Source organism: Pectobacterium carotovorum, assembly GCA_016415585.1.
Taxonomy (GTDB): Bacteria; Pseudomonadota; Gammaproteobacteria; order Enterobacterales; family Enterobacteriaceae; genus Pectobacterium; species Pectobacterium carotovorum_K.
This window is the reverse complement of record CP066552.1, coordinates 288358-403700: the sequence shown is the minus strand read 5'-3', so window position 1 is coordinate 403700 and position 115343 is coordinate 288358. Positions and strand designations below refer to the sequence as shown.

97 protein-coding genes, 1 tRNA gene, 3 rRNA genes, 3 pseudogenes and 1 riboswitch (2 of these 105 only partly in view) are annotated in these 115343 nt (G+C 51.9%); of the genes and pseudogenes, 55 read left to right on the top strand and 49 right to left on the bottom strand.

Going from position 1 to position 115343, the window contains the following annotated elements; translation table 11 throughout:
• Window positions 1-1435, bottom strand: partial view of an aerobic respiration two-component sensor histidine kinase ArcB gene (gene arcB / locus JFY74_01830; GenBank protein ID QQG28833.1) — the 5' portion only. The gene continues 929 nt to the left of window position 1, outside the view; only the first 1435 of its 2364 coding nucleotides appear in the window; it begins with the start codon at window positions 1433-1435; the stop codon falls past the left edge of the window.
• A gap of 119 nt (window positions 1436-1554) precedes the next feature.
• Window positions 1555-2484 carry a TIGR01212 family radical SAM protein gene (locus JFY74_01825; GenBank protein ID QQG28832.1) on the bottom strand — a complete coding sequence of 310 codons (930 nt, stop codon included), beginning with the start codon at window positions 2482-2484 and terminating at the stop codon, window positions 1555-1557.
• 651 nt (window positions 2485-3135) lie between these two features.
• On the opposite strand from JFY74_01825, the gene gltB reads away from it, so the two are divergent.
• Both gltB and JFY74_01815 read left to right on the top strand, forming a co-directional pair.
• On the top strand, window positions 3136-7596 hold the full coding sequence (gltB, locus tag JFY74_01820; protein ID QQG28831.1) for a glutamate synthase large subunit: 4461 nt from the start codon (window positions 3136-3138) through the stop codon (window positions 7594-7596).
• Between the two features lie 9 nt (window positions 7597-7605).
• A complete protein-coding gene (locus JFY74_01815) occupies window positions 7606-9024 on the top strand; it encodes a glutamate synthase small subunit (protein QQG28830.1) in 1419 nt (472 codons plus the stop codon).
• Between the two features lie 47 nt (window positions 9025-9071).
• On the opposite strand, the gene JFY74_01810 is transcribed toward JFY74_01815, so the two are convergent.
• Complete coding sequence (locus JFY74_01810; GenBank protein ID QQG28829.1) at window positions 9072-9500, bottom strand: GFA family protein; 429 nt, start codon at window positions 9498-9500, stop codon at window positions 9072-9074.
• Window positions 9501-9866: 366 nt separating this feature from the next.
• Here JFY74_01810 and JFY74_01805 point away from each other — a divergent pair, with 366 nt between their 5' ends.
• Window positions 9867-10640 (top strand): (S)-acetoin forming diacetyl reductase, encoded by a 774-nt coding sequence (locus JFY74_01805; protein QQG28828.1) that lies wholly within the window; start codon window positions 9867-9869, stop codon window positions 10638-10640.
• Between the two features lie 78 nt (window positions 10641-10718).
• Here JFY74_01805 and sspB read toward each other — a convergent pair whose 3' ends face one another.
• From sspB to JFY74_01785, 4 genes are all read right to left on the bottom strand, one after another.
• The gene (gene sspB, locus JFY74_01800) at window positions 10719-11222 is read right to left on the bottom strand and encodes a ClpXP protease specificity-enhancing factor (GenBank protein ID QQG28827.1); all 504 of its coding nucleotides are present in this window, start codon (window positions 11220-11222) and stop codon (window positions 10719-10721) included.
• 5 nt (window positions 11223-11227) lie between these two features.
• On the bottom strand, window positions 11228-11869 hold the full coding sequence (gene sspA, locus JFY74_01795; GenBank protein ID QQG28826.1) for a stringent starvation protein A: 642 nt from the start codon (window positions 11867-11869) through the stop codon (window positions 11228-11230).
• 418 nt (window positions 11870-12287) lie between these two features.
• On the bottom strand, window positions 12288-13532 hold the full coding sequence (locus tag JFY74_01790) for a starvation-sensing protein RspA (GenBank protein ID QQG28825.1): 1245 nt from the start codon (window positions 13530-13532) through the stop codon (window positions 12288-12290).
• Window positions 13533-13871: 339 nt separating this feature from the next.
• Window positions 13872-14576 carry a FadR family transcriptional regulator gene (locus JFY74_01785; GenBank protein ID QQG28824.1) on the bottom strand — a complete coding sequence of 235 codons (705 nt, stop codon included), beginning with the start codon at window positions 14574-14576 and terminating at the stop codon, window positions 13872-13874.
• Window positions 14577-14756: 180 nt separating this feature from the next.
• On the opposite strand from JFY74_01785, the gene JFY74_01780 reads away from it, so the two are divergent.
• The 3 genes from JFY74_01780 to JFY74_01770 all read left to right on the top strand — a co-directional run bounded on the left by JFY74_01780 (window position 14757) and on the right by JFY74_01770 (window position 18229).
• Entirely contained in the window at window positions 14757-15530 is a 774-nt protein-coding gene (locus tag JFY74_01780) for an SDR family oxidoreductase (protein ID QQG28823.1), read from the top strand.
• A gap of 110 nt (window positions 15531-15640) precedes the next feature.
• Complete coding sequence (locus JFY74_01775; protein ID QQG28822.1) at window positions 15641-16687, top strand: alcohol dehydrogenase catalytic domain-containing protein; 1047 nt, start codon at window positions 15641-15643, stop codon at window positions 16685-16687.
• A gap of 213 nt (window positions 16688-16900) precedes the next feature.
• Window positions 16901-18229 carry an MHS family MFS transporter gene (locus JFY74_01770; GenBank protein ID QQG28821.1) on the top strand — a complete coding sequence of 443 codons (1329 nt, stop codon included), beginning with the start codon at window positions 16901-16903 and terminating at the stop codon, window positions 18227-18229.
• Between the two features lie 98 nt (window positions 18230-18327).
• Here the strand turns inward: JFY74_01770 and rpsI are convergent, their stop codons facing one another.
• The 3 genes from rpsI to JFY74_01755 form a co-directional block, all read right to left on the bottom strand.
• Entirely contained in the window at window positions 18328-18720 is a 393-nt protein-coding gene (gene rpsI / locus JFY74_01765; protein QQG28820.1) for a 30S ribosomal protein S9, read from the bottom strand.
• A 15-nt stretch (window positions 18721-18735) separates the two neighbouring features.
• Entirely contained in the window at window positions 18736-19164 is a 429-nt protein-coding gene (gene rplM / locus JFY74_01760; protein QQG28819.1) for a 50S ribosomal protein L13, read from the bottom strand.
• A gap of 236 nt (window positions 19165-19400) precedes the next feature.
• Window positions 19401-20552, bottom strand: a complete 1152-nt coding sequence (locus JFY74_01755) for an AFG1 family ATPase (protein ID QQG30423.1) — start codon at window positions 20550-20552, stop codon at window positions 19401-19403.
• 221 nt (window positions 20553-20773) lie between these two features.
• Here JFY74_01755 and JFY74_01750 point away from each other — a divergent pair, with 221 nt between their 5' ends.
• The 3 genes from JFY74_01750 (at window position 20774) to degS (ending at window position 24120) form a co-directional block, all read left to right on the top strand.
• Entirely contained in the window at window positions 20774-21178 is a 405-nt protein-coding gene (locus tag JFY74_01750) for a DUF1043 family protein (GenBank protein ID QQG28818.1), read from the top strand.
• Between the two features lie 260 nt (window positions 21179-21438).
• Window positions 21439-22809 (top strand): serine endoprotease DegQ, encoded by a 1371-nt coding sequence (gene degQ / locus JFY74_01745; GenBank protein ID QQG28817.1) that lies wholly within the window; start codon window positions 21439-21441, stop codon window positions 22807-22809.
• A 213-nt stretch (window positions 22810-23022) separates the two neighbouring features.
• Window positions 23023-24120, top strand: coding sequence for an outer membrane-stress sensor serine endopeptidase DegS (gene degS / locus JFY74_01740; protein QQG28816.1), 1098 nt, complete (start codon window positions 23023-23025; stop codon window positions 24118-24120).
• A 96-nt stretch (window positions 24121-24216) separates the two neighbouring features.
• Here the strand turns inward: degS and murA are convergent, their stop codons facing one another.
• The 7 genes from murA to mlaF all read right to left on the bottom strand — a co-directional run bounded on the left by murA (window position 24217) and on the right by mlaF (window position 29062).
• A complete protein-coding gene (gene murA, locus JFY74_01735) occupies window positions 24217-25479 on the bottom strand; it encodes a UDP-N-acetylglucosamine 1-carboxyvinyltransferase (GenBank protein ID QQG28815.1) in 1263 nt (420 codons plus the stop codon).
• Between the two features lie 85 nt (window positions 25480-25564).
• A complete protein-coding gene (ibaG, locus tag JFY74_01730; GenBank protein QQG28814.1) occupies window positions 25565-25819 on the bottom strand; it encodes a BolA family iron metabolism protein IbaG in 255 nt (84 codons plus the stop codon).
• A 123-nt stretch (window positions 25820-25942) separates the two neighbouring features.
• Window positions 25943-26233, bottom strand: coding sequence for a lipid asymmetry maintenance protein MlaB (gene mlaB, locus JFY74_01725; GenBank protein QQG28813.1), 291 nt, complete (start codon window positions 26231-26233; stop codon window positions 25943-25945).
• A gap of 13 nt (window positions 26234-26246) precedes the next feature.
• On the bottom strand, window positions 26247-26876 hold the full coding sequence (gene mlaC / locus JFY74_01720; GenBank protein QQG28812.1) for a phospholipid-binding protein MlaC: 630 nt from the start codon (window positions 26874-26876) through the stop codon (window positions 26247-26249).
• Window positions 26877-26888: 12 nt separating this feature from the next.
• Window positions 26889-27455, bottom strand: a complete 567-nt coding sequence (gene mlaD, locus JFY74_01715; GenBank protein QQG28811.1) for an outer membrane lipid asymmetry maintenance protein MlaD — start codon at window positions 27453-27455, stop codon at window positions 26889-26891.
• Between the two features lie 4 nt (window positions 27456-27459).
• A complete protein-coding gene (mlaE, locus tag JFY74_01710) occupies window positions 27460-28242 on the bottom strand; it encodes a lipid asymmetry maintenance ABC transporter permease subunit MlaE (GenBank protein ID QQG28810.1) in 783 nt (260 codons plus the stop codon).
• A gap of 7 nt (window positions 28243-28249) precedes the next feature.
• Window positions 28250-29062 (bottom strand): phospholipid ABC transporter ATP-binding protein MlaF, encoded by an 813-nt coding sequence (gene mlaF, locus JFY74_01705; protein ID QQG28809.1) that lies wholly within the window; start codon window positions 29060-29062, stop codon window positions 28250-28252.
• 487 nt (window positions 29063-29549) lie between these two features.
• Here mlaF and JFY74_01700 point away from each other — a divergent pair, with 487 nt between their 5' ends.
• From JFY74_01700 to JFY74_01640, 13 genes are all read left to right on the top strand, one after another.
• Entirely contained in the window at window positions 29550-30515 is a 966-nt protein-coding gene (locus tag JFY74_01700) for a calcium/sodium antiporter (protein QQG28808.1), read from the top strand.
• Between the two features lie 58 nt (window positions 30516-30573).
• Window positions 30574-31665 carry an arabinose-5-phosphate isomerase KdsD gene (gene kdsD, locus JFY74_01695; GenBank protein ID QQG28807.1) on the top strand — a complete coding sequence of 364 codons (1092 nt, stop codon included), beginning with the start codon at window positions 30574-30576 and terminating at the stop codon, window positions 31663-31665.
• Between the two features lie 19 nt (window positions 31666-31684).
• Entirely contained in the window at window positions 31685-32251 is a 567-nt protein-coding gene (gene kdsC, locus JFY74_01690; GenBank protein ID QQG28806.1) for a 3-deoxy-manno-octulosonate-8-phosphatase KdsC, read from the top strand.
• Window positions 32248-32814, top strand: coding sequence for an LPS export ABC transporter periplasmic protein LptC (gene lptC / locus JFY74_01685; GenBank protein QQG28805.1), 567 nt, complete (start codon window positions 32248-32250; stop codon window positions 32812-32814). Before kdsC ends, lptC begins: the two co-directional genes overlap by 4 nt.
• On the top strand, window positions 32795-33367 hold the full coding sequence (gene lptA / locus JFY74_01680; protein QQG28804.1) for a lipopolysaccharide ABC transporter substrate-binding protein LptA: 573 nt from the start codon (window positions 32795-32797) through the stop codon (window positions 33365-33367). Before lptC ends, lptA begins: the two co-directional genes overlap by 20 nt.
• A gap of 3 nt (window positions 33368-33370) precedes the next feature.
• Window positions 33371-34096: an LPS export ABC transporter ATP-binding protein gene (gene lptB / locus JFY74_01675; protein QQG28803.1), complete on the top strand. Its 726-nt coding sequence runs from the start codon at window positions 33371-33373 to the stop codon at window positions 34094-34096.
• 49 nt (window positions 34097-34145) lie between these two features.
• A complete protein-coding gene (rpoN, locus tag JFY74_01670) occupies window positions 34146-35579 on the top strand; it encodes an RNA polymerase factor sigma-54 (protein QQG28802.1) in 1434 nt (477 codons plus the stop codon).
• A gap of 23 nt (window positions 35580-35602) precedes the next feature.
• Window positions 35603-35890 carry a ribosome hibernation promoting factor gene (gene hpf, locus JFY74_01665; protein QQG28801.1) on the top strand — a complete coding sequence of 96 codons (288 nt, stop codon included), beginning with the start codon at window positions 35603-35605 and terminating at the stop codon, window positions 35888-35890.
• A gap of 96 nt (window positions 35891-35986) precedes the next feature.
• Window positions 35987-36460 carry a PTS IIA-like nitrogen regulatory protein PtsN gene (gene ptsN / locus JFY74_01660; GenBank protein QQG30422.1) on the top strand — a complete coding sequence of 158 codons (474 nt, stop codon included), beginning with the start codon at window positions 35987-35989 and terminating at the stop codon, window positions 36458-36460.
• A 160-nt stretch (window positions 36461-36620) separates the two neighbouring features.
• Window positions 36621-37478: an RNase adapter RapZ gene (rapZ, locus tag JFY74_01655; protein ID QQG28800.1), complete on the top strand. Its 858-nt coding sequence runs from the start codon at window positions 36621-36623 to the stop codon at window positions 37476-37478.
• Window positions 37479-37509: 31 nt separating this feature from the next.
• Window positions 37510-37782 (top strand): PTS phosphocarrier protein NPr, encoded by a 273-nt coding sequence (gene npr / locus JFY74_01650; protein QQG28799.1) that lies wholly within the window; start codon window positions 37510-37512, stop codon window positions 37780-37782.
• 171 nt (window positions 37783-37953) lie between these two features.
• On the top strand, window positions 37954-38325 hold the full coding sequence (rnk, locus tag JFY74_01645) for a nucleoside diphosphate kinase regulator (protein ID QQG28798.1): 372 nt from the start codon (window positions 37954-37956) through the stop codon (window positions 38323-38325).
• 68 nt (window positions 38326-38393) lie between these two features.
• Window positions 38394-39568, top strand: a protein-coding gene (locus JFY74_01640) for an IS3 family transposase (GenBank protein ID QQG28797.1) whose coding sequence is annotated in 2 segments (ribosomal slippage) — window positions 38394-38652 and window positions 38652-39568 — 1176 coding nt in all. Because the reading frame shifts where the segments join, the coding sequence is not laid out codon by codon here.
• Window positions 39569-39687: 119 nt separating this feature from the next.
• Here the strand turns inward: JFY74_01640 and pmbA are convergent.
• Window positions 39688-41028, bottom strand: coding sequence for a metalloprotease PmbA (gene pmbA / locus JFY74_01635; GenBank protein ID QQG28796.1), 1341 nt, complete (start codon window positions 41026-41028; stop codon window positions 39688-39690).
• 295 nt (window positions 41029-41323) lie between these two features.
• Between pmbA and JFY74_01630 the strand changes: the two genes are divergently transcribed.
• Window positions 41324-41875, top strand: coding sequence for a ribosome-associated protein (locus tag JFY74_01630; GenBank protein QQG28795.1), 552 nt, complete (start codon window positions 41324-41326; stop codon window positions 41873-41875).
• 97 nt (window positions 41876-41972) lie between these two features.
• Here JFY74_01630 and JFY74_01625 read toward each other — a convergent pair whose 3' ends face one another.
• The 4 genes from JFY74_01625 to JFY74_01610 form a co-directional block, all read right to left on the bottom strand.
• Window positions 41973-43427, bottom strand: coding sequence for an NAD-dependent succinate-semialdehyde dehydrogenase (locus tag JFY74_01625; protein ID QQG28794.1), 1455 nt, complete (start codon window positions 43425-43427; stop codon window positions 41973-41975).
• Window positions 43428-43566: 139 nt separating this feature from the next.
• Entirely contained in the window at window positions 43567-45555 is a 1989-nt protein-coding gene (aaeB, locus tag JFY74_01620; protein ID QQG30421.1) for a p-hydroxybenzoic acid efflux pump subunit AaeB, read from the bottom strand.
• An 11-nt stretch (window positions 45556-45566) separates the two neighbouring features.
• Window positions 45567-46532, bottom strand: coding sequence for a p-hydroxybenzoic acid efflux pump subunit AaeA (gene aaeA, locus JFY74_01615; protein ID QQG28793.1), 966 nt, complete (start codon window positions 46530-46532; stop codon window positions 45567-45569).
• Between the two features lie 7 nt (window positions 46533-46539).
• Window positions 46540-46743, bottom strand: coding sequence for an AaeX family protein (locus tag JFY74_01610; protein QQG28792.1), 204 nt, complete (start codon window positions 46741-46743; stop codon window positions 46540-46542).
• Between the two features lie 334 nt (window positions 46744-47077).
• Between JFY74_01610 and aaeR the strand changes: the two genes are divergently transcribed.
• The 3 genes from aaeR to JFY74_01595 all read left to right on the top strand — a co-directional run bounded on the left by aaeR (window position 47078) and on the right by JFY74_01595 (window position 49225).
• Window positions 47078-48019 carry an HTH-type transcriptional activator AaeR gene (gene aaeR, locus JFY74_01605; protein QQG28791.1) on the top strand — a complete coding sequence of 314 codons (942 nt, stop codon included), beginning with the start codon at window positions 47078-47080 and terminating at the stop codon, window positions 48017-48019.
• A gap of 161 nt (window positions 48020-48180) precedes the next feature.
• Window positions 48181-48897, top strand: a complete 717-nt coding sequence (locus tag JFY74_01600; GenBank protein QQG28790.1) for a hypothetical protein — start codon at window positions 48181-48183, stop codon at window positions 48895-48897.
• Window positions 48890-49225: a YjeO family protein gene (locus JFY74_01595; protein QQG28789.1), complete on the top strand. Its 336-nt coding sequence runs from the start codon at window positions 48890-48892 to the stop codon at window positions 49223-49225. Before JFY74_01600 ends, JFY74_01595 begins: the two co-directional genes overlap by 8 nt.
• A 48-nt stretch (window positions 49226-49273) precedes the next feature.
• Here JFY74_01595 and JFY74_01590 read toward each other — a convergent pair whose 3' ends face one another.
• The 9 genes from JFY74_01590 to csrD all read right to left on the bottom strand — a co-directional run bounded on the left by JFY74_01590 (window position 49274) and on the right by csrD (window position 62398).
• Window positions 49274-49753 (bottom strand): Hcp family type VI secretion system effector, encoded by a 480-nt coding sequence (locus JFY74_01590; protein ID QQG28788.1) that lies wholly within the window; start codon window positions 49751-49753, stop codon window positions 49274-49276.
• Between the two features lie 279 nt (window positions 49754-50032).
• Window positions 50033-51478 (bottom strand): metalloprotease TldD, encoded by a 1446-nt coding sequence (gene tldD / locus JFY74_01585; GenBank protein ID QQG28787.1) that lies wholly within the window; start codon window positions 51476-51478, stop codon window positions 50033-50035.
• Window positions 51479-51534: 56 nt separating this feature from the next.
• On the bottom strand, window positions 51535-55365 hold the full coding sequence (yhdP, locus tag JFY74_01580; protein ID QQG28786.1) for an AsmA2 domain-containing protein YhdP: 3831 nt from the start codon (window positions 55363-55365) through the stop codon (window positions 51535-51537).
• Between the two features lie 41 nt (window positions 55366-55406).
• On the bottom strand, window positions 55407-56876 hold the full coding sequence (gene rng, locus JFY74_01575; protein ID QQG28785.1) for a ribonuclease G: 1470 nt from the start codon (window positions 56874-56876) through the stop codon (window positions 55407-55409).
• Window positions 56866-57459, bottom strand: a complete 594-nt coding sequence (maf, locus tag JFY74_01570; GenBank protein ID QQG28784.1) for a septum formation inhibitor Maf — start codon at window positions 57457-57459, stop codon at window positions 56866-56868. Before maf ends, rng begins: the two co-directional genes overlap by 11 nt.
• An 8-nt stretch (window positions 57460-57467) precedes the next feature.
• The gene (gene mreD, locus JFY74_01565) at window positions 57468-57956 is read right to left on the bottom strand and encodes a rod shape-determining protein MreD (protein QQG28783.1); all 489 of its coding nucleotides are present in this window, start codon (window positions 57954-57956) and stop codon (window positions 57468-57470) included.
• On the bottom strand, window positions 57953-58936 hold the full coding sequence (gene mreC / locus JFY74_01560; protein QQG28782.1) for a rod shape-determining protein MreC: 984 nt from the start codon (window positions 58934-58936) through the stop codon (window positions 57953-57955). Before mreC ends, mreD begins: the two co-directional genes overlap by 4 nt.
• A gap of 164 nt (window positions 58937-59100) precedes the next feature.
• Window positions 59101-60144 (bottom strand): rod shape-determining protein MreB, encoded by a 1044-nt coding sequence (mreB, locus tag JFY74_01555; GenBank protein QQG28781.1) that lies wholly within the window; start codon window positions 60142-60144, stop codon window positions 59101-59103.
• A 316-nt stretch (window positions 60145-60460) separates the two neighbouring features.
• A complete protein-coding gene (gene csrD / locus JFY74_01550) occupies window positions 60461-62398 on the bottom strand; it encodes an RNase E specificity factor CsrD (protein QQG28780.1) in 1938 nt (645 codons plus the stop codon).
• Window positions 62399-62586: 188 nt separating this feature from the next.
• Here csrD and JFY74_01545 point away from each other — a divergent pair.
• The 13 genes and pseudogenes from JFY74_01545 to JFY74_01485 all read left to right on the top strand — a co-directional run bounded on the left by JFY74_01545 (window position 62587) and on the right by JFY74_01485 (window position 74354).
• Window positions 62587-63556: pseudogene (locus tag JFY74_01545) on the top strand (oxidoreductase).
• Between the two features lie 173 nt (window positions 63557-63729).
• Window positions 63730-63870 (top strand): hypothetical protein, encoded by a 141-nt coding sequence (locus JFY74_01540; protein ID QQG28779.1) that lies wholly within the window; start codon window positions 63730-63732, stop codon window positions 63868-63870.
• A gap of 64 nt (window positions 63871-63934) precedes the next feature.
• Window positions 63935-64936: a protein-methionine-sulfoxide reductase catalytic subunit MsrP gene (gene msrP, locus JFY74_01535; GenBank protein ID QQG28778.1), complete on the top strand. Its 1002-nt coding sequence runs from the start codon at window positions 63935-63937 to the stop codon at window positions 64934-64936.
• Window positions 64937-65014: 78 nt separating this feature from the next.
• Window positions 65015-65614 (top strand): protein-methionine-sulfoxide reductase heme-binding subunit MsrQ, encoded by a 600-nt coding sequence (msrQ, locus tag JFY74_01530; GenBank protein QQG28777.1) that lies wholly within the window; start codon window positions 65015-65017, stop codon window positions 65612-65614.
• A gap of 254 nt (window positions 65615-65868) precedes the next feature.
• Complete coding sequence (gene aroQ / locus JFY74_01525; protein QQG28776.1) at window positions 65869-66321, top strand: type II 3-dehydroquinate dehydratase; 453 nt, start codon at window positions 65869-65871, stop codon at window positions 66319-66321.
• A gap of 24 nt (window positions 66322-66345) precedes the next feature.
• Window positions 66346-66813 (top strand): acetyl-CoA carboxylase biotin carboxyl carrier protein, encoded by a 468-nt coding sequence (gene accB, locus JFY74_01520; protein ID QQG28775.1) that lies wholly within the window; start codon window positions 66346-66348, stop codon window positions 66811-66813.
• 11 nt (window positions 66814-66824) lie between these two features.
• The gene (gene accC / locus JFY74_01515; GenBank protein QQG28774.1) at window positions 66825-68168 is read left to right on the top strand and encodes an acetyl-CoA carboxylase biotin carboxylase subunit; all 1344 of its coding nucleotides are present in this window, start codon (window positions 66825-66827) and stop codon (window positions 68166-68168) included.
• A 361-nt stretch (window positions 68169-68529) separates the two neighbouring features.
• Window positions 68530-68772 carry a YhdT family protein gene (locus JFY74_01510; GenBank protein QQG28773.1) on the top strand — a complete coding sequence of 81 codons (243 nt, stop codon included), beginning with the start codon at window positions 68530-68532 and terminating at the stop codon, window positions 68770-68772.
• A complete protein-coding gene (gene panF / locus JFY74_01505) occupies window positions 68762-70213 on the top strand; it encodes a sodium/pantothenate symporter (GenBank protein ID QQG28772.1) in 1452 nt (483 codons plus the stop codon). Before JFY74_01510 ends, panF begins: the two co-directional genes overlap by 11 nt.
• A 17-nt stretch (window positions 70214-70230) precedes the next feature.
• Window positions 70231-71118, top strand: coding sequence for a 50S ribosomal protein L11 methyltransferase (prmA, locus tag JFY74_01500; protein QQG28771.1), 888 nt, complete (start codon window positions 70231-70233; stop codon window positions 71116-71118).
• Window positions 71119-71467: 349 nt separating this feature from the next.
• Window positions 71468-72433, top strand: a complete 966-nt coding sequence (dusB, locus tag JFY74_01495; protein QQG28770.1) for a tRNA dihydrouridine synthase DusB — start codon at window positions 71468-71470, stop codon at window positions 72431-72433.
• 23 nt (window positions 72434-72456) lie between these two features.
• Window positions 72457-72753 carry a DNA-binding transcriptional regulator Fis gene (gene fis, locus JFY74_01490; protein ID QQG28769.1) on the top strand — a complete coding sequence of 99 codons (297 nt, stop codon included), beginning with the start codon at window positions 72457-72459 and terminating at the stop codon, window positions 72751-72753.
• A gap of 392 nt (window positions 72754-73145) precedes the next feature.
• Window positions 73146-74354 (top strand): IS256 family transposase, encoded by a 1209-nt coding sequence (locus JFY74_01485; GenBank protein QQG28768.1) that lies wholly within the window; start codon window positions 73146-73148, stop codon window positions 74352-74354.
• A 43-nt stretch (window positions 74355-74397) separates the two neighbouring features.
• Here JFY74_01485 and JFY74_01480 read toward each other — a convergent pair.
• The 4 genes and pseudogenes from JFY74_01480 to JFY74_01465 all read right to left on the bottom strand — a co-directional run bounded on the left by JFY74_01480 (window position 74398) and on the right by JFY74_01465 (window position 77131).
• Window positions 74398-74794: pseudogene (locus JFY74_01480) on the bottom strand (hypothetical protein).
• A 143-nt stretch (window positions 74795-74937) separates the two neighbouring features.
• Complete coding sequence (locus JFY74_01475; protein ID QQG28767.1) at window positions 74938-75321, bottom strand: Insecticidal toxin complex protein tccz; 384 nt, start codon at window positions 75319-75321, stop codon at window positions 74938-74940.
• A 191-nt stretch (window positions 75322-75512) separates the two neighbouring features.
• Window positions 75513-75917, bottom strand: coding sequence for an ASCH domain-containing protein (locus tag JFY74_01470; GenBank protein ID QQG28766.1), 405 nt, complete (start codon window positions 75915-75917; stop codon window positions 75513-75515).
• 68 nt (window positions 75918-75985) lie between these two features.
• Window positions 75986-77131 (bottom strand): annotated as a pseudogene (locus JFY74_01465) (endonuclease).
• A gap of 286 nt (window positions 77132-77417) precedes the next feature.
• On the opposite strand from JFY74_01465, the gene JFY74_01460 reads away from it, so the two are divergent.
• The 6 genes from JFY74_01460 (at window position 77418) to JFY74_01435 (ending at window position 83577) form a co-directional block, all read left to right on the top strand.
• Window positions 77418-78185 carry an amino acid ABC transporter substrate-binding protein gene (locus tag JFY74_01460; GenBank protein ID QQG28765.1) on the top strand — a complete coding sequence of 256 codons (768 nt, stop codon included), beginning with the start codon at window positions 77418-77420 and terminating at the stop codon, window positions 78183-78185.
• Window positions 78186-78399: 214 nt separating this feature from the next.
• Window positions 78400-79065: an amino acid ABC transporter permease gene (locus tag JFY74_01455; GenBank protein QQG28764.1), complete on the top strand. Its 666-nt coding sequence runs from the start codon at window positions 78400-78402 to the stop codon at window positions 79063-79065.
• A gap of 368 nt (window positions 79066-79433) precedes the next feature.
• Window positions 79434-80459: an amino acid ABC transporter substrate-binding protein gene (locus tag JFY74_01450; protein QQG28763.1), complete on the top strand. Its 1026-nt coding sequence runs from the start codon at window positions 79434-79436 to the stop codon at window positions 80457-80459.
• Between the two features lie 65 nt (window positions 80460-80524).
• Window positions 80525-81703, top strand: coding sequence for an amino acid ABC transporter permease (locus tag JFY74_01445; GenBank protein ID QQG28762.1), 1179 nt, complete (start codon window positions 80525-80527; stop codon window positions 81701-81703).
• A 9-nt stretch (window positions 81704-81712) separates the two neighbouring features.
• Complete coding sequence (locus JFY74_01440) at window positions 81713-82807, top strand: amino acid ABC transporter permease (protein QQG28761.1); 1095 nt, start codon at window positions 81713-81715, stop codon at window positions 82805-82807.
• Between the two features lie 8 nt (window positions 82808-82815).
• Window positions 82816-83577, top strand: a complete 762-nt coding sequence (locus JFY74_01435) for an amino acid ABC transporter ATP-binding protein (GenBank protein QQG28760.1) — start codon at window positions 82816-82818, stop codon at window positions 83575-83577.
• Between the two features lie 345 nt (window positions 83578-83922).
• On the opposite strand, the gene rrf is transcribed toward JFY74_01435, so the two are convergent.
• The 4 genes from rrf to JFY74_01415 all read right to left on the bottom strand — a co-directional run bounded on the left by rrf (window position 83923) and on the right by JFY74_01415 (window position 89060).
• Window positions 83923-84038, bottom strand: a 5S ribosomal RNA gene (gene rrf / locus JFY74_01430).
• Window positions 84039-84163: 125 nt separating this feature from the next.
• A 23S ribosomal RNA gene (locus tag JFY74_01425) occupies window positions 84164-87070 on the bottom strand.
• Between the two features lie 232 nt (window positions 87071-87302).
• Window positions 87303-87378, bottom strand: a tRNA-Glu gene (locus JFY74_01420).
• Window positions 87379-87518: 140 nt separating this feature from the next.
• Window positions 87519-89060 (bottom strand): 16S ribosomal RNA (locus JFY74_01415).
• Together the 16S, 23S and 5S rRNA genes with 1 tRNA gene alongside form the textbook arrangement of a ribosomal RNA operon.
• A gap of 606 nt (window positions 89061-89666) precedes the next feature.
• Between JFY74_01415 and purH the strand changes: the two genes are divergently transcribed.
• Window positions 89667-91256: a bifunctional phosphoribosylaminoimidazolecarboxamide formyltransferase/IMP cyclohydrolase gene (purH, locus tag JFY74_01410; protein QQG28759.1), complete on the top strand. Its 1590-nt coding sequence runs from the start codon at window positions 89667-89669 to the stop codon at window positions 91254-91256.
• 17 nt (window positions 91257-91273) lie between these two features.
• Window positions 91274-92560 (top strand): phosphoribosylamine--glycine ligase, encoded by a 1287-nt coding sequence (purD, locus tag JFY74_01405; GenBank protein QQG28758.1) that lies wholly within the window; start codon window positions 91274-91276, stop codon window positions 92558-92560.
• Between the two features lie 283 nt (window positions 92561-92843).
• On the opposite strand, the gene JFY74_01400 is transcribed toward purD, so the two are convergent.
• The 6 genes from JFY74_01400 to nudC form a co-directional block, all read right to left on the bottom strand.
• Window positions 92844-93530, bottom strand: a complete 687-nt coding sequence (locus JFY74_01400; GenBank protein QQG28757.1) for a DUF1481 domain-containing protein — start codon at window positions 93528-93530, stop codon at window positions 92844-92846.
• A gap of 4 nt (window positions 93531-93534) precedes the next feature.
• The gene (gene hupA / locus JFY74_01395; protein QQG28756.1) at window positions 93535-93807 is read right to left on the bottom strand and encodes a DNA-binding protein HU-alpha; all 273 of its coding nucleotides are present in this window, start codon (window positions 93805-93807) and stop codon (window positions 93535-93537) included.
• 204 nt (window positions 93808-94011) lie between these two features.
• Entirely contained in the window at window positions 94012-94602 is a 591-nt protein-coding gene (locus JFY74_01390) for a YjaG family protein (GenBank protein QQG28755.1), read from the bottom strand.
• Window positions 94603-94679: 77 nt separating this feature from the next.
• Window positions 94680-95369: a deoxyribonuclease V gene (nfi, locus tag JFY74_01385; GenBank protein ID QQG28754.1), complete on the bottom strand. Its 690-nt coding sequence runs from the start codon at window positions 95367-95369 to the stop codon at window positions 94680-94682.
• Between the two features lie 15 nt (window positions 95370-95384).
• Window positions 95385-96449 (bottom strand): uroporphyrinogen decarboxylase, encoded by a 1065-nt coding sequence (hemE, locus tag JFY74_01380; GenBank protein ID QQG28753.1) that lies wholly within the window; start codon window positions 96447-96449, stop codon window positions 95385-95387.
• Window positions 96450-96548: 99 nt separating this feature from the next.
• On the bottom strand, window positions 96549-97331 hold the full coding sequence (nudC, locus tag JFY74_01375) for an NAD(+) diphosphatase (GenBank protein ID QQG28752.1): 783 nt from the start codon (window positions 97329-97331) through the stop codon (window positions 96549-96551).
• A 108-nt stretch (window positions 97332-97439) separates the two neighbouring features.
• Here nudC and JFY74_01370 point away from each other — a divergent pair, with 108 nt between their 5' ends.
• The 7 genes from JFY74_01370 (at window position 97440) to thiH (ending at window position 103767) form a co-directional block, all read left to right on the top strand.
• Window positions 97440-97901, top strand: coding sequence for an Rsd/AlgQ family anti-sigma factor (locus JFY74_01370; GenBank protein ID QQG28751.1), 462 nt, complete (start codon window positions 97440-97442; stop codon window positions 97899-97901).
• 122 nt (window positions 97902-98023) lie between these two features.
• Window positions 98024-98178: riboswitch (TPP riboswitch) on the top strand.
• A gap of 113 nt (window positions 98179-98291) precedes the next feature.
• Entirely contained in the window at window positions 98292-100247 is a 1956-nt protein-coding gene (gene thiC / locus JFY74_01365) for a phosphomethylpyrimidine synthase ThiC (protein ID QQG28750.1), read from the top strand.
• A complete protein-coding gene (thiE, locus tag JFY74_01360; GenBank protein QQG28749.1) occupies window positions 100244-100885 on the top strand; it encodes a thiamine phosphate synthase in 642 nt (213 codons plus the stop codon). The genes thiC and thiE overlap by 4 nt, the downstream gene beginning before the upstream one ends.
• 1 nt (window position 100886) lies before the next feature.
• The gene (locus JFY74_01355) at window positions 100887-101681 is read left to right on the top strand and encodes a HesA/MoeB/ThiF family protein (GenBank protein ID QQG28748.1); all 795 of its coding nucleotides are present in this window, start codon (window positions 100887-100889) and stop codon (window positions 101679-101681) included.
• The gene (gene thiS, locus JFY74_01350; GenBank protein QQG28747.1) at window positions 101662-101862 is read left to right on the top strand and encodes a sulfur carrier protein ThiS; all 201 of its coding nucleotides are present in this window, start codon (window positions 101662-101664) and stop codon (window positions 101860-101862) included. The genes JFY74_01355 and thiS overlap by 20 nt, the downstream gene beginning before the upstream one ends.
• Before the next feature lies 1 nt (window position 101863).
• Window positions 101864-102649 carry a thiazole synthase gene (locus tag JFY74_01345; protein QQG28746.1) on the top strand — a complete coding sequence of 262 codons (786 nt, stop codon included), beginning with the start codon at window positions 101864-101866 and terminating at the stop codon, window positions 102647-102649.
• Entirely contained in the window at window positions 102646-103767 is a 1122-nt protein-coding gene (gene thiH, locus JFY74_01340; protein ID QQG28745.1) for a 2-iminoacetate synthase ThiH, read from the top strand. Before JFY74_01345 ends, thiH begins: the two co-directional genes overlap by 4 nt.
• Before the next feature lie 401 nt (window positions 103768-104168).
• Here the strand turns inward: thiH and JFY74_01335 are convergent, their stop codons facing one another.
• Window positions 104169-105605, bottom strand: coding sequence for a PLP-dependent aminotransferase family protein (locus JFY74_01335; GenBank protein QQG28744.1), 1437 nt, complete (start codon window positions 105603-105605; stop codon window positions 104169-104171).
• A gap of 173 nt (window positions 105606-105778) precedes the next feature.
• Between JFY74_01335 and JFY74_01330 the strand changes: the two genes are divergently transcribed.
• A complete protein-coding gene (locus tag JFY74_01330; protein QQG28743.1) occupies window positions 105779-105970 on the top strand; it encodes a DUF1127 domain-containing protein in 192 nt (63 codons plus the stop codon).
• A gap of 95 nt (window positions 105971-106065) precedes the next feature.
• On the opposite strand, the gene shiA is transcribed toward JFY74_01330, so the two are convergent.
• From shiA to rpoB, 3 genes are all read right to left on the bottom strand, one after another.
• Window positions 106066-107463: a shikimate transporter gene (gene shiA / locus JFY74_01325; protein QQG28742.1), complete on the bottom strand. Its 1398-nt coding sequence runs from the start codon at window positions 107461-107463 to the stop codon at window positions 106066-106068.
• Between the two features lie 320 nt (window positions 107464-107783).
• Entirely contained in the window at window positions 107784-112007 is a 4224-nt protein-coding gene (gene rpoC / locus JFY74_01320; GenBank protein QQG28741.1) for a DNA-directed RNA polymerase subunit beta', read from the bottom strand.
• Between the two features lie 124 nt (window positions 112008-112131).
• A protein-coding gene (gene rpoB / locus JFY74_01315) for a DNA-directed RNA polymerase subunit beta (GenBank protein QQG28740.1) crosses the window boundary here: on the bottom strand, window positions 112132-115343 show its 3' portion. 817 nt of this gene lie beyond the right edge of the window; 3212 of the gene's 4029 nt are visible here — the last part of the coding sequence; the start codon falls outside the window, past its right edge; it ends in the stop codon at window positions 112132-112134.

Here is a 115343-nt window from a genome sequence, read left to right as displayed (position 1 = left end):
GACCAATTCCCGTGCCCGTTGCGGGTTTCCCGCCGTGCTGGTCTTTGACCTGATAATACATGGCGAAGATTTTTTCCAACTCATCCGCCGGAATACCCATCCCGGAATCTTCCACCTCAAAGCGCAGGCGATCGCCCTTTTCATGCCAGACGCGCACCACAATTTCGCCTTTTTTGCCGTTCTCACCCTTCGGCGTGAATTTCACCGCGTTACTGAGCAGGTTCCACAGAATCTGCCGCAGGCGCGTTCCGTCAGTCATGACTTTCTGCGGCAGAGGATGATGCTGGTCCATAATCAGCTTCAGGCCTTTCGGCTCCGCCAGCAGGCCGCCGAGGTTTTCCAGATCCACCAGGAAACCGGTGAAATCGAGCGGCTGGTTATCCAGTTGCACCTTGCGGCGCTCCTGTTTGTCCATCTCGATTACGTCGTTAAAGATATTGCCCAGCGTAATCGCGCTGACGTGGATGGTTTTCAGGTATTTTTGCTGCTCAGGGTCGAGTTGAGTATCCAGCAGGATGCGACTTAACCCGACAATGCCATTAAGCGGCGTACGAAGCTCGTGGCTGATAGTTGAGATAAAGGTGGTCTTCTCCCTACTGGCGTTCTCTAACGCGTCCTGGTAACGCTTACGCTCCGTTATATCGCGTCCAAATCCCATCAGCCCGTGACGTTTGCCCATTCGGTCATAAAACGGCACCTTGCGCAGCTCAAAACAGGCTTTACGGCCATCGGGATAAACCAGCCATTGTTCATAGGTCAGAGAAACGTTGTGACGGAACACTTTTTCGTCCGTCTCCATCACTTTCTCGGCAATATCGGGAGCGTAAACATCTTGCGGCGTCAGGCCAATGAGCTGCTTCTGGCTTTTGCCCACCAGCAGTTCCATCGCACGGTTGCAGCCGGAGAATTCTTTCTCTTCGTTACGGTAGTAAACCAAATCCGGCGAAGCATCGAGGAACGAGCGCAGCAGCGCCGACTGTTGCTCCAGCTCAATCTGCGCCTGTTCGCGGCGGGACATTTCTTCTTTGAGTCGGCTCATCACCAGCACACGCGCGTCTTCCGCTTTGATACGGTCAGCGATTTCCTGATTAAGCTGCGCGATATTCTCCTGAAGCTGCACATTCAGCTCCAGATCCCGGTGACGCATTTCTTCCAGTTTCGCCACCAGCTTCGCCAGCCGCTGGCGCGACTCTTCGAGCTGTTCCACCACCACGGAGAGAAAATAAACGGCCCAGGGCGTAATCAACAGCCCGAAGAAAATGGAGCGAACGACGTCGATATTTTCGACTTCCCCGCTGAGCAACAGGGTGACCGCCATTTGCACCACCATCGCCAGCAGCACCAATACCGAGGCCAGCAGCAGTGAAAAACGGACAAGCCCCAGTTTTACCATCAAATCAACATAGTACTGCGCCAACAGACGAATTTGCTTCATAGCGATTTCCCTTAGTCACCAACCCGCGCATCATAACGTAAAATAGCGACTTATACGGCGCTACCCCGTAGATTCACAACACGAAATATCAGCCGCTACTGCTCGTGTCTTTTGACGCATTACATACTAGCGTAGCGGTAGGGCGTGCCCAGCGCAGAACCCTGTACACCATGCGTTTGCAGATAGCGATCCAGCTCGACCATGCCCGTCCAGCGGTTTTCACACCAGAGCGGAGCCAGCAGGGTCGGACGGCGGGCGCTGGCAGAAATACGGTGATAAATCACATCCGGCGGCGTATGGCGAATCATCTCTCCCGCTGTCTCCACGTAGCGATCCAGCGCCAGCTCGGGCAGCCTTCCCGCTCGCCAGGCCTTCGCCATCGTGCTGCCTTCGACGATATGGAGAGGATGAAGCTTAATGCCTTCCACGCCGGTCTCGATAACCTGCTCCAGCGTCGATAAACAGCGCTGTGCGTCCTCTCCCGGTAAACCCACAATCAGATGGCTACACACCTTCAGCCCGCGCTCACGCGCACGGCGGGTGGTTTCCTGATAGCAGGCGAAGTCATGGCCGCGATTAATTCGGTGCAGCGTTTTGTCACATGCGCTTTGCAGCCCCAGCTCCAGCCAGACCTCATAACCCTGTTCATGATAGCGGGACAGCAAATCCAGCACCGCATCGGGCACGCAGTCGGGGCGAGTGCCCACACAAAGCCCCACCATTTCGGCCTGCTTCAGCGCTTCCTGATACATGCTTTCCAGCACCTGAACCTCGGCATAGGTGCTGGTATACGCCTGAAAATACGCCAGATAGCGCTTGGCTCGGTTCACCTTTCCCGCCTGCGCTTCCAGCTGTTGTGCAATGCTGCGCTGCTGCATCTGCTCATCGGCAAACGAGGCCACATTGCAGAACGTACAACCGCCCCGCCCCAGCGTCCCGTCACGGTTTGGGCAATTAAATCCGCCGTGCAACGTCAGCTTGTGAACCTTCTCGCCATAGCGGCGTTGAAGATTTCCGCCAAACATATTGATTAATTTTTGCAATTGCATATTCTAACCTGCTCCCTTGAGGAACAGCAGACTACCTTTCTCTCGCCCCCTTCGCGATGACCGCGATCAATCACACACATCCCAATGAAATGCATTTTTATTCGCTTTTAGTGAAAATAAACTCACATCCGTGTTAATTAATTTTTCTTATCCCGCATGCTCGCTTAATGAAAAGATGAAGCAACACTTAAAAATAGTTTCATAAAATCTAAAAGTAGCCATATACAGCACAATATGCTGCAACACAGAAAGAACGTAGCACGGAGAAGGGTTCTCACGCTTTTGTATAGTGATACAGCTCACACTTCAATTAAACGCCATATTCATTTACCGAGATTGTTTTTCTAAAAAAATCATTATCTTTCATAGGTATAATTAAAAATTATCGCTTATCAGCACATTTTACACTGGTATTTGACCTGAACAGGCTTTCTCGCTAATTTGGGGATCCGCTGGAAGCTTTCCTGACGGGTACACAACTCGTCATATTTATGCAGTAAATGAAGACTCCCTCTAAAAACAAGTCATTTACCACTTGTGAGACCGTCACGAGAGGCCGAAGAAGAGAGCGTAATACTAGCCGCTCAACGCCACGGTGCTTTCTCGCAGTAGGTTGTGAGAGTCACACAGAGCCTGGGGAGGTTCACTAACATGTTGTACGATGCATCCCAAGAGAGAGATAACTGTGGTTTCGGATTAATCGCCCATATAGAAGGTGAGCCGAGCCACAAAGTAGTGCGTACCGCGATTCACGCACTCGCACGCATGCAGCACCGTGGCGCAATCCTTGCTGACGGCAAGACTGGCGACGGCTGCGGTTTATTACTTCAGAAGCCCGATCGTTTCTTTCGTCTGGTGGCGGAAGAGCACGGCTGGCGTTTAGCCAAAAACTACGCCGTTGGCATGATGTTTCTCAATCAAGACGAAGAGCTGGCTCGCGCCACGCGTCGGATTGTAGAAGAAGAGTTGCAGAACGAAACGCTGTCCGTATTGGGCTGGCGTGAAGTTCCAACCAACCCGGATGTACTGGGGGAAATTGCCCTGTCGTCTATGCCGCGTATTGAGCAAATTTTCGTTAACGCCCCGGCTGGCTGGCGTCAACGTGATATGGAACGTCGCCTGTTCATGGCGCGTCGCCGTATCGAAAAGCGCATTGAAGATAAAGAGTTCTACGTTTGTAGTTTCTCCAATCTGGTCACGATCTATAAAGGCCTGTGCATGCCAGCGGATCTGCCACGCTTCTACCTCGATCTGGCCGATCTGCGTCTGGAGTCGGCAATTTGCCTGTTCCACCAGCGCTTCTCAACCAACACGGTTCCACGTTGGCCGCTGGCGCAGCCGTTCCGCTATCTGGCGCACAACGGCGAGATCAATACCATCGCCGGTAACCGCCAGTGGGCACGCGCACGTGCTTACAAATTCAAAACTCCGCTGATCCCAGATTTGCAGGATGCTGCGCCGTTCGTCAACGAAACTGGCTCTGACTCCAGCTCGCTGGACAACATGCTGGAACTGTTCCTGAGCGGCGGGATGGATATCATCCGTGCCATGCGCCTGCTGGTTCCGCCAGCCTGGCAGAACAACCCGGATATGGATCCTGAACTGCGCGCCTTCTTCGACTTTAACTCCATGCACATGGAGCCGTGGGATGGCCCGGCCGGTATCGTGATGTCCGACGGGCGCTATGCGGCCTGTAACCTGGATCGTAACGGCCTGCGCCCTGCACGCTACGTCATCACCAAAGACAAGCTGATCACCTGTGCCTCTGAAGTCGGTATCTGGGATTATCAGCCGGACGAAGTGGTTGAGAAAGGCCGCGTCGGTCCGGGCGAGCTGATGGTGATCGACACCCGCAGCGGCCGCATCCTGCACTCCGCCGAAACCGATGACGATTTGAAAAGCCGCCACCCTTACAAAGAGTGGATGGAGAAAAACGTTAAGCGTCTGGTGCCGTTTGAAGAGTTGCCAGACGATCAGGTTGGCAGCCGTGAATTCGACGATGAGCTGCTGGAGACCTTCCAGAAACAGTACGGTTACAGCAGCGAAGAGCTGGATCAGGTCATCCGCGTGCTGGGCGAAAACGGTCAGGAAGCCACCGGTTCGATGGGCGATGATACGCCGTTCGCCGTGCTGTCCAGCCGTCCACGCATCATTTATGACTACTTCCGTCAGCAGTTCGCGCAGGTCACCAACCCGCCGATCGATCCGCTGCGCGAAGCACATGTGATGTCACTGGCGACCAGCATTGGCCGTGAAATGAACGTCTTCTGTGAAGCCGAAGGTCAGGCTCACCGTCTGAGCTTTAAATCGCCGATCCTGCTTTACTCCGACTTCACACAGCTGACGTCACAGGATGAGCTGCACTATCGCGCCGACACGCTGGATCTGACGTTTGATCCGTCGCAGCAAACGCTGCAACAGACCATCGAGAAACTGTGTGACGAAGCTGAAAGCAAAGTCAGAGACGGTGCCGTTCTGCTGGTGCTGTCTGACCGTGGCATTAGCGAATCACGCTTGCCTGTCCCTGCGCCGATGGCCGTGGGCGCGGTTCAGCGCCGTCTGGTAGAAAAGAGCCTGCGCTGTGATGCCAACATCATTGTCGAAACCGCCAGTGCGCGCGATCCGCACCACTTTGCCGTGCTGTTAGGCTTTGGCGCCACGGCTATCTACCCTTACCTCGCCTATGAAACGCTGGCGCGGATGGTGGATAACCACACCATCGACAAACCTTATCGTGCCGTGATGCTGAACTACCGTAACGGTATCAACAAAGGCCTGTACAAGATTATGTCCAAAATGGGCATCTCGACGATTGCGTCTTATCGCTGTTCCAAGCTGTTTGAAGCGGTGGGCCTGCACAAAGACGTGTCGACGCAATGCTTCCTGGGCGTCGTCAGTCGCATCGGCGGGGCAAACTATAGCGACTTCGAACAGGATCTGTTGAACCTGTCCAAGCGCGCCTGGCTGAAACGTAAAACGCTGGAACAGGGCGGCCTGCTGAAATTTGTTCACGGCGGTGAATACCATGCCTACAACCCGGACGTCGTCACCACGCTGCAAACCGCAGTGAAATCCGGTGAGTACAGCGATTACGAGCAATACGCCAAACTGGTTAACGAGCGCCCAGCAGCGACCTTACGCGACCTGCTGGCACTGAAACCGCAAGAAGGCGCGGCTATCGCGATCGACAGCGTTGAACCGGCCTCTGAAATGTTCAAACGCTTCGATACCGCGGCCATGTCCATCGGTGCACTCAGCCCCGAAGCCCATGAATCGCTGGCTGAAGCGATGAACGGACTGGGCGGTTTCTCCAACTCCGGTGAAGGCGGCGAAGATCCGGCGCGTTACGGCACCAATAAAGTGTCCCGTATCAAGCAGGTTGCTTCTGGCCGCTTTGGTGTGACGCCAGCCTATCTGGTTAACGCCGATGTGATTCAGATTAAAGTGGCACAGGGCGCGAAGCCGGGCGAAGGCGGTCAGTTACCGGGTGATAAAGTCACGCCGTACATTGCTCGTCTGCGTTATTCCGTGCCGGGCGTGACGCTGATTTCACCACCGCCGCACCACGATATTTACTCTATCGAAGATCTGGCTCAGCTGATTTTCGATCTGAAACAGGTCAACCCGAAAGCGATGATTTCGGTAAAACTGGTGTCCGAACCGGGCGTCGGGACTATCGCTACGGGCGTTGCCAAGGCGTATGCCGACCTGATCACCATCGCCGGTTACGACGGTGGTACGGGTGCCAGCCCGCTCTCCTCCGTGAAATACGCGGGTTGCCCGTGGGAACTGGGTCTGGTGGAAACACAGCAGGCTCTGGTATCCAACGGCCTGCGCCACAAAATCCGCCTTCAGGTGGACGGTGGCTTGAAAACCGGTCTGGATATCGTCAAAGCGGCGATTCTGGGCGCGGAAAGCTTCGGCTTCGGCACCGGACCGATGGTGGCGCTGGGTTGTAAATACCTGCGTATCTGTCACCTGAATAACTGTGCGACAGGCGTTGCAACGCAGGATGAGAAGCTGCGCCGCGATCACTACCACGGCCTGCCTGAGCGTGTAACCAACTACTTCCACTTCATCGCACATGAAACTCGTGTGTTGATGGCAGAACTGGGCGTCAGCCGTCTGGTGGATCTGATTGGTCGTACCGACTTGCTGGTTGAGCTGGACGGTTTCAGTGCGAAACAGAACAAACTGGATCTGTCTCCGCTGTTGCACGCAGCACAGCCTCAGCCGGGCAAAGCGCTGTACTGTACTGAAAGCAATCTGTCGTTCGATAAAGGCTTGCTGAACAAAGAGCTGCTGGCTCAGGCACAGCCGCATATCGATTCGAAGCAGGGCAAAGCGCTCTACTTCGATATCCGTAACACCGATCGCTCCGTCGGCGCGACGCTGTCCGGTGCGATTGCCGAGAAACATGGCGATCAAGGGCTGGCGGGAGATCCGATTAAAGCGCACTTCTCCGGTACCGCAGGACAGAGCTTTGGCGTCTGGAACGCAGGCGGCGTGGAGCTGAAATTAACTGGCGATGCCAACGACTACGTGGGCAAAGGCATGGCGGGCGGCAGCATCTCCGTACGTCCTCCGGTGGGTTCCGCCTTCCGCAGCCACGAAGCCAGCATCATCGGTAACACCTGCCTCTACGGCGCGACTGGCGGTAAGCTGTTTGCCGCAGGCCGTGCAGGTGAGCGTTTCGCCGTACGTAACTCCGGCTGTATCACCGTTGTAGAAGGCATCGGTGATAACGGCTGTGAATACATGACGGGCGGTATCGTCTGCGTGCTGGGCCGTACTGGCGTGAACTTTGGCGCAGGTATGACCGGTGGGTTCGCCTACGTGCTGGATGAAGACGGTGAATTCCGCAAACGCGTTAACCCGGAACTGGTGGAAGTGCTGGATGTCGAAGAACTGGCTATTCATGAAGAGCATCTGCGTGGCCTGATCACCGAGCATGTACAGAATACCGGTTCACATCGCGGAGAAGAGATCCTCGCTAACTGGCCGACCTGGGCACCGAAATTTGCTCTGGTGAAACCGAAGTCAAGTGATGTGAAGGCATTGTTGGGTCACCGTAGTCGTTCCGCAGCCGAGCTGCGGGTTCAGGCGCAGTAAGAGGTCATCATGAGTCAGAATGTTTACCAGTTTATCGACTTACAGCGCGTTGATCCGCCCAAGAAACCGCTAAAGATTCGTAAAATTGAATTTGTTGAGATCTACGAGCCGTTCTCAGAAAGCCAGTCCAAAGCGCAGGCAGACCGCTGCCTGGCATGCGGCAACCCTTACTGTGAGTGGAAATGTCCGGTACATAACTACATCCCGAACTGGCTGAAGCTGGCGAACGAAGGCCGCATTATCGAAGCGGCTGAGTTATCGCACCAGACCAATAGCCTGCCGGAAGTCTGTGGTCGCGTATGCCCGCAGGACCGTCTGTGTGAAGGGTCTTGTACGCTGAATGATGAATTCGGCGCGGTCACCATCGGCAACATCGAGCGCTATATCAATGATAAAGCGATAGAGATGGGCTGGAAGCCAAGCGTTGCCAACGTCAAACCGACTGGCAAACGCGTCGCCATCATTGGCGCGGGTCCGGCAGGACTGGCGTGTGCCGACGTGCTGGCACGCAGTGGCGTACAAGCTGTCGTCTTCGATCGTCATCCTGAGATCGGTGGCCTACTGACCTTCGGTATCCCTTCTTTCAAGCTGGAAAAAGAAGTGATGGTGAAACGTCGTGAGATCTTCACCGAGATGGGCATCGAATTCCGTCTGAATATCGAAGTCGGCAAAGACGTGCAGATGAAAGCGCTGCTGGACGAGTACGATGCGGTATTCCTCGGCGTCGGCACCTACCAGTCTATGCGTGGCGGATTGGACAATGAAGATGCTCAGGGTGTCTACGACGCTCTGCCGTTCCTGATTGCCAACACCAAGCAACTGATGGGCTTTGAAGCCGCAGTAGACGAGCCTTACGTCAGCATGCAGGGTAAACGCGTTGTCGTACTGGGCGGTGGTGATACCGCAATGGACTGCGTGCGTACCTCGATTCGTCAAGGTGCAACGCACGTGACCTGTGCCTATCGTCGTGATGAAGAGAACATGCCGGGTTCTAAACGCGAAGTGAAAAACGCGCGTGAAGAAGGCGTCGAGTTCAAATTCAACCTGCAACCGTTAAGCGTCGAGATCAATGGCGCGGGCAAAGTGTGCGGTGTGAAAATGGCGCGTACTGCGCTGGGCGCACCGGATGCCAATGGCCGTCGTCGTCCTGAAATCGTAGAGGGTTCCGAGCACGTTCTGGAAGCCGATGCGGTCATCATGGCGTTCGGCTTCCGTCCGCACAAAATGGCGTGGCTGGCAGAACATGACGTCAAACTGGACGATCAAGGTCGCATTGTCGCACCAGAAAGTTGCGATAACGCATTCCAGACCAGCAACCCGAAAATTTTTGCGGGTGGCGATGCAGTACGCGGTTCCGATCTGGTAGTGACAGCCATTGCAGAAGGCCGTAAAGCCGCTGACGGCATCATGAACTATCTGGAAGTGTAGAAACGCATCACATCTCTTAAGGGCAGCGCTGGCTGCCCTTTTCTTTTTTAGTCTTTACCAGATTCGTCTTTACCGGAATACAGCGCAATCACCTCCTGCTCTGTCAGCATCGGCGTCTTTTCCGCAAACGAGTAGTAGCTCGGTTTGTTATCGATATAAATCTGCGTGACCATCTTCTTGTTGGCTTCGTCGGTAAAAAAACCTGCTGGAATTTCATAAGCATCCGTACCGCGTAGACGGTAAAACAGATGTGTGCCGCACACGCGGCAAAACGCGCGCTCGGCCCATTCCGATGACTGCCATACCGTAATGTTTTCTTCGCCTTCTATTTTAATCGCCGGATCTTTGCACTCCACCGCCATGAGCGGCCCGCCGCCCCACGTCTGACACATACCACAATGGCAGACACCCACTTCACTGACAGAATGCGTCGTGGAAATTGTCACCCCGCCGCATAAACAACGACCTTGATGCATAGCTCCCTCTCCTAATGTTCTGCCTTCTGGAATCGCAATGTCCCATAAACAAGGAATATCGCCGCTAGTTTCGGTTATAGCATAGGTTATATACGTCTTTGCTCTTACTCTCAGGAAGTCGGACAGCGCTCAACTTTCATCGGTAGTTCCCTAAACGCCGTGGTCAGAAGCTGAAGTGAACCGTAGCAGCCGATAACGACCCGCCCATACGGAATATCACACCAGACAGGCTAATAAAACCTTCGTCTTTCCACTGTGTTCTAAAGAACCTTTCGTAATAAATCCTGCAATATCACATTAACGACCTACACTTACCTCCGGCATTAACTTGTCTTTATTGAGATTGGATTTCATTAAGGAGGAAATATGACAGTCGAAGTGGCTCTTGTAACAGGAGCCGGTCAAGGTATTGGCCGCGCTATTGCTCTCAGACTGGCGGCAGACGGTTTTGCCGTCGCTATCGTGGACTATAACCAAGAAACCGCACACAACGTGGCGCAGGAAATCGAAAAATCCGGCGGACAGGCCATCGCACTACAGGCGGACGTCGCAGATCGTGAGGCGGTTTTTGCTGCTGTCGCCGCAACCAAAGAGCGCTTTGGTGACTTTAACGTCATCGTTAATAACGCTGGCATTGCTCCCTCAACCCTGATTGAAGACATCACGCCAGAAATCGTCGATCGCGTGTATAACATCAACGTCAAAGGCGTTATCTGGGGAATTCAGGCTGCGCTCGATGCCTTCAAATCCCTGGGTCACGGCGGCAAAATTATCAACGCCTGTTCGCAGGCTGGGCATGTGGGCAACCCCGAACTTGCCGTCTACAGCTCAAGTAAATTCGCGGTTCGTGGCTTAACGCAAACAGCCGCACGCGATTTAGCGCCGCTGGGCATCACGGTCAATGGCTACTGTCCGGGTATCGTAAAAACGCCAATGTGGGATGAAATCGATCGGAAGATCTCTGAATCCGCAGGAAAACCGCGTGGCTATGCGACGGAAGAATTCGCCAAACGCATCACGCTGGGCCGTCTTTCCGAACCGGAAGATGTCGCTGCCTGTGTGTCCTATCTGGCCAGCCACGATTCCGACTATATGACGGGGCAATCGCTATTGATTGATGGCGGAATGGTGTTCAATTAACACGATGCTCAATTAAGCACATGTTCAGTTAACGGCACGAAATAAAAAGGGCACTGTTAAAGTGCCCTTAGAAACAAATTACTTCACGACCCGTAGCGACGGTCGGCCACCTTTAGGTGGCTGCGGTGGTTCATCATCAGAACCAGAGCCATTGTCAGGTGCTTCAGAATCAGGCGAGCTATCGACAATCGACATGACCGTCCCTGAAGCGGGTGCGCCTTCCTGAAAGTCTTCGTATTCACCTGCAGATTCGTAAGCAGGTTCGGACTCAAACATCGTTCCAGCCCCGTTCTCACGAGCATAGATCGCCATGACGGCCGCCATCGGCACATAAACCTGACGCGGTACGCCACCAAAACGGGCATTGAAACGAACGCTGTCATCAGCTAACTCAAGGCCGCCAACAGCGCGCGGTGCGATATTCAGCACGATCTGGCCGTCACGGGCGAACTCCATCGGCACCATAACATCCGGCAGAGTAACATCTACCACCAGATGAGGCGTTAATTGGTTATCCAGCAACCAATCATAAAAAGCCCGTAATAAATACGGACGACGCGGAGACAGTTGAGACAACGCCATACGGTTTAACCTCGGGTTTGCAAACGCATTTCACGTTCCACTTCCGTCAGGGAAGCAAGGAACGCATCACGCTCAAAGACGCGAGTCATGTAGCCTTTCAGCTCTTTCGCGCCCGAACCACTCAGTTCAATGCCTAACTGCGGCAAACGCCACAGCAGCGGAGCCAGATAGCAATCCACCAGGCTGAACTCTTCGCTCATGAAATAAGGCGCTTCATTGAATACTGGGGCAATGGCCAGCAATTCTTCACGCAATTGCTTACGTGCCGCATCCGCTTCCTGAGCGCTGCCGTGCGTAATTTTCTTCAGCAAAGAATACCAGTCGCTCTCAATGCGGTGCATCATCAGGCGGCTGTTACCGCGCGCAACCGGATAGACAGGCATTAATGGCGGATGAGGAAAACGTTCATCCAGATACTCCATGATAATGCGTGATTCATAGAGCGTCAGTTCGCGATCGACCAGCGTCGGCACGGAACCGTAAGGATTGAGGTCAATAAGATCCTGAGGCAGATTATCCATGTCTACCTGCTCAATCTCGACACTCACACCCTTTTCCGCCAATACAATGCGGACCTGATGGCTAAAAATGTCGGATGGACCAGAAAACAGCGTCATTACCGAACGTTTGTTGGCAGCGACAGCCATGAAAACCTCCAAGTTTATCGAGAAAATATGGCGAATAATCGTGCAGTCAGTAACCTGCAAACCGCTATTCGAAATGCTGCTCGCCAATGTGTGTAAACGTCACCGGATAAAACCCAGCTGGTTTAAACCGCTACACGATAGCTTACACACAGGCATAAAATCGGCAGATAGCTTATCAGATTTTGTTCGTTTTGTGGGGATATAAGCGGAGAATCTTATTTAACAAAATGATAAATAAGAATTTTTTTATTAAATACAAATTTTTCATTTGCAATAGCGAAGTCTAAACAACACCGCCAGAGAATAATCTATCCCCTGTATTGGCCTGCGCTGAGTCGTCAACCGCCTAGAAGCCGACGATGACCGTCGGCTTCTAAGTAAGCGAAATTAAAGCGAATTGGCGTCATTAAGCCAATAATTAAGGTCGTGCCGCAGTGCCATCCGGCAAGCGTGCATTCGTCCATGACGGCAATCCACCTTCAACAGGGAATTGCTTCGCTTTTTGCTCATCGATATCAATCCCTAATCCTGGCTTATCGTTCAGGTACGCGTATCCACCTTCAATATCCGGGCAACCGGGGAAAACGTCCCGCAGGGCCTCATTCATCGGCGTATATTCTTGAATACCCAGATTCGTAATGCTCATATCAATGTGCATATTCGCGACTACACCGACAGGAGAGATATCCCCCGGACCATGCCAGGCGGTTCTCACGCCATGAAACTCGGCGAGTGTCGCCAGTTTTTTGGCAGGCGTAATCCCACCGATCATACTGATATGGCAGCGAATAAAATCAATCAGATGATTGGTTATCAGGTGCTTGTATTCGGCAACATGAACAAACAGCTCCCCCATCGCTATTGGGGTTGAGGTTTGCTGGCGCATCACGCTAAGGAAATCAACATTCTCTGGGGCGACGGGATCTTCAAGATAAAAGAGCTTGTAATCTTCCAGAGACTTCGCCATTTGCAACGCGGTAACCGGCGATACTCGTTCATGCACATCATGAATAAATTCAACATCAAACCCAATCTTATTGCGCAGATGATCGAAAAAGGCCGGAATACTTCTGGCATAAGCATCAGGATCGAAGTAAATACCGGGTGTCTTCGTTCTTGGTGAGCGCTTCGGCGTGATATTGGCTTTATCCAACTGAGTGGCAATCAGTTTGAGGTCTTCCGTCCCGGCCCCACCGTACATGCCCATCTGACAACGCACATACTGGTACCCTTCTTCCATTGCCGCACGGATGTTATCTTCCGCCGCAACCGCATCCGCACCATCGCAATGACGATAAAGTGGAATACCGTCGCGGCATTTTCCGCCCAGCAATTCATAGACCGGCAAGTTAGCGACTTTACCCTTGATATCCCACAGCGCCATATCGATAGCCGAGATCGCATTGTTCATCACCGGCCCATTGCGCCAATAGCCGCTCACGACGGCAGACTGCCAAATATCTTCAATACGAGAAGGATCTTTCCCGATCAGAAAAGGCTTCATATATTCATTAATGGCCGCTTCAACCGCGAAAATACGTTGGGTAAAGGTTGCACACCCTAAGCCGTATAAGCCGTCCTGGTTGGTTTCGACCTTGACGACAACCAGATCAATGCCACCCGGTGCCGTTAGAATCGTTTTTACGTTTGTTACCTTTATCATTCAAAAACTCCTGTGATAGCCACAATCAGATTATGTAGAATCTCATTTGTTGTATGACATCATATCTCTTGATGTATTACTATCAAAAGGAAAAAATAAAAGCAACTTAATTGAGGAGAAAATCGGGAAGTACAGCGGGCTGAAAGAGATATCACCAAAGGGAATAATTTTAATGAATTAGATAAATAGTGGATCACTACGGGTACATTTCAGACACAAAAATATAGTGAATTAACACCATTTTTACGCCGATGCTGCAAAGCAAGCACCGGCAGGCCGTTACTGACAGACGAATAAAGGAGAGGTAAGCGACCTGAGAAATAGGGTGGTATTTACACGTTAGTTATTATCAAGGTTGTTAATCATAACAATGTTACATTCCATTGCCTGATCCAGGCATAGCTTCGCGGTTTCAATGTCACGGTTTTTTATCGCCATAAAAATTTTGATATGCGCGTCAATACTATCTAGCGTTATGCCTAACACACGGTTTAACTCTTCCAGATAGAAATAGTACATATTTTTCACATACTTAATAGCATGTGAAAACACTTTGTTGTGCGCCGCATTGATAATCGCCATGTGGAAATCCAGATCGGCCTGCGAGTATTTTTTATAGTCATTTTTGTTAACCAGCATTCGGTTAAGTGCATCTTCTATAAGAGAAATATCCTCATCCGTTGCATTTTTGGCCGCCAACTCGATGCACTTGAATTCCACCGTTTGCCGAAACACCATCATGTCCATGAACTCACCTTTCGTCAGGTGAAGAATCGGCTTGTCATTCGCCTGCATACGGAAGCTTTCAATTTCATTTGAAACAAAAGAACCTCGACCATGCTTGGTATAGATGATTCCCAGGTTCCTCAGTTTTTGCACCGCACTGCGAATACTCGTTCTACTTACTTCAAAAGCCTCACTTAATTCAAACTCAGACGGTAATTTCTCACCCTGTTTCCACTCACCGCTGAGTATTTTTTTCTGCATCTTCTGATAGACGGCTTCAGCAATATTATTTCTTGGTATTGATTCTATATTGTCCATAACGCCTCAAATCAATTATTGGAATCATGATCACAAAAAAACGCTTTGACTGTTGATTGAAGTATAACAAAGCGACACCATCACTTCCACTCGTTAGTTGTATGACAACATGATGTATGACAATACTACCTCTTAAAAAATAACCTATTCACTGCCCAATAATCAGTTAAGGAGTTGATAATGGATGCCGCAAAACTATTTGATCTATCAGGGAAAACTGCACTCATTACCGGTTCTGCAAGAGGCCTCGGCTTTTCCTATGCAGAAGGATTAGCCTCAGCCGGTGCCGCCATTGTACTTAGCGATATCAGAGAGGAAACGCTGAACGAAGCGGTACAAAAGCTAACGGCAAAGGGCTATAACGCCAAAGGTTACGTGATTGACGTCTCAAAAGAAGATCAGATCGTCAATGCATTCAATCTGATGGATGCCGCTGGTATAGAAATCGACATTGTGATTAATAACGCAGGGATCCAACATCGTCAACCGTTAGTCGACCTCGCGCTACAGGACTGGCAGCGCGTCATGGACATTCACCTGACAGGGACATTCCTCGTGTCGCGCGAAGCAGCAATCCGCATGATAAAACGCGGCCGCGGCGGCAAATTTATCAATATCTGTTCACTAACCAGTGAGCAAGCGCGTCCTACCGTCGCACCTTATACCGCCGCTAAAGGCGGAATCAAAATGTTGACGCGCTCCATGTCGGCGGAATGGGCAGAATATAACATTCAAGCGAACGCCATCGGCCCCGGCTACATACTGACCGACATGAATGAAGCCTTGATTAAAGATGTTGAGTTCGATAAGTGGGTCAAAAGTAGCAACCCAACTAAACGCTGGGGAAAAACCGAAGAACTTATCGGTACGGCTATTTTCCTGTCTGCTGATGCATCGAATTATATCAATGGTCAGGTCATCTATGTCGATGGCGGATGGTTAGCGGTACTCTGATTCTCAGAAATCGATATTCTTCAGGGATGATCGATAAGTCAACGTGTGGTTTTTAATTCTCTCCACTGCGACAAAGGAAAACCACACTATATTATTTTAGAGGTATCAATATGAAACAAGATACGCTTACCTTTGATGCATGTATTGTTCATGGGAAAAAAGACGTAAAAGTAGAAAGTCGTGAACTGACTTATACCGAGAACGATATTGTCGTTAACGTTGAGTGCGGCGGTATTTGTGGCTCAGATATTCATTATTATCATGAAGGCCATGCTGGTTTGTCTGTAATAAAACATCCTATGGTCATAGGTCACGAATTCGTTGGCAGAATTCATCAGGCACCTGAAAATAGTCAATTAAAAGTCGGGCAAAAAGTTGCGATCAATCCTTCCCAGCCTTGCAATCAATGTACCTATTGCCTGGAAGGCAAACAGAACGAATGTCAAAGTATGCGATTCATGGGAAGCGCGCAGTTTAATCCGCACGTACACGGCGGTTTTGCTCAATATGTCACTGTTTCTGCGCAGCAGTGCTATCCCTATGATGAAAATGTCCCTTCGCAAATTATGGCACTTGCGGAACCAACGGCGGTTGTTATTCATGCCATCAACGTCGCAGGCAGCCTGGTCGGTAAAAAAGTCCTGGTCATCGGTGCAGGCCCGATTGGTGCCTTGACGATTGCCGCAGCGAAAGCCTCGGGTGCCGTAGAGATTGTGGCGTCCGACATCAGTGAAAGGTGCAGAAACATCGCACTGGAAATGGGAGCCGATGCCTCGGTCAATCCGCTTGATGAAAGTGCAATGGAAACCTATAACCAAAATAAAGGCTACTTTGATGTGACATTCGAGGCCAGCGGTTCGCCTGCGGCAATCGCCTCATCAGTCTTTGCGACACGCCCTAATGGTTTGATTGTACAAATTGGTATGGGACCAAGTCCTGTCCAATATCCCGTTGCACAAATGCTAGTAAAAGAACTCTCGTGGAAAGGATCATTCCGATTCATTAATGAATTTGCTACTGCGGTTAAATGGCTGGAGAAAGGTATTATAAACCCACAGCCCATTATCTCCGCTGAATATTCTTATCATGATGTTGAAAATGCATTAATTGCAGCAAGTGATAAAAATATTTCGTCAAAAGTACTCGTTAAATTTTAATAAAGACATCACCTTTAATCTTAAATCGGATTAATACGGCAAAGGAATGCTGATAATACGCTATTGACCCAAAATCAAGATGTGGTGTTTTTCTTATTATTCTATCGATTAATTATTTCCACACATTGTCTGGAAATGATTTTTCGTGTGTGCCACCAGGTATTTATACCTCACCACATATTGAATTAAATCTAATAATCATATGGTGACACTATGAACTCATCTCCAGTTAAAGTGAAAAGAAGCACGTCCGATCTTGCCAGGGCATCCGTTTCTGGCTGGCTCGGTACAACATTAGAATTCATGGATTTCCAGCTCTATTCTCTTGGTGCCGCACTGGTCTTCCATGAAGTTTTCTTTCCTGAACAATCGGCTGCTATGGCATTAATTCTCGCGATGGGAACCTACGGAGCAGGATACATTGCACGTATTGTCGGCGCCGTCTTCTTCGGGAAAATGGGGGATAGAGTCGGCAGGAAAAAGGTCCTGTTTATTACCATTGCATTAATGGGCGTTTGTACCACATTAATAGGTGCACTCCCGACCTACCAGCAGGTTGGCATTCTGGCACCGATTCTATTGGTAGTGCTCAGGATTATTCAGGGACTGGGTGCCGGCGCTGAGATCTCTGGTGCCAGTACCATGCTGGCAGAATATGCACCTAAGGGTAAAAAAGGCATTATTGCCTCGCTGGTTGCAATGGGAACCAACTGCGGAACCTTGAGCGCGACGGCCATTTGGGCTGCGATGTTTTACCTCTTTAGCAATGAAGAGATCATTGATTGGGCGTGGCGTCTTCCCTTCCTTGCGAGTTTCGTGGTGATGGGATTTGCTATCTGGTTACGCCTGAATCTGAAAGAAAGTCCGGTATTTGAAGGGGTACAAGAAACAAAAGACGTCGCCCACCAGCACACACCTTTTTGGTCTTTGCTAAAAGGGAAAGCGTTTTGGATTGCAACAGGCCTGCGCTTCGGACAGGCGGGGAACTCGGGGATTATCCAGACTTTCCTGGCTGGCTACATGGTACAAACGCTACTATTCAGCAAGGCCGTTCCAACCGATGCCATCATGATTAGTTCAGTCATCGGCTTTCTGACAATCCCATTGATGGGGTGGTTATCAGATAGAATCGGGCGCCGTATTCCTTATATTATCCTGACGCTGGGTTCCATTCTTCTCGCTTATCCGATGATTTCGATCATCGTTAATAAAGAGCAGGCGGTCGCTACAATCACAGTATGCTTAATCCTGATCCACAATATTGCGGTATTAGGGCAGGCAGCGATTGAGGGGATCACGATGGCGGAGATGTTTGGTTCAAAAAACCGCTTCTCCCAAATGGCAATCTCTAAAGAAATCGGTGGGTTATTCGCTACGGGGCTTGGTCCTTTGCTAGCAGGTATTTTTTGCCAAATAACAGGGTCGTGGTATCCCATCGTTGTGATGCTAATTTGCTACTCCTGCATTGGCTTGCTATCCGCCCTTTTGATGCCAGAAGTCAAAGATCGTGACCTGCATGATGTAAAAAACGCAACGGAATAGCAGACATCATCGCAGTAAAGGTTAAAAGCTAGACATAAAAAAACCCGGTGACCAGCACCGGGTTTTTTGCATTGATTTCGCTGCAAAGCAGCCAGAAATTAACGCTTGGAGAACTGAGGACGACGACGTGCTTTACGCAGGCCGACTTTCTTACGTTCAACCTGACGAGCATCACGAGTAACGAAACCAGCTTTACGCAGTTCGCTACGCAGAGACTCATCATACTCCATCAGAGCGCGGGTGATACCGTGACGGATCGCACCAGCCTGACCAGAGATACCACCACCTTTAACAGTGATGTACAGATCAAATTTACCAACCATGTCGACCAGTTCAAGCGGCTGACGAACTACCATGCGGGCAGTTTCGCGACCGAAGTACTGTTCCAGACTACGCTGGTTGATAACGATGTTACCGTTGCCCGGTTTGATGAACACGCGAGCGGCGGAGCTTTTGCGGCGACCAGTGCCGTAGTATTGATTTTCAGCCATTGCCTATAATCCCGATTAAATGTCCAGAACTTGCGGTTGCTGTGCCGCGTGATTGTGCTCGGTGCCCGCGTAAACTTTCAGTTTACGGAACATAGCACGACCCAACGGGCCCTTCGGCAGCATGCCTTTAACCGCGATTTCAATCACACGCTCAGGACGGCGGGCAATCATCTCTTCAAAGGTCGCTTGTTTAATACCACCGATGTGACCGGTGTGATGATAATAAATCTTGTCAGTACGCTTGTTGCCAGTTACAGCAACTTTGTCAGCGTTCAGAACGATGATGTAATCACCCGTATCAACGTGCGGGGTATATTCCGCTTTATGCTTGCCGCGCAGACGACGAGCCAGTTCAGTAGCGAGACGGCCTAAAGTTTTACCGTTCGCATCAACAACGTACCAGTCACGTTTTACGGTCTCTGGTTTAGCTGTAAAAGTTTTCATTAAAAGCTTACCCAATAATTAGTTACACGTTGGTGAACACCCGAACGCTCGAAAACAGTTGAGGCTCACACGACCATCAAGTCCAGCAAACCTACCCCTTCGAATAGCCATTGCCGGCACTATAAAGTTTTTGGGAAAAAAACTTTGTTGTAACGTGGGGTCGCAAGATTATAGAGAAGTCATTCTTAAAAATCGACCCTTTTTCACTCGAAAATGATGAAAAGCCATCGTCTGCGTTACGCCAAATGGGGTTGACGCAAGTACTCTTCGCTTTGCATTTCCTGCAAACGGGATAAACAACGCTGATATTCAAATTTCAGGTGTTCTCCCTGATAGATTTCAAACATCGATGCCTGCGCAGAAATAATCAATTTGATACGGCGATCGTAGCACTCGTCCACCAGCGCCAGAAAACGGCGGGCGGTGTTCTCTTCCTTCGTTTCCATCACCGTCACATTGTGCAACAGCATTGTGTGGTAGAGGCGCGACAGTGCGATGTAATCATTCTGGCTACGTGCTTCTGCACACAGCGTGTGGAAATCGACCGCCAATACACCGTCGCTCACGCCAAGTGTCGATAACGGACGATGATTGATCTCCAGCACCGGCCCCGGCGTCTGCCACTGTTTCCCGGTCAGGCGGGTAAACATCTGCTGCATCGCAGCATCCGTCTCTTCATTCAGCGGCGAGAGATAAAGGTGTGCCTGTGTCAGCGTGCGCAGACGATAATCGATACCCGCATCGACATTACGCACTTCACAATACTGCTTAATCAGCTCAATCGCAGGCAGAAAACGCGCGCGTTGCAGCCCATTACGGTAGAGATCGTCTGGCGGAATATTCGACGTCGCCACCAGCGCAATGCCGCGAGCAAACAGCGCACGCAGCAGTTCAGCCAGCAGCATCGCATCGGTAATGTCAGAGACGAAAAATTCATCGAAACACAGCACGTCAGTTTCGGCTTTGAAACCGTCGGCTACTTTCTCCAGCGGATTTTCCTGCCCCTGAAACTGGTTCAGCTCTTCATGCACACGCAGCATAAAACGATGAAAGTGCAGGCGCATCTTGCGCTCAGCGGGCAGACTGTGGAAAAACATATCCATCAGCCAGGTTTTACCACGCCCGACACCGCCCCACATGTACAGCCCTTGAACTGGCGCTGATTCCCGTTTATTACGCCGCCCCAGCCAGCTACGCCATTTACCCACTTGGTCAGATGTCCCCGCATCACTATCAGCAGCACGTTCACATAACGCCTGATGTATCGCTTCCAGACGCACAACGGTTTGCCGCTGCACCTCGTCCGGCTGATATTCACCCGCGGAAAGCGCCTGCTGGTAAAGCGCTAAGGGTGTTGTTTGCTGCTGTGTTGTCTGTGGAATAACCATAGCCATCGCAATCCCTGAGAAAAAAGTTAGTCGTGTTTTGCTGTGTGTTATCGTCGATTTAAGCCGTAATCGTCGCAGTTAACAACCTTGATGTCTGCGGTAGGTCAACATTCCTTTCTGTCATCGAGTATCAGGATTCCACTCAGGCAAGGTTAGCGGTTATAGTGGCTATTATTAAGTGAAAAACCCTACGGGACAACGACGTAAAAATAGGAGCGATTATGACTTGGGAGTATGCGCTGATAGGTTTAGTTGTCGGTATCATTATTGGTGCTGTCGCCATGCGCTTTGGTAACCGTAAGCTACGGCAACAGCAGGTATTGCAGAATGAGCTGGAGAAAAGCAAAACCGAACTGGAAGATTATCGTCAGGAATTGGTGGGTCACTTCGCCCGCAGCGCGGAGTTGTTGGACAACATGGCGGATGACTATCGTCAGCTTTATCAGCACATGGCGAAAAGCTCCAGTAGCCTGTTACCTCACGTTCCCGGCCAGGATAATCCGTTTAAATATCGTCTGACCGAATCAGAAGCGGATAACGATCAGGCTCCGGTGAACATGCCGCCGCGCGATTATTCCGACGGCGCATCAGGCCTGCTGCGGGGCGAACGCCCGATTCGCAAGTAATTCAGTTTCCCCCTAAGCGTGAGGCTTTCTGTCTCACGCTTTCCCCTCTCTTGTTCTACGCTTAAAGCGCTTGTACGTTTAAGACGCGCGCCGCAGGCTGTCATCGCCAGATAACTCACTGTATAAAAGCGATAGTTACAATCTGCTGACGAAACAGCAGTGAACTTTACACATTGATCGCCAGTCTGACTCTTCACCGTGTCTTTAAGTTTATATATGATCGTTTTATTCATCCGCAGGCCGTGAGAGAGTTAATAACAATGAAAGAAACATCATTATTATTTAGTGCACTGGCAATGAGTATTGGTTTGACCCTGTCCGCGCTTCCCGCAGCGAATGCTGCGCTGCCTGCAGTGGTTCAAGGCCAGCAGACGCCAAGCCTGGCCCCGATGCTGGAAAAAGTCTTGCCAGCCGTCGTCAGCGTGCACGTTGAAGGTACACAGGTACAGCGCCAGCGCGTACCGGAAGAGTTCAAATTCTTCTTTGGTCCGAACTTCCCAACAGACAAACAAAATACTCGTCCGTTTGAAGGGCTAGGCTCCGGCGTCATTATTGATGCAGCAAAAGGTTATGTGCTCACCAACAATCACGTCATCAATAACGCCGACAAAATCCGCGTCCAGCTTAATGATGGACGTGAGTACGATGCAAAGCTGATTGGTCGTGACGAGCAGACCGATATCGCCCTGCTACAGCTGAATAATGCCAAAAATCTGGTCTCTGTAAAAATAGCCGATTCCGATCAACTGCGCGTTGGCGATTTCGCCGTTGCCGTGGGTAACCCGTTTGGCCTTGGTCAAACCGCAACGTCCGGTATTATCTCCGCGCTGGGACGTAGCGGCCTGAATCTTGAAGGATTGGAAAACTTCATCCAGACCGATGCGTCCATCAACCGCGGTAATTCTGGTGGTGCACTGGTGAACCTCAACGGTGAACTGATCGGTATCAATACGGCTATCCTCGCTCCGGGCGGCGGGAACATCGGTATCGGCTTCGCTATCCCCAGCAACATGGCCCAGAATCTGGCGCAGCAGCTGGTTGAATTTGGCGAAGTGAAACGCGGGCTACTGGGTATTAAAGGTAGTGAAATGACGTCTGAGATGGCGAAAGCCTTCAACGTCGATGCACAGCGCGGTGCCTTCGTCAGCGAAGTCTTACCGAAGTCTGCCGCATCCAAAGCTGGTATCAAGGCAGGCGACGTATTGACGACGCTGGATGGTAAACCGATCAGCAGCTTTGCAGAACTGCGGGCCAAAGTCGGCACCACCGCACCGGGTAAGACCGTGAAAATCGGTCTGCTGCGTGATGGCAAACCGCAGGAAGTTTCCGTCGTGTTGGATAACAGCTCATCGGCATCAACTAGCGCTGAAACGCTTTCACCGTCATTGCAGGGTGCTTCTCTGACCAATGGCCAATTGAAAGACGGCAGCAAAGGTGTGCAAATTGATAGCGTCGCTAAAGACACACCTGCCGCGCAGGTCGGTCTGCAAAAAGGCGATATCATCATCGGTGTAAACCGCGAGCGCATTGAAAATATCACTCAACTGCGCAAACTGCTGGAAGCGAAACCTTCCGTTCTGGCCTTGAATATCGTCCGGGGCGAAGAAACGATTTATCTGCTGCTGCGTTAATCGCTTGCCGTCTTTTTCGGCAGCTTAACTGGCCAGAACATCGCTAATGTTAAAAAATTTCCGGGAGAAATTTTTAACGTTGTATCAGCAACGGCCCGTAAGGGTGGCGGCCAAGGATGGCACGCCATAAAAAATCGGACACCGAGCCATGCGGTGTCCGAACTTCTCGTGATATCCTCCCATCATCTCCCTTTTCCACAGTAAATCACGGCCATGCTTGCTAAGTTATTACGTTCAGCGCTCTTTGGTGCCCTCGTCGCCGGTATTATTCTGGCCGTACTGCCCTTTGTCGGGTCTGGCACGTCGTTTCTGAAAGGCAATGACAAAAATACTGATGGTTCACCCATAAGTTACCATCAGGGCGTCAGTCATGCGGCGCCTGCTGTGGTGAACGTTTATAACCGGGTTGCCAAGGAGGGTAACCCCAACGAAGTCGCTATTCATCCTCTCGGATCCGGCGTCATCATGAATGAAAAAGGATATATTTTAACCAACAAGCATGTGATTAATAACGTGCAACAAATCCAGATTGAGCTATCTGACGGCAGGCTGTACGAAGCCCGCGTGATCGGTTCCGATAGCTTGACTGACCTGGCCGTGTTGCAAATTGATGGCGTCAATCTGCCCGTTATTCCCATGAATCCAGACCGTATACCGCACGTCGGCGATATCGTGATGGCAATCGGCAACCCTTATAATCTGGGGCAAACTGTCACGCAGGGCGTCATCAGCGCCACAGGACGCGTCAGCCTCAGCGCTTATGGCCAACAAAGAAGCCAGGTTGGACGCCAGAACTTGCTGCAAACCGATGCATCGATTAACCACGGAAATTCCGGTGGAGCGCTGGTCAACACGCTCGGTGAGCTGGTCGGGATTAATACCCTCTCTTTTGATAAAAGCAGCAATGGTGAAACGCCAGAAGGCATTAGCTTCGCGATTCCCGTGGCGCTGGCCACCAAGGTGATGGGCAAGCTCATCCGCGATGGCCGCGTGGTGCGTGGCTATATTGGCGTCAACGGCGTGCAGATCGAGAATATTGAAAACAGCACGTTGACCAACAATCGTGACGCACAGGATAGATTGAGCGGTATTCTTGTTCAGACTATCGACCCAGGTGGACCGGCGGATAAAGCGGGGATTCGTGTCGAAGACGTCATCGTGAGCGTGAACAATAAGCCTGCACGCTCGATTATTGAAACCATGGAGCAGGTTTCGGAAATACGCCCCGGCACCGTCATTCCGGTCGCGATTGTGCGTGATAAAAAGCAAATCACACTGCAGATGACGATTCAGGAATTCCCCCCCCAATAACAGCATGTAGGATCAGTCTAAAGGGTCACATCGGCAGGTAAACAAGAAACCGGGTGGGAACCCACCCGGTTGACGGATTTAATTCAGCTGAAACGCTTACTCGCGCTCTTTAACGCGCTCGATATTCGCACCTAACGCACGCAGCTTATCTTCGATGCGGTCATAGCCGCGATCGATGTGATAAATACGATCGACTATCGTCACACCTTCTGCGATACAGCCCGCTAATACCAGACTGGCTGACGCACGTAAGTCGGTCGCCATCACCTGCGCACCAGACAGCTTATCAACGCCGTGGCAAATCACCGTATTGCTCTCAATTTCCGCCTGTGCGCCCATACGAATAAGCTCAGGTACATGCATGAAGCGGTTTTCGAAGATGGTTTCGGTAATCACACCCGTGCCTTCCGCGACCAGGTTCAGCAAGCTGAACTGTGCCTGCATATCCGTCGGGAACCCCGGATGCGGTGACGTGCGAACGGTAACCGCTTTTGGACGCTTACCGTGCATATTCAGACTGATCCAGTCTTCGCCGATTTCGATCTCCGCGCCCGCTTCGCGCAGCTTCGCCAATACTGCATCCAACGTATCAGGACGAGTATTGCGACAGATAATCTGACCGCGAGATACTGCAGCCGCGACCAGAAATGTTCCAGTTTCAATACGGTCAGGCACCACGCGGTAGACACCGCCGCCTAGGCGCGCAACACCTTCAATGGTGATTTTATCCGTGCCTGCACCGCTGATTTTCGCACCCAGCGTATTCAGGAAGTTTGCCGTATCGACAATTTCGGGTTCACGCGCCGCGTTTTCAATAATCGTGGTCCCTTCCGCCAGCGTCGCCGCGCTCATGACAGTCACCGTGGCACCTACGCTCACTTTGTCCATCACGATGTGCGCACCTTTCAGGCGGCCATCAACCGTCGCTTTGACATAGCCTTCTTCCAGTACGATCTGCGCACCGAGCTGCTCAAGACCGTAAATGTGCAAATCTACCGGGCGCGCACCAATCGCGCAGCCGCCGGGCAGCGATACCTGACCTTGCCCAAAACGCGCCACCAGTGGCCCTAAAGCCCAGATAGATGCACGCATGGTTTTCACCAGATCGTACGGCGCACAGAACACGTTTACATCGCTCGCATCCACATGTACGGAACCATTACGCTCAACGCGCGCACCCAGCTGACCCAGCAGCTTCATGGTGGTATCAATGTCGCGCAGTTTCGGTACGTTCTGAATTTCTACCGGCTCTTCTGCGAGTAACGCAGCGAACAGGATGGGCAACGCAGCATTCTTGGCGCCAGAAATGGTCACTTCCCCCGCTAAGCGGGTTGGGCCCTGAACACGAAATTTATCCATAGTCTTTGTATCTCGATGTCTTAATTCAATGTGTCGTCACACTGATACCGGCCGTTTATTCCCACTCGCAGGGGGGGAATAATACTTAGAAGCCGTTCAGTTTACGGTCGCGTTGCCACTCTTCAGGCGTATAAGCCTTGATCGACAGCGCATGAATACGGTTATCCGCGATGTACTCCATCAGCGGCGCATAAACAGCCTGCTGTTTTTTTACTCGGCTCATTCCAGCAAAAAGTCCGCCCACTACGATGACCTGAAAATGGCTGCCATCACCAGAAACATGGGCTTCTTCCAGTGCCAATGCGTTCATCAGCACGTCTTTAATTTCGTTATTTTCCATCGCTCTCGATTTCTATGTCTGGGGGAGATGATTTACAGGGAGGTATCTTAGATGAATATGGCGCTATCTTAAACAAAGAATGCGCCGATGCCTGAAGGGGAAATCAGGCGTCGGCGCGACAGGTTAAGACACAGGAATGATTTCATTCAGGTTATAGAGCGCAATGAGCGTTTTTAGCCGATCGCTGGCACCGACAATCGCTATCTCTCCGCCTGAAGGCGGCTGCTGATAAACGTGCATCAGCAAGGCCAACCCAGCAGAATCAACGCGGTTTAATCCAGACACATCCAGCGTAGTTTTACCCGCCAGTAACGATTCACGCTGCTGCCAGAACGGCAACAGCGTTTCACGATCCAGATCGCCCATTAACGCCAGCGTGGAGTCCTGTGCCTGCCAGTTCAATGCGTTCGCCATGTTCACACCCATATTACTTTTTCTGATCCAACGTGATGGTCTGCTTCGCTGAGGATTCCAGCAGTTGAGTCAGGCCATCAACGCCTTTCTGGCGCACTACTGCCGCCCACTCGTTCTGTTTAGTGGTGATCATACTGACACCTTCGGCAATCATGTCGAACGCTTGCCAGTGACCGGTTTGGCTATTCTTACGCCATTGAAAATCCAGACGTACCGGAGGGCGGCCACCGTTATCAACGATAGTGACACGAATGGAAACGATATCAGTATTGCCCAGCGGCTGTCCCGACACAATTTGATAGGTTTGCCCGTTATACATCGCCAAAGCCTGCCCGTAGGCCTGTTCCAGATAGGCTTCAAACGCTTTGAAATAGGCATCACGCTGTGCCGGTGTCGCGTCTTTATAGTAACGCCCCAGCACCAACGCACCGGCGTATCTCACCTGAACATACGGCAGCAGCTCTTCACGTACGACCGTACGCAGATAGTCAGGATTTTGTTTGATCTTTGGTTGTTCGTTCTTCAAGCGGTTAAACGTTTTTTCCGCCGCTTCATTCATTAGACTATAGGGATTCGTTTGGTCCGCCGCGTTGGCTAATGGCGCGACCACCAGTAAAGCCACCATCAGTAAACGTTTAAACATGCAGATATCCTCTTATGGATGTGAAGGAACAGGTTCGTTGTTGTGCTCAGGCGTTGCCGCAGGATTGGCACCCAGCTCCGTACCCGACTGACCGGCATTATCTTCGCTATTGCTACCGCTCTTATATAGGAATTGACCGATGAGATCTTCAAGCACCATGGCAGACTTGGTGTCCTGAATCACACCACCGTCTTTCAGAATCGCCGTGCCCATTTCCTCATCTTCAAACCCAATGTTCAGTGCCAGATACTGTTCGCCCAGCAAGCCGGAGGTACGAATGGCCAGAGAGCTGGTATCAGGAATACGATCGTAGCGCTGCTGAATATCCATCTCCACGCGTGGCAGATACGTTTTTTCATCCAGAGAGATATCCGCTACACGACCGATGACCACACCGCCAATGCGGATCGGAGAACGCGATTTTAACCCGCCAATGTTGTCAAACGTCGCGTACAGACGGTACGTTGGCTCACTGCCAATCGATTTGAGATCGGCCACTTTCAAGCATAAAAAAAGGATGGCGGCTAGCGTGATCAACATAAACACACCAACCCAGACTTCAGTTTTCTTTGTTTGCATCGACTCAGTTCCCAAACATCAGTGCTGTCAGCACAAAATCCAATCCCAGTACCGCTAACGACGAGTGCACGACGGTTCGGGTCGTTGCACGGCTGATCCCCTCAGACGTCGGAATCGCGTCATAGCCGTTAAACAGTGCAATCCAGGTCACGGTAATCGCAAATACGATACTTTTAATCACGCAGTTCAAGACATCCTGACGCCAGTCAACTGCGCCCTGCATGGCGGACCAGAAAAACCCGCTATCGATACCTTTCCAGTCCACACCGACTAACGCTCCCCCCCAGATCCCCACGGCGACAAAAATGACCGCCAGCAGTGGCATGCTGATTAGTCCCGCCCAGAAGCGCGGTGCAACAACGCGGCGCAGCGGGTCAACCGCCATCATCTCCATACTGGAAAGCTGCTCAGTTGCCTTCATCAGGCCGATTTCCGCCGTCAACGCGGACCCAGCACGTCCGGCGAACAGCAGCGCCGTCACCACCGGGCCAAGCTCACGCAACAGCGACAGCGCCACCATCATGCCTAGACTGGCCTCGGCGCTGTAAGTCGTCAGGATGAGATAGCCCTGCAACCCCAGCACCATGCCGATGAACAGACCGGAAACCATGATGATAAGCAGCGACTGCACGCCAACGCTGTAAAGTTGTTTCACCAACAGCGGCCACTGTTTTCTGAATTCGGGTTTACCCACCAGCGCATTAAACAGCATCAGTCCGGCGCGCCCAAACGAGGCACTGGTGGAGATTCCCTGACGCCCCAGCGACGCCAACGTTCGTAATAACATGACTGCGTTAACCCCCTGAACCTAGCAGCGACGTTTTATAGTCACCAGCAGGAAAACGGAAAGGCACAGGCCCGTCGGCGATGCCATCCAGGAACTGACGAACCTGCGGGTCATTGTTCGCCCTCAGTTCATCTGCCGTCCCTTCTGCCACCACACGTTTATCGGCCACGATATACGCGTAATCGGCGATGCTCATCACCTCTGGTACATCGTGAGAAACCACAATGCAGGTCACGCCCAATGCATGGTTCAACTCATCGATGAGCTTCACCAGCGTCCCCAGCGTGATCGGATCCTGCCCGACAAAAGGCTCATCAAACATAATCAACTGCGGGTCAAGCGCAATGGCTCTCGCCAGCGCTGCACGCCGCGCCATGCCACCGGAAAGCTCTGCGGGCATCAGTTCAGCCGCCCCGCGTAACCCCACCGCTTCCAGCTTCATCATGACGATGCTACGCAGCAACGATTCCGGCAGTCGGGTATGCTCACGTAGCGGCCAGGCGACATTATCAAACACGTTCAAATCGGTGAATAACGCCCCGGACTGAAACAACATGCTCATTTTCTTACGCGCGTTGTACAGTTCGCTGCGCGACAGCGCCGGGATATTCTCACCATCAAACCAGATACCACCACTATCCGGCGGTAGCTGCCCGCCAATCAGGCGCAGCAGCGTCGTTTTACCGATACCAGAAGGTCCCATAATCGCAGTGACCTTGCCTTTAGGAACATTCAGCGTGATGTCCGTAAAAATCTCTCGCTCTCCGCGCCGAAAGCTAAGACCACGGATCTCAACCAGATTAGTTGCCTCATGGTTCATTATTTCCATTCCTTACCCATCAGTACGCTCATAAAGAGGTCTTTCACTCCAGCCTAACGGCTGACTTTCATCAAGGTGCGAGTTTTACAAAAACTTACCGTAAGTTCTTGTCCAAAATGGCGGCATAAACCGTTACTGGGTTTTACTTATTGCGACAGATTTTACTTTTTCGCCCAGCACCGTCAAAATTAGCACTCATCACAGAAAAACGCTTTTTGCGCGAAATTCGTCCAGAAATATTGGCTTATTCGGCAACAAGCCAGTGATTATACATTAAATAATTCGAGTTGCAGGAAGGCGGCGGCACAACGAATACTCAAGCGCTGGCATCAATAAATGGCTGGGGTGAGTGAGGACAAATCGGCTAAGCCTATTTGAACGCCGCATACGGAAGCCTGCGAAGGCGAAGCTCAGGGATAAGCCAAGTATTGCCAACGCACATGTAACTTGAAGTATGAAGGGTATATATCCTATTAAAGGACGCTGCATGCTTTTTGCAACACTACTTTTTTTCGTTGGTTTGCTCTTACTGGTTTACGGTGCCGATCGTCTTGTCTATGGCGCAGCCGTGCTTGCGCGTTCTCTCGGCTTATCTCCCTTTGTCATCGGCATCACCATTGTCGGCTTCGGCACTTCATTGCCAGAGCTGATTGTTTCTGTTACCGCTGCCTTAAACGATCAGAACGACATGGCAGTCGGTAATGTTCTGGGTTCCAATATCACCAATATTTTACTCATTCTCGGCAGCGCAGCGCTCATTCGCCCGCTAACGGTACATTCAGCCATCCTGCGCCGGGAGTTGCCGCTCATGTTGTCCGTCACTTTATTGTGTGGTGTTTTACTGCATGATAGCTACCTAAGCCGCACTGACGGCGTGATGCTGCTCTTCACCGCCATTCTGTGTCTGGTGTTGATACTCCGCATGGCGCAACAGGCACAGCGGGAAGGCGGTGATAGTCTAACGCGCGAACAGCTGGCGGAACTCCCACAGGACGACAGCAACCAGATGGTCGCCGTGCTGTGGCTGATTCTCGGCATAATTATTTTACCGATGGCCGCCCGTATGGTGGTAGATAACGCCACCGTCATTGCGCGCTACTTCAACGTCAGCGAATTGACCATCGGGCTGACCATATTGGCGATAGGCACCAGCCTGCCTGAGCTTGCTACCGCCATCGTCGGAACCTTGAAGAAGGAAGATGATATTGCACTGGGCAACCTGATTGGCTCAAATATTTTTAATATCGCGATAGTTCTGGGCGTACCCGCACTACTCTCGCCGGGCGCACTAAATCCTCAGGCTTTTCAGCGCGACTACTGGGTCATGCTGGCGGCAAGCGTGCTGTTAACCGCACTGTGCCTCAGCAAAAAACGCCGTATAGGGCAAGGCGCAGGCGCATTATTATGCTGCGCATTCATCGCCTATCTGACGACCCTATTTTGCTTTTCATAAGAAGTTTTGTTTTTCATAAGAAGCTATTCCGTTTTTCATCATAATCAGGACTATTGGTATGTCACAGTTTGAACAAGATGCTCATCTCAAACAGCAGTCTGACCGTGCACTATCCGATCATGCACCACAAGCCGATCACGCACCACAAGCCGATCACACGCGACAAAAGGCTCATGAACTACCCGCCGATTTTGATTTCCAGCAGGCAGGCAAGCAGGTACTGAGTATCGAACGCGATGGGCTTGCACAATTAGATCAGTACATTGACGACAACTTTACCCTCGCCTGTAAAAAGATATTCCACTGTCAGGGTAAAGTAGTGGTGATGGGAATGGGCAAATCTGGCCACATCGGCTGCAAGATCGCCGCAACTTTCGCCAGCACCGGCACGCCTGCTTTTTTTGTTCACCCCGGCGAAGCTAGCCACGGTGACCTCGGTATGGTGACACCGCACGATGTCGTGATCGCCATTTCTAATTCTGGTGAATCGCATGAAATTCTGTCGCTGATTCCCGTTCTGAAACGCCAGAAAGTGTTCCTGATCTGCATGACCAGCGCACCGGAAAGTACGATGGGGAAAACAGCGGATATTCACCTGTGTGTTCATGTTCCACAGGAAGCCTGCCCGCTCGGCCTGGCGCCCACCACCAGCACCACCGCGACGCTGGTCATGGGCGACGCGCTGGCCGTGGCCTTGTTACAGGCGCGCGGCTTTACCGCAGAAGATTTCGCCCTTTCTCACCCCGGTGGCGCACTTGGCCGCAAACTTTTACTGCGCGTTAGCGATATCATGCATTCGGGCGACGAGATTCCCCATGTCCCATACGATGCTTCACTCCGTGATGCTCTGGTGGAAATTACGCGCAAAAATCTGGGTATGACGGTAATCTGCGAAGCGGATATGAAAATTCAGGGCATCTTTACCGATGGTGACTTGCGCCGCATCTTCGACATGAATATTGACTTGAACAGCGCACGCATTGCTGATGTGATGACCGCGGGCGGCATACGGGTCGCCCCGCAAACGCTGGCGGTAGATGCACTTAACCTGATGCAGTCGCGCCACATCACCTCAGTGCTAGTGGCAGAAAACGATCGTTTGGTCGGTATTGTCCATATGCACGATATGCTGCGGGCTGGTGTGGTTTAAAAAGAAAGGATAATTGTGAATGAGTGAAGTCAGGGCGCAAACCGATACCTGCTATGGGCCTGTCGACCAACAGGTACTGGATAAAGCCCGTGAAGTCCGCCTGCTAATCTGCGACGTTGACGGCGTGATGTCCGATGGTCTGATTTACATGGGCAACCACGGCGAAGAGCTGAAAGCGTTTAACGTCCGTGACGGTTATGGTATTCGCTGCTTGCTGACGTCCGGCATTGAAGTCGCCATTATTACCGGACGTTCAGCAAAACTGCTGGAAGATCGGTGTAAAACGCTGGGTATTGACCATCTTTATCAGGGGCAATCGGATAAGGTTTTGGCCTTCAACGATCTGTTGGATAAACTGTCAGTAACGGCAAATCAGGTTGCGTATATCGGCGACGATATGATCGACTGGCCAGTGATGGCACAGGTCGGGTTGAGCGTTGCCGTGGCAGACGCCCACCCGCTGTTGTTACCACGCGCGGATTATGTTACCCGCATTGCGGGAGGCCGTGGCGCAGTACGTGAGCTGTGTGATTTGATTCTGTTCTCGCAGGACAAGCTGGAGCATGCCAAAGGGTTGTCAATATGAGTAAAACCAAGCGTTGGCTCACCGCTTTTCTGGCCCTGTTGGTGCTTATCCTCATCGGCTGGAATATTGCGGATGACGACACGGTAACAGCACCGGATGCAAACGACCCCGCCGTGCCGGTTTATACCAGCGAAAAGACCAACACGCAGGTATACAGCCCTGCGGGTAAGCTGAGCTACAGACTGATTTCGGAAAAAGCGGAGTATTTCAACGACGAGCAATTGAGCTGGTTTACGACTCCCGTTGCCACGCTGTTCAATGAACAGGGCACGGCAACCTGGTCAGTCCGCGCCGATCGCGCCAAGCTGACAAAAGACAAGATGCTCTATCTGTACGGCAACGTTGAGGTGAATAGCCTAGCGAAAGACACACAGCTTCAGCGCATCACAACGAATAATGCCCAGGTGAATCTGGTCACACAGGACGTCTCTTCCGATGATGAAGTCACCCTGTACGGTGCCAGCTTTACCTCAAGCGGAATGAAAATGCGCGGGAATCTGCGTAACAAAACGGCCGAGTTGATCGAAAAGGTAAAAACCTCTTATGAAATCCAAAACCAATAATCTCATGCGTAACACCCTGATCGCCAGCTCGCTGTTCGCCGTCAGCATTTCCGCCTTTGCCGTTACCGGCGATAGCAACCAACCTATTCGCATAGATTCAGCACAGCAATCTCTGGACATGCAGGGCAACACGGTGACGTTCACTGGTAATGTTGTCGTGAAGCAAGGGACGATTGAAGTAAAAGCCGACAAGGTCGTCGTGACGCGTCCACAGGGCACGCAAGGCAGTGAAGTGGTGGAAGGTTACGGCAACCCCGTGACGTTCTACCAGATGCAGGACAACGGCAAGCCGGTAAAAGGTCACGCGCAGAAAATCCGCTACGAGCTGGCCACTGACTTTCTGGTGCTGACAGGCAATGCCTATCTGGAACAGCAGGACAGCAATGTCAAAGGCGATCGCATCACTTATCTGGTGAAACAGCAGCAGATGGAAGCGACCAGCGACAAAGGAAAACGCGTGACAACGGTGTTGGTCCCTTCTCAGCTTCAGGAGAAAGAGAACAAAAGCCAGCCTTCTCGTTCTCAGCAACCGCAACCACGGGTCACTGAATAAGTTATGGCAACATTAACCGCAGAAAATCTAGCCAAGGCGTACAAAGGCCGTAAGGTCGTGGAAAACGTCAGCCTCACCGTGAATTCTGGTGAAATCGTCGGCCTACTCGGGCCGAACGGTGCCGGCAAAACGACAACGTTCTACATGGTGGTGGGCATCGTCCCGCGTGATGAAGGACGCATCGTCATTGACGACGATGACATCAGCCTGCTTCCTTTGCACGAACGTGCGCTGCGCGGCATCGGCTATCTCCCGCAGGAAGCCTCTATCTTCCGCCGCTTAAGCGTTTATGACAATCTGATGGCGGTGTTACAGATCCGTAAAGATCTGACGACCGAACAGCAGGAAGATCGTGCCAATGAGCTAATGGAAGAATTCCATATTATTCATTTGCGCGATAGTCTGGGACAATCGCTGTCCGGTGGGGAAAGACGCCGCGTAGAGATTGCGCGTGCGCTGGCAGCGAATCCGAAGTTCATCCTGCTGGATGAACCGTTTGCGGGCGTAGACCCGATCTCCGTACTGGATATTAAAAAAATCATTGAGCATCTGCGTGACAGCGGGCTTGGCGTGTTGATTACCGATCATAACGTCCGTGAAACGCTTGATGTCTGTGAACGAGCCTACATCGTGAGTCAGGGCAACCTGATCGCCCACGGTTCACCGACCGATATTCTGGCCGATGAACAGGTAAAACGCGTGTATCTGGGCGAAGGCTTCCGACTCTGATAGGGTAATATTTTATCTTTGCAGTACTTATGGGACGTTAGCGCGATTTATGAAGCAAGGTTTGCAACTCAGGCTTAGCCAGCAACTGGCCATGACTCCACAGCTCCAACAGGCGATCCGCCTGTTGCAACTGTCCACGCTTGAATTGCAACAGGAGATTCAACTGGCGTTAGAAAGTAATCCGTTGCTTGAACAAACGGATCAGCACGACGAAATCGAGTCATTTGAAAAGGTAGACAGCGATTCACTGGATACCGGTGAAGCCCTTGAACAAAGGGATATGCCGGAAGAATTGCCGCTTGATGCCACCTGGGATGAAATCTACTCCGCAGGCACGCCGTCAGGTACCGGCACCGACTATCGCGATGAAGAACTGCCGATTTATCAAGGCGAAACTACGCAAACGCTTCAGGATTACCTGATGTGGCAGGTTGAGCTGACGCCGTTTTCCGACACCGACGCGGCTATCGCGACCTCTATCGTTGATGCGGTGGACAACACCGGTTACCTGACCGTACCGCTACAAGACATTCTTGAGAGCATCGGTGACGACGACGTGACGCTGGAAGAAGTTGAAGCCGTACTCAAACGCGTGCAGCGCTTCGATCCCGTTGGCGTCGCCGCCCGCGACCTGCGTGATTGTCTGCTGGTGCAGCTTTCCCAGTTCGCCGACGACACACCACGCCTGACCGAAGCTCGCCTGATCGTCAGCGATCATCTCGATCTGTTAGCCAACCATGATTTCCGCAGCCTGATCCGCATCACGCGCCTGAAAGAAGAAGTGCTGAAAGAAGCACTGGCGTTGATCCAATCGCTCGATCCCCGTCCAGGACAGTCGATCAACACTGGCGAATCCGAATACGTGATTCCTGACGTACTGATACGTAAAGTTCAGGGAGTCTGGGTCGTCGAACTGAACACCGACAGCGTTCCCCGTTTGCAGATTAACCAGCAGTATGCTGCGCTGGGTAACAGCGCACGCAACGACAGCGACGGACAATTTATCCGCAGCAATCTGCAAGAAGCACGCTGGCTCATCAAAAGCCTGGAAAGTCGCAACGACACGTTGCTGAAAGTCACCCGCAGCATCGTCGAACAGCAACAGGATTTCTTCGAGCAGGGCGAGGAATTCATGAAGCCCATGGTACTGGCAGACATCGCTCAAGCGGTGGATATGCATGAATCCACTATCTCACGCGTGACGACACAAAAGTTCCTGCACAGCCCGCGCGGCATTTTTGAGCTAAAATATTTCTTCTCCAGCCACGTTAATACGGATAGTGGCGGAGAAGCGTCATCAACGGCAATCCGCGCGTTGGTGAAGAAGCTTATTGCGGCGGAAAACCCCGTGAAGCCACTGAGCGATAGCAAGCTTACGGCACTGCTCTCCGATCAGGGCATCATCGTGGCACGCCGTACCGTGGCAAAATACCGAGAGTCTTTATCTATCCCACCATCAAATCAGCGTAAACAACTGATTTGATCTCAACAGAGAAGGAAGACGCTATGCAGCTCAACATTACCGGACACCACATCGAGATCACTGAACCGCTGCGTGATTTTGTCAATGGCAAGTTTGCCAAATTAGAGCAGTATTTTGACCGGATTAATCAGGTCAATGTGGTATTGAGAGTGGAGAAAGTTCAGCAAATTGCCGAGGCCACGCTCCACGTTAATGGTGGCGAGCTGCATGCGACTTCAGAAGCGGAAGATATGTACGCCGCGATAGATTTATTGATTGATAAGCTGGCGAGACAGCTTAATAAGCACAAAGATAAACTTAAGCAGCACTAATTTTCTTCTTTGCCGTTTGGCAAAGGGACAAACTCGACCCATCCATCGGGTGGGTCGGGATCACCAGAAGTGAAAGCGTCGTTAAGTGAAAATAAAATGAACCTCGATCCCGTATTGCAGCTCAGCACCGTATTACGTCCTGAGTGCACCCGAAGCACCGTCCACTGCCAGAGTAAGAAACGGGCATTGGAAATTATCAGTGAGCTCGCCGCCAAGCAGCTTAACATTCCTTCGCAGATTATCTTTGATGCCATCCTGACCCGAGAGCGGATGGGCAGCACGGGAATCGGCGGCGGCATTGCCATTCCTCATGGTAAGCTGGAAGACGATAATGCGCTGGGCGCCATCGGTGTTTTCATCCAGTTAGAGCAACCGATCGCTTTCGATGCCATTGATAATCAGGCCGTTGATCTGCTTTTTGCCTTGCTGGTTCCAGCGGAACAATGTAAAACCCATTTGCATACCCTGTCGCTTGTTGCCAAGCGGCTGGCAGATAAAACGGTTTGCCGACGCCTGCGTGCGGCGCAAAGCGATGAAGAGCTGTACCAGATTATGATGGAAGCCGATTAAACCGGATGACCATCATGCTCACGATGGCAGGCAATTCGCAGTGGGTTCAGAGAATGCTTGCAATCCATGCGCTAAGCCGTCATTTTTTTAGCTATACATCACTTTATAAAAACAGTGGCAATGAAAATTCGCCATCACGTTGCCAGAGGGGAGTCGTCAGATGGTGCTGATGATTGTCAGTGGTCGCTCAGGTTCAGGGAAATCTGTCGCCCTGCGCGCACTGGAAGATATGGGGTTCTACTGCGTAGATAACCTGCCAGTGGTTCTACTGCCAGAACTGGCTAATACGCTTGCGGCACGTAACATTTCCGCAGCAGTCAGCATTGACGTGCGCAATATGCCGGAATCCCCAGAGATCTTCGAGCATGCCATGGAGCAACTGCCACCCAGCTTCTCGCCTCAACTGCTGTTTCTGGATGCCGATCGCAATACGCTGATTCGTCGCTACAGCGATACCCGTCGCCTTCACCCGCTCTCCAGCAAGAATCTGTCACTGGAAAGCGCCATTGATGAAGAAAGCGACCTACTGGAGCCGCTGCGTTCACGTGCCGATCTGATTATCGACACCTCAGAGATGTCGGTACATGAGCTGGCCGAAATGCTGCGTACTCGGCTGCTCGGCAAGCGAGAACGCGAGCTCACGATGGTGTTCGAATCGTTCGGCTTCAAGCACGGTATCCCTATCGATGCGGATTACGTCTTTGACGTTCGCTTCCTGCCGAACCCGCACTGGGATCCGAAACTGCGCCCGATGACCGGTCTGGATAAGCCCGTTGCGTCTTTCCTCGACAGGCATACCGAAGTTCACAACTTCATCTACCAGACTCGCAGCTATCTGGAACTGTGGCTGCCGATGCTGGAAACCAATAACCGCAGCTACCTGACCGTTGCGATTGGCTGTACCGGCGGTAAACACCGTTCCGTCTACGTTGCTGAACAGCTGGCAGACTACTTCCGCTCACGCGGTAAGAACGTACAGTCACGCCACCGTACGCTGGAAAAACGTAAACCCTCGTGATAGTCGGCAAACCAGTACAGCCAGGTAACCTATGACAGTCCGGCAAACGGTTGAAATCAAAAACAAGCTGGGCATGCACGCTCGCCCAGCCATGAAATTGTTCGAGCTGGTACAGAGCTTTGATGCAGAAGTAATACTGCGTAATGACAGCGGCACCGAAGCCGAAGCCAGCAGCGTGATTGCCATGCTGATGCTGGACTCGGCCAAAGGGCGTCTCATTGAGGTGGAAGCCACTGGCCCGGATGAAGAACAGGCGCTTGCCGCCGTCATCGGGCTGTTTGAAGCCGGGTTCGACGAGGACTAGCATTTCCTTAGCAGGCTATCTGCCAGCCTTCGTGACAAGCATCGCTTCACTTTCCCTTCCGAACCTCCTACTATCTACCTATATAAATCATAATATTTTCTTATACCCCCTGCTCCTTTGGGCGCGGGGGGTTATTTTTATATCATCTGAAAATACCAACTGGAGAGGAGTATGACGAAACCTAACCTGACAATCAGTGAATTGGATGCAGAACGTCTGGATATGTTATTGGAGCAGCCCGCCTTTGCGGACAGCGATATCGCACAGGCGTTGAATGAGGAGCTGGATCGGGCAGACATTCTGCCTTCGGCATCGATTCCCTCACATGTCGTCACCATGAATAGTCGGGTGCGTTTCCGCGATCTGAATACCAACGAAGAGCACATCCGCACGCTGGTTTACCCAGCCGCAGTGAAGGACAGCAAAGAACCGCTGTCGGTGATGGCTCCGCTGGGTGCGGCACTATTGGGAATGCATGTGGGAAATTCTATCACCTGGCAATTGCCAAACGGTGAAGAAACGCGAATTGAAGTACTAGTGTAGTGGCACACTGAATTTGGCCACCTGAATAGAGGTGATATCATCACCTCACAGTCAAAACAGGTGACATTATGACCGGACGTAACAGACGTAATTTTAGCCCCGAGTTTCGCCTCGAAGCTGCCCAGCTTGTACTCGATCAGCACTACACCGTTGCCGCCGCTGCTACGGCAATGAATGTCGGCAAATCCACGATGGACAAATGGGTTCGACAACTGAAAGAAGAGCGAGCGGGAAAATCACCCACTGCTTCACCCATGACACCTGAGCAGATTGAAATACGTGAGCTAAAGAAAAGACTTCAACGCGTTGAAATGGAAAGGGATATATTAAAAAAGGCTACCGCGCTCTTGATGTCAGACTCCCTGAACAATTCTCATTAGTTGAGAAACTCAGGGCGCGGTTTCCTGTTGCCGTTGTGTGCAACGTGTTTGGGGTTCATCGCAGCAGTTATAAATACTGGCGGCAGCCCAGGAAGCCTGACGCCACGAGAGTGGCATTACTGAGCCTTGTGCGTGAAGTTTATCGCGAAAGTAACGGCTCAGCAGGAGCGCGAAGCATTGCCGCGATGGTCACCACCAAAGGTATAAAACTGAGCCGCTGGCGGGCAACAAAGCTGATGAAAGCGCTCAATATTATCAGCTGTCAGCAACCTGGCCATCGTTATAAGAAGGCGTCTAAGGAACACATTGAGATCCCTAATTATCTGGATCGCCAGTTTGCTGTTACCGAGCCTAATCAGGCCTGGTGCGGTGATGTGACTTATATCTGGACGGGAAAACGCTGGGCTTATCTGGCTGTAGTACTCGATTTGTTTTCCCGTAAACCGGTTGGCTGGGCGATGTCATTTTTCCCTGATTCAGCACTGACAGGTAAAGCCCTGTCGATGGCCTGGGAAGCACGGGGAAAACCGGCTAATTTACTGTATCACTCGGATCAAGGCAGTCACTATACCAGCAGGAATTTCAGGCAGTTACTGTGGAGATATCAGATAAAGCAAAGTCTGAGTCGCCGGGGAAATTGCTGGGATAACAGCCCAATGGAACGGTTCTTCAGAAGCCTGAAAACAGAGTGGGTACCGGATAATGGCTACGCGAATTTTAGCGAAGCCAGCACGGCAATAACGAATTACATCACAGGATATTACAGCCAGCTCAGACCTCATCAATATAATGGTGGTTTGACGCCGAATGAATCAGAAAGATTGTTCTGGAAAAACTCTAAAGCCGTGGCCAGTTTTTGTTGACCACTACATAGAACTACTCTATCAGCCAGAAGCTGCGGGCGAGTACCACCGCTAAGCCCGAGATAGAGTAACAGCCGTCGGACACTGCCGACGGCGACGGTTACTCATACAGAGCAGGTTTATTCTCCTGCGATCTTCATTGATGGCAGCAGAACGGAACCACACTGGATATTGCTTCGGGTTTCGATATCATTCCCCACCGTCACAATATTACGCAGCATGTCTTTCAGGTTACCCGCGATCGTAATCTCGCTGACCGGATATTGAATTTCGCCGTTTTCGACCCAGAAGCCGGATGCTCCACGGGAATAGTCACCCGTCACACCGCTTACCCCCTGCCCCATCAGTTCGGTCACCAGCAGGCCTTTGCCCATCTGTTTCAACATACCGTTGAAATCCAGACCCTGTCCGGCAATCCGCCAGTTATGAATACCACCCGCATGGCCGGTACTCTGCATGCCCAGCTTACGCGCGGAGTAGCTTGTCATGAGCCAAGTCTGCAACACGCCCGCCTTCACAATGTCACGCGCCTGCGTCCGTACGCCTTCGCTGTCGAACGGCGTAGAAGCCAGCCCTTTGAGCAAGTGCGGTTGTTCCTCAATCGTCAGCCACTCCGGCAGAATCTGCTGACCCAGTTTATCCAGCAGGAAAGTGGATTTACGATAAACGCTGCCGCCACTGATGGCGCCAACCAAATGGCCAAACAGGCCCGTCGCCACTTCCGCAGAGAACATCACCGGAGCCTGCATGGTGGGCAGTTTACGCGGTGACAAGCGGGATAATGTGCGGCGCGCGCATTCTTCGCCCACCCATTCCGGGCTGAGTAAGTCATCCAGCGCACGGCCAACGGTGTAGGCATAATCTCGCTCCATATCGCCATTCACTTCAGCAATCACACAGCTGGACATGGAATGACGGCTAGAGCAGTAACTTTTCAGCAGGCCGTGGCTATTGCCGAACACCTTCACGCCGTAATGGCTGTTAAAGCTGCCGCCTTCGGTGTTAGTGATGCGCTTGTCAGCCTGTAACGCCGCCTGCTCTGCGCGAGCGGCTAATTCAATGCCGCGATCCGCATCCAGATCGGTCGGATGGAACAGATCCAGATCCGGCGCGTCAAACGCCAGAAGATCCCGATCCGCCGGACCAGCAAAAGGATCGACAGAGGTATAACGCGCAATATCCAGCGCGGCCTGTACCGTACGGGCTATCGCATCCGGGCTGAGATCGGTAGACGATGCGCTGCCTTTACGCTGTTGGTGATAAACCGTAATGCCCAACGCGCCATCGCTGTTGAATTCAACATTTTCAACCTCACCATAACGGGTACTGACGCTAATGCCCGTCGTTTTTGACACCGCGACTTCTGCCGCATCAGAACCGGCACGCGCCAGTTCCAGCGCCTGAGCAACCGCGAGCTCCAGCGCTTTACGCTGCTCTGCAACCTGAGTAGTTATCGTCATTGTTCTGCCATAATGAGTGGAAGAAAGCTCACCATCATCATCCCCGCAACGAGCACAAAAGGGGCGTATACTCTATATACTTCGCGCAGCCAACACACAGGTAACGTGAAGTATGACGAGCATAAAATGGTGTAGCATAATGCTTTCTAGTCTAACAGGATCTACGGACAATTTCGCACAAAGCCCAAACCTGTTAGTATCAGCCTCTTTTTTCTGGTGGGCACGCTGTTCACCATCCCGGAGCCGCTACACGTAGCGTTACGAATTGCTCCTGGACACTTTTTAGGAGCCAACCATGAAGCAAAAATACGAAGACTGGCTGAACGACGCCCCCGATAACCAAGAAGACGACGAAGATGATGAAATTATCTGGGTCAGCAAAAGTGAAATAAAGCGCGATGCCGAAGCGCTGAAAGATCTCGGCGCGGAACTGGTCGAGCTGGGCAAGAACGCCCTGGAGAAGATCCCGTTGGACGACGATCTGCGTGCGGCAGTGGAACTGGCGCAGCGGATCAAGAAAGAAGGCCGCCGCCGCCAGCTGCAGCTGATTGGTAAAATGCTGCGCGCCCGCGATCCAGAGCCGATCCAAACCGCGCTGGATAAGCTGAACAACCGTCATAATCAGCAGGTGGCGTTATTCCACAAACTGGAACAGCTGCGCGACCGTCTGATTGAAGAGGGTGACGATGTGGTCCCCGATATTCTGGCGCTGTATCCTCACGCTGACCGTCAGCAGTTGCGTTCTCTGGTGCGTAATGCGCAGAAAGAGAAAGCGACGAATAAGCCGCCGAAATCCGCCCGCCAGATCTTCCAGTATCTGCGCGAACTGGCTGAGACAACAGACTAACGGCGATCGTGGGATGAGGAGTATGCCTCACTCATCCCATGTATTATCGGTAGCTCGTTGAGCTCACGATCCATTCCGATCGCGACAGCATCTCAGATTACAACCCACCCAGATGCCAGGTTTTCACTTCCAGAAACTCATCCAGCCCCAGAACAGAGCCTTCGCGGCCTAATCCTGACTCTTTCACACCGCCGAAGGGTGCTAACTCGGTTGAAACCGCGCATTCGTTAATGCCAATCATGCCGCTCTCCAACGCTTCTGCCACGCGGAACACACGCTGCAAATTCTGGCTGTAGAAGTAAGCCGCCAGACCAAATGGCGTATTGTTGGCGCGCTGAATCACTTCTTCTTCCGTTTTGAAACGGAAACAGGGAGCAACCGGACCAAACGTTTCTTCCTGCGCCAGCAGCATCGCTTCGTTGGCATCAATAATCACCGTCGGCTCAAAGAAGCTGTGGCCCAGCTTGTGCCGTTTACCACCAACAAGCGCCTTGCCTCCCTTTTCCACCGCGTCATTGACGTGCTTTTCCACCTTCTCAACGGCAGCATCATCAATCAGCGGACCGAGCACGACGCCGTCATCCATACCGTTGCCGACCTTCAACTTCTTCACTTCTTCCGCGAGCAGAGAGACAAACTCATCGTAGACGCCGTCCTGAATATAAAATCGGTTAGCGCTGACGCAGACTTGACCCGCATTGCGGAAGCGATTAGCGATCGCGCCTTTCACCGCAGCCTGAATATCTGCATCATCAAACACGATATAAGGCGCGTTGCCACCCAGCTCCATCGACACTTTCTTCATCGTATCTGCGGCGTTGCGCACCAGCGTTTTCCCTACTTCTGTCGAACCAGTGAAGGAAATTTTGCGCACTTTATCGCTCGCCATGACGGTATCGCTAATCGCCTGCGTGTCGCCCGCCACACCGTTGAGTACGCCATCCGGCACACCCGCCTGCTGTGCCAGCGCCAACAGCGCAAACGCAGACAGCGGCGTGTTGTTCGCAGGTTTGATGACGCCGGTACACCCCGCGGCCAACGCCGGCCCCAGCTTACGCGTCAGCATCGCCAGCGGGAAATTCCACGGTGTAATAGCGACAACGACGCCAACGGGTTCACGCGTGGCGTAAATCTTCGATCCGGGTTTCGCAGGCGGAATAATCTCACCGTTAGCCCGTTTTCCCTGCTCAGCAAACCACTGGATGAAATTCGCCGCGTAGACGACTTCGCCTTCGGCTTCCTGCACTGGCTTACCCTGCTCAGCGGTCATCAACTCCGCCAGATAGCGTTTATTTTCCAGAATCAGTTCGTACCAGCGATACAGAATTTCAGACCGTTCCTTCGCGGTTTTACGCTTCCAGGCAGGAAAAGCGGCATAGGCTGCATCAATCGCCGCCTGCGTCTCTTTTTTTCCCGCTTTCGCCACGCTGGCAATCGATTCACCCGTCGCCGGATTCACAACCTCGAAGGTCGCGCCGCTCTGCTGCCATTTCCCCGCAGCAAAGTAGCCCGTTTTGAACAGTTCATGACTCTGCAAATTTTGTCCTGACATCGTGTTACCTCCTGAAAAGGGTCATATTCCATGACGTTATGAGGGAAGCTATGGATAATTCAGTATAGAAGGGATGGGCGCGGCCTGAGGCACTCTCGGATTAATCGTTAGTGTTATCGCACCATCTCGCCCACCGAGGTTAGCGGCTTAGCGCATGCTGATAATCACGCAGAATCCCGGTTAATCGCCCTACAGGCGCCGTCACGCTCGGGGGAAGTTGCTGTTCTGTCAGCATCTGCTGATAACGTTCAAGCTCGCCCAACAGCTGTGTGAAATAGCGGCTGCGCGTAGTATCGCGCCGAGCTGAAATCACCTGCTCCGCGGTTGCACGAATCTGACGATGAAAGGCAGACAGCGCCGCGTTTTGCGGAATATTCAGCGTTCTCAAACGTTGGTGCATGATGATCAGCCATAGCGCAAGGCGATACTTGGCAATGTCGTCAGGGAAGCGGCTCAGCAGCAGGAACAGCTGTTGATACAGAGCTGGCAGGTGATTTTCTTTTCGCCGCGCGGTGTTGGTCGTCAGGGCCGAGACGGCACCATACACAAAGCGATTCAACAGCGTTCTCCCCGTGTGTGCTTTGGTGTTATCCCGGATCAGCAGGATCACCATCAGTGCCAGGAAACAGCCGATGATCTGGCCGATCGCGCTGTCCAGGAACTGGCTAATGTTGAACGTCATCGGGTTATCCAGCACCAGGATATTGATCGTGCTGGCCAATGCACCCAGCGAGCCCAGCCGACGCTTTTGTACCTCAAGCCCGAGGAAGAAAGCCATCGCCCCCAGACTCAGGCACAGCAGCAGCATGCTTTGCTGCGTTGACGGCAGGATAAACATGAACATCAATGCGCCCAGCGGCAGCGCGTAGATCGTCCCAAAAAGAAAATCCTTCGCCATCATCTGTGGATTCGGCAAACGCATGGCAAGCGACGTCACCACCGCAATCATCACCATACACACACTGCCGGAAGTCCAGCCGGTGCTTAGCCAGAACAGGCAGCCCAGCGCCGTCGCCACGCCAGTGCGTAAACCGTTGATCATGGCATGATGGGTTTCAGCCGAAGGCGCTTTAATTTCCACCTCGCTATTCAGCACGTCAGCTTCTATCGTACTAATGCGTCCGTTGGTCTGTACGCCCTTCGCCAGCAGCAGATAGCGCGTTGCCGCGCCAACCCAACTGACCAACGTAGGCGGCACGCCACGGCTATCCGCTGCAATCAGATGGCGTAATGCTTTCACACGGCAATGCACATCGCGGAGCGACTCAACAGGCTGATCCAACACCAGTTTCAGGCTGCTTTTTACGGGGGGCGGGACATCCTGCAACATCAGGTAGGTTTCACACGCCTGTGTGATCATCGTGAGCGATTGCGTATGCAGCGATGTTAAGCGGCGATTGCTGTTCTGCCAGCGTGAAGACTCCAGCATCAGACTGCTGTGCATGCCGTTCAGCGCGGTCGTTTTACGCACCAGCGCGTGCCATGCCGCGTCTATCGCTTCTTTCTCCGCCCCGCTCATGCTGAGTTGCAGTAGCCGATACTGATCCACCAGCAGTTCACCGATGCTACGGTCAACATCCTGCTTGATCGAACGTGGCGAAAACAGTAAATCCGCCAAAATGGCACAGACGATGCCCAGCACAATCTCGCTACAGCGTTCCACGGCAAACTGCGGCGTCAGCAACGGCGTTCCCTGCGTCGATACAATAATAATCAGCGCGGTATAACCCGCCAGCCCGAAGATATAGGCGTTTTCGACTTTAACCAGCGAGGAAACCCAGGTGCAGAGCCCTGCCCAAATACAGCACAGCATCAACATCACGACAGGTGCACGAACGGTAGCGATAATGATGACAAGTGCACCGATACAGCCGATAAACGTACCAATAATACGCAGAATACCACGATGACGGATCGCGCCAGAAAACGGTTCACCGCCCGCAGCGAACGCCGGCCCAGCGGCGACAATCGCGGCCGTCAGCACCGACCAGCGCGGCGTTTCCAACTGGAGGTGGAAGCCCAGAAACAGGGACAGCACAATCGCAAAGCTCAGCTTGAAGGCAAAGCGAAAACGCGCAAACTTCGGTGTGGTATAGAATCTGGATACTGTCAACGACGGGGTTTTCATCATCGCCTCACTTAGCCAAACTCACGCAGGCGATAAAGCAGGCGAATGAGCGGCGACGGTTTTTTGTCGTTGTTGACCTGCTCGCCGGTGATCACTACGGTGGCCGTCGTGCCAGCCGGATAGAGATCGCCCATTTGTCGATCGAGACGGATTTTTACCGGCACGCGCTGCGCCAAACGCACCCATTCCAGATTGGAGTCCACGTTAGCCAGGCCTTTCGTGTTCGCACTGTTGCTGCTGTTATTGACCCCAGCCGCCACGCTATCCACCGTTCCGTAGAATATCTTTTCGCTACCAAGCGGCGTAATTTCCGCACGATAGCCACGGCGAACGCCTTCAAGTTTGGTCTCTTCCATGTACGCCAGCAGGTAAAACGAATCCTTTTTCACCAGCGCCACCGCCGTATTACCGCGTTCGATAAACTCACCGCTCTGCACATGCAGATTGGTCACCCAGCCGTCAGCAGGGGCACGTACCACGGTGCGTTCCAGTTCCAGTTTTGCCAGCGATAGTACCGCCTGTGCTTTAGCAAGCTGGTGCGTGGCGGTTTCCAATGCATTACTGGACTGATCAATATTTTCCTGCGACATCGCACTGATGCCCAGCCGCGCCCGACGACCGGATTCCCGGCGTTTTTCCGTCACCAGCGCCTGATAGTAGGCAACATCCGCTTCCGCCTGCGCCACGGCCTGGTGGTAGCGCGGCTGGTCGATGACAAACAGCACATCACCTTTGTTTACCAGCTGATTGTCAGTGACGCGAACATCGGTCAATAACCCGCTGACATCTGGCGCGATCGCCACCACATCTGCCGTAAATTTGGCATCACGCGTCCAGGGAGATTCGGTATAGAACGCCCAGACACGGAAGATTGCCACAATCGCACACAGCACAATCACCAGCGTGATGACCACGCGGCTCAGTTTTTTGATCAGCACGGCCTGCTGTCTAAACAAGGGTAAAAAGAAAGCTTTCACAGACACCTCACAGACCGTAACGGAACAGTAAATAAAACAGACAGCAGAACAGCGCGCTGTTAAACAGCGCAGGGTGCCAGACGAAGTCATAGATACCCGTCGGTTGCAGCAGGCGGTTCACGACAAAGAACAGGGTCAACGACACCAGCAAGACAAAAAATACGGGGGGAAATGACAGCCCGAACAGCACCATAACCGGGAGTGAACTCATCCTCTTTTCCTTTTTCTAGTCGATAACGGTAGCGAGCAGGTGTGCTACCGGGTGGTAAATTATGTCGTCTGGCGCGGCCTTTCAGCACCGACAACAGAGCCTCATCCCGCAGGCGAGCAGCCAACGGATGGGATAACGTTAAACTGATGAATAGCGATGTCAGCAGGGGCTGACTAACGATGGGAAATCAGCGTATTACTCTAATTGGGTAAATAAACACAATCATTGAATGGCTCTGTTCTGCCCAGAACCACCGGATAGGCTATATTATGGATGCTTATTATCACCTTATCTACATAGTGTGATCTAAATCACTTTTAAGCCAGAGTGAATAATGGAAAGACTAAAGAGTATGTCGATATTTGCCCGCGTGGTGGAATTTGGTTCTTTTACCGCTGCCGCCCGCCAGTTGCAGATGAGCGTATCCGCCGTCAGCCAGACCGTCACCAAACTTGAAGATGAGCTACAGATTAAGCTGCTTAATCGCAGTACGCGCAGCATTGGTTTGACGGAGGCGGGGAAAATTTACTACCACGGCTGTCGCCGCATGCTGCATGAAGCGCATGAGGTCCATGAGCAGCTTTATGCCTTCAACAACACGCCGATCGGCACGCTGCGCATCGGTAGTTCTTCCACGATGGCACAGAATGTGTTGTCCACCATGACTGCCGCGATGCTGAAGGAATATCCCGGTCTATCCGTCAATCTGGTCACCGGCATTCCCGCTCCCGATCTGATTGCCGACGGGCTGGATATCGTTATCCGCGTCGGTGCACTACAGGATTCCAGCCTGTTCTCGAAACGATTAGGCTCGATGCCGATGGTCGTCTGTGCCGCAAAAAGCTATCTGGCACAGCACGGCACGCCGGATAAACCGGCAGATATGGTGAATTTTTCCTGGCTGGAATACAGCGTACGGCCCGACAGCGAATTCGAGCTGATCGCCCCGGAAGGCATTTCGACCCGCGTCACACCACAAGGGCGTTTTGTCACTAACGACCCGCAAACGCTGGTGCGCTGGCTCAAGGCTGGGGCGGGCATCGCGTACGTGCCGCTCATGTGGATCGTGGACGAAATCAATCGCGGCGAAATTGAGATCCTGTTCAACCGCTACCACTCCGACCCGCGCCCGGTCTACGCGCTCTACACCCGCAAAGACAACCTGCCGCTAAAAGTACAAGTCTGCATTAACTACATGACGGAATACTTCAAAAACGTCGCCCTGACGTATCAGGGCTATCGACAGAATCATAGCGAGGAAAAAAAACCGCGCTAATAAAGCGCGGTCTTAAAGGGATCTAGGGATATCAGCACGAATTACGCAGTGCCGCCAACAGGCAAGCTTTGCCCTTAATGACTACGGGTATATCAAGATTGTTTTTCGATCACTTCGTGGCATAATAAATATTCCCTGTACACATAAACAAGGATAGTTGAATGAAAAATATGTTTTGCGATATAAACTCAACATCAACATTCCCAAAATGGAATTTTATTGATGCTGGATTATGGTATTTACTTCCTGATGATGAAAGATATGTCACTGGTAATCCTAGGTTGTGGGCATATAAAGCCGCATATCTTCAGTATAATAAGGATAAGATAATTAGCCATGCTCATCGTGAAAAAATACCAGTGTTACTATTGGCTGGAGTTGCTGTCTCTGAAGTAGCAGGAACACCGGAAAGATTTAAAGCATACGGGGTTTTACAATATTATCAGATTAGAGATTATTTCAATAATAGCGGAAACACCATATCGAATAGAACTTCTGTCGGTAGTTTAGCTATTCAATTAAGAGCAGCAGCAGAAACACTAGGGATTGACCCATCTAAATTATCAACAACACAACAACTTCAATTATCCAATTGCTTATTAGATGATGACTTTAACATTAACATTGTTGCCAAACATCTTAAATCATTAATAATTTTTGACAACCCTAACATAAAAGATACTTTAAACATAAGCGATGAGCAATTAATAATAGCCGCATCTAGATACAATAGAGGGATAGAAAGGAAAAAAGATGATTTCATATCATCTATTAAAGCCCCCAACGGTGATCCCTCAAGGGATTACTCTTCTTACGGAAGGACTATTATTAAAAGAAAGAATGTAATTTATAAAATAATCGGGATGAACAATGAATAATAATATTATTAAATCCACAATTAACATCATAATGGTTATATATTCATTTTTTGTTATTATTACTTGCATGATGGGAGGGGTATTTAAAGAAGAATGGTTTATAGATGGAGATGAAATAAAAAATGTTTGCGATGTATTAAGAGCAATAGTAGTTGATGATTACAGAGAGACTGTTGCTATTGCCACATTAGCATTAATAACACCTGTTGTTATATATGGAGCCTTCAACAAATTTAGAATAATTTCAATAAATATAATGCTGTTGGTTTTTTTATTTGTTTGGATTTGGTTTTTTATTGTAAAATACAGAAACTGTCTTTGGTTTTAACTAAATAACCTGGCAGGCGTTAAATATCCGCCTGCCATAAAAACAAAATCAAACACCCATTTCAGTCCATATGCTATAACCAGATGTTCCAGCTATAACATGTGACCATGAAATAGACTTATATCTAAATGTAATAATTTCTTCTGGCTGATTGTCGGAATGATTTATAGCATGAGGATATACAACATTCACTCTAATTATATTGGCATCAATTAATTTCACAGAATAAAACAATTCCAGCCCACCGCCAGAAGCGGTTCTATAGAAAAAGAAATCAATGTCTAGATATTCATTATCAGATATAGCCATTCCAAATAGTGGGGATGACTTGTCTATTGGTTTGACAAATGATATAGGCCCATGAGAAACATTATGGTCTCTTGTTATTCCATGTTCAAAAGCCAATACCATTATTTGATCTTCATGGCCATTTTGATACTTATTACCAATAGAGCTAAAAGTTGAACATCCAGCAGAAATAAGCCCCTGTTTTTTACCATTAACAGTCGCGTAAATTATATTTGCCATAAAAATCCTTTTAAGATGTTATTTTACTTGTAACTATAGTTACGTTAAAAATCTCTAAGATCAAGTTAATTAACGTCTATACCTCTCATACTTAAAGCTGCTTATGCGTTGGCCGCCCTTGCTCACCCCAATCACTTACTTGCAGCGTACCCATCAACAACATAAAACAGCTTTAATTCAATCACTTATAAACAATTTTTCCTTTGAATGACTAAACTGCCACGATTCACCGCGCTAATAAAGCGCGGTCTTAAAGGGATCTAGGGATATCAGCACGAATTACGCAGTGCCGCCGACGGTTAGGCTTTCCAGTTTCAGCGTAGGCTGACCCACGCCGACAGGCAGGCTTTGCCCTTCTTTTCCGCACACGCCGACGCCGTTATCCAGCGCCAGATCGTTACCGACCATCGAGATCTGCTGCATCGCTTCAATGCCGGAACCAATCAGCGTTGCGCCTTTGACTGGCGTAGTGATACGGCCTTTTTCGATCAGGTATGCTTCGGATGTCGAGAAGACGAACTTGCCAGAGGTGATATCGACCTGACCGCCGCCAAAGTTTGGCGCATACAGACCGTATTCAACGCTGGAGATAATCTCTTCCGGCGTGGATTTCCCAGCCAGCATGTAGGTGTTCGTCATACGCGGCATCGGCAGGTGCGCATAAGATTCGCGGCGACCGTTGCCCGTTGGCGCAACGCCCATCAGACGAGCATTCATCTTGTCCTGCATATAGCCTTTCAGAATCCCGTTTTCGATCAGGACATTGTATTGCCCCGGAACCCCTTCATCGTCCATCGAAACTGAACCGCGACGTCCGGTCAGCGTGCCGTCATCCACCACCGTGCACAGCTCTGACGCAACGAGTTTCCCCATCTGCCCGCTGAATACTGACGTACCGCGACGGTTAAAATCGCCTTCCAGACCGTGTCCTACCGCTTCATGCAGCAACACGCCCGGCCAGCCAGCACCCAGCACTACAGGCATTGGCCCCGCAGGTGCAGCCACCGCCGACAGGTTAACCAGCGCCATACGCACGGCTTCTTTTGCCCAGGCATCGACGCGCGCTTCGCCGTCAGCCACTTCCCAGAAATAGTCATAGCCGCCACGCAGGCCGCCGCCGCTGGAGCCGCGTTCACGTTTGCCCTCGGCTTCGACCAACACGCTGATCGACAAACGCACTAACGGTCGCACATCCGCCGCCAGCGTACCGTCCGTCGCCGCCACCAGCACCAGCTCATACACACCGGTCAGGCTGGCTGAAACTTCCTGCACGCGCGCATCTGCGGCACGCGCGACCGTGTCAGCACGCTGCAACAGCGCAATTTTGTCCTCACGCGTCAGGCTATCCAGCGGGTTCAACGTTGGATAGAGCGCATGATGCGATACCGCTCCCAACGTGTGCGCCGTGCCTGTACCCTGTTCCCGCACAATGCTGCGTGCTGCCTGCGCACTCTGGTGCAATGCGTTCAGCGTGATCTGATCGGCATAAGCAAACCCGGTCTTTTCACCGTCAATCGCACGGATACCCACGCCCTGATCGATATTGTAAGAACCGTCTTTAATGATGCGATCTTCCAGTACCCAGGACTCATGGTAGCTGGACTGGAAATAGAGATCGGCATAGTCCAGTCGACGCTCATTAAGCGACCCCAGCACAGCGGCGAGATCGTCAAGATTCAATTTGTTGGCGGTGAGTAACTGCTCACTGACAAACGAAAGGCTCATAGTTTTTCACTCTTTATCAGATAATCGGCTGAGTACGCTGCGCTGCCCTAACGGCATTATTCGCCTTTCTTCTTGTTCGGCTCACGCAGCACTTCCTGAATCTTTGGCTGATCGAGGCTACCGGAAATCTGGTAGCGAATCAGCGAAATCTTGTTCCATAGCGGTGCCAGCACTTTACTGGCAGCAAACACCGCGGCCCCAACAACCGGGTTAACGGCAAATGCGGTCGCCACCCCCACCGTCGCGGAAATTTCTGGGGCGATAACCGCTTCCATATTGACCTGTCGCTTAGCGAGATCGAGATCGCCTTTTATCGCGATATCGGCCTCCAAACCGTCGACCAACATATCATCAGTATGCAACACGCCGTCTTTAATCCATGCCGTGTTGCGAATCGAGTCGAAGTAAAATCCGCGGCCAAACGTATCACTAAAATCGAACCGCAGCTTACGCATCAGCGCATCAAAGCTCAATAAACGCAGCAATTGACCAGCCTGACCTGCACCCACTTCAGCAATTTCACCTTTACCGATGCGCGTGTGCAATATTCCGCTCAGGCTGGCAATATCCGGTGCCCAAGGCGTACCGCGCCAGTACAGATCGTAGTCCACATCGAAAGAACCAGCTTTCAGCGGTGAATCAACGCCAAACCAGTTAGCGTTCTGCTCCAAGCTATCACCTGTCAGACGGCCTTTTAACGCCGTCCGCACGCCTTCTGCGTTTTCCTGCCAGGAACCGTTTACCGTCAGGCGAGCTTTGCCTGTATCAATCATACCGTCTGCCAGCGTTAATTTTTCCTTTTCTGGCAGCAGCGTTCCCTGAATACGACCCATATTCTGCCCGAGAATCCAGCACTGGCGACAGTTAACCGCCAGCGACGGCCAGTCCTCAAAGCTGATGCTCGGGTCGTTTAGCGGCGATTTTTTCTCTGCTAATGCCACCGGGTTGGTCGCTTCATTCCCTTTCCACTGAGGATTGTAGTAGAGATAATTGATGTCGCTGCGCCACATGCCGCGATTGGGTATCTCAACCATTCCGTCAATTTCGCGCCCTTTTACCTGCACTTCACTGCCAGAAAGCGTATTTTTACGCGTGATGTCCAGATCGTGCCACTGCTGCCCCAGCAACTGTAGCTCAGGTGTCCGCAGCGTCACGGCTTCAGGAAAACGAAGAGAACTATGCGCCTTTTTCCCTTCGGCTGGTGTCGAAGCACGCAGCGAAGGCAGAAGCCCCAGCCAGCTTTCAGCATCCAGCGGCGGGAGATCGAGCACCAGAGCGGAATCTTCTGGCAATGCAGGCGCCGCCGTAGCCCCGTTCTGCCAGCTTGCCCGCGCCAGCGTCACGGTGTCGCCTTTCAGCAGCCATTGGCTATTGAAACGGTTATCTTTGCCCACTCGCCCTTGCATGGCAAAACCATTCAGGTCACCGCTGGCTTTCACTTCCAGCGGCAGGCCCTCGCCAGCGGGTTTACTTAGCGGGTTAGGTAAGTGACTACTTACTTTATTTAAATCAGCCTGTACATCAACATCATAAGTTGTTTTACCAGTATGCGGCAGGTTGACGGCAATCGTACTTTTCCAGCCTGCCGTGCCGGACAGGGCTTTGCTGGCCGATGCCGGTAAACCGGGCAAGAGCGCAGGCTGCCAGTCGCCCTGCAAGCCAACATTCACCAGAAAAGCCTTCGCGTGTTCTTCCGTCGTGAAATTGACCGCCATCGGCTGATTCAGCCAATTCGCTTGAAGAGTTTCACTGCGTAAGTTACCGTTTTCATAGCGGAATTTACCGGTGAGATTCTTAATCGTGGTATCCAGCGGCTTGATGTAGAGGCTGTTATTGTTCAGCATAATGTCGCCACTGGCGCGGACATCATCACCGGCAAGCGGAATATCCAGATGCAGCGTCCCTTTCACCGGCCCGCCAATTTTCAGCTCGTCCAGCGCCGTGCCCAGCGAGGATTTCAGCGGCGTCTGATGAAAGTAGTTCCCCACCTCTGGCCCCGGACCGTCCAGTTCGCCATCGACGAGCAGCATCTCTTTTTCATAATCGGGAATGACCGCACTAATGTTTTTGCCTTCCACTTTGCCCAGCCAGGTTTGGGGCGCAAACATCCACAGGCCGTTATTGGCGAAATCCAGGTTAATATCCAGCGGCGTCAGCGCAGGCCAGCCCGGCTGAAACTCAAAGGTGGCATCTTTTACTGGCACCCAGACTTCAAACTGGCCTTCGTTGTGCGTATACGGGAAATGCCGCGGATTGCCAGCAAAGATCAGCGTCGCGTTATCAACACGACCGCCCTTCAGCGCACCGCTCAGATAGTCCACCAGCTCGGTGCCCATAAACAGTTCGGGATAATAGCGCCAGGCATCAGCCGCGTCGGTCAGTCGAATCCCCGCCAGAATATCCAGCTTCGGTTCCTGCTTGGCGGGCTGTTCATAGCGGAAATCACCGTTAGCCCATAGCGATTTCGCCTGCACGTCCAGCCCATGACTCCAAAGCGACAGGCCTTGCGCATCATTACGCCAGTCTATCGTGCCGCTGGCCTGCTTGATTTCCAGCGGCGCGCGGAACATATCGACATAGGGCAGCGTGCTCTGCTTTAACGCGATGCTGACCTGACCGCGTTCGGCACTGCCGCGGGCAGAACCAGAGAAATGATTAACCCCCGGCAGCAATTTCCACTGCTTCCAGCTCACATCCTGCCAGTTGGCCTGAAAGCGGCTTCTTTCCGGCTGCTGTAAAGGGATATCCACGGCAACGGTATCCAGCGTGCCCGTCGGTTGCAGCTCAGCCCAGCGTTCTTTCAAGGCAGGCGTAGCCCCAGACAACAGCGGAAACAGCGTACTTAGTCGTTCTAGCGCCAAATTACTGGCTCGAACGCGCAGCTCTTCCTGCCGATCGGGTCCCAGCATATGTTCATTTTTGGGTAGCCAGAGGGCGGACAGCCGACCTTGTGGCCAGTCGACGCCATCCGTTGCCACATTCAATTCTGGCACATCCACCTGCCAGCCATTTTCCTGACGGCTGATATGTAACGCCACGTCGTCCACATTCAGACGATGTGCATCATTTCCTTCACCCCAACTCGCTGTACCCTGATTAAGGAGCACATCGCCACTGTGGATGTCGCCATCACGAACATTGAGCCACGCCGCCAGACTAAAATCAGCACTTTCCAGCCCGGTGTTGTTTTTCATCCAGCGGCTGAGCCAAGGCTTCATATCGATATTATCAGCCTTCAGATAGAACGTGCCGTTGCTGAGCAGCCCCTGCTCATCGCGCAAATCCATACGCATCTGCACCACGCCGTGCTGGCCGTTAAAACTCGACAAGCTAATTAAACCTTCCGCACGATGGCGTTTTTCGGAATTCAGCCAGGTCAGTTGGGGAATGCTCAGCTCCGCGCGGGAACCGGAAGGGGTAAGAAAGGTAACGTGGCTATCACGCAGGTCAAAGTGGTCAAACTGGCGCAGGAAAAGATCGCTGACCTTTCCTGACTCCATCAGTTTGCTATCCTGCTGCTGCCCGGTAAATTGGCTATTAATATCGAGCTTTAACTGGTGAAACGTGAGATCGCGAAACTGCCAGCGCCCGTGCAACAGCGACTGCCACACATCCAACGCCAGCGTAATGCGGTCAACCTGCCAGTCCGATTCCGGTAGGGACGTGCGAAGTTTTTCAATTTCCAGCGTGGGGCCAAAGGACTCCCAGCGCCCCGTCATGGAGCCGATTTCTAACGGAACACCGACCGCAGACTGTACCAAGGCCACCAGCTGTGGCCGGAAATGATCGAGCTGTGGCAGCACCAGTCTTAAGCCGCTGACTAACAGCGCTACCATCACGACAAGAGTGGCACCCGTGATGATGAGTATTCCGGGCAGTCGCCTCACTAATTTCTCCTTCTTTCGTCGCCGACGACGAGCGCACGAATTTACATCATTACAACGTCAAACTGCTCCTGGCTATACAGGGGTTCGATTTGCACTTTGACCTGTTTGCCGACGAATATTTCAACCTCAGCTAACGCGTGCGACTCCTCACTTCTCAGCGCTTCCCCGACAGCCGGTGAGGCATAGACCAGGAATCGATCGGTGTCATAAGCGTGGTGGACACGCACGATTTCACGCATGATTTCATAGCAGACGCTTTCTACCGTCTTCACCGTGCCACGACCATTACACGTCGGGCATTCATGACACAGCACGTGTTCGATACTCTCACGCGTGCGTTTGCGCGTCATCTCCACTAATCCTAGTTGAGAGAAGCCGCTAATACTGGTTTTAACCCGATCTTTACTCAGCGCCTGCTCCAGTGAATGCAGCACCCGCCGGCGGTGATCTTCGTTATTCATATCGATGAAGTCGATAATGATGATGCCGCCGAGGTTACGCAGGCGCAGTTGTCGTGCAATCGCCTGCGTCGCTTCCGTGTTGGTATTGAAAATAGTTTCATCCAGATTGCGGTGGCCGACGAATGCCCCCGTGTTGATGTCGACGGTCGTCATCGCTTCGGTCTGATCGATGATCAAATAGCCGCCAGACTTCAGTTCAACCTTTCTGTCCAGCGAACGCTGGATCTCATTTTCCACGTCAAACAGGTCGAAAATCGGCTGTTTACCCGCATAGTGTTCAAGTTTGCGGGTCATCTCTGGAATGTATTCGGCGGTAAATTCCAGCAGCGCTTCATACGTCAGTCGGGAATCAATCCGAATGCGATCCAGCGCAGCACCAGCAAAATCACGCAAAATCCGCCGGGCGAGTGCCACCTCACCGTAGAGCTTACATTTGGTCTGGTTGCGCTTTTTACGCTCCATCACCTTGACCCACAGACGCTTCAGGAACGCTGCATCCTGTGAAAGCTCTTCTTCACCGACGCCTTCCGCTGCGGTACGAATGATGAAACCACCGTCATCATCACAATACTCTGCAACCGTTTTCTTTAAGCGCTCGCGTTCCGCTTCGCTCTCAATCCGCTGTGACACACCGACGTGCGATGCCCCAGGCATAAACACCAGATAGCGCGACGGCAACGTGATATCAGTCGTCAGACGTGCGCCTTTGGTTCCCAGTGGGTCTTTGACCACCTGCACCATGAGATCCTGACCCTGACGTACCAGTTCGGCGATATCACGGACATGAAAATTCTTCTGTTCGTCACCGGCAACGCATTCGGTGTGCGGCATAATATCGGACGCGTGCAGGAATGCCGCTTTATCCAGACCGATGTCCACAAACGCCGCCTGCATGCCCGGCAGGACGCGACTCACGCGGCCTTTATAAATGTTGCCGACAATGCCGCGCTTCGCATCGCGTTCGATATGAATTTCTTGCAGAATGCCGCCGTCGATATAGGCAACGCGCGTTTCTGACGGTGTAACGTTTACCAGTAACTCAGCAGTCATGTTTTCCTCTTGCACGCCGCAACGCAGCAAAATTACTGAATAGCTCATGGGTTTCTACCAGCGGCAGCCCAACCACCGCGTAATAGCTCCCATTAAGCGACCGGACAAAGCATCCACCTTTGCCCTGAATACCGTAGGCCCCAGCTTTATCCATCGGTTCGCCGCTGGCGATATACCGTTCGATATCCTGCTGCGAAAGCGGACGGAAGACGACATCGGTTGTCACCAGACAGCTCAAGACATCATCTTTATCTGCCAGCGCAACGGCCGTCATCACCTGATGTGGTTTTCCGGACAGCTGACTCAGCATTTCTGCCGCATGAGCTTCATTCTGTGGTTTTTCCAATACCTGACCGTTCAGTACCACAATGGTGTCTGCACCCAGAACCGGTAAATCAGACGGTGCCGCCACGACACCCGCAGCCGCTTTCTCATGCGCCAGACGTCGGACATAAACTTCCGCCGCTTCTTCCGGTAACCGCTGTTCTTCCACCGCGACATTCAGTACAGAAAAAGGAATATCGAGCTGCGTGAGCAGTTCGCGACGGCGGGGAGAAGCGGAAGCCAGATAAAGCTGAGTCATGAATCACCTTATTGCACAGTAAACTGACGACGAATTTTACGCATCAGCAGGAACAGCCACGGCCAGAGTACGCCATCAACAACACTATTCCAGAATGTTTCCGGTCGGAAAGAGACATTAATAACTAAAAATTCTGCCCAGAATACCGTGAGATCCATCAGCAGCGACAACAACATGACGATTAACGCCTGCTGCCATAACGCCATATTTCTGAATAGCTGGAATTTAAAGGCGACCAGATAAGCAATAATGCTCATCGCCAGCGCCCGTACTCCCAGTGTAGACCCAAGAATCAGGTCCATAATCAGACCTAATATAAATCCTGTGCCGACATTCACTCGATGTGGCAATGCCATCACCCAGTAAATGAGGAACAGCGTCAGCCAGGAGGGGCGAAACATGTAGATTTCATCCGGCCACGGCATAATCTGCAAAACCATGGCGATCAGAAAAGAAAGCCAGATAATCCAGTTGCCATGCCTGCGATAACGGTTCATTGGCGGCCTCTCTGCGGCTCAGCGGTGGGCGTAGCGGTATCAGGAGGAAGCGGTGGTCCCATGTCGTCAGGCGACGGTAAAACCTGCGGCATCATCTGCATCAGACGCTCATTGGCAACCCGATGCACTTCCGCTGGCGGCAGCGCCGTATTGGAGTTGTTTTCCACGCCCCACAGTAATAGCAGATAGCGCAGGCGCTGTAGCCCCGCAGTCGGACGTGCCTGAATAATCGTATAGGCTCGCTGCGTATCGGCCTTGACCGATGACACAACACCAACGGGATACCCTTCTGGGAAACGACCGCCCAGACCCGATGTGACCAGCACGTCACCCACTCGGATGTCGGTATTGTTAGGCAGGTGTTCTAGTTGCAGATCGTCGGCGCAGCCATTACCGGCGGCAATCACACGGATATCATTGCGTAGCACCTGAATCGGCAACGCGTGGGAAACATCACAAATCAACAAAACCCGACTGGTAAACTGACCAACCGCCACAACCTGACCCACCACGCCTTTATCGCTGATGACCGGTTGCCCTTCATACACGCCATTCGCCTGACCTTTATCAATCACCACCTGATCGCTGTAAGGGTCGGTTCCGGCGGACATCACCTGCGTCACCATTTTCTGCTCATCCTGACGCAGCGGCGAGCCGAGCAGTTCACGTAACCGCGCATTTTCCTGCTTGAACTGGCCTAGCAGCAACAGGTCACTGTTTTTCATCAACAGTTCCTGACGCAGCGCGGTATTTTCAAGGCTTAATTGCTCACGGGTTGCCAGTGAGGCAGACATATTGTCCAAAACCTGACGGGGTCCATTCGCCAGAAAGTAGAATGGGCTGACAGTGGTATCCATATACGTTCTGATTTTGACGAACGAACCGAGCCGACTGTCCGCAACGATCACGACAATCGCGGTAACGACAGCAAGAAAAAGTCGTAATTGCAGGGAAGGCCCCCTGCTAAAAAGCGGCTTCATAAAATTTGCGTATTCCTCGACAGCAACCTCAAATCGCACCTGGCGATTTTTAACGTCACAAAGCGGCGCCCCGTAGGGCTACAGGCAAATAAAAAAGGGGTAACCACGAGAGATGAAAAACGCAGGCGTCCATCCATCAGGTCCCCCCCCTTTTCCAGACAGGATTACTCCTCGCTGAACAAATCGCCACCGTGCATGTCGATCATTTCCAGCGCCTTGCCGCCGCCACGGGCAACACAGGTCAGTGGATCTTCAGCCACCACAACCGGAATACCGGTTTCTTCCATCAGTAAACGATCCAGGTTACGCAGCAGCGCGCCGCCGCCGGTTAATACCATACCGCGCTCGGAAATATCGGAGGCCAGCTCCGGCGGGCACTGCTCCAACGCCGCCATAACCGCACTGACGATACCCGTCAACGGCTCTTGCAGCGCTTCCAGAATTTCGTTGGAGTTCAACGTGAATCCACGCGGTACACCTTCAGCAAGGTTACGGCCGCGCACTTCAATCTCCAGCACTTCGTCGCCCGGATAAGCGGAGCCGATTTCATGCTTGATACGTTCTGCCGTTGCTTCACCGATCAGTGAACCATAGTTACGGCGAACGTAGTTAATGATCGCTTCATCAAAGCGGTCACCACCAATACGTACAGAAGAGGAGTACACCACGCCGTTCAGCGAGATCACCGCGACTTCCGTGGTACCACCACCGATATCCACAACCATGGAACCGGTCGCTTCGGATACTGGCATGCCAGCACCGATCGCAGCCGCCATCGGCTCTTCAATCAGGAACACTTCACGGGCACCGGCACCCAACGCGGATTCGCGAATGGCACGACGCTCAACCTGCGTTGCGCCTACCGGAACACACACCAGCACGCGCGGGCTCGGACGCATAAAGCTGTCGCTATGCACTTGCTTGATGAAGTGCTGCAACATTTTTTCTGTGACCTGGAAATCGGCAATCACACCGTCTTTCATCGGGCGAATCGCCACGATATTTCCAGGGGTTCTGCCTAGCATCTGCTTAGCGTCATGGCCGACTGCTGCCACGCTCTTTTGAGAACCAGCACGATCCTGACGAATCGCAACCACAGAGGGTTCATTCAGTATGATGCCCTGCCCTTTAACATAAATCAGGGTATTGGCGGTACCCAGGTCGATGGACAAGTCGTTGGAAAACATGCCACGAAATTTCTTAAACATAACTAAAGGATAATCCTGCAAGCTGGGGGCGAAAAATAAATCCGCCTACTTTACCAACCACACGAAGCAGCGACAAGGCACGAAAAGGGTCTGCTTCGGTGAAAATAAGTCTGCGTTGCGCACGTCGGCGTCAGGGAGAAAGGCACAACATGCTTTCTCCTCAGGCGGCAAGGCATCTTACCACTGTCCACCCGACAGAATTGCGCTAACACAGGACATAAAATCTAACATTTAATCGGATTGCCGCTAACGTAAGCACACACTAACCGATTTAACAACCGCCTCATTCTACGTCAATTTGAACGGGACGTTTATATTAAACACGATGCCGCGGTGAATATTTTTTCAGCTCATCCGTTACAGAGACTGATGCGGCAAAAAAATCACCTTGCCCACCATAAACTCCCTTGCCCAACAGCATCCGCCACTCCTCTTTGGTCCGCACGCCAGCGGCAAATACCCGCGTTTGCGTGCCTTTACAGGCCTCGGTCAAGCTTTGTACAAACAGCTGATTTTCCGGGCGGCGCTCAAGACTGCGGACCAAACCGGGATGAAGCTTGATGATCTCCACGGGGAGTGACTTGATGTACGTCGTACTGACCAGCGTCAAACCCGCCTGCGTGACCGCCAGGCGACAGCCTAATCCCAGGATCAAATTGAGAACCGGGCGCAGGCGGCCGATATATTGACAGACATCTGCCTCTGCAAGTTCAAATAAAATGCACTGACGCTGCGTTTTCGGACATTGCAGTAAGACTTCTTTCAGCCAGCGCAGGAAAGGTTTCTGCAAAAGTGAGTCCACACTTACCGGTAAAGCCAGTGTTTCTCCGGGCCAGCTCGCTGACAAATCAATAATTCGCGCCACAAGCTGCCGATCGTAGCTGGCCGCCAGCCCCAGCTGTTGAACCAGCGGCATATACTCCGCCGCGAGCAGTTCCTGTTCTCCGTCGTAAATACGGCTCATCATTTCACGATGATGTACCACGCCCTCTTTGGTGACCGCAGGTTTCTGATACAACCGCGGACCGCCGCGCGCCAGCGTCTGCTCCAGCAAGGTCCGCCATTTCACGCTGCCGCGCCCTTTGTCTGGCACCTGCCTGTCAAATACACACCAGCTGTTACCGCCCTGCAACACCGCATTGCGCGTCGCGTCCTCCACACTCTCCATCACGTGCTCAGCGCTTTGACCGCCGCGATAGGCGCAAATACCAATGTGGAGAACGTCCTCGCGATCGATCAACGGACAGGCGGGGAGAATATCGATGGATTTCACCAGCTGCGTGGCAATTGCAGTGGCTTCCTTTAGCGTGCTATGGGGGAGTAATACGGTGAAATCGCTGCTGAAATAACGCGCCAGCAGCGCAGAGGGATAGCGCATGACAAACGTCGACAGCAGGTTGATCAGCGTGAAACGGTATTCCTGAAGCGCACTGGTATCGCCGTGCGTTTCTTGCAAGGTTTCAAAATCAGGTACGCGAATCATCATGACAACGCCGTGCGTCCCCACCTCTTCGCCATCTTCCAGTTGTGTGGTCAGTTGGTTATCAAAAAATAGGCGATTATTCAATCCGGTTTCAGCATCCTGCGCGGCAAAAGCACGGATTAAGGTATCAACACGCCCACGCTCCTCCCTCGCCTCCACTAAATCGGACAACAGTTGATCGAGCGCCCCGCTGGTATTGACCGGCCATTCACGAACCGATCCTTGCATAACCGACTCACGCTCACCTTTGAGAATACGCTGTGCGCGTTTTTCCAGTTCCTCCTGTCCAGCAGCCTGACAACGCAGCCAGCAGATGGAGAAATACAGCATCAGGAGCATCAGACCCGCAGCCAATAACACCGATAGCATCGACACCACGAACCGCGGTAAACCAATCAGCGGGTCGACATATTTTAAGGCGATCGTCATGTTCAAATGATGCATCAGCGGAAATTCGACCTCATGATAGAGGTGCGTGCGTTCCCAACCGGCCTCGGGCAGCTGTATTGAATAGAGGGTCGAATCGTTATCCTGAATATCCAACACAACAATGCCTGCCGTCTTCATCATTCCCGGCAGCCAGTATTGGATATTTTCAGGCGATTGCACTAATAACGCCTGATCGATACTGGCCGTGACCTCGCGTAGCTGTTGCTCAGTCCGCAACTGACTATAATAACAGAGGCTAAATATGCTACTGAAAAGCATAAGAAAAATGGCGACAACCGTCAGCAATACCACGAGTATCGAAAATCTGGTCGTAAATCCCATCCCTGTGTCCTATTCCAAATAATTGTTATTTCAGCGAGTTTGTTGTTTTTTATCAGTTCGCATAGGCCAGCAACATAGTACCTTCATTAACAAACTGTACTTTATTAACAAATAGTCCCTGTAATAACTATAGTAACTATAGTCGTTAATGACTTCCCCATATTTAATCCTGCTACAGGAGATAGCCCATGCAGGCTTTAGTTCTTGAACAGTCAGACGGACTGACCCACGCTCAGATTCGCGAGATTGACGCAGAGCAGCTTCCCGCCGGGGATGTAACTGTTGATATCAGTTTGTCCGGCATTAACTATAAAGATGCGCTTGCCATTACCGGCAAAGGCAAAATTATTCGTAACTTCCCGATGATTCCAGGGATCGATTTTGTCGGAACCGTGCGTCACAGTGACAACGATCGGTTTGCCGTCGGTCATCCTGACAGGGTGGGGCGTGGGTGAAAACCACTGGGGCGGCCTGGCACAACAGGCGCGTGTGAAGAGCGATTGGCTGGTCCCTCTGCCCGCGTCGCTGGATGCGCGTAAGGCTATGATTCTTGGCACCGCAGGCTTTACTGCGATGCTGTGCGTGATGGCGCTGGAAGATGGCGGCATCACCCCAGAAAGCGGCGACATCATTGTGACGGGTGCCAGCGGCGGCGTCGGCAGTACGGCAGTTGCCCTGCTTGCAGAGCTAGGCTATCAGGTTACTGCCGTCAGCGGCCGTGCCGACAATACTGATTATCTGAAAAAATTGGGTGCCAAACAGGTGCTAGATCGCAGCGAATTCAGCGGCAGCCCTCGCCCGCTAGAGAAACAACGGTGGGCCGGCGCGGTAGATACCGTCGGCGACAACGTGCTGGCGACGCTGCTGGCGCAGATGGATTACAACGCGACAGTCGCCGCGTGCGGTCTGGCTGGCGGTGTTGCCCTGCCAACGACCGTGATGCCATTTATTTTACGTAATGTTCGTCTGCAAGGCGTGGATTCCGTGATGGCACCGCTGGCGCGCCGTCAGCAAGCGTGGGAGCGTCTGGCTGCCATCCTGCCTGAGTCGTTCTATCAGCAAGTTACGCAGGAAATCGGGTTGGAAGATGTCCCTGCCGTTGCCGCTGCCCTGCTGGAAAACAAAGTCACTGGCCGTACGCTGGTGAAAATCAGCTAACACTTTTCGTTGACGTATTAATTTGCGGAACGAAAACGGTGATAATGGAATAGAAGAGTAAAGCGTCCGCGACAGGGACAAAGGCGTCAGGAACGCCTTTGAACGTCGCTTGCGACGGCCCTGAAAGGGTGAATCTCAGGGAGGAGATTCATATCTGCGCGGCTCGAGCGTACATGGATGTATTCACAGCGTCTTACGATCTATCCATTATCATCGCCCAACGCATTATCAGTAATCTTGAGCGCTGTTACACCCTGCAAAAAAGTATTTCCTCTCTCCTGTCGCAGTTTCTACCGCAAGTCATCTATAACTAAGTGAACGGTAAGCATTAAAAACGCCACTTTGCGTCAACAATAATAATGACTGGCGGGAGTTCACATGCACAAACATCGCAAATTCACGGAAGCCGACGTTACCCCGGAATCCCTCTTTTATCAGCGTCGACGCGTATTAAAAGCGCTGGGTATTTCCGCTGCGGCGCTCTCACTGCCCTTTTCTGCACAGGCTGACCTGCTGGCCTGGTTTAAAGGTGGCGATAAACCCAAAGCGCCACCGGGTAAACCGCTCACGTTTAGCCAACCCACCGACTGGAAGCTCGATCTGCCACTCACGCCGGAAGATAAAGTTACGGGCTATAACAACTTCTATGAATTCGGGTTGGACAAAGCCGATCCGGCGGCCAATGCGGGCAGGTTAAAAACCGAAGGCTGGACCGTCAAGATAGACGGTGACGTCGCTAAGCCTCTCACGCTGGATATCGACGATTTGCTAAAACGCTTTCCGCTGGAAGAACGGATCTACCGTTTCCGCTGCGTCGAGGCATGGTCGATGGTGATTCCGTGGGTCGGCTTTGAGCTGGCCAAGCTGATTAAATTCGCCGAGCCCACCAGCAACGCCCGCTACGTGGCGTTTCAAACGCTTTACGACCCGGAGCAAATGCCGGGGCAAAAAGATCGTTTCATGGGCGGCGGGCTGGATTATCCCTATGTAGAAGGACTGCGGATGGATGAAGCCATGAATCCCCTGGCGCTGCTGGCCGTCGGTGTCTACGGCAAGACGTTGCCGCCGCAGAACGGTGCGCCCATCCGGTTAGTTACACCGTGGAAATACGGCTTCAAGAACATCAAATCCATCGTACATATCCGGCTCACTCGTGAGAAGCCGCCCTGCACGTGGAATCTGGCGGCTCCAGACGAGTATGGCTTCTATGCCAACGTTAACCCGCATGTGGATCACCCACGCTGGTCACAGGCGACAGAGCGCGTCATTGGCTCAGGTGGTTTGCTTAACGTTGAACGTCAACCCACGCTGTTGTTCAACGGCTATGCCGATCAGGTCGCCTCGCTGTATCGCGGCCTGAATCTGCGCGACAACTTTTAGCTAATAACACAAAACATCTAGCTAATAACACAAAACTTCTCGCTACAGCATCCTGTCAGGATAGGGATCCACATCAGTATGAGACTGACGTTACAACACATTAACGGGCTAAAAGTGCTACTCCATCTGGCTAGTTTTCTGCCGCTGCTGTGGCTGATATTGTCAGTCGACCAAGGGTGGTTCAGCGCAGACCCCGCCAAAGATATCCAGCATTTTACCGGCCGAATGGCGCTGAAATTGCTGCTGGCAACGCTGTTGGTCACGCCACTGGCGCGCTACGGTAAACAGCCGCTGCTGATTCGCTGCCGACGCCTCCTCGGGCTGTGGTGCTTTTTCTGGGCGACGTTACATCTGGTGAGCTATGCGCTGCTGGAGTTGGGTCTGGATCATCTGGCGCTGCTGGGAAAAGAACTGATATCCCGGCCGTATCTAACGTTGGGAATCATAAGCTGGCTGATTTTGCTGGCGCTGGCGGTGACCTCACCACAGGTAATGATGCGCAAATTGGGATCGCAATGGCAAAAACTGCATAATTTCGTCTATTTAGTCGCCATCCTTGCGCCTATCCACTATCTTTGGTCAGTTAAAACGCTCTCCCCACAGCCTATTTTGTACGCGCTCGCGGCGATGATCTTGCTGCTGTTACGTTATAAGAAATTTCGCCAATGGTGGCGCTAAACGCCGCAGCAATACAGGAAAAGCCGGTTACGGACCGCAGTGAAATTCACGCCTTCGTACGGCTTGGTGCAGGAATATCTCCGCAGATAAGACCAGTATTTAGCTGCGAATTGCCACGATATGGTTATAATGCACGACTTTAATTTCTCGGGCCGGACAATTTGCGTCACGAAAGGTGACAAACGAATAGCTTCGCGCTATTTTGTGCGACACGGTTTTGGCAATCTTGGTCAATCGCGGGAGATAGCAGCACAATGGCAGAAAAGTTTCACATTTTGCTCTTGAACGGTCCAAACCTGAATCTGCTAGGAACCCGAGAGCCCGACAAATACGGTAACACGACGTTAGCAGACATTGTCAGCGAGCTGGAAACACAGGCGCAGGCATTGAACGTGAAGTTTTCCCATCTGCAATCCAATGCAGAACATGTTCTGATCGATACCATCCATCAGGCCAGAGGAAACACAGACTTCATTCTGATTAACCCGGCGGCATTTACCCACACCAGCGTTGCGCTGCGTGATGCCCTGCTGGCAGTCGCGATTCCATTTATCGAAATTCATCTGTCCAACGTACACGCACGTGAGCCTTTTCGTCATCATTCCTATCTTTCTGATGTTGCGGTAGGCGTGATATGTGGCCTGGGGGCAGATGGTTATCAGTATGCTTTACAGACGGCAGTAAGACGCCTGTCAACTTCCAATTAAACAAAAGAGTACGGAACCACATCCATGGATATTCGTAAAATCAAAAAACTGATCGAACTGGTTGAAGAGTCCGGCATCGCCGAACTGGAAATTTCTGAAGGTGAAGAATCAGTACGTATCAGTCGTGCCCCAGCAGCGGTTAACTACCCGATGATGCAACAGGCCTACGCTACGCCAATGATGCAGCCACAGCCTGCTCTGGCTGCCGCCGTTGCACCAGCGCCAGTGGAAGCGCCTGCCGCACCGGCTGCCATCAGTGGACACATCGTTCGTTCTCCAATGGTTGGAACCTTCTATCGCACCCCAAGTCCGGATGCTAAAGCTTTCGTGGAAGTGGGTCAGCGCGTCAACGTTGGCGATACCCTGTGCATCGTCGAAGCCATGAAAATGATGAACCAGATCGAAGCCGACAAATCGGGCGTGGTGAAAGCCATTCTGCTCGAAAGCGGTCAGCCGGTCGAATTTGACGAGCCACTGGTTGTCATCGAATAACGAGGCTTATCATGCTAGATAAAATCGTTATCGCTAACCGCGGAGAGATCGCGCTGCGTATTTTGCGTGCCTGTAAAGAGCTGGGCATCAAAACCGTCGCCGTTCACTCCAGTGCGGATCGCGATTTGAAACACGTATTGCTGGCGGACGAAACCGTGTGTATCGGCCCGGCTCCGTCAACAAAAAGCTATCTGAACATCCCAGCGATTATTTCCGCTGCGGAAATCACCGGTGCCGTCGCGATTCACCCTGGCTACGGTTTCCTGTCCGAAAATGCGGATTTTGCCGAGCAGGTTGAACGTTCTGGCTTTATCTTCATCGGCCCACGCGCAGAAACCATTCGCCTGATGGGCGACAAAGTGTCTGCCATCACCGCAATGAAAAAAGCGGGTGTTCCGACCGTACCAGGCTCTGATGGTCCTCTGACCGACGACATGGACGCTAACCGTGTTCATGCAAAACGCATTGGCTATCCGGTCATCATCAAAGCCTCTGGCGGCGGCGGTGGTCGTGGTATGCGCGTCGTGCGCAGCGACAAAGAGCTGGAACAATCCATCAACATGACCCGTGCGGAAGCCAAAGCGGCTTTCAACAACGACATGGTCTACATGGAAAAATATCTGGAAAACCCACGTCACGTGGAAATTCAGATTCTGGCTGATGGTCAGGGCCACGCCGTCTATCTGGCCGAGCGCGACTGCTCCATGCAGCGTCGCCACCAGAAAGTGGTGGAAGAAGCGCCAGCACCGGGCATTACGGACGAGCTGCGCCGCAATATCGGCGATCGCTGCGCCAAAGCCTGTATCGATATCAACTATCGTGGTGCGGGTACGTTCGAGTTCCTGTACGAAAACGGTGAGTTCTACTTCATTGAAATGAACACCCGTATTCAGGTGGAACATCCGGTAACCGAAATGATTACCGGCGTGGACCTGATCAAAGAGCAGCTGCGCATCGCTGCCGGTCTGCCACTGTCCATCAAGCAGAAAGACGTCAAGGTTCGCGGCCATGCGGTGGAATGCCGTATCAACGCCGAAGACCCGAACTCGTTCCTGCCAAGCCCGGGTAAAATCACGCGTTTCCACGCGCCGGGTGGCTTTGGTGTCCGTTGGGAATCGCATATTTACGCTGGTTATACCGTACCGCCGTATTACGATTCCATGATCGGCAAGCTGATCACCTACGGCGAAACCCGCGAAATCGCGATTTCCCGTATGAAGAACGCGCTGGCTGAACTGATCATCGATGGCATCAAAACTAACATCGAACTCCAGATAAAGATCATGAGTGACGAAAACTTCCAGAGAGGTGGCACTAACATCCACTATCTGGAAAAGAAACTCGGCTTGCAGTAAACCCGCACGATTTCAGTCGTGACAATCTCAAAGGTCGGTGAAAGCCGACCTTTTGTTTTTCTGTGAATTCTTACTAGTCAATTGGCCCACATGCCGTAAAATTCCCGCTTTCGTCATCACGACGTTCATAACGATATCTATACCCTAAATAATTCGATTTGCAGAACAAAACGTTAACGTTTTGAACAACGCAAAGCGTTGACCCGTCGGGGCGAGGTACATTTATGTACCTTGTAACGCGGCAAGCGAGGGAATCCCGATGAACTTACTCAAGTAAGTGATTCGGGTGAGTAAGAGTAGCCAACACACCTGCAGCTTGAAGTATGACGGGTAAATGCTCCCATTTACGGTGGAGAAGAACATGGATACACGCTTTCCTCAGGCGCACAAAGAGGCCCGCTGGGCTTTTGGCCTGACGCTGGTTTATTTAGTGGCCTGGGTGCTTGCCGCCTATTTGCCAGACAACATACAAGGGATCACCGGCCTTCCACACTGGTTTGAGATGGCCTGCCTGCTGCTGCCGCTCGTGTTTACGCTGCTGTGCTGGCTGATGGTGCGTGTCATTTTCCGCGATATCTCACTGGAGAGTGACGATGCAAATTGAAATTTTATTGCCGCTGATTGGCTACCTGCTGCTGGTCTTCGGGCTGTCGGTCTATGCGTACCGTCGCCGTCAGGCGGGTAACTTTCTTAACGAGTATTTCCTCGGCGGCCGCTCAATGGGCGGGTTTGTCCTAGCGATGACGCTCATCGGCACTTACGTCAGCGCCAGCTCTTTTATCGGCGGGCCGGGTGCCGCGTATAAATACGGGCTGGGCTGGGTGCTGCTTTCGATGATCCAGCTTCCTACCATGCTGCTATCGCTCGGGATTTTGGGGAAAAAGTTCGCCATTTTGGCACGGCGTTACAACGCCATCACGTTGAACGACATGCTGTACGCCCGCTACAACAGCCCGCTGCTGGTCTGGTTCGCCAGCATTAGCCTGCTGGTCGCGTTTATCGGCGCCATGGCTGTGCAGTTCATTGGTGGCGCGCGTCTGCTGGAAACCGCAGCGAACATCCCTTATGACATCGGCCTGCTGATTTTCGGCGTCACCATCGCGCTGTACACCACGTTTGGCGGCTTCCGCGCCAGCGTGCTCAATGATGCAATGCAGGGCATCGTGATGCTGATCGGCACCGTCATCCTGCTGGTCGGCGTGATTTATGCCGCCGGCGGTTTGCACAGTGCGGTGGATAAGCTGCAACAGATTGACCCGATGCTGGTGTCGCCACAGGGCAGCAACGGCATTCTGTCGATGCCGTTTATGGCCTCATTCTGGGTGCTGGTCTGCTTCGGCGTCATCGGCTTGCCGAACACCGCCGTGCGCTGCATCTCTTATCGCGACAGCAAGGCACTGCACCGTGGGATTATCATCGGCACCATCGTCATCGGCATCCTGATGCTCGGCATGCACTTGGCCGGTGCGCTGGGCCGCGCCGTGATGCCAAACCTGACGATTCCCGATCAGGTTTTACCGGCGCTGATGGTCACCGTATTACCGCCGCTGGCCGCTGGGATCTTTCTCGCTGCGCCAATGGCCGCTATCATGTCCAACATTAATGCGCATTTGCTTCAGGCCTCCGCCACGATCATCAAAGATCTCTATCTCAGCGTACGCCCGCAGCAGATCCATAACGAACGCCGCATCAAGATCCTGTCCAGCGTGACGACCCTACTATTGGGCCTGCTAGTGCTGCTGGCCTCCTTACGGCCGCCGGAAATGATTATCTGGCTGAATCTGCTGGCGTTTGGCGGGTTGGAAGCGGTGTTCCTGTGGCCGCTGGTGCTGGGCCTGTATTGGGAACGCGCGAATGCTGCAGGCGCGCTTAGCGCCATGTTCACCGGGGCGATTTGCTATACCTTACTGGCCAGCTTCAATCTTCAGTTGGCTGGATATCACCCGATTGTGCCATCGCTGTTACTCAGCCTGATGGCGTTTATTATTGGCAACCGCTTTGGTCATAATCCACCAGCGCCGGTTGCCGCTTCATCTTCACTTTAAATGTAATAGAGACTGCTATGCCGTGGATTCAACTGAAAATAAACACCTCAGGAAATGTTGCAGAACAACTGGGTGACGCCATGATAGAAAGCGGTGCGGTATCCGTTACGTTTCAGGATACGCACGATACACCGGTATTCGAACCGCTACCGGGCGAGACCCGCCTGTGGGGCGATACTGACGCGATTGCGCTGTACGATGCCGAAACCGATATGAACGCGGTTATCGCCATACTGGAGCAGGAACCGCTGCTGGGCGCGGGTTTTAAACACAAAATCGAGCAGTTGGAAGACAAAGACTGGGAACGCGAGTGGATGGATAACTTCCACCCGATGCAGTTCGGCAAACGTCTGTGGATTTGCCCAAGCTGGCGTGAAATTCCTGATCCGAACGCCGTCAACGTGATGCTCGACCCCGGTCTGGCGTTCGGCACCGGCACCCACCCAACAACCGCACTGTGCCTGCAATGGCTCGATGGGCTGGATCTGGAAGGGAAAACCATCATCGATTTCGGCTGCGGTTCCGGCATTCTGGCGATTGCTGCTCTGAAACTGGGTGCAGCACGCGCTATCGGGATTGATATCGATCCTCAGGCGATTCAGGCCAGCCGCGACAACGCACAGCGCAACGGGGTTTCAGAGCGTCTGGAGCTTTATCTGCCGAAAGACCAGCCTGCTGACCTGTCTGCCGATGTCGTCGTCGCCAACATCCTTGCTGGCCCGCTGCGCGAACTGGCACCGCTGATTAGCGATCTGCCAAAAGCAGGAGGTCACCTTGGCCTGTCCGGTGTACTGGCCACGCAGGCCGATGGCGTCGCAGAAGCCTACGCAGACAAGTTCACGCTCGATCCGGTGGCTGAACGCGAAGAGTGGTGCCGTATTACCGGTCAACGCCGCGCATCGTAATAACATTATCCCGCGAGACCTGCCCATCGTTCATACAACGGTGAGCAGGCCGTTTTGCCGTATTAACCAACGCATTTCACTGATAAAGCATTGATAGCCTGCTGTATCTCCACTAAAAATGACCGCGCTTGCAGATAAAATTCTGTAAACAGATGATTATTTCCCAGAACAAAAAATCGACATAAAAATATAACTAACTGTTAAATATGAATAATATTTTTATGCCTCTTTATGAAGTGCATTTTCATTGATCGATAGCTGTAAATTGGTCAAAGTTTGGCCTTTCATCTGACGTAAAAAATGCGTAATATACGCGCCCTTGCAGGCACAGTATGGTCAATTTTTGTCTATGCACATTGGACAATTTCAGCTTAGTAATCGCTTGATAGCAGCCCCAATGGCTGGTATTAGCGATCGCCCATTTAGAGCACTCTGTCATGCGATGGGCGCTGGAATGACCGTGTCTGAAATGCTTTCTTCCAACCCGGAAGTATGGCGTTCAGACAAGTCGCGTTTGCGAATGGTTCATAGCGATGAACCGGGTATCAGAGCCGTGCAGATTGCCGGTTGTGACCCCGATGAGATGGCGGCGGCGGCGAGAATCAACGCTGATTCCGGTGCACAGATCATCGACATCAATATGGGCTGCCCAGCGAAGAAGGTGAACCGCAAGATGGCAGGATCTGCGTTGTTGCAGTATCCGGATTTGGTCAAACAGATCCTCTCTACGGTAGTGAAAGCGGTAGACGTACCGGTGACACTGAAAATCCGAACCGGTTGGGCACCAGAGCACCGCAACTGTGTAGAAATTGCCAAATTGGCTGAAGACTGTGGGATTCAGGCGTTAACCATTCACGGACGCACGCGTGCGTGCCTGTTCAATGGTTTCGCCGAATACGACAGCATTCGGGCAGTTAAGCAGGCCGTTTCCATTCCTATTATTGCGAATGGCGACATTACAGACCCGCATAAAGCCAGAGCGGTTCTTGACTACACCGGGGCTGACGCCCTGATGATAGGACGAGCCGCTCAGGGAAGACCCTGGATCTTTCGGGAAATCCAGCATTATCTGGACACAGGGGAGTTGCTGGCACCGATGCCGTTGGCAGAGGTTAAGCGCTTGTTGATCGAGCACATACGGGAATTGCACGACTTTTATGGTCCAGGCAAGGGATTTCGTATCGCTCGTAAGCACGTATCCTGGTATCTCCAGGAGCATGCCCCAAACGACCAGTTTAGGCGCACATTCAACGCCATTGAGGATGCCAGCGAGCAGCTGGAGGCGTTGAAGGCATATTTTGAAAATCTTGCGTAAACAGAAAAAGAGCTGACAGAACTATGTTCGAACAACGCGTGAATTCTGACGTACTGACCGTTTCCACTGTAAACTCTCAGGCTCAGGTAACCCAAAAACCCCTGCGCGACTCGGTTAAACAGGCACTGAAGAACTATTTTGCTCAATTGAACGGTCAGGATGTAAGTGACCTGTATGAGCTAGTACTGGCTGAAGTTGAACAGCCACTGTTGGACATGGTGATGCAATACACCCGCGGTAACCAAACCCGCGCCGCCCTGATGATGGGCATCAACCGCGGTACTCTGCGTAAGAAATTGAAAAAATACGGCATGAACTGATACTAATCAGTTAAGCATTTGAAAAAAGGCGCTTTACCTCTTGGTTAAGCGCCTTTTTCTTTGTGTTCTATTAAGACAACAACGGCCTTAGCAATTAAGTCTGCGAGATGAGAGATCTACATAATGTTGTAGAATCAATGGAAAAAAACCAGATGGGAGCACGGGCAACTGATCGTTTTCGCCATGCAAGGTGAGCTCAAACACAGCCAGCAGTAAACATCACTGACTTTATGGTGTGTTAGTTAACGAAGATCGGGCAGATAACCCACAAAAATTAGTGAACATTAATAATCAGAGCGCACATGGAAATAAGCGTAACCGGAGACTGTAATTAAAATTGTGTAATTGCCTGTTTTTGATATGTTCACTCCAACAACGGAGACAGGCAAACGATGGACGAAAAGAAACTTAAAGCACTGGCTGCTGAATTGGCTAAAGGCCTTAAAACCGAAGCCGACCTCAATGCGTTTTCCCGCATGCTGACGAAGTTAACCGTCGAAACCGCGCTCAATGCAGAACTGACTGAGCATCTCGGGCACGAAAAAAATGCCCCTAAATCAGGCTCCAATACCCGAAATGGTTACTCGTCTAAAACCGTGTTATGTGACGACGGTGAGATTGAACTAAGCACGCCACGTGACCGTGAAAACACCTTCGATCCGCAACTGATAAAGAAAAATCAGACGCGCATCACGCAGATGGACAGCCAGATTTTATCCCTGTACGCCAAAGGTATGACGACCCGTGAAATCGTTTCTACATTCAAAGAGATGTACGATGCCGATGTGTCGCCCACGCTGATATCCAAAGTCACCGATGCGGTTAAAGAACAGGTGACAGAATGGCAAAATCGTCCGTTAGACTCACTGTATCCCATTGTTTACCTTGATTGTATTGTGGTGAAAGTCCGTCATAGCGGCAGTGTCATTAACAAAGCGGTATTCCTCGCTCTGGGTATTAACACCGAAGGCCAGAAAGAGCTGCTGGGTATGTGGCTGGCCGAAAACGAAGGCGCGAAGTTCTGGCTAACAGTGCTGACGGAGCTTAAAAACCGAGGACTTCAGGACATCCTGATTGCCTGCGTGGACGGCTTGAAAGGCTTCCCAGAGGCCATCAACAGCGTCTATCCGCAGACACATATCCAACTGTGCATCATCCACATGGTGCGAAACAGCCTGAAATACGTCTCGTGGAAGGATTACAAGGGCATCACCAGCGGGCTGAAAGCGGTGTATCAGGCCCCAACCGAGGAAGCGGCGTTGATGGCGCTGGACACATTCGCGGGCATCTGGGATGAGAAATACCCCCAAATCAGCAAAAGCTGGCGTGCGCACTGGGAAAATCTCAACACGTTCTTTGGCTACCCGCCGGATATCCGCAAGGCTATCTACACCACCAATGCCATCGAGTCGCTGAACAGTGTGATTAGGCAGGCGATAAAGAAACGTAAGGCGTTCCCGACAGATGATTCGGTACGTAAAGTGATTTATCTGGCGATACAGTCGGCCTCGAAAAAATGGAGTATGCCGATCCAGAACTGGCGGCTGGCAATGAGCCGTTTTATTATCGAGTTCGGTGACCGCCTGAGCGATCACCTTTAATACGGTGGCAATTACACAGAATTATGGACAGGCTCGTTAACCGTTATAATTTGAGGATCTCAGTGAGTTCCTTGTGCTTTCTTGTAGCCCATTCAGGCTTGATGGGAAGCATTAAATGATACTGTCTTCGGAAATATACATCTCTAAACGTCTTATCTGGGGCGTTATGCAAAGCCGCATAGCTTGAAGCCATACCGCAAACACCGCAGTCAGTGAACCAATAAAGGATATCGTCCTCACTACAGGTCACATGGCGCTCCCTTTCTATACCTCTTTCACTGATGATGAAATGGTATTCCTCCCCCATGAATTTCCAGGTACGGTGTAGCAAGACCATCAGGTTTGTCAGGGATAAAGAAGTAATAATTTGGCCTTACCCCGCTACCAAGTTGCTGGCCAATTTTAAGGAGCTCAGCCCTCAGCTCTTCAATTGTTTTCATAGGAATATGCTTTTCTTGTATTACAACCACTCAGCCCAGACGCATCCTGCGCCAATATCAGGATAGCCACGATCAACTTGAGGACCTACCTATAGCAGAAATATTAAACTTATCCTTTCTAACCCATTGTTGCGGCATTCAAATCATTCAAGAGATGCGTTGTAGTCATCGATAACGCGCATTAAAACCACTCTTGGTGTGTCTTTTGTACTAATTCTGAAGTTACTCTTCAGTCGCTGCACGATCATTGCCGTGGAGAGTTCGTTACCCAAATATGAGATAGTTAATTCTCTCCCCATGTTCTCATGAGTAATTTTCGCCAATCTATCCCCACATCTATCAGTAAGGTGAATGCCTAAGCTATCCGAGCCCGTTTCATCACGTTTCATATACTGAATGGACTTTATGCACAGCGAATCGAAGGTATGATTTTGGGTTCCAACCGAAAATTCAAACGTCCCTTTTTCTGCAAATGACGTAAATGGTATTAGCAAAGACAAACATAATAAGCCGACCTTACTAGACATTTTATCCTCCATGATAGGGTGGGAGTATACAATGAAGGGCAAACTACAACTGAATCGCCACAGCTTCGATAGATCTTTCAAGAACCATTAGCGTGACTATTGTTATGTCCGCTCCTTAATCTCAACCGACCATCAAATTCAGCCACCCCGACGATAAAAAGCCGTCGGATTTAGCAGCAGCTAATCCAGAATCAAAACACCTCAATCAGCTCAAACTCTTCAAACACCAGCAGCATATCGGGGGCGAAAGTGCCTTCTCGTTCGAAAAACGTCTTATGGCCTTCGCGCCAGAAATCCAGGCTTTTGTCGCCTTCGCCTTCTTTGGCTGCCATCTCAGCGGTGACGTCGCAGTAGCGCACCAGCGTTAACGAGCGCGTCCGAATCACGCAGGAAGGCTGTCCGGTACCATCCAGAACAATGTTGTAATCACCGACCTGCGGCGTTTGCTCGTTTTTGAATGCGTGGTACGAGCTACAGGTTGCCGTTTTATGTCCTTCCAGTACCAGTTGCAGCAGCTCATCCGCCAGCTCGGGGCTATCGCCAAATGACCAGCGCAGCGCGTCTGGATACTTTTCCAATCCTTGTTTATGACTCATCATCTTCCTCGGTTTATACGGCTATGATTGCTCTCTTTTATTACGCAATCATAGCCTTAAAGCGACCATCAGGTAATGTCCACTTCCACCCAGAGTGCGGCATGGTCGGACGCAGCGGTGTCCCATGATGTCACTTCGGGTAGTGGCATCACCGGTTCAGCGCCCTCTTTGACGGCAATCTTGTCGATATTATAAATACCCCGACGCTCGACGCCCCACTCTACTACCGCCTGATGCAGCGGTGCAGATAGGAAAATATAGTCCAGCTGATTTAACCGTGCGCCCTTCTTTCCCCCGGAGAAATAGTAGGTATAACGCTCTTTCTCCGGACGTTCAGGATCGATAACCGGGTGTAAGTCCGACAGGGAAAACAGCGGAGCCAGACTTTGCCAAGGGTTTGATGAATCTTCGTTCAAATCGCCGAGGATGACCACGTAGTCCTTCTTGAGATCGTAAGTCTGTTGGACAATCTCTGCGACACGTTCGGCCTGATCTCGGCGCTTCTCTGCCCCACGCTGCCGCTCTTCTTCCGTTTGACCGCTCTGGCTTTTGAAATGGTTACAAAGGATATAAATCGGCTGTTTGAGGCCCGCATCCAGCGTGACCTCAAGGCAATCGCGGCTAAAGACGGGGTTAAACTGTTTTCCGGCATCAAAAATATGCGTGCGGAGCTGAGCAATCCGGTAACGCGTCAGGCAGGCAACATCAATGCCGCGTGGATCGTTCGGGCTGTCGATCATCACGAACTAGTTAAACTTCTTTTTCCCCAGCACCTGACTGTTGAAGTCACGCAGGACATCCATGTTTTCAACTTCAACGGCACACAGGATATCGGCGTTAAGCAAAGTAATAACCTTTCCCGTATTCTTACGCTGCTGGCTGCTGAATTCCTGCGATTTGAACACGATTTCACCGATCCAATCTCCACGCCCACGGCAGCTTCTATTGATTCTGAACCCGGTGCCAGCTTCCTCCTTTTTCCATCTCCCCAGCGATCCCGCATCGGTGCGGATATCAATATAGGGGCGCAGCACGATAGAAAGGCGGAACACCTGATCTTTCAGATCATCATCGTATTGGGGTTGTTCGAGAAGGTGCTGAAGCTGCCTGACCTGTTCCAATAAGGCATCGATCTGCTGCGAATCGGGGAGGTTGAGAATCGCGGTACGATGGAACAGGTTCTCAACGTTATAGCTGGCGATACGGATCTTCATTGTTGTCTCCTGCTGGGTAGTGGCAAAAGCAATGATGTCCTTTTGAGAATAGAAGCCCATTGTGACAGTTGGGTAACATTTACGATGCAATAGACTCTTTCTATCGTTCTTTTGCTCAAAATGGTTAAAACCTGACAAGCGCACTATATTCTCAACACATGCACTATATTCACTTCTGATATAAATCATCACACAACGTGATTTATAAACAGATGTCTTGTAGCGTAGATTCGTTATCAGCAAAAGTTATAAGTGCATCACTGCACACCACTCACAGGAATTCATAATGAAAAAAATACGTTTTGCTTTACTGACCAGCGCCCTGCTTGCTACCAGCGTATTCGCTCATGCAGATGACCTTAGCGCCATCAAGTCCGCAGGGGTTATCAAGATCGGCACGGAAGGCACCTACGCGCCTTATACCTATCATGATAAGTCAGGCCAGCTGGTTGGCTTCGATGTGGATATTGGCCGTGCGGTGGCAGAAAAGCTTGGCGTGAAAGCACAGTTTATTGAAGGACGTTGGGACGGTTTAATCGCCGGTATTGATGCCAAGCGCTACGATGCGGTCATCAATCAGGTTGGCGTAACCAAAGAGCGTCAGGCTAAGTATGATTTCTCCAAGCCTTATATTGATTCCAAAGCGGTGCTGGTTGTCCGTGGCGATAACACCACCATCAAAGATTTCAGCGATCTGAAAGGCAAAAAATCTGCCCAGAGCCTGACCAGCAATTACTCTAAGCAAGCCACCAGCTACGGTGCGGAAATTGTACCAACGGATGGTTTTAACCAATCTCTGGATCTGGTTCTCAGCGGTCGTGCCGATGCCACGTTGAACGATAATCTGTCATTCCTGGATTTCAAAAAGCAGAAGCCGGATGCCAACGTGAAGATTGCGGCAACCTCAAAAGACGGTGAGCCTTCCGCGATTCTGGTACGTAAAAATCAGGCTCCACTGGTGGAAGCATTAAATAAAGCTCTGGATGAAATTAAAGCAGACGGCACCTATAAAACGATATCTGTGCGATACTTCGGGGAGGATGTTTCTCAATAATCGCACTGTTACCAGAGCGCGTTGTTATAAACAGGACTGTTATATACCCTAAATAATTCGAGTTGCGTGAAGGCGGCAACCGCACGAGTCCCCAGGAGCTTACAAAAGTAAGTGACTGGGGTGAGTAAGGGCAGCCAACGCACAAGCAGCTTGAAGTATGACGGGGATCAGCGCGCTCTGTAATTAGAGCATATCTTTATCGGAGCTCGTTTTCATGCCGCCTTGGCTACAACTCATGGCAGACTCCTTCTGGAGCCTGCTGTCTGCGGGACTGAAATTTACCGTCCCTCTGGCTATCCTGTCTTTCATCTTTGGCTTAGCTCTCGGCATTATCATCGCGCTGGTTCGCCTCTATGGCCCAAAGCCGCTGAAATGGATGGGTGATTTCTACGTTTGGGTTATTCGTGGAACGCCATTATTGGTTCAGCTTTTCCTGATTTTTTATGGACTACCCAGCGCGGGGATTACTCTGGATGCCTTTCCAGCTGCCCTTATTGGTTTCACTATCAGCGTGGGTGCCTATAGCTCGGAGATCGTCCGTGGGGCAATATTGTCTGTCCCGAAGGGTCAATGGAATGCCGCCTATTCTCTCGGTATGAACGGAAGGCAGGCGATTCGTTGGGTCATCTTCCCGCAATCCGTTTTCGTGTCGCTGCCGCCGCTCTCCAATACGTTTATTTCCTTAATCAAGGATACATCGCTGGCTGCCGTCATCACCGTGCCAGAGATGTTTTTATCCGCTCAACGCATTGTTTCGGTTACCTATGAACCCTTGATTCTGTATGTTGAGGCTGCACTGATTTACCTGATGTTCAGCACGGTGCTAAGCCAGCTACAGGTTAAGCTCGAAAAGTATTATCAGCGTCACATCACACAATAACGTCTCCTGCATCAGCCCACGCAATCCGCTGGGCTGATCACATTACCGCGTTCCCGACTTATCCCTTTTTAACGAGCAATTCTCAGCTTACAAATACGCATGCTGGCGGAAAGTGCCTCGACCTCTCCATTTTGACGCACCAAAAAAGGGCGCACTGCCCTCTTTGCATTTGTCACGGTGCGCACATACCCATTTAGAATTACCCACTTAGATCAACAAGCCTTTCCTTTCGTCTTCATTATCAAGCAAATAGAAAATTGGCATTTTATTTGCTTCGCTCTGCTCACGTCGGCATCCCGACAGACAGGTATGGTGCACCTTATTGTGTACTTCAAAAACAGCAAATAACTCTAGACGCTAGGATGATTATGAAAAGAATAGTGATTTCTACTCTGGTTGCTGGCGCGTCACTCTTTGCCGCCATCAACCAAGCCCATGCAGGTGCAACGCTGGACGCCATTCAGAAGAAAGGATTTGTGCAGTGTGGTATCAGCGATGGCTTGCCCGGCTTTTCCTATGCGGATGCCAGTGGCAAATACTCCGGTATTGATGTTGACGTGTGTCGCGGCCTTGCCGCAGCCGTATTCGGCGATGCCAATAAAGTCAAATACACGCCGCTGACGGCGAAAGAGCGCTTCACTGCGCTGCAATCCGGCGAAGTTGACGTGCTGTCACGCAACACTACCTGGACGTCTTCCCGCGACGGCGGCATGGGCATGCTATTTACCGGCGTCACCTACTACGACGGTATTGGCTTCCTGACGCATAACAAAGCAGGTTTAACCAGCGCAAAAGAGCTGGATGGCGCAACCGTCTGTATTCAGGCCGGTACCGATACCGAGCTGAACGTCGCTGACTACTTCAAAACTCATAAAATGCAGTACACCCCCGTCACGTTCGACCGCTCTGATGAAAGCGCCAAAGCGCTGGAGTCTGGCCGCTGCGATACGCTGGCATCAGACCAGTCACAGCTGTACGCACTGCGTATCAAGTTGAGCAAACCTGCTGAGTTTATCGTCCTGCCAGAAGTGATTTCTAAGGAACCTCTGGGTCCGGTAGTACGCCGTGGTGATGAGGAGTGGTTCGCAATTGTACGCTGGACGCTGTTCGCCATGCTGAATGCCGAAGAGATGGGTGTGACCTCGAAAAACGTCGACCAACTGGCAGCAAAACCTACCACGCCAGATATGTCTCACCTGCTGGGTCATGAAGGCAGCTACGGAAAAGATCTCAAATTACCGAACGATTGGGCATTCAAAGTCATCAAGCAGGTCGGTAACTACGGCGAAATCTTTGAACGTAATGTCGGTATGGGCAGCGAGCTGAAAATTAAGCGCGGTCTGAACGAATTGTGGAACAAAGGCGGGATCCAGTACGCGCCAGCGGTACGTTAATTATCAGAAAAAACCGGGCGCAGTGTATGGCTGCGCCCCTCAGTACCCCGTATCGAGGTTCCAGCATGCTACAACGCCCAACCGTAAAAGGTGATTTATCACTGACTAATCCAGCGGTGCGCGCCTGGCTGTATCAAATTGTCGTTGTTATCGCGGTATTGGCTGTCACAGCCTACCTGTTGCACAACACCGTGACCAATCTGGCACAGAGGGGCATCACCTCTGGCTTCGATTTCCTGAATAAAAGCGCTGGCTTTGGCATCGTCCAGCACCTGATTGACTATCAACAAGGTGACACCTACGCCCGCGTTTTTCTTGTTGGGTTATTCAACACGCTTCTGGTTTCGGCGTTGTGTATCGTGTTTGCATCGATTCTCGGCTTCACTGTTGGTCTCGCTCGGCTGTCCGACAACTGGCTATTACGGAAAATAGCCAACATTTACATTGAGATATTCCGTAACATTCCGCCGTTATTGCAGATCTTCTTCTGGTACTTTGCCGTATTGCGGAATCTGCCGGGGCCGCGCCAGTCAATCAGCGCGTTTGATGTCGCGTTCCTCAGCAATCGGGGTTTTTATCTGCCCTCACCTGAATTGGGGCCCGGTGCGGCGGCATTTTTCCTTTCTCTGTTGATCACCGCGATCGTGACATGGGTCGTCTTTCGGCGTAATAAGCGTTATCACGCCTTAACCGGCCAGCCACGTAGAACCTGGTCGCTGACGTTGGGCCTGTTTCTTGTGCTGTGCACACTCAGCCACCTGATTTTCGGCCCCGCTTTTCACTGGGATATGCCGGAATTAAAAGGGTTTAACTTCCGTGGCGGTATGGTGCTGATCCCCGAACTGGCGGCGTTAACCGTTGCGCTTTCGGTCTACACCTCATCGTTTATTGCCGAGATTATTCGTTCAGGTATCCAATCGGTTTCACACGGTCAGCACGAGGCGGCGCGTTCTCTCGGCTTACCGAATCCCGTTACGTTACGCAAAGTGATCCTTCCACAAGCACTGCGCGTCATCATTCCGCCCCTGACCAGCCAGTATCTCAACATCGTGAAAAACTCATCGTTGGCGGCTGCAATTGGCTACCCCGATATGGTGTCGCTGTTCGCGGGAACCGTGTTGAATCAGACCGGTCAGGCCATCGAAACCATCGCGATTACCATGTCGGTCTACCTCATTATCAGTCTGCTGATCTCGCTGCTGATGAATCTGTATAACCGCAAGATCGCGTTAGTCGAACGCTAAGAGGACGTCATGACGATGAACCATTATACGCAAGGCCGTCAGTCCCCTCTTTTCAGAACGATACAGTGGGCACGACGTAATCTCTTCTCAAGTATCAGCAATAGCCTGTTAACGCTGTTTTGCCTCTGGCTATTGTGGGTTGCCATACCGCCGCTGCTTAATTGGGCGATCTTTCAGGCTAACTGGATTGGCACAACCCGTAATGACTGTACGCGTGATGGTGCTTGTTGGGTCTTCATTCATGCCAGATTTGGTCATTTCATGTATGGGCTGTATCCGGCAGAGGAAGTCTGGCGTATCAACTTTGCACTCGCTATCGGGTTGCTGAGTATCCTGCCGATGTTCCTGAAAAGTATCCCCTATCGCGGACGTTATATTGCCGTCTGGACGGTGGTTTATCCGCTCGTCGCCTGGTGGTTACTTTACGGTGGTTTTGGCGGGCTCAGTAGAGTAGAAACCTATCAGTGGGGCGGCTTAACGTTGACGCTGATCATCGCCGCTGTGGGTATCGCCGGTGCGTTGCCGCTTGGCATCTTGCTCGCGTTAGGCCGCCGTTCCACGCTGCCGATTGTCCGTATGCTTTCCGTCGTGTTCATCGAATTTTGGCGTGGCGTACCGCTCATCACCGTACTTTTTATGTCATCCGTGATGCTACCGCTGTTTTTAACGGAAGGCACCACTATCGACAAACTGCTAAGAGCATTAGTTGGCGTGATTTTATTCCAGTCAGCTTATGTCGCCGAAGTGGTTCGCGGTGGCTTACAGGCGCTTCCCAAAGGACAGTATGAAGCCGCTGAATCCCTAGGATTAGGCTATTGGCGTATGCAGGGGCTGGTCATCCTTCCGCAAGCGCTGAAAATGGTTATCCCAGGTCTAGTGAATACCATTATTTCTCTCTTTAAAGACACCAGTCTGGTGATCATCATCGGCCTTTTCGATCTCTTCAGCAGCATCCAGCAGGCAACCGTCGACCCCACCTGGCTGGGTATGTCGACAGAAGGCTATGTTTTTGCCGCCATGGTTTATTGGATTTTCTGTTTCAGCATGTCGCGCTATAGCCAACATCTGGAAAATCGTTTTAACACCGGACACAAGTCACACTGAGGCCATCCATGAATCAGACTGCATTCACTCAATCAACCGATCACATGATTACCTTAGAAAATGTGAATAAGTGGTACGGGCAATTTCACGTGCTCAAAGACATCAATTTGCAGGTCAGGCAAGGCGAGCGCATTGTGCTGTGCGGCCCTTCCGGTTCGGGAAAATCAACCACCATACGCTGTATTAATCATCTCGAAGAGCATCAGCAAGGGCGAATTGTTGTTGATGGGATTGAATTAAATAACGATTTGCGCAACATCGAAAAAATTCGTACTGAAGTTGGCATGGTTTTTCAACACTTCAACCTTTTCCCGCACTTAACTGTGTTGCAGAACTGCACGCTGGCACCGTCCTGGGTACGCCACACGCCGAAAAAAGAAGCGGAAGAGTTGGCAATGCACTATCTGGAACGCGTGCGTATCGCCGCACATGCGCATAAATTTCCGGGGCAGCTATCTGGAGGCCAGCAACAACGTGTGGCCATCGCCCGTTCACTGTGCATGAAGCCCAAGATTATGCTGTTTGACGAGCCGACGTCTGCGCTGGATCCTGAAATGGTAAAAGAGGTGCTAGATACTATGCTTGGGCTAGCTCAGGATGGAATGACGATGCTTTGCGTCACGCATGAAATGGGATTCGCGAGAACCGTCGCTGATCGGGTGATCTTTATGGATCAAGGTGAGATCGTAGAACAAGCCCCACCGGATATCTTCTTCTCCAGCCCTCGTTCAGAGCGTACTCAGGCATTTCTTTCACAAATCCTGCACTAATCTAAAGCATTCTGCCTGCGTGTCCTACGCAGGCCTTCCCCACTATCGCCATTATGATGGCTATCACAGCTCGCGTTATCACATAACTAATGCGAACTAGATAAGGTAGGAAGGTTTCTGCATCCTAAAAAACATCCTCATCTTCCATGACCGTCATGGTTATCTGCCGGATATACCGCAATAAATGCACAGCGAGCAAATCTAATTCAGATATCACATAGTCTACCCGATCTACGCAAGATACCGACTGCCTTTTACCACTGGTAAGGTATAAACAACATACACCAAAAATTTCCCATAGCAAAAAGCCCCTGTCTTTCGACAGGGGCTTTCCACGTAGTTGATGCCTGGCAGTTCCCTACTCTCACATGGGGAAGCCCCACACTACCATCGGCGCTACGGCGTTTCACTTCTGAGTTCGGCATGGGGTCAGGTGGGACCACCGCGCTATCGCCGCCAGGCAAATTCTGTTTCATTCCAACCGCCATGCTTTGCTCTCGCTCTCGCATAACCATCAGAACCAATCCTAAAACAAGCTGATTATCAAAATCTCTTCGAGTCCATCTCAAAACACCTTCGGTGTTGTAAGGTTAAGCCTCTCGGGTCATTAGTACTGGTTAGCTCAACGTATCGCTACGCTTACACACCCAGCCTATCTACGTCGTCGTCTTCAACGGCCCTTCAGGGGCATCTAGTGCCCAGGGAAGACTCATCTCGAGGCAAGTTTCCCGCTTAGATGCTTTCAGCGGTTATCTCTTCCGCACTTAGCTACCGGGCAATGCAATTGGCATCACAACCCGTACACCAGTGGTGCGTTCACTCCGGTCCTCTCGTACTAGGAGCAACCCCTCTCAATCTTCCAACGCCCACGGCAGATAGGGACCGAACTGTCTCACGACGTTCTAAACCCAGCTCGCGTACCACTTTAAATGGCGAACAGCCATACCCTTGGGACCTACTTCAGCCCCAGGATGTGATGAGCCGACATCGAGGTGCCAAACACCGCCGTCGATATGAACTCTTGGGCGGTATCAGCCTGTTATCCCCGGAGTACCTTTTATCCGTTGAGCGATGGCCCTTCCATTCAGAACCACCGGATCACTAAGACCTGCTTTCGCACCTGCTCGAGCTGTCACTCTCGCAGTCAAGCTAGCTTATGCCTTTGCACTAACCTCCTGATGTCCGACCAGGATTAGCTAACCTTCGTGCTCCTCCGTTACGCTTTGGGAGGAGACCGCCCCAGTCAAACTACCCACCAGACACTGTCCGCAACCCGGATTACGGGTCTACGTTAGAACATCAAACATTAAAGGGTGGTATTTCAAGGTTGGCTCCACGCAGACTGGCGTCCACGCTTCAAAGCCTCCCACCTATCCTACACATCAAGGCTCAAGGTTCAGTGTCAAGCTATAGTAAAGGTTCACGGGGTCTTTCCGTCTTGCCGCGGGTACACTGCATCTTCACAGCGAGTTCAATTTCACTGAGTCTCGGGTGGAGACAGCCTGGCCATCATTACGCCATTCGTGCAGGTCGGAACTTACCCGACAAGGAATTTCGCTACCTTAGGACCGTTATAGTTACGGCCGCCGTTTACCGGGGCTTCGATCAAGAGCTTCGCCTTGCGGCTGACCCCATCAATTAACCTTCCGGCACCGGGCAGGCGTCACACCGTATACGTCCACTTTCGTGTTTGCACAGTGCTGTGTTTTTATTAAACAGTTGCAGCCAGCTGGTATCTTCGACTGATTTCAGCTCCATGAGCAAGTCACTTCACCTACCATCAGCGTGCCTTCTCCCGAAGTTACGGCACCATTTTGCCTAGTTCCTTCACCCGAGTTCTCTCAAGCGCCTGAGTATTCTCTACCTGACCACCTGTGTCGGTTTGGGGTACGATTTGATGTTACCTGGAGCTTAGAGGCTTTTCCTGGAAGCGTAGCATTGGTTACTTCATCACCGTAGTGACTCGTCATCACGCCTCAGTGTTAATAATGACCCGGATTTACCAAAGTCATCCACCTTCACGCTTAAACCGGGACAACCGTCGCCCGGATAACCTAGCTTTCTCCGTCCCCCCTTCGCAGTAACACCGAGTACAGGAATATTAACCTGTTTCCCATCGACTACGCTTTTCAGCCTCGCCTTAGGGGTCGACTCACCCTGCCCCGATTAACGTTGGACAGGAACCCTTGGTCTTCCGGCGTGCGGGTTTTTCACCCGCATTATCGTTACTTATGTCAGCATTCGCACTTCTGATACCTCCAGCAACCCTCACAGGCCACCTTCGACGGCTTACAGAACGCTCCCCTACCCAACAACACCTGAGTGTCGCTGCCGCAGCTTCGGTGCATGGTTTAGCCCCGTTACATCTTCCGCGCAGGCCGACTCGACCAGTGAGCTATTACGCTTTCTTTAAATGATGGCTGCTTCTAAGCCAACATCCTGGCTGTCTGTGCCTTCCCACATCGTTTCCCACTTAACCATGACTTTGGGACCTTAGCTGGCGGTCTGGGTTGTTTCCCTCTTCACGACGAACGTTAGCACCCGCCGTGTGTCTCCCGTGATAACATTCTTCGGTATTCGTAGTTTGCATCGGGTTGGTAAGTCGGGATGACCCCCTAGCCGAAACAGTGCTCTACCCCCGAAGATGAGTTCACGAGGCGCTACCTAAATAGCTTTCGGGGAGAACCAGCTATCTCCCGGTTTGATTGGCCTTTCACCCCCAGCCACAAGTCATCCGCTAATTTTTCAACATTAGTCGGTTCGGTCCTCCAGTTAGTGTTACCCAACCTTCAACCTGCCCATGGCTAGATCACCGGGTTTCGGGTCTATACCCTGCAACTTAACGCCCAGTTAAGACTCGGTTTCCCTGCGGCTCCCCTATTCGGTTAACCTTGCTACAGAATATAAGTCGCTGACCCATTATACAAAAGGTACGCAGTCACCTAACAAGTAGGCTCCCACTGCTTGTACGTACACGGTTTCAGGTTCTATTTCACTCCCCTCGCCGGGGTTCTTTTCGCCTTTCCCTCACGGTACTGGTTCACTATCGGTCAGTCAGGAGTATTTAGCCTTGGAGGATGGTCCCCCCATATTCAGACAGGATGTCACGTGTCCCGCCCTACTCATCGAACTCACAATTTGTGCATTTTTGTGTACGGGACTATCACCCTTTACTGTGCGACTTTCCAGACGCTTCCACTAACACACAAACTGATTCAGGTTCTGGGCTCCTCCCCGTTCGCTCGCCGCTACTAGGGGAATCTCGGTTGATTTCTTTTCCTCGGGGTACTGAGATGTTTCAGTTCCCCCGGTTCGCCTCATTACGCTATGTATTCACGTAATGATAGTGTGTCGAAACACACTGGGTTTCCCCATTCGGGTATCGTCGGGTATAACGCTTCATATCAGCTTACCGACGCTTATCGCAGATTAGCACGCCCTTCATCGCCTCTGACTGCCTAGGCATCCACCGTGTACGCTTAGTCGCTTAACCTCACAACCCGAAGGTGTCTTTGATAAATCAAAGTCACTGTCGTGCTGCGATTATTTGAGAGACTCATTGACACACTGATACACCATTCATACCTGAAGGTACCAATGCATGTTCAGCTGTCATGTTTCAATTTTCAGCTTGTTCCAGATTGTTAAAGAGCAATATCGTAAACATGACTCCGAAGAATCATCTTTAAGATATTCATGATAATGTCTTTCACTCATTATCGGATTGGCGTCCCCAAGGGGATTCGAACCCCTGTTACAGCCGTGAAAGGGCAGTGTCCTAGGCCTCTAGACGATGGGGACACGAAAAATCCGTACCGAATCAGAAATTCGGCACTATCGTGTCAGCATGAGTTTACACTCATCGCATCAACAGGTGCGCTTGCTCAGTATTTTCATCAGACAATCTGTGTGAGCACTTCACTTAACACACATCTTCTTGGTAAGGAGGTGATCCAACCGCAGGTTCCCCTACGGTTACCTTGTTACGACTTCACCCCAGTCATGAATCACAAAGTGGTAAGCGCCCTCCCGAAGGTTAAGCTACCTACTTCTTTTGCAACCCACTCCCATGGTGTGACGGGCGGTGTGTACAAGGCCCGGGAACGTATTCACCGTAGCATTCTGATCTACGATTACTAGCGATTCCGACTTCATGGAGTCGAGTTGCAGACTCCAATCCGGACTACGACGTACTTTATGAGGTCCGCTTGCTCTCGCGAGGTCGCTTCTCTTTGTATACGCCATTGTAGCACGTGTGTAGCCCTACTCGTAAGGGCCATGATGACTTGACGTCATCCCCACCTTCCTCCGGTTTATCACCGGCAGTCTCCTTTGAGTTCCCGACCGAATCGCTGGCAACAAAGGATAAGGGTTGCGCTCGTTGCGGGACTTAACCCAACATTTCACAACACGAGCTGACGACAGCCATGCAGCACCTGTCTCACAGTTCCCGAAGGCACTAAGGTATCTCTACCAAATTCTGTGGATGTCAAGAGTAGGTAAGGTTCTTCGCGTTGCATCGAATTAAACCACATGCTCCACCGCTTGTGCGGGCCCCCGTCAATTCATTTGAGTTTTAACCTTGCGGCCGTACTCCCCAGGCGGTCGATTTAACGCGTTAGCTCCGGAAGCCACGCCTCAAGGGCACAACCTCCAAATCGACATCGTTTACAGCGTGGACTACCAGGGTATCTAATCCTGTTTGCTCCCCACGCTTTCGCACCTGAGCGTCAGTCTTTGTCCAGGGGGCCGCCTTCGCCACCGGTATTCCTCCAGATCTCTACGCATTTCACCGCTACACCTGGAATTCTACCCCCCTCTACAAGACTCTAGCCTGTCAGTTTTGAATGCAGTTCCCAGGTTAAGCCCGGGGATTTCACATCCAACTTAACAGACCGCCTGCGTGCGCTTTACGCCCAGTCATTCCGATTAACGCTTGCACCCTCCGTATTACCGCGGCTGCTGGCACGGAGTTAGCCGGTGCTTCTTCTGCGAGTAACGTCAATCGATAAGGTTATTAACCTTACCGCCTTCCTCCTCGCTGAAAGTGCTTTACAACCCGAAGGCCTTCTTCACACACGCGGCATGGCTGCATCAGGCTTGCGCCCATTGTGCAATATTCCCCACTGCTGCCTCCCGTAGGAGTCTGGACCGTGTCTCAGTTCCAGTGTGGCTGGTCATCCTCTCAGACCAGCTAGGGATCGTCGCCTAGGTGAGCCATTACCTCACCTACTAGCTAATCCCATCTGGGCACATCTGATGGCGAGAGGCCCGAAGGTCCCCCTCTTTGCTCTTGCGAGGTTATGCGGTATTAGCTACCGTTTCCAGTAGTTATCCCCCTCCATCAGGCAGTTTCCCAGACATTACTCACCCGTCCGCCGCTCGTCACCCAGAGAGCAAGCTCTCTTGTGCTACCGCTCGACTTGCATGTGTTAGGCCTGCCGCCAGCGTTCAATCTGAGCCATGATCAAACTCTTCAATTTAAGATTTGTTTGATTTGCTGAACTCGTCAGCGATGCTCAAAGAATTAAAACTGTTTATTCGTAATGAATTTACTGTTGTTCACTCTTCAAGACTTTTTTTATATCGTTAAGATACGGTCTTGTGAGTGCCCACACAGATTGTCTGATTAAATTGTTAAAGAGCAGTGCCACTTCATCGGTGGCGCGGGCTGCATATACTATGCTTTTCCGCTGTGAAGTCAAGTCATTACTGACTGCCTTCATTGAATCTTTTTTCCTGTCACCACAACCGCGTGTCGCTGTTGCCGTGTCAGTGGATGCGCATTATAGGGACTTCTCGTCAGGCCGCAATAGGTGTTTTAAAGAAAAATGACTGTTTGCTGCATTCCACAGCAAAACCCCGCTTTATACCTATTTTTGCACAAACTTATCCACAGAAAGCATTCTACTCAAAAATTGACGAGCATCACGCAAACGTTTTCGCTACAATTCACCCCGTTCAAAATCGTCGTATTTTTGCAAACGCTAACTGAATATTTCTCTTTATTCCGCAATTATTGCTCTGACAAAGACGATATTCACATACCGTTCTTTACTGACTACCCAAATCCAGGGGATAACATCATCATGCAACAACGCCGTCCAATTCGCCGCGCTCTGCTCAGCGTTTCTGACAAAGCAGGTATTGTCGAATTTGCTCAAGCTCTGTCCCACCGTGGCGTCGAGCTCCTTTCAACGGGTGGAACAGCCCGTTTGCTGGCCGATGCTGGGTTAGCGGTGACTGAAGTCTCTGACTACACCGGTTTCCCGGAAATGATGGATGGGCGTGTGAAGACTCTGCACCCAAAAGTACACGGCGGCATTCTGGGACGACGCGATCAAGATGATGCGATCATGGCGCAGCACGACATCAAACCTATTGATATCGTCGTTGTGAATTTGTATCCGTTTGCTCAGACCGTCGCTCGTGAGAACTGCACATTAGAAGATGCGGTTGAGAATATCGATATCGGTGGCCCGACGATGGTTCGCTCCGCCGCCAAGAACCATAAAGATGTGGCTATCGTGGTCAAGAGCAGCGACTACAGCGCCATCATTAATGAAATCGACGCCAACGAAGGTTCACTAACCTACGAAACCCGTTTCGATTTAGCCATTAAAGCCTTCGAACACACTGCCGCTTACGATAGTATGATTGCCAACTACTTTGGTGCACTGGTTCCGCCTTACCACGGTGAAACCGATAAACCATCAGGTAACTTCCCACGCACGTTAAACCTGAACTACATCAAAAAGCAGGACATGCGCTACGGCGAGAATAGCCATCAGCAAGCTGCCTTCTATATAGAAGAGAATATTCACGAGGCCTCTGTCGCCACCTCGACACAGTTACAAGGCAAAGCGCTGTCTTATAACAACATCGCCGACACCGATGCGGCACTGGAATGTGTGAAAGAATTTGCCGAGCCAGCCTGCGTTATCGTTAAACACGCAAATCCGTGCGGCGTAGCGATTGGCGGCTCAATTCTTGATGCCTACGAACGCGCCTATAAAACTGACCCAACATCTGCATTCGGTGGCATTATCGCTTTCAACCGCGAGCTGGATGAAGAGACGGCGCAGGCCATCATCAGCCGCCAGTTTGTCGAAGTCATTATTGCCCCATCTGCCAGTGATGCGGCATTGAAGGTGACCGCTGCAAAACAAAACGTACGTGTCCTGACCAGCGGTAGCTGGCAGCAACGCGTTCCTGGCCTGGACTTCAAACGCGTCAACGGCGGTTTGCTGGTACAGGATCGCGATTTGGGCATGGTCGATGCATCTCAACTGCGTGTCGTAACCGAGCGCCAGCCGAGCGAACAGGAATTACGTGATGCCCTTTTCTGCTGGAAAGTGGCTAAGTTCGTTAAATCCAATGCAATTGTTTATGCACGCGACAATATGACCATCGGGATAGGTGCTGGTCAGATGAGCCGCGTTTACTCAGCGAAAATTGCCGGAATCAAAGCGAATGATGAAGGGCTGGAAGTAAAAGGTTCCGCCATGGCATCTGATGCGTTCTTCCCATTCCGTGATGGTATTGATGCCGCCGCTGCCGTTGGCATTACCTGCGTGATCCAACCGGGCGGGTCTATTCGTGATGATGAAGTCATTGCCGCCGCCAACGAACACGGCATTGCGATGATCTTTACCGACATGCGCCATTTCCGCCATTAATTCTGGAGCTGACCGAAATGAACATTTTAGTAATTGGTAATGGCGGACGCGAACACGCGCTGGCCTGGAAAGCCTCACAGTCACCGCTGGCGAAACATGTTTATGTTGCTCCGGGAAACGCGGGCACCGCACTTGAACCTGCGCTGACCAACGTCGATATCGCCGCAACGGATATTCCAGCGTTAGTCGCTTTTGCGCAGGCAAACCATATCGATCTAACCATCGTTGGCCCAGAAACACCGTTAGTTATCGGTGTTGTGGATGCGTTTCAGAGCGCGGGTCTAAAAATCTTTGGTCCAACGCAAGGCGCTGCACAGTTAGAAGGTTCTAAAGCCTTTACTAAAGATTTCCTGGCACGCCATAACATCCCGACAGCGGAATACCAGAACTTCACCGAAGTGGAACCCGCACTGGCCTATGTACGCAGTAAAGGCGCACCGATCGTCATCAAGGCCGACGGATTAGCCGCTGGCAAAGGCGTGATTGTCGCCATGACGTTGCAGGAAGCGGAAAACGCCATTCAGGATATGCTAGCGGGAAATGCATTCGGCGATGCCGGACACCGTATCGTGGTGGAAGAGTTCCTTGATGGCGAAGAAGCCAGCTTCATCGTCATGGTGGATGGCAAGAATGTGCTGCCGATGGCAACCAGTCAGGATCATAAACGCGTCGGGGATAAAGACACTGGCCCGAATACCGGTGGCATGGGCGCTTATTCGCCGGCTCCGGTCGTGACCGATGAAATCCACCAGCGAGTGATGGATCAGGTAATTTGGCCGACCGTGAACGGCATGGCCGCTGAGGGAAATACCTACGTCGGTTTCCTGTATGCCGGTCTGATGATTTCTGCCGATGGCCAGCCAAAAGTGATCGAATTCAACTGCCGCTTTGGCGATCCAGAAACACAGCCAATTATGCTGCGCCTGCGTTCCGATCTGGTGGAGCTGTGTCTGGCAGCCTGTGACGGCACGCTGGATCAGAAAGATTCTGTCTGGGATGAACGTCCGTCTCTGGGCGTGGTATTGGCTGCGGGCGGTTACCCGGCTGACTACAATACGGGCGATGTGATTTCTGGTTTACCACAGCAGGATGCCGAAGATGGCAAAGTCTTCCACGCTGGCACCAAGTTGAACGGCATTAATGTCGTCACCAACGGTGGCCGCGTACTGTGCGTCACTGCGTTAGGTAATACCGTCGCTGAAGCGCAACAGCGCGCTTATGAAATAGCAGCAGGCATTCAGTGGCAAGGGGTATTCTGTCGAAAAGACATCGGCTACCGTGCCATTGAGCGCGAGCAAGCCTGATAAACGATGGTCCGATAACGATTGTCTGATAAATACTGAAGCCCGGAGAAATCCGGGTTTTTTATAGCCAGATTCTTTATATACCCTAAATAATTCGAGTTTCAGGCAGGCGGCAAGAGAGGGAATCCCGATGAGCTTACTCAGGTAAGTGATTCGGGTGACTGACAAATCTGCCAGAAACAGGTTTGAACGCTGCTTGCAGCGGCCCCAACGGGCGAGGTACACGTAAGTGTGCCGAGTAGCGCAGCCAACGCACATGAAACTTGAAGTATGACGGGTATCGCTATTTGGGCTGCCACTGGCAGACATCATCTTCCACCACCAGCAATAACTGCGTCCCTTCTGGCGCTTCCAGCCACGCGACGTTTAGCGGGCGTGTTGCATGCGCTTTTTGCTGCACAATCCATTCACGTGAATCGCTGTCAAAATCAGGGCGAACCACCGTACCGTCACAAGACTGCACCTGCCCTTCCAGCCATTTCCCTTGCTTTAGCCTTACCTTGCCTGCACGCAGGACATCGCTCAATTCCAGCATGCGCTTCGCATCGAACTGGTAGAGCGCGATTTCATCATCAGAAACCGATTCACGTCTTTCGGCAAGCTGCCGCTGCATAAAGCTGACGGTTCCATCTTCTGCAAAGCGCAAACGCATATCTTCTTGCTGCGCCCCGAGCTGATTACGCTGTATCTCGCGTAGCTTATCCTGCTGGAACGTATAGCGCGTCACCACCAGAGCATTGCCCTGAAGCGGGTTGTACACGGTGGTCAGCGCCGTCGTATTCTGCGCATCATCTTTACGCCACAAACGCACAACACCGCGATCGGCAACGTAACCGCTGGCGAACACTTCCGGCGGTGCGGTGCGGCTACTACAAGCGACCACGGCTATAAGCACGAGGCCAGCGCCACACAAACGTCGTAAAAGCAAAAGGGGCGAAAACGCCCCTCTGCTTAAACTTTTAACCGGCATGGGCTTATTTAACAGCGTCTTTCAGAGCCTTGCCAGAAACAAATGCTGGCACGTTGGCAGCAGCGATTTTGATTTCTTTACCGGTTTGTGGGTTGCGGCCAGTGCGCTCATTACGATGGTTCACTTTAAACGTACCAAAACCAACTAATTGTACTGCATCACCTTCTTTCAGAGACTCGGTAATTGCCGCCAAAGTTGATTCCAGAGCTGCTTTAGCCTGTGCTTTTGACAGATCAGCTTTGTCCGCAATTACATCAATCAGTTGAGTCTTATTCATAAGTTATCCTTACAGTGTGTTTATCGCTTGCTAAGCATCGAGTGCGACGGATATGCCCTTTCCCGTTTCAGGGTGTAATAGCACTCTCCTGCATACACGCACCGACAGCCACTTTTTTTACGCCCCCCAAATGTAGACCAGACAGGGTGCGAATGTGAAGCCTTAAGACAGGCCATTTCAGGCCTTAAATCACGTTTTATCGCGTTATTGATGCAAATTTATCCCGATGTTACTACTTCCGGCCTCGCGCAGATCGGAACGGAGCCCTTTGATCAGCTCAATGTCGCGTTCTTCACAGGCCGCCAACAGGCGAAAAATCTCCCATTGGATGTCCCATTCTTCTTCAACTGCAGGTAAAACCTTGAGCTCATCGTCGGTCATTTCTTTGCCGGCCTGCGTCATTTCCAACATGGCAACCGTGCGGATAGACGTTTCGCTAATCGCTATCGCATGTTCCAGCGTTTCACCGCTTAAGCGCGAATGAATCAGCTCGCCCAGTGCGATACAGGCATCAATAGCCGGGTAGACGCCATAAAGATCGTAATCTTCAGCAGCGGGAACCGCTTCTTCCAGCTTTTCCAACTGGCTATCGAAATTGACCTTAGCATCTTTAACAACCAATGTTTCCCATACCAGATCGAGAATGCGGCGGTAAACCATCGCGTCGCCGAATTCTGTTTGACGACAAAACTCATGGTAATTTGGATACATACGTTCACAAAGACATGCCATAAAAGTGACATGTTGCCAGCTCGCCAGCTTTTCCAGACGTAAATGAATGGGGTTACGTAACATTTTTATGCTCATTAACGGCGACGGACGGCAGTGTACCTGAAATCACAGTGACGCCCTATGCCTGAATTCCTAAAGTTTTACGACAATACGTTGGCGGCTTGCTGCTGTTGCCAACGCACAAATGCGGGACGATTTGATGCGACAGCATCAGCCCAACGGGTCGGCTCCGGTAAACGGTAACCGCGCATACAAGATTGCACCCAGTGCAATGCACTATCCTGACTGACGCGATGCCCCGTCGCCACAAACAGCGGATTACAGCGCGCTTTGCTACGCCATACCCAGCCAATCTGCTCGCCTTTATCCAGTAATGGCTGCTGGCTACCGACGTCCTCCGCCAACGGCTCAAACCGGCCACAAAGCCGACTTTTCGCCACGCCAATCGTCGGCACATCAACTAGCAGACCAAAATGGCTGGCAACGCCGAGACGACGCGGATGGGAAATCCCATGCCCATCGACAAACAGCAGATCCGGTTTCTGTTCAAGCAACGCCCACGCGGCGAGTAGCCCAGGGCATTCACGAAACGAAAGAAAGCCGGGGATATAAGGCATTGTCGTGCTGATACGCGCAATCTTGTATTCTATCAGTTCCAACGAAGGATAGCGCATTACCGCAATCGCAGCGCGAGTTACCGAACCTTCTTCCTCAAAGCCAACATCTGCACCCGCGATAAACGCGGGCTGCTCAAAAGGTAAATCGTCGTGGCGAATCACATCAGAAGCGCGGGCCAACTGCTCAGCCCGCAGCTGTTGTGTATCAATCACATCACCTCCTGTGAATCATGCGTGATAAGCGCGGGACAACCGATGCACGGCCTCAACAAAAACGCCCGCATGCTCCGGCGGCACATCCTGATGAATGCCATGACCCAGATTGAAAACATGACCGTTGCCTTCTCCAAATCCAGCCAGGATCGATGCGACTTCCTGCTCGATCCGTGCCGGATCGGCATACAACATCGACGGATCCATATTTCCCTGTAGCGCGACCTTATCGCCTACGCGACGACGTGCATCAGCAATATCGCTCGTCCAGTCTAGCCCCAACGCGTCGCAGCCGGTTTCCGCCATCGCTTCCAGCCACTGGCCGCCACCTTTAGTGAAGAGCGTCACGGGCACACGGCGACCTTCATTCTCGCGCTGTAAACCATCAACGATTTTGTGCATGTAATGCAGAGAGAATTCTTTGTAGTCGCGTCCGCTCAGCGCGCCGCCCCAGGTATCGAAGACCATCACCGCCTGCGCACCCGCGCGAATCTGCGCGTTGAGATAAAGAATGACGCTATCAGCAATCTTATCCAGCAACAGGTGTAGCGTTTTAGGCTCGGCGAACATCATTTTCTTGATGACGGTAAACGCTTTGCTGCTACCGCCTTCAACCATATAGGTTGCCAGCGTCCACGGACTGCCCGAGAAGCCGATAAGCGGCACTTCACCCGCGAGATTTTTACGGATCGTCCGCACCGCGTTCATCACATACCCGAGTTCCTGTTCTGGATCGGGGACAGGCAGTTTAACCACATCGGCATGCGACGTGATCGGGGAGTGAAAACGTGGGCCTTCCCCCGCTTCAAAATAAAGCCCTAAGCCCATGGCATCAGGGATCGTGAGAATGTCAGAGAACAGGATCGCAGCGTCTAACGCATAGCGCCGTAAAGGTTGTAACGTGACTTCACAAGCCAGCTCTGCGTTTTTACACAGCGACATAAAATCACCCGCCTGCGCGCGCGTTGCCTTATATTCCGGCAGATAACGCCCCGCCTGACGCATCATCCACACTGGGGTGACATCAACGGGTTGGCGTAATAACGCCCGCAAATAGCGATCGTTTTTCAGATCAGTCATGTTCTTTTCCTTTCAACCTCACGGCGGTTCTACACCGGATAGATGTGATGAAACGGATGCGTTATAAGGCAAACGCTTTATGACGCAAATAGTACCACGTCAGCCTTCGTTCTCGTGATAAGTGCGGCACAGTACCACCGTATCTTCGATAAGCCGACGCGCCACGGTGCCCGGCGGAGGCAACTGCGGGAGTTGGTCATAGCGGAACCAGCCCGCGTCACGCAGCTCTTTCGGATCGTGCTTGATGTCTCCACCCGCATAATCGGCCATAAACGCCATCATCAGAGAATGAGGGAATGGCCAGGGCTGCGAACTCACGTAACGCAGGTTTTTTATCTGAATTTGGCTCTCTTCCATTACCTCACGCACGACCGTCTGTTCCAACGTTTCGCCTACTTCGACAAACCCAGCCAGCACGGTGTACATGTTTCCGCGATGTCGATTGTGTTGCGCCAGCAGAATCTCATCGCCACGGCGAATCGCGACGATGATGCAAGGCGCGATCTGCGGATAATAACGTTCTTTGCAGTGGTGACATAAGCACGCCAGCTCCGTTTTGCTCCGCACCATTTCATGGCCGCAGTAACCACAAAAACGATGAGAACGATAAAACTCAGCCAACTGTACGCCTCGCCCCGCGAGCTGGAATAATCCCACGTCCTGATCGAGCAACTGGCGAACTGATGCCATATCGGAATCTCGTCCCTGACAGACCAGCCAGACAGGCAGTCCTTGCCATTCGCCGATTTGGCGAGCCGTTTTCCCCTGCAACGACCACTCTATTGCCGTTCCGCGCGGCAATTCTCCCTGAGGTAGCCAGATTTGTACCGCGTCGCTAACCACCCACCAGCCGGTTTCATCACCTTTTAGCGTCTGTTCCATATCTTTTTATTGCTCCACTGCCACTTCACTGGCATTTTACATTCAGAGTGATTACATAAGTTTTATAACTGGGATTTCAGTTATTTCTTACCGTTCACGGAGTCAACAATGCTAAACCAGCTACAAAGTCTAACTGAATACGTTGGTGGCAATAATGCGTTAATCGACCAATGGCTACAAGCGCGTAAGCAGCTTCTGGTGGCTTACTATCATCTGGTTGGCATCAAGCCGAACAAGGAAGCGCTTTCTCTTTTGGATGAAGAGGCATTGGATAATTTTTGCCAGAATCTGGTGGACTATCTTTCTACCGGCCACTTTCATTTATACGAAAAAATGCTGCATGAAGCAGCGACACACAGCGAACAAGTATTAGCGCTTTCCACCCAGCTCGACCTCGCCCTGCAAAATAACACGCAGCAAATTATGGCGTTTTACGATAGCCACCTGGCGGCAGCCATCGACCATGATAACTGCCTCGAATTCCAGCACGCACTCTCCCACGTCGGCGAAGCCTTGGAAGAGCGTTTTACGTTGGAAGACAGAATGATCCAGCAGGTTTACGACAAATAGTGGTCATTTGACGCTATTTAAGTAAATCATCACACACTGTAAAGGCAAAAGCGGCACGCTTTGACATCTGCGTTTTGCCGACATACAGTGTAGGGGTTTTATTGGCCCGTTTAAGAGACGGGCATATCTTGTCGGAGTGCCTAGCGTGCTCGTGTTTTGTTTTACGAAATCAATCGTTATGACGAAACTTATGAGCGCACAGGCTGAGACCGTTAATTCGGGATCCGCGGAACCTGATCGGGTTAATACCTGCGAAGGGAACAAGAGTAATGCACCTCATTGAGCCCAAGGCTGTGTATTCCCACATACCTGCTCTAACGTTCAATATCATTATTACTCCCTCCGGCTCCAGACAAGCAATCTTCCCTTTACGTCTTACAGGAACTTGCTATGTCTACAGAACCCTTGTCTATAAAAGCAGTGTCATCCAAATCCGGTCGCCGTGAACAGCGTGCCGCCGCCCAGCAGTTTATTGAAACCTTACAGGGAACCGCCTTTCCCAATTCCAAACGCATTTACCTGACAGGTTCACGCGATGACATCCACGTACCGATGCGGGAGATTCAGCTTAGCCCGACGTTACTTGGCGGCAGTAAAGATAACCCCCAATACGAACCCAATGAGCCCATCCCGGTTTACGATACTTCAGGGCCTTATGGCGATCCGGCTGCGCAACCCGATGTCCGCGTTGGGCTAGCGAAGCTGCGCGCCAGCTGGATTGCAGAACGTCACGACACCGAAGCGTTATCTGGCGTCAGCTCCGATTTCACCCAACAGCGTCTGGCGGATGCAGGTCTGGATCATCTGCGTTTCGAACACCTGCCACGACCTTTGCGTGCCAAAGCGGGCAAACGCGTCACCCAGCTCCACTATGCGCGACAGGGCATGATTACGCCCGAAATGGAATTTATCGCCATTCGTGAAAATATGGGGCGCGAGCGTATTCGCGGCGAGGTACTGCGCCAGCAGCATCCGGGGCAAAGTTTTGGCGCCCTTCTGCCAGAAAACATCACACCGGAATTTGTCCGTCAGGAAGTGGCTGCCGGGCGCGCAATTATTCCCTCAAACATCAATCACCCTGAATCAGAGCCGATGATTATCGGGCGCAATTTTCTGGTGAAGGTTAACGCCAATATCGGTAACTCCGCCGTGACATCTTCCATCGAAGAAGAGGTGGAAAAGCTGGTCTGGTCTACCCGCTGGGGCGCGGATACGGTGATGGATCTCTCAACAGGCCGCTATATTCACGAAACCCGCGAATGGATTCTGCGTAACAGCCCCGTGCCGATCGGGACAGTACCGATTTATCAGGCGCTGGAAAAAGTGAACGGCGTGGCGGAAAACCTGAACTGGGAAATGTTCCGCGATACGCTGCTGGAGCAAGCAGAACAGGGCGTGGACTATTTCACCATCCACGCTGGCGTGCTGTTGCGCTATGTACCGATGACCGCCAAACGCCTGACCGGCATCGTCTCCCGCGGCGGTTCCATTATGGCGAAGTGGTGCCTGTCGCATCACAAAGAGAGCTTCCTGTACGAGCACTTCCGGGAAATCTGTGAAATTTGTGCCGCTTACGATGTCGCGTTGTCGCTGGGTGACGGTTTACGCCCGGGCTCCATTCAGGATGCCAACGACGAAGCCCAGTTTGCCGAGCTGCATACGTTAGGTGAGCTGACCAAGATTGCCTGGGAATACGACGTACAGGTGATGATCGAAGGCCCCGGTCACGTTCCGATGCAGATGATCCGCCGCAACATGACCGAAGAGCTGGAGCACTGCCACGAAGCACCATTCTATACGCTCGGCCCGCTGACCACCGATATCGCTCCGGGTTACGATCACTTCACCTCTGGCATCGGTGCCGCCATGATCGGCTGGTTCGGCTGTGCGATGCTCTGCTACGTCACGCCGAAGGAACATCTTGGCTTGCCGAACAAAGAAGACGTCAAACAGGGGCTGATTACCTACAAAATCGCCGCTCACGCCGCCGATTTGGCGAAAGGCCACCCCGGTGCGCAGATCCGTGATAACGCCATGTCAAAAGCGCGCTTCGAATTCCGCTGGGAAGACCAGTTCAATCTGGCGCTCGATCCCCAAACCGCTCGCGCCTACCACGATGAAACCCTGCCGCAGGAATCCGGCAAAGTCGCCCACTTCTGTTCCATGTGCGGCCCCAAATTCTGCTCGATGAAAATCTCACAGGAAGTACGCGACTACGCGGCGAAACAGGAAGCGGAAGCCAAACCGATTGAAGTGGGTATGGCGCAGATGTCGCAAGAATTCCGCTCGCGCGGCAGCGAGCTTTATCACAGCGCCACCAGCCTGCAAACCGAGGAAAGCAAATGACGGACTCGACGCCTTTTGCCCCAACGGCACAGCGGCTGGGGCTTTATCCCGTCGTCGATAGCGTGGAGTGGATCGAGCGACTACTCGGCGTCGGGGTGAAAACGATCCAGCTCAGGATCAAAGATCGGTCAGATGAACAAGCCGAAGCCAATGTGATCCAGGCGATCGCATTGGGTCGCCGCTATCAGGCGCAGCTCTTCATCAATGACTACTGGAAATTAGCGGTAAAACATCGGGCATACGGCGTACATCTGGGTCAGGAAGACCTGGATACTGCCGATTTGGCCGCCATTAAAAAAGCGGGTCTGCGCTTAGGCGTCTCCACGCACGACGATCGTGAATTGGCGCGCGCGGTGGCGATAAGCCCGTCCTATATCGCGCTGGGACATATTTTCCCGACGCAAACCAAGGATATGCCATCAGCGCCGCAGGGGCTGGCCGAGTTGACCCGACACATTGCAGATCTGCAAGACCGTTTTCCTACAGTTGCTATTGGCGGTATCAGCATCGACAGAGTACCTGCGGTGCTGGCAACGGGCGTCGGCAGCATTGCCGTCGTCAGCGCCATTACTCAGGCACCAGACTGGCGGCAGGCCACCACGACGCTGCTCAAAATGATTGAAGGACGGGAGGCATGATATGGTAACGACTCACCATCCAGCGCCTGCCGGACTGAGCGATAGCGAATTCATGCGCTACAGCCGTCAACTAATGCTGGAAGATATTGGCCCAGAAGGTCAGGAGAAACTCAAAGTCGCCCACGTTCTGCTCGTTGGGCTGGGTGGGCTTGGGGCGCCCGCCTCGCTCTATCTGGCCGCCGCTGGGGTCGGCACGCTACTGCTTGCCGACGATGACTCACTGCACATCAGCAACCTGCAACGCCAGATTCTGTATCGCACCAGCGACACCGACAAACCCAAAGCCGTGTTGGCGCAGCGTCAGCTACAGGCATTAAATCCGCACTCGGAAGCGATTGCGATTACCAAAAGGCTCAGCGGTGACGCATTATACAGCGCCGTCAGCCGCGTCGATCTGGTGCTGGATTGCAGCGACAATATGACCACTCGCCACGCGGTTAACGCCGCCTGTTTTAGCGCAGGCAAGCCGCTCATCAGCGGGAGCGCCGTCGGTTTCAGCGGTCAGCTCGCCGTCTTCACACCGCCTTATCACGCTGGCTGCTACGCCTGCCTGTACCCCGATACGACCGAACCGCAGCGCAACTGCCGCACCGCTGGCGTGCTGGGTCCGGTGGTTGGAGTGATTGGTACGCTTCAGGCACTAGAAGCGATCAAACTGCTGGCCGGTATACCGTCCGCGCTAGACGGCAAGCTGAGGATGTTCAATGGCAAACAGCAGAGCTGGAACACGCTCCAACTGACGCGTGCCCCCCATTGCCCGGTATGTGGAGGGAAGCATGAAAATCACGCTGAATGATGACCCCTTTGAATGCCCAGAGGCCACCACGGTTGAAGCGCTGCTGAGCCAGATAAATCGGCTCCAGCCTGGCACAGCGCTGGCCATCAACCAAACCATTATCCCGCACGCCACCTGGTCACAGCATCAGGTACAGGACGGTGATGATATTTTGCTTTTTCAGGCAATCGCGGGAGGATGACATGCTGCACATTGCCGATACGACATTAACTTCACGGCTGCTGACTGGCACCGGGAAATTCGCCACACCAGAACTGATGCTGGCAGCACTTGAGGCTTCTGGTTCTCAGTTAGTCACCATGGCGATGAAACGCGTTGATCTGAACGGCGGCAACGACGCCATTCTCGCCCCGCTACGCCAGCTCGGTATTAAGCTGCTGCCGAATACCTCAGGAGCCAAAACCGCAGACGAAGCCATTTTTGCGGCCCGACTGGCGCGAGAAGCGCTGGGCACTCGCTGGCTGAAGCTGGAAATTCACCCCGATGTGAAATACCTGCTGCCCGATCCTATCGAAACCCTGAAAGCCGCCGAACAGCTGGTAAAAGAGGGATTTACGGTGCTGCCCTACTGCGGTGCCGACCCTGTGTTGTGCAAACGGTTGGAAGAAGTCGGCTGCGCGGCAGTGATGCCACTGGGCGCACCGATCGGTTCCAATCAGGGACTGCAAACACGTGATTTTCTCCACATCATCATCGAACAGGCGTGCGTTCCGGTTATTGTCGATGCGGGCATTGGCGCGCCCAGTCATGCGGCCGAGGCACTGGAAATGGGAGCCGACGCTGTACTGGTCAACACAGCTATCGCCGTTGCCCGCGATCCCGTGGCGATGGCACACGCATTCCGACTGGCAGTCGATGCCGGTGGGCTTGCCCGTCAGGCCGGACTGGGAAGTAAGCAGTTTGTTGCCAGTGCCACCAGCCCGCTCACCGGTTTCCTGCATCAGCAAACGGAAGGGGCGGAGCGATGAGCGTCGATTTCCAAACCGTCTGGGAACAGCTCGACTGGGATGACCTGACGCTGTGCATCAACAGTAAAACCGCACGTGATGTCGAGCGAGCACTTGCTGCACCACACCTGACGCGTGACGATTTTATGGCGCTCATTTCACCTGCCGCCAGCGCCTATCTGGAACCGCTAGCCCAGCGGGCACAGCAGCTCACCCGGCAACGTTTCGGCAATGCGGTGAGTTTCTATGTGCCGCTATATCTATCCAACCTCTGCTCCAACGACTGCACCTACTGCGGCTTTTCAATGAGCAATCACATCAAGCGAAAAACGCTGGATGAGGCAGAGATCCTACGTGAATGCGCCGCCATCAAGGAACTGGGGTTTGAACACCTGTTGCTCGTGACTGGCGAACACCAGCGTAAAGTAGGCATGGATTATTTTCGTCGAGTCTTTCCGCTGATCCGACCGCTCTTCAGTTCGCTGATGATTGAAGTTCAGCCGCTGTCGCAAGACGAATATGCCGAGTTGAAAACGCTGGGGTTGGATGGCGTGATGGTCTATCAGGAAACCTATCATCCGGCGACCTACCAACTGCATCATCTAAAAGGACAAAAGCAGGATTTCCATTGGCGACTCGCCACGCCGGATCGGCTTGGGCGTGCGGGGATCGACAAGATCGGGCTAGGCGCTTTAATCGGCCTGTCCAATAGCTGGCGAACCGACTGCTACATGGTGGCGGAACATCTGTTGCACTTACAGCGGAACTACTGGCAGAGCCGTTATTCTATCTCGTTCCCTCGTCTGCGCCCCTGTACGGGCGGCATTGAACCGGCATCGCTCATGGATGAAGCGCAGCTCATGCAGGTCATTTGTGCATTCCGGTTGCTGTCGCCGGATATTGAGCTGTCGCTTTCCACGCGTGAATCGCCTTTCTTTCGCGATCATGCCATTCCTATCGCGATTAACAACGTCAGCGCATTTTCCAAAACCCAGCCAGGCGGCTACGCCGACGACCATCCTGAACTGGAACAGTTTTCACCGCATGATTCACGACGCCCTGAAGATGTGGCGCAAGCCATCATACGAGCAGGTCTCCAGCCTGTATGGAAAGACTGGGACAGTTATTTAGGCAGATAGTCATTGAGCAGGTAACGCGGCGATATGCCTGATATTGGTCACTGAAGCGTGAAGTGAGAGGGAAACACGGTGATGAGGTTCCCGCAGGGACACCTCGCATCGTGGTAGCCCTCGCATCTCGGCTCTTAAGCGATCGGTATGCGTGATACGCATGATTTGGGATGCAGCTCGCAAGCTGAAATGAGAATTACACGGAAGGTGACATTCTCAGGATAGCGCCGCGCAACATGGCATTCAGCCTATCGTCACGGTCTGCGACGAAGAATACATTAGCGTCGTTGGCAAGCCTGAGCATGATTACAGAGCGTGCTGGCCGGAGCCGTTCGCTACTTATCGGCTCTGCACATCAACCCGCCGATACGGGGCTTATCCTTACCCGTATCGGCCCTTCCCTAAGATTATCAGGGTGCGCTCTGGTCAGGAAAAGTGTGCATCATCTTCGCGACTTCATTGCCCACAATGCGAAGCCCTTCCCTCATTTCTTCCGTAAAGCGATTGGCATAATTGAGTCGAATACAATTGCGATATTTCCCTGAGGCGGAGAAGAGCGAACCAGCGGCTATCTGTATGCCTGCTTTTCTGACCTCACGACTGAGCTTGAGCGAATCAAAATATTCGGGCAGCTCAATCCACATCAGAAAGCCCCCCTGGGGACGGCTCACACAGATGTTTGACGGAAAATACTCACGAACCCAGCAAGTAAACGTATCCAGATTAGCTTTGTACTGAGCACGCATGCGGCGTAGGTGAGGTTGATAGTGTCCGTTACGAATAAATTCCGCCACGGCTAGCTGGGGCTGCACCACCGTCGATCCTGTACTGATGTATTTTGTATGAATCACCCGCTCCAGATAGCGCCCCGGAGCAATCCAGCCAACGCGCAAACCGGGAGCCAGATTCTTTGAAAACGAGCTGCACAACAGTACACGTCCATCTTCATCAAATGATTTTATCGCGCGGGGACGCGGATATTCATAGGCCAGCTCGCCATAGGCATCATCTTCAATAATCGCGATATCAAAATGCTGCGCCAACGTCACCAGCGATTTCTTACGGGCGTCAGGCATGATGAAGCCAAGCGGATTGTTACAGCTCGGCACCAGAAGTACGGCTTTGATCGGCCACTGATCCAGCGCCAGTCTTAACGCGTCAAGACTGATCCCCGTCACAGAGTCGGTCGGGATCTCGATCGCTTTGATATCCATCCCACGGAGGATCTGCATCGTACCCGGAAAAGCCGGTGACTCAACGGCCACGATGTCGCCGGGTTGGCAAACCGCGCGAACGGCAACAAATAAGGCTTCCTGACATCCGGTCGTGATCACAATATCATCTTGAGTCAGTTGGCAGCCGCAGTCGACGGTAAGACGAGCAATCTGTTCGCGCAACGCAGGCACGCCATACACGCTGTCATATTGTAAGACCCGAGGATCCTGATATTGGCAGAGGCGACTCATCTCTTTCCATAGTGGTTTGATGGTCGGCTGGCTCACATCCGGCATTCCGCTACCAAATTTCAACACGTTGGTTTCCAGACGCACGTTCACCAGTTCCAGCACCGATTCCCACTGCGTAATTTCAACCGGACGTTGGGCAGGACGCGTCAGCGCAGGTACGGGCGGCGTTGCCTTGCGCGGCGTGACAAAATACCCCGAACGCGGCTGTGGCATAATCAACTGTCGGGTTTCCAGCAGATGATAGGCTTGCTGTACGGTACTGATGCTCACACCATGTTCTGTACTCAGCGCCCGCACAGAAGGCAGGCGTTCCCCGCTTTGGTACAACCCTTGTTCGATCCGTTGCTCTAACAGCCCAGCCAGGTGTTGATAACGCGTCATCAGTATCATTCCCTATCAAGATTCACAGCAGTAACCAGTACAGATTCAAATAAAAATCACCATTCAGATGCAATATCACACAATCTGTATGCTAAAAAAATGAATTTTTTGAGTCTGTATTGAAAATAGCTTTCACCTCATCATAGCGATCATTCACTGGCGAGGGGGAAAATATGGAATTTCATGAGAATCGATCACAAAAACCGTTCCGCGAGTCACCGTTTTGGCTCATGCTGATTTTGCCGTACCGCTTGTGGAAAGTCTGGCGGGGAAGAGCACAAACACTGAAGATACTACGGAACATGAGCGATGACGGACTCAAGGATATCGGGCTGAAAAGAAGCGATCTTGATCGGTTCAGATAACGCCACGGCAAAAACAGTAGACTAAAAAACAGTAAAGATGTGCCGATACAGACTGCGCATCTGTATCGGCACTCGAGATTGGTGAAGTGAAGAGGTTAGTCAGGCAAGGCGTCCGGCGGTGTTGCCTTCATCCGCATTCCGACAATCGCCGACAGTAAGCAGCCAATGGCAAGATAAGCTGCCACCGCATGCCATGAACCATCCATAAACTGCACCAGCAGAACGGCGATAAAAGGCGTAAACCCGCCGCCAACCACGCTGGCGACCTGATAACCCACACCCGCCCCACTATAGCGGTATGCCGTACCAAATAGCTCGGTAAACATCGGCTGCTGTACGCTAACGATCATATCGTGAGCAATATTCGCCAGCATGATGGCAAAGAACAGAATCATCAGTGTGTTATGGCTTTCCAGCGCCATAAAGAATGGCACCGCACTCGCAGCCCCAATCAGCGCACCGGTAACATAGATACGACGGCGGCCAAAGCTATCTGCCAGATAGGCAAAGCAAGGAATAGATACGCAGCTGATTGCCCCCACCAGCAGCCCGATATTCAGGAAAATATCCCGCGATAGCCCAAGATGAGTCGTGGAATAATTGAGGGCAAACGCGGTGACGATATACATCGTTAACAGTTCGCCAAGCCGTAGCGCGATAATCAGCAAAAATGCCTTCGGATGCTGGCGCAGTGCTTCCATGATAGGGAACGAACGCAGTTTGCTTGCTCTTTCTCCCAGCGTTTTATTCGCCTCAAACTCCTGAGACTCATCCATCCCGTTGCGTACCCACCAGGCGATAGCCACCAGAATCAGGCTGAATAAGAACGGCAAACGCCAGCCCCAGGTGGTAAATTCTTCGTTGGTCGTCAAATTGCTCACCACCGATACCGACCCAGTAGCCAATAACAGCCCAACCCCAAAGCCAACCTGTACGCCGCTGCTGTAAAACGCTTTCTTCTTCTTAGGCGCATTCTCTACCGCCAACAGTGCCGCCCCGCCCCATTCGCCACCGACCGCAAATCCTTGAATTGCCCTCAGCGTAACCAGCAGCACTGGTGCCCACCAGCCAATGGAATCAAACGACGGCAACAGGCCAATCAACGCAGTAGAAATGCCCATCATCCAGACCGTGATCATCAACATTCGTTTACGGCCCAGCTTATCGCCGAAGTGGCCAAACACCATGCCGCCTAACGGGCGGAACAGGAAACCAACGCCAAACGTACCAAATGCCGCCAGCGTCCCCATCGTCGGGCTAATTTGTGGGAAAAATTCGGTATTAAACACAAGAGCGGCAACAATTCCGTACAGCAGAAAATCGTACCAGTCAACAACGGCACCCACAAAACTGCCCCATGCTGCACGTTTTGCGCGATGTTGAGAATGGCTTACTGACTGTGTTTGTAGGGTTTTATCAGAAGAAAGTGAGTCATCTTGCTGAGGTAATGAGCCGCCAGGCTGTGAGAGTGTTGGCGTAGTTGAGGTGTCCATGTCGGTTCCGTTCCATTTACTTTACACTACTGTACAACAAAAAATTTCAGGGATGAAATTTTTAACGTCGCTTGCGACGGCCTTTAGGTAGCGCACAGGGATGTGTGCTATAAAAAATTTCAGGAAGAAATAAAACGCAAGGAGCGTTTTATAACGACGCACAGCGTTGTGCCCGTCAGGGTGGAAGGCAAGGACGCCTTCCATAAATTTTTAACGTCGCTTGCGACAGGTCGTCCGCAGGGAAGCAGCCATAAAAAAACCCCGACCATAATAGTCGGGGTTTTTGTTATTTACCGCATGATAGCGCAGCGCAAAAAGACTTACTCGTCGTCGCTGCTACCAAAGCCTGCGTTCAGCAGTTCGGCCAGGTTAGCAGAAGCTTCATCGGCACTCACCTGAGGCACGACAGGCGCTTCACCCGCCTGACGGCGGCGCATACGATCCTGATGGTACGCATAACCCGTACCCGCTGGGATCAGACGACCTACGATAACGTTCTCTTTCAGGCCACGCAGTTCATCACGCTTACCAGCAACAGCGGCTTCGGTCAGTACGCGAGTGGTTTCCTGGAACGATGCCGCAGAAATGAAGGACTCGGTCGCCAGAGACGCTTTGGTGATACCCAGCAGATCGCGGCTGAACGTTGCCGTAATCTTGCCATCCGCTTCCAACTGGCGGTTAGCAATCTTGATGCGAGAGAATTCTGCCTGTTCGCCTTCCAGGAACTCCGTGCCACCAGCGCTAACGATGGTACCTTTACGCAACATCTGACGAACGATAACTTCGATGTGTTTATCGTTAATCTTAACGCCTTGCAGACGGTAAACTTCCTGAACTTCGTTGGTGATATAACGCGTTACTGCATGTACACCACGCAGACGCAGAATATCATGCGGAGACTCTGGGCCGTCGGAAACGACGTCACCACGCTCCACAACTTCACCTTCGAACACGTTAAGCTGACGCCATTTCGGAATCATCTCTTCGTAAGCATCGCTGCCATCCAACGGAGAAATTACCAGACGGCGCTTACCTTTGGTTTCTTTACCGAAGGAAATGATACCGCTGATCTCTGCCAGAATAGCCGGCTCTTTCGGCCGACGGGCTTCGAACAGGTCGGCTACGCGTGGCAGACCACCGGTAATGTCCTTGGTACCACTGGATTCCTGAGGGAGACGCGCCAATGTATCACCGGCACCAATCTGAACCCCATCTTCCAGTTGAACAATTGTTTTACCCGGCAGGAAGTATTGAGCAGGCATATCAGTACCAGGAATCAGTACATCTTCGCCTTTGCCATCAACGATTTTCAGTGCTGGACGTAGGTCTTTACCACTACCGGTACGCTCTGCGCTATCCAGAACCACGATAGAGGACAAACCAGTCAGTTCGTCGGTCTGGCGAGTAATGGTCTGACCGTCAATCATATCAGCAAAGCGGATGAAACCGCTTACTTCGGTCACCACTGGCATGGTATGCGGGTCCCAGTTTGCGACGGTTTCGCCACCGCTAACTTCTGAGCCATCCCCCTTCGCCATCACTGCACCGTAAGGCACTTTATAGCTTTCTTTGGTACGTCCGAATTCGTCGATCAGTTTCAGTTCAGTATTACGTGAAGTAATCACCAGTTTACCGTTGCTGTTCATAACGAACTTCGCGTTGTTCAGTTTCAGGCTACCTTTGTTTTTCACCTGAATGCTGGACTCAGCTGCCGCACGCGATGCCGCACCACCGATGTGGAACGTACGCATGGTTAACTGTGTACCCGGTTCACCGATGGACTGTGCCGCGATAACCCCGATGGCCTCACCTTTGTTGATGATATGACCACGAGCCAGATCGCGACCGTAGCAATTGGCGCACACGCCAAAGTCGGTTTCGCAGCTTACGACTGAACGTACTTTAACGGCGTCAACGGAGTTCTCTTCCAACATGTCACACCACTGCTCATTCAGCAGCGTGTTACGTGGAACCAGAATGTCCGCGGTGCCCGGTTTGATCACGTCTTCAGCCGTTACACGACCCAGTACACGCTCACGCAGTGGTTCTTTAACATCACCACCCTCGATAACCGGCGTCATCATGATACCTTCATGGGTACCACAATCGTCCTCGGTCACAACCAGATCCTGCGCAACGTCAACCAGACGACGAGTCAGATAACCGGAGTTCGCTGTTTTCAGTGCGGTATCCGCCAGACCTTTACGCGCACCGTGCGTCGAGATGAAGTACTGGAGTACGTTCAGACCTTCACGGAAGTTTGCGGTAATCGGCGTCTCGATGATCGAACCATCTGGTTTCGCCATCAGACCACGCATACCCGCCAACTGACGAATCTGTGCTGCAGAACCACGCGCACCGGAGTCGGCCATCATAAAGATGCTGTTGAAAGAAACCTGCTGCTCAACCACGCCATCACGGTTAACCACATCCTCAACGGACAGGTTTTCCATCATCGCTTTCGCAACACGTTCGTTCGCCGCTGCCCAGATATCGATCACTTTGTTATAGCGTTCACCCGCGGTAACCAGACCAGACTGGAACTGCTCCTGAATCTCGGCAACTTCGGTTTCGGCTTCTTCGATAATCTCGGCTTTTTTCTCCGGGATAACCATGTCATCGATACCTACGGAAGCACCAGAGCGCGCCGCGTAAGCAAAACCGGTGTACATAGTCTGGTCAGCGAAGATAACTGTCGGCTTCAGACCCAAAATGCGGTAACAGGTGTTCAGCATTTTGGAGATCGCTTTCTTGCCCAGAGGCTGGTTAACGATCGAGTACGGCAGACCTTTCGGTACGATCATCCACAGGATGGCACGGCCGATAGTCGTATCGATAATCGATGTCTGATGCGTAACCTCGCCTTCGATGCTCTTGATCTCTTCCGTGATACGCACTTTAACGCGCGCATGCAGAGAGGCCAGACCAGCGCGATAAACGCGTTCAGCTTCTTTCGGACCCGTGAGCACCATGCCTTCGCCTTTGGCGTTAACACAGTCACGCGTCATGTAATACAGACCCAATACCACGTCCTGAGAAGGAACGATGATTGGCTCACCATTCGCAGGGGACAGGATGTTGTTGGTCGACATCATCAACGCACGCGCTTCCAACTGGGCTTCCAGCGTCAACGGTACGTGTACAGCCATCTGGTCACCATCGAAGTCGGCGTTATATGCCGCACAAACTAGCGGGTGCAGCTGGATCGCTTTACCTTCGATCAGGACCGGTTCAAATGCCTGGATACCCAAACGGTGCAGTGTTGGTGCACGGTTCAGCAGTACCGGGTGTTCGCGGATAACTTCGTCCAGGATATCCCATACGACGGCTTCTTCACGCTCAACCATTTTCTTGGCGGCTTTAATGGTGGTAGCAAGACCACGCAGTTCCAGCTTGCCGTAGATGAACGGTTTGAACAGCTCCAGTGCCATTTTCTTCGGCAGACCACACTGGTGCAGACGCAGGTATGGGCCAACGGTGATGACAGAACGACCGGAGTAGTCAACACGCTTACCGAGCAGGTTCTGACGGAAACGACCCTGTTTACCTTTGATCATATCGGCCAAAGATTTCAGAGGACGTTTGTTAGAACCGGTGATCGCACGACCACGACGGCCGTTATCCAGCAGGGCATCAACCGCTTCCTGCAACATACGTTTTTCGTTACGTACGATGATATCTGGCGCAGCCAGATCCAGCAGACGTTTCAAACGGTTGTTACGGTTGATCACGCGACGATACAGATCGTTCAGGTCGGAAGTCGCGAAACGACCACCATCCAGCGGAACCAACGGACGCAAATCTGGTGGCAGTACTGGCAGAACGCTCAGGATCATCCACTCTGGCTTGTTACCAGACTGTACGAATGCTTCCAGCAGCTTAATGCGCTTCGTCAGCTTCTTACGTTTGGTTTCAGAGTTGGTTTCGGTCAGCTCTTCACGCAGCTGCTCGCATTCCTGCTCCAGATCCATGTTCTTCAGCAGAGCCTGGATCGCTTCGGCGCCCATTTTCGCGTCGAACTCATCACCAAACTCTTCCAACGCATCCAGATACTGCTCTTCAGTCAGGATCTGACGGCGCTCAAGGTTGGTCATACCGCCTTCAACCACGACATAAGATTCAAAATAAAGCACGCGCTCAATATCACGCAGCGGCATATCTAACAGCAAACCGATACGGGAAGGCAGTGACTTCAGGAACCAGATGTGCGCAGTCGGAGAAGCCAGCTCGATGTGACCCATACGCTCACGACGTACTTTAGTTTGGGTCACTTCAACGCCGCACTTCTCACAAATAACACCGCGGTGTTTCAGGCGCTTATACTTACCGCACAAGCACTCATAATCTTTTACTGGCCCAAAGATACGGGCACAGAAAAGGCCGTCACGCTCAGGTTTGAACGTACGGTAGTTGATGGTTTCTGGCTTTTTAACTTCACCAAAAGACCACGAACGGATCATGTCTGGCGAAGCCAGAGCAATTTTGATCGCATCAAACTCTTCGGTCTTAGTTTGCGCTTTCAGAAACTTTAATAAGTCTTTCACGGATTGGCTCCTGTCGGAGTTAGACCTGATAGACACCTGATCTATGCCGTTAACAACAATATTGTCGTTAAAAACAACGTTCAGGTGTCCCTATGACGAATGCCAGCAATACAACGAGCTGGGATTACTTTTCTTCCAGCTCGATGTTGATACCCAGCGAACGGATTTCTTTCAACAATACGTTGAAGGATTCCGGCATGCCTGGTTCCATCTGATGATTGCCATCCACGATGTTCTTATACATCTTGGTACGGCCGTTCACGTCATCAGACTTAACGGTCAACATCTCTTGCAGGGTATAAGCTGCACCATAAGCTTCCAGCGCCCACACTTCCATCTCACCGAAGCGTTGACCACCGAACTGCGCCTTACCACCCAGCGGCTGCTGAGTAACCAGGCTATAAGAACCGGTGGAACGAGCATGCATCTTATCGTCAACCAAGTGGTTCAGTTTCAGCATGTACATGTAGCCCACGGTAACCTGACGCTCAAATTGCTCACCGGTACGTCCATCGTACAGGGTAATCTGACCGGAGGTAGGGATACCGCCCATCTGCAACAGTTCCTTGATTTCTTTCTCTTTTGCACCGTCAAATACTGGCGTTGCAATTGGCATACCTTTCTTCAGGTTTTCAGCCAGACGCATAACTTCTTCGTCTGAGAAAGTACTCAGGTCGACTTTCTGACGCACATCGTCGCCCAGGTCATAGGCTTTCTGGATGAACTCACGCAGTTTGGTCACTTCTTCGTGCTGTTTGAGCATGGCGTTGATTTTCTCGCCGATACCTTTCGCAGCCATACCCAAGTGGGTTTCCAGAATCTGACCGATGTTCATACGTGAAGGTACGCCCAGCGGGTTCAGTACGATATCGACCGGCGTACCGTTCTCATCGTAAGGCATATCTTCGATCGGGTTGATCTTGGAGATAACACCTTTGTTCCCGTGACGACCTGCCATCTTGTCACCCGGTTGAATCTGACGTTTAACGGCCAGATAAACCTTAACGATTTTCAGCACGCCTGGTGCCAGATCATCGCCTTGGGTGATTTTACGGCGCTTAGCCTCAAGTTTTTTCTCAAACTCGTGCTTCAGCTCATCATACTGTTCTGCCAGCTGTTCCAACTGATTCTGCTTATCTTCATCAGTCAGACCCAGTTCCAACCAGCGCTCGCGCGGCAGTTTGTCCAATTTGTCAGCTTCTACGCCGCCAGAAACTAGCACTGCGTGGATACGTCCAAACAGACCCGCTTCCAGAATCTGCAACTCTTCAGTCAGGTCTTTCTTCGCCTGCCTCAGCTGCATTTCTTCGATTTCCAACGCACGTTTGTCTTTTTCCACACCATCGCGGGTAAAGACCTGTACGTCGATAATCGTACCGGAAACACCGTTTGGTACACGCAGAGAAGAGTCTTTAACGTCAGACGCTTTCTCACCGAAGATCGCACGCAGCAGTTTCTCTTCCGGCGTCAGTTGGGTTTCACCTTTCGGCGTTACCTTACCAACCAGAATGTCACCACCGGTCACTTCCGCACCAATGTAAACGATGCCGGACTCATCCAGTTTAGAAAGTGCTGCTTCACCCACGTTCGGGATGTCCGCAGTAATTTCTTCAGGCCCTAACTTAGTGTCACGAGACACACAGGCCAGTTCCTGAATGTGGATGGTCGTGAAGCGATCTTCCTGAACCACACGCTCGGAAACGAGGATGGAGTCTTCGAAGTTGTAACCGTTCCATGGCATGAATGCCACGCGCATGTTCTGACCCAGCGCCAGTTCACCCAGATCGGTGGACGGGCCATCTGCCAGAACATCACCACGTTCTACCGGCTCACCCAGAGACACACACGGCATCTGGCTGATGCAGGTGTTCTGGTTAGAACGGGTATATTTGGTCAGGTTATAGATGTCGATCCCGGCTTCGCCCGGATACATTTCATCGTCATTAACGCGGATTACAATACGGGATGCATCCACGTACTGTACTGTACCACCACGTTTGGCTACGGCAGTTACACCGGAGTCAACCGCAACAGCGCGTTCCATACCGGTACCAACCAGCGGCTTATCAGCGCGCAGAGTCGGAACGGCCTGACGTTGCATGTTCGCACCCATCAGGGCACGGTTGGCGTCATCGTGTTCCAGGAACGGAATCAGGGATGCACCGACGGAAACCACCTGCTGTGTGGAAACGTCCATGTATTCAACCTGATCGCGGCTGAACAAGCTGGACTCGCCTTTGTTACGGCAGGTAACCAGTTCGTCGATGAAGCGGCCTTCTTCGTCCAAATTGGTGTTCGCCTGTGCGATAACGAAGTTACCTTCTTCAATCGCAGACAGGTAATGGATCTCATCCGTCACCACGTTTTCACGCACACGACGATACGGGGTTTCAAGGAAACCGTATTCGTTAGTTTGCGCATAAACGGACAGGGAGTTGATCAGACCGATGTTCGGACCTTCCGGCGTTTCGATAGGACAGACGCGACCGTAGTGAGTCGGGTGTACGTCACGAACTTCAAAGCCAGCACGTTCACGCGTCAGACCGCCTGGGCCCAATGCGGAGATACGGCGTTTGTGCGTAATCTCAGACAGTGGGTTGTTCTGGTCCATAAACTGTGACAGCTGGCTTGAACCGAAGAACTCTTTCACCGCGGCCGAAATCGGCTTGGCGTTGATCATGTCCTGTGGCATCAGCGTATCAAGGTCGCCCAGAGACAGACGCTCTTTTACAGCACGTTCTACACGCACCAGACCAACGCGGAATTGGTTTTCTGCCATTTCGCCGACGGAACGGATACGACGGTTGCCGAGGTGGTCGATATCATCCACTTCGCCTTTACCGTTACGGATATCAATGAGCTTCTTCATCACTTCGATGATGTCATCTTTGCTCAGGATACCGGAACCTTCGATCTCATCACGTAGCAGAGAACGGTTGAACTTCATACGACCAACCGCAGACAGATCGTAGCGGTCTTCAGAGAAGAACAGGTTCTCAAACAGCGTTTCTGCTGCTTCACGCGTTGGTGGCTCACCAGGACGCATCATGCGATAGATTTCAACCAGCGCACTCAGGCGATCGTTTGACGGATCGACGCGCACGGTTTCAGACATGTATGCACAATGATCAAGATCGTTGGTGAACAGTGTCTCAATACGTTTGTGCCCAGACTGGCTCAGTTTAGCCAGCAGATCCAGCGATAGCTCCATGTTGGCTGCGCCGATCAGTTCACCGGTGCTCTCGTCGATATAATCTTTGGACAGTACTTTGCCAGCGATATATTCAACAGGCACTTCAATGCGCTCAATACCGTCTTTCTCTAACTGACGGATAT

Coding starts and splice junctions, on each gene's coding strand:
- mlaB (QQG28813.1), bottom strand. CDS start 26,233: ATGGCGAACGCATTGAACTGGCAGGCACAGGACTCCACGCTGGCGTTA.
- csrD (QQG28780.1), bottom strand. CDS start 62,398: ATGGGATTTACGACCAGATTTTCGATACTCGTGGTATTGCTGACGGTT.
- JFY74_01330 (QQG28743.1), top strand. CDS start 105,779: ATGGAATTTCATGAGAATCGATCACAAAAACCGTTCCGCGAGTCACCG.
- mreC (QQG28782.1), bottom strand. CDS start 58,936: ATGAAGCCGCTTTTTAGCAGGGGGCCTTCCCTGCAATTACGACTTTTT.
- mlaF (QQG28809.1), bottom strand. CDS start 29,062: ATGAACCATGAGGCAACTAATCTGGTTGAGATCCGTGGTCTTAGCTTT.
- JFY74_01460 (QQG28765.1), top strand. CDS start 77,418: ATGAAAAAAATACGTTTTGCTTTACTGACCAGCGCCCTGCTTGCTACC.
- lptA (QQG28804.1), top strand. CDS start 32,795: ATGAAATCCAAAACCAATAATCTCATGCGTAACACCCTGATCGCCAGC.
- rnk (QQG28798.1), top strand. CDS start 37,954: ATGACGAAACCTAACCTGACAATCAGTGAATTGGATGCAGAACGTCTG.
- JFY74_01440 (QQG28761.1), top strand. CDS start 81,713: ATGACGATGAACCATTATACGCAAGGCCGTCAGTCCCCTCTTTTCAGA.
- JFY74_01455 (QQG28764.1), top strand. CDS start 78,400: ATGCCGCCTTGGCTACAACTCATGGCAGACTCCTTCTGGAGCCTGCTG.
- JFY74_01445 (QQG28762.1), top strand. CDS start 80,525: ATGCTACAACGCCCAACCGTAAAAGGTGATTTATCACTGACTAATCCA.
- JFY74_01600 (QQG28790.1), top strand. CDS start 48,181: ATGAAAAATATGTTTTGCGATATAAACTCAACATCAACATTCCCAAAA.
- lptC (QQG28805.1), top strand. CDS start 32,248: ATGAGTAAAACCAAGCGTTGGCTCACCGCTTTTCTGGCCCTGTTGGTG.
- JFY74_01370 (QQG28751.1), top strand. CDS start 97,440: ATGCTAAACCAGCTACAAAGTCTAACTGAATACGTTGGTGGCAATAAT.
- JFY74_01470 (QQG28766.1), bottom strand. CDS start 75,917: ATGAGTCATAAACAAGGATTGGAAAAGTATCCAGACGCGCTGCGCTGG.
- murA (QQG28815.1), bottom strand. CDS start 25,479: ATGGATAAATTTCGTGTTCAGGGCCCAACCCGCTTAGCGGGGGAAGTG.
- prmA (QQG28771.1), top strand. CDS start 70,231: ATGCCGTGGATTCAACTGAAAATAAACACCTCAGGAAATGTTGCAGAA.
- JFY74_01780 (QQG28823.1), top strand. CDS start 14,757: ATGGATGCCGCAAAACTATTTGATCTATCAGGGAAAACTGCACTCATT.
- JFY74_01700 (QQG28808.1), top strand. CDS start 29,550: ATGCTTTTTGCAACACTACTTTTTTTCGTTGGTTTGCTCTTACTGGTT.
- JFY74_01450 (QQG28763.1), top strand. CDS start 79,434: ATGAAAAGAATAGTGATTTCTACTCTGGTTGCTGGCGCGTCACTCTTT.
- mreB (QQG28781.1), bottom strand. CDS start 60,144: ATGTTTAAGAAATTTCGTGGCATGTTTTCCAACGACTTGTCCATCGAC.
- degQ (QQG28817.1), top strand. CDS start 21,439: ATGAAAGAAACATCATTATTATTTAGTGCACTGGCAATGAGTATTGGT.
- msrP (QQG28778.1), top strand. CDS start 63,935: ATGCACAAACATCGCAAATTCACGGAAGCCGACGTTACCCCGGAATCC.
- panF (QQG28772.1), top strand. CDS start 68,762: ATGCAAATTGAAATTTTATTGCCGCTGATTGGCTACCTGCTGCTGGTC.
- accC (QQG28774.1), top strand. CDS start 66,825: ATGCTAGATAAAATCGTTATCGCTAACCGCGGAGAGATCGCGCTGCGT.
- mlaE (QQG28810.1), bottom strand. CDS start 28,242: ATGTTATTACGAACGTTGGCGTCGCTGGGGCGTCAGGGAATCTCCACC.
- rplM (QQG28819.1), bottom strand. CDS start 19,164: ATGAAAACTTTTACAGCTAAACCAGAGACCGTAAAACGTGACTGGTAC.
- sspA (QQG28826.1), bottom strand. CDS start 11,869: ATGGCTGTCGCTGCCAACAAACGTTCGGTAATGACGCTGTTTTCTGGT.
- gltB (QQG28831.1), top strand. CDS start 3,136: ATGTTGTACGATGCATCCCAAGAGAGAGATAACTGTGGTTTCGGATTA.
- rapZ (QQG28800.1), top strand. CDS start 36,621: ATGGTGCTGATGATTGTCAGTGGTCGCTCAGGTTCAGGGAAATCTGTC.
- npr (QQG28799.1), top strand. CDS start 37,510: ATGACAGTCCGGCAAACGGTTGAAATCAAAAACAAGCTGGGCATGCAC.
- mlaD (QQG28811.1), bottom strand. CDS start 27,455: ATGCAAACAAAGAAAACTGAAGTCTGGGTTGGTGTGTTTATGTTGATC.
- JFY74_01755 (QQG30423.1), bottom strand. CDS start 20,552: ATGGTTATTCCACAGACAACACAGCAGCAAACAACACCCTTAGCGCTT.
- JFY74_01630 (QQG28795.1), top strand. CDS start 41,324: ATGAAGCAAAAATACGAAGACTGGCTGAACGACGCCCCCGATAACCAA.
- shiA (QQG28742.1), bottom strand. CDS start 107,463: ATGGACACCTCAACTACGCCAACACTCTCACAGCCTGGCGGCTCATTA.
- kdsD (QQG28807.1), top strand. CDS start 30,574: ATGTCACAGTTTGAACAAGATGCTCATCTCAAACAGCAGTCTGACCGT.
- JFY74_01595 (QQG28789.1), top strand. CDS start 48,890: ATGAATAATAATATTATTAAATCCACAATTAACATCATAATGGTTATA.
- JFY74_01335 (QQG28744.1), bottom strand. CDS start 105,605: ATGACGCGTTATCAACACCTGGCTGGGCTGTTAGAGCAACGGATCGAA.
- thiH (QQG28745.1), top strand. CDS start 102,646: ATGAGCGTCGATTTCCAAACCGTCTGGGAACAGCTCGACTGGGATGAC.
- ptsN (QQG30422.1), top strand. CDS start 35,987: ATGAACCTCGATCCCGTATTGCAGCTCAGCACCGTATTACGTCCTGAG.
- purH (QQG28759.1), top strand. CDS start 89,667: ATGCAACAACGCCGTCCAATTCGCCGCGCTCTGCTCAGCGTTTCTGAC.
- JFY74_01625 (QQG28794.1), bottom strand. CDS start 43,427: ATGTCAGGACAAAATTTGCAGAGTCATGAACTGTTCAAAACGGGCTAC.
- JFY74_01770 (QQG28821.1), top strand. CDS start 16,901: ATGAACTCATCTCCAGTTAAAGTGAAAAGAAGCACGTCCGATCTTGCC.
- fis (QQG28769.1), top strand. CDS start 72,457: ATGTTCGAACAACGCGTGAATTCTGACGTACTGACCGTTTCCACTGTA.
- mlaC (QQG28812.1), bottom strand. CDS start 26,876: ATGTTTAAACGTTTACTGATGGTGGCTTTACTGGTGGTCGCGCCATTA.
- JFY74_01390 (QQG28755.1), bottom strand. CDS start 94,602: ATGTTACGTAACCCCATTCATTTACGTCTGGAAAAGCTGGCGAGCTGG.
- sspB (QQG28827.1), bottom strand. CDS start 11,222: ATGGCGTTGTCTCAACTGTCTCCGCGTCGTCCGTATTTATTACGGGCT.
- JFY74_01485 (QQG28768.1), top strand. CDS start 73,146: ATGGACGAAAAGAAACTTAAAGCACTGGCTGCTGAATTGGCTAAAGGC.
- JFY74_01400 (QQG28757.1), bottom strand. CDS start 93,530: ATGCCGGTTAAAAGTTTAAGCAGAGGGGCGTTTTCGCCCCTTTTGCTT.
- pmbA (QQG28796.1), bottom strand. CDS start 41,028: ATGACGATAACTACTCAGGTTGCAGAGCAGCGTAAAGCGCTGGAGCTC.
- mreD (QQG28783.1), bottom strand. CDS start 57,956: ATGAACCGTTATCGCAGGCATGGCAACTGGATTATCTGGCTTTCTTTT.
- JFY74_01775 (QQG28822.1), top strand. CDS start 15,641: ATGAAACAAGATACGCTTACCTTTGATGCATGTATTGTTCATGGGAAA.
- thiE (QQG28749.1), top strand. CDS start 100,244: ATGACGGACTCGACGCCTTTTGCCCCAACGGCACAGCGGCTGGGGCTT.
- JFY74_01785 (QQG28824.1), bottom strand. CDS start 14,576: ATGGACAATATAGAATCAATACCAAGAAATAATATTGCTGAAGCCGTC.
- hupA (QQG28756.1), bottom strand. CDS start 93,807: ATGAATAAGACTCAACTGATTGATGTAATTGCGGACAAAGCTGATCTG.
- JFY74_01825 (QQG28832.1), bottom strand. CDS start 2,484: ATGCAATTGCAAAAATTAATCAATATGTTTGGCGGAAATCTTCAACGC.
- maf (QQG28784.1), bottom strand. CDS start 57,459: ATGACTCAGCTTTATCTGGCTTCCGCTTCTCCCCGCCGTCGCGAACTG.
- hemE (QQG28753.1), bottom strand. CDS start 96,449: ATGACTGATCTGAAAAACGATCGCTATTTGCGGGCGTTATTACGCCAA.
- dusB (QQG28770.1), top strand. CDS start 71,468: ATGCACATTGGACAATTTCAGCTTAGTAATCGCTTGATAGCAGCCCCA.
- ibaG (QQG28814.1), bottom strand. CDS start 25,819: ATGGAAAATAACGAAATTAAAGACGTGCTGATGAACGCATTGGCACTG.
- aaeR (QQG28791.1), top strand. CDS start 47,078: ATGGAAAGACTAAAGAGTATGTCGATATTTGCCCGCGTGGTGGAATTT.
- JFY74_01750 (QQG28818.1), top strand. CDS start 20,774: ATGACTTGGGAGTATGCGCTGATAGGTTTAGTTGTCGGTATCATTATT.
- kdsC (QQG28806.1), top strand. CDS start 31,685: ATGAGTGAAGTCAGGGCGCAAACCGATACCTGCTATGGGCCTGTCGAC.
- lptB (QQG28803.1), top strand. CDS start 33,371: ATGGCAACATTAACCGCAGAAAATCTAGCCAAGGCGTACAAAGGCCGT.
- JFY74_01815 (QQG28830.1), top strand. CDS start 7,606: ATGAGTCAGAATGTTTACCAGTTTATCGACTTACAGCGCGTTGATCCG.
- JFY74_01540 (QQG28779.1), top strand. CDS start 63,730: ATGGATGTATTCACAGCGTCTTACGATCTATCCATTATCATCGCCCAA.
- rng (QQG28785.1), bottom strand. CDS start 56,876: ATGACTGCTGAGTTACTGGTAAACGTTACACCGTCAGAAACGCGCGTT.
- thiS (QQG28747.1), top strand. CDS start 101,662: ATGAAAATCACGCTGAATGATGACCCCTTTGAATGCCCAGAGGCCACC.
- hpf (QQG28801.1), top strand. CDS start 35,603: ATGCAGCTCAACATTACCGGACACCACATCGAGATCACTGAACCGCTG.
- JFY74_01610 (QQG28792.1), bottom strand. CDS start 46,743: ATGAGTTCACTCCCGGTTATGGTGCTGTTCGGGCTGTCATTTCCCCCC.
- JFY74_01790 (QQG28825.1), bottom strand. CDS start 13,532: ATGATAAAGGTAACAAACGTAAAAACGATTCTAACGGCACCGGGTGGC.
- aaeB (QQG30421.1), bottom strand. CDS start 45,555: ATGAAAACCCCGTCGTTGACAGTATCCAGATTCTATACCACACCGAAG.
- thiC (QQG28750.1), top strand. CDS start 98,292: ATGTCTACAGAACCCTTGTCTATAAAAGCAGTGTCATCCAAATCCGGT.
- msrQ (QQG28777.1), top strand. CDS start 65,015: ATGAGACTGACGTTACAACACATTAACGGGCTAAAAGTGCTACTCCAT.
- rpoN (QQG28802.1), top strand. CDS start 34,146: ATGAAGCAAGGTTTGCAACTCAGGCTTAGCCAGCAACTGGCCATGACT.
- JFY74_01805 (QQG28828.1), top strand. CDS start 9,867: ATGACAGTCGAAGTGGCTCTTGTAACAGGAGCCGGTCAAGGTATTGGC.
- tldD (QQG28787.1), bottom strand. CDS start 51,478: ATGAGCCTTTCGTTTGTCAGTGAGCAGTTACTCACCGCCAACAAATTG.
- aroQ (QQG28776.1), top strand. CDS start 65,869: ATGGCAGAAAAGTTTCACATTTTGCTCTTGAACGGTCCAAACCTGAAT.
- accB (QQG28775.1), top strand. CDS start 66,346: ATGGATATTCGTAAAATCAAAAAACTGATCGAACTGGTTGAAGAGTCC.
- JFY74_01590 (QQG28788.1), bottom strand. CDS start 49,753: ATGGCAAATATAATTTACGCGACTGTTAATGGTAAAAAACAGGGGCTT.
- JFY74_01510 (QQG28773.1), top strand. CDS start 68,530: ATGGATACACGCTTTCCTCAGGCGCACAAAGAGGCCCGCTGGGCTTTT.
- degS (QQG28816.1), top strand. CDS start 23,023: ATGCTTGCTAAGTTATTACGTTCAGCGCTCTTTGGTGCCCTCGTCGCC.
- JFY74_01345 (QQG28746.1), top strand. CDS start 101,864: ATGCTGCACATTGCCGATACGACATTAACTTCACGGCTGCTGACTGGC.
- rpsI (QQG28820.1), bottom strand. CDS start 18,720: ATGGCTGAAAATCAATACTACGGCACTGGTCGCCGCAAAAGCTCCGCC.
- JFY74_01810 (QQG28829.1), bottom strand. CDS start 9,500: ATGCATCAAGGTCGTTGTTTATGCGGCGGGGTGACAATTTCCACGACG.
- JFY74_01355 (QQG28748.1), top strand. CDS start 100,887: ATGGTAACGACTCACCATCCAGCGCCTGCCGGACTGAGCGATAGCGAA.
- JFY74_01435 (QQG28760.1), top strand. CDS start 82,816: ATGAATCAGACTGCATTCACTCAATCAACCGATCACATGATTACCTTA.
- JFY74_01475 (QQG28767.1), bottom strand. CDS start 75,321: ATGTCTAGTAAGGTCGGCTTATTATGTTTGTCTTTGCTAATACCATTT.
- nudC (QQG28752.1), bottom strand. CDS start 97,331: ATGGAACAGACGCTAAAAGGTGATGAAACCGGCTGGTGGGTGGTTAGC.
- purD (QQG28758.1), top strand. CDS start 91,274: ATGAACATTTTAGTAATTGGTAATGGCGGACGCGAACACGCGCTGGCC.